Origin of the sequence: Parageobacillus sp. KH3-4 (genome assembly GCF_022846435.1) — a bacterium.
GTDB lineage: Bacteria > Bacillota > Bacilli > Bacillales > Anoxybacillaceae > Parageobacillus > Parageobacillus thermoglucosidasius_A.
The window spans coordinates 2,375,174-2,490,516 of the sequence record NZ_AP025627.1 but is presented as its reverse complement, the minus strand read 5'-3'; the positions used below and the strand labels follow the sequence as shown (position 1 = coordinate 2,490,516).

Annotated in this window: 103 protein-coding genes, 7 pseudogenes and 1 riboswitch (2 of these 111 running past the window's edge); of the genes and pseudogenes, 82 read left to right on the top strand and 28 right to left on the bottom strand. The window is 41.9% G+C overall.

The window, feature by feature from the left end; translation table 11 throughout:
• A protein-coding gene (lexA, locus tag MWM02_RS12565) for a transcriptional repressor LexA (protein ID WP_064550916.1) crosses the window boundary here: on the bottom strand, positions 1–560 show its 5' portion. The gene continues 64 nt to the left of window position 1, outside the view; the window shows 560 of its 624 coding nt (coding positions 1–560); it begins with the start codon at positions 558–560; the stop codon falls past the left edge of the window.
• 151 nt (positions 561–711) lie between these two features.
• On the opposite strand from lexA, the gene yneA reads away from it, so the two are divergent.
• From yneA to MWM02_RS12525, 8 genes are all read left to right on the top strand, one after another.
• A complete protein-coding gene (gene yneA, locus MWM02_RS12560) occupies positions 712–1,017 on the top strand; it encodes a cell division suppressor protein YneA (protein WP_064550915.1) in 306 nt (101 codons plus the stop codon).
• Positions 1,018–1,037: 20 nt separating this feature from the next.
• Positions 1,038–1,679 (top strand): YneB family resolvase-like protein, encoded by a 642-nt coding sequence (locus MWM02_RS12555; protein ID WP_064550914.1) that lies wholly within the window; start codon positions 1,038–1,040, stop codon positions 1,677–1,679.
• A gap of 195 nt (positions 1,680–1,874) precedes the next feature.
• Positions 1,875–2,105 (top strand): DUF896 domain-containing protein, encoded by a 231-nt coding sequence (locus MWM02_RS12550; RefSeq protein WP_064550913.1) that lies wholly within the window; start codon positions 1,875–1,877, stop codon positions 2,103–2,105.
• 146 nt (positions 2,106–2,251) lie between these two features.
• Complete coding sequence (gene tkt / locus MWM02_RS12545; RefSeq protein WP_064550912.1) at positions 2,252–4,258, top strand: transketolase; 2,007 nt, start codon at positions 2,252–2,254, stop codon at positions 4,256–4,258.
• Between the two features lie 152 nt (positions 4,259–4,410).
• A complete protein-coding gene (gene sirA, locus MWM02_RS12540) occupies positions 4,411–4,848 on the top strand; it encodes a sporulation inhibitor of replication protein SirA (protein WP_064550911.1) in 438 nt (145 codons plus the stop codon).
• A gap of 87 nt (positions 4,849–4,935) precedes the next feature.
• Positions 4,936–5,148: a YneF family protein gene (locus tag MWM02_RS12535; RefSeq protein WP_003251505.1), complete on the top strand. Its 213-nt coding sequence runs from the start codon at positions 4,936–4,938 to the stop codon at positions 5,146–5,148.
• 116 nt (positions 5,149–5,264) lie between these two features.
• Positions 5,265–7,019 (top strand): ABC transporter transmembrane domain-containing protein, encoded by a 1,755-nt coding sequence (locus MWM02_RS12530; protein ID WP_244402158.1) that lies wholly within the window; start codon positions 5,265–5,267, stop codon positions 7,017–7,019.
• The gene (locus tag MWM02_RS12525; RefSeq protein ID WP_064550909.1) at positions 7,016–8,797 is read left to right on the top strand and encodes an ABC transporter ATP-binding protein; all 1,782 of its coding nucleotides are present in this window, start codon (positions 7,016–7,018) and stop codon (positions 8,795–8,797) included. Before MWM02_RS12530 ends, MWM02_RS12525 begins: the two co-directional genes overlap by 4 nt.
• Positions 8,798–8,818: 21 nt before the next feature.
• Here MWM02_RS12525 and MWM02_RS12520 read toward each other — a convergent pair whose 3' ends face one another.
• The gene (locus MWM02_RS12520; protein ID WP_081260226.1) at positions 8,819–8,995 is read right to left on the bottom strand and encodes an aspartyl-phosphate phosphatase Spo0E family protein; all 177 of its coding nucleotides are present in this window, start codon (positions 8,993–8,995) and stop codon (positions 8,819–8,821) included.
• A gap of 403 nt (positions 8,996–9,398) precedes the next feature.
• On the opposite strand from MWM02_RS12520, the gene MWM02_RS12515 reads away from it, so the two are divergent.
• The 3 genes from MWM02_RS12515 (at position 9,399) to MWM02_RS12505 (ending at position 11,058) form a co-directional block, all read left to right on the top strand.
• Entirely contained in the window at positions 9,399–10,106 is a 708-nt protein-coding gene (locus MWM02_RS12515) for a cytochrome c biogenesis CcdA family protein (RefSeq protein ID WP_064550908.1), read from the top strand.
• A gap of 30 nt (positions 10,107–10,136) precedes the next feature.
• Complete coding sequence (locus MWM02_RS12510) at positions 10,137–10,496, top strand: response regulator (RefSeq protein ID WP_064550907.1); 360 nt, start codon at positions 10,137–10,139, stop codon at positions 10,494–10,496.
• Between the two features lie 73 nt (positions 10,497–10,569).
• Positions 10,570–11,058, top strand: coding sequence for a CcdC family protein (locus MWM02_RS12505; RefSeq protein WP_420038599.1), 489 nt, complete (start codon positions 10,570–10,572; stop codon positions 11,056–11,058).
• A 79-nt stretch (positions 11,059–11,137) separates the two neighbouring features.
• Here MWM02_RS12505 and MWM02_RS12500 read toward each other — a convergent pair whose 3' ends face one another.
• On the bottom strand, positions 11,138–11,572 hold the full coding sequence (locus MWM02_RS12500) for a DUF2621 domain-containing protein (protein ID WP_003251492.1): 435 nt from the start codon (positions 11,570–11,572) through the stop codon (positions 11,138–11,140).
• A 258-nt stretch (positions 11,573–11,830) separates the two neighbouring features.
• On the opposite strand from MWM02_RS12500, the gene MWM02_RS12495 reads away from it, so the two are divergent.
• Both MWM02_RS12495 and MWM02_RS12490 read left to right on the top strand, forming a co-directional pair.
• Positions 11,831–12,499, top strand: a complete 669-nt coding sequence (locus tag MWM02_RS12495) for a cell wall hydrolase (protein WP_244402157.1) — start codon at positions 11,831–11,833, stop codon at positions 12,497–12,499.
• Between the two features lie 63 nt (positions 12,500–12,562).
• Positions 12,563–12,748: a hypothetical protein gene (locus MWM02_RS12490; RefSeq protein WP_064550904.1), complete on the top strand. Its 186-nt coding sequence runs from the start codon at positions 12,563–12,565 to the stop codon at positions 12,746–12,748.
• A gap of 142 nt (positions 12,749–12,890) precedes the next feature.
• Here the strand turns inward: MWM02_RS12490 and MWM02_RS12485 are convergent, their stop codons facing one another.
• Positions 12,891–13,274, bottom strand: coding sequence for an Hsp20/alpha crystallin family protein (locus MWM02_RS12485; protein WP_244402156.1), 384 nt, complete (start codon positions 13,272–13,274; stop codon positions 12,891–12,893).
• 96 nt (positions 13,275–13,370) lie between these two features.
• The gene (locus MWM02_RS12480) at positions 13,371–13,517 is read right to left on the bottom strand and encodes a small acid-soluble spore protein P (protein WP_064550902.1); all 147 of its coding nucleotides are present in this window, start codon (positions 13,515–13,517) and stop codon (positions 13,371–13,373) included.
• Between the two features lie 125 nt (positions 13,518–13,642).
• Here MWM02_RS12480 and MWM02_RS12475 point away from each other — a divergent pair, with 125 nt between their 5' ends.
• Positions 13,643–13,906: a hypothetical protein gene (locus MWM02_RS12475; protein ID WP_244402155.1), complete on the top strand. Its 264-nt coding sequence runs from the start codon at positions 13,643–13,645 to the stop codon at positions 13,904–13,906.
• A 55-nt stretch (positions 13,907–13,961) separates the two neighbouring features.
• Here MWM02_RS12475 and sspO read toward each other — a convergent pair whose 3' ends face one another.
• Positions 13,962–14,111 carry a small acid-soluble spore protein SspO gene (gene sspO, locus MWM02_RS12470; RefSeq protein WP_017434996.1) on the bottom strand — a complete coding sequence of 50 codons (150 nt, stop codon included), beginning with the start codon at positions 14,109–14,111 and terminating at the stop codon, positions 13,962–13,964.
• Positions 14,112–14,330: 219 nt separating this feature from the next.
• Between sspO and acnA the strand changes: the two genes are divergently transcribed.
• Positions 14,331–17,051 carry an aconitate hydratase AcnA gene (gene acnA, locus MWM02_RS12465; protein WP_244402154.1) on the top strand — a complete coding sequence of 907 codons (2,721 nt, stop codon included), beginning with the start codon at positions 14,331–14,333 and terminating at the stop codon, positions 17,049–17,051.
• 46 nt (positions 17,052–17,097) lie between these two features.
• On the opposite strand, the gene sspL is transcribed toward acnA, so the two are convergent.
• Together sspL and MWM02_RS12455 are read right to left on the bottom strand one after the other, a co-directional pair.
• On the bottom strand, positions 17,098–17,235 hold the full coding sequence (sspL, locus tag MWM02_RS12460) for a small, acid-soluble spore protein L (RefSeq protein WP_064550899.1): 138 nt from the start codon (positions 17,233–17,235) through the stop codon (positions 17,098–17,100).
• A 91-nt stretch (positions 17,236–17,326) separates the two neighbouring features.
• Positions 17,327–18,256 (bottom strand): DMT family transporter, encoded by a 930-nt coding sequence (locus MWM02_RS12455; protein ID WP_244402153.1) that lies wholly within the window; start codon positions 18,254–18,256, stop codon positions 17,327–17,329.
• 343 nt (positions 18,257–18,599) lie between these two features.
• On the opposite strand from MWM02_RS12455, the gene MWM02_RS12450 reads away from it, so the two are divergent.
• Entirely contained in the window at positions 18,600–19,265 is a 666-nt protein-coding gene (locus MWM02_RS12450) for a ribonuclease H family protein (protein ID WP_244402152.1), read from the top strand.
• A 7-nt stretch (positions 19,266–19,272) separates the two neighbouring features.
• On the top strand, positions 19,273–19,491 hold the full coding sequence (locus tag MWM02_RS12445) for a zinc-finger domain-containing protein (protein WP_064550896.1): 219 nt from the start codon (positions 19,273–19,275) through the stop codon (positions 19,489–19,491).
• A 54-nt stretch (positions 19,492–19,545) separates the two neighbouring features.
• Here the strand turns inward: MWM02_RS12445 and MWM02_RS12440 are convergent, their stop codons facing one another.
• Positions 19,546–19,806, bottom strand: coding sequence for a DUF2564 family protein (locus MWM02_RS12440; RefSeq protein ID WP_064550895.1), 261 nt, complete (start codon positions 19,804–19,806; stop codon positions 19,546–19,548).
• Positions 19,807–19,936: 130 nt separating this feature from the next.
• Positions 19,937–20,137, bottom strand: a complete 201-nt coding sequence (cspD, locus tag MWM02_RS12435) for a cold-shock protein CspD (RefSeq protein WP_003251474.1) — start codon at positions 20,135–20,137, stop codon at positions 19,937–19,939.
• 312 nt (positions 20,138–20,449) lie between these two features.
• Here cspD and MWM02_RS12430 point away from each other — a divergent pair, with 312 nt between their 5' ends.
• The 4 genes from MWM02_RS12430 (at position 20,450) to glpK (ending at position 23,851) form a co-directional block, all read left to right on the top strand.
• Entirely contained in the window at positions 20,450–20,701 is a 252-nt protein-coding gene (locus tag MWM02_RS12430) for a hypothetical protein (RefSeq protein WP_064550894.1), read from the top strand.
• Between the two features lie 194 nt (positions 20,702–20,895).
• Positions 20,896–21,294 (top strand): sporulation protein, encoded by a 399-nt coding sequence (locus tag MWM02_RS12425; protein ID WP_064550893.1) that lies wholly within the window; start codon positions 20,896–20,898, stop codon positions 21,292–21,294.
• Between the two features lie 220 nt (positions 21,295–21,514).
• Positions 21,515–22,342: an MIP/aquaporin family protein gene (locus MWM02_RS12420; protein ID WP_064550892.1), complete on the top strand. Its 828-nt coding sequence runs from the start codon at positions 21,515–21,517 to the stop codon at positions 22,340–22,342.
• 18 nt (positions 22,343–22,360) lie between these two features.
• Positions 22,361–23,851: a glycerol kinase GlpK gene (glpK, locus tag MWM02_RS12415; protein ID WP_244402151.1), complete on the top strand. Its 1,491-nt coding sequence runs from the start codon at positions 22,361–22,363 to the stop codon at positions 23,849–23,851.
• 21 nt (positions 23,852–23,872) lie between these two features.
• On the opposite strand, the gene MWM02_RS12410 is transcribed toward glpK, so the two are convergent.
• Positions 23,873–24,046 (bottom strand): hypothetical protein, encoded by a 174-nt coding sequence (locus MWM02_RS12410; protein ID WP_244402150.1) that lies wholly within the window; start codon positions 24,044–24,046, stop codon positions 23,873–23,875.
• Positions 24,047–24,347: 301 nt separating this feature from the next.
• Here MWM02_RS12410 and MWM02_RS12405 point away from each other — a divergent pair, with 301 nt between their 5' ends.
• The 7 genes from MWM02_RS12405 (at position 24,348) to MWM02_RS12375 (ending at position 31,047) form a co-directional block, all read left to right on the top strand.
• On the top strand, positions 24,348–25,391 hold the full coding sequence (locus MWM02_RS12405; RefSeq protein ID WP_064550891.1) for an ABC transporter ATP-binding protein: 1,044 nt from the start codon (positions 24,348–24,350) through the stop codon (positions 25,389–25,391).
• Positions 25,378–26,304 carry an ABC transporter ATP-binding protein gene (locus MWM02_RS12400; protein ID WP_244402149.1) on the top strand — a complete coding sequence of 309 codons (927 nt, stop codon included), beginning with the start codon at positions 25,378–25,380 and terminating at the stop codon, positions 26,302–26,304. Before MWM02_RS12405 ends, MWM02_RS12400 begins: the two co-directional genes overlap by 14 nt.
• A gap of 18 nt (positions 26,305–26,322) precedes the next feature.
• Positions 26,323–27,291 carry an oligopeptide ABC transporter permease gene (gene opp4B, locus MWM02_RS12395; RefSeq protein ID WP_064550889.1) on the top strand — a complete coding sequence of 323 codons (969 nt, stop codon included), beginning with the start codon at positions 26,323–26,325 and terminating at the stop codon, positions 27,289–27,291.
• A gap of 19 nt (positions 27,292–27,310) precedes the next feature.
• Positions 27,311–28,219 carry an ABC transporter permease gene (locus MWM02_RS12390; protein WP_064551279.1) on the top strand — a complete coding sequence of 303 codons (909 nt, stop codon included), beginning with the start codon at positions 27,311–27,313 and terminating at the stop codon, positions 28,217–28,219.
• 13 nt (positions 28,220–28,232) lie between these two features.
• Positions 28,233–30,020, top strand: coding sequence for an oligopeptide ABC transporter substrate-binding protein (gene opp4A, locus MWM02_RS12385; protein ID WP_244402148.1), 1,788 nt, complete (start codon positions 28,233–28,235; stop codon positions 30,018–30,020).
• Positions 30,021–30,129: 109 nt separating this feature from the next.
• A riboswitch (SAM riboswitch) is annotated at positions 30,130–30,236 on the top strand.
• A 68-nt stretch (positions 30,237–30,304) separates the two neighbouring features.
• Entirely contained in the window at positions 30,305–30,637 is a 333-nt protein-coding gene (locus MWM02_RS12380; protein ID WP_244402147.1) for a hypothetical protein, read from the top strand.
• 26 nt (positions 30,638–30,663) lie between these two features.
• Positions 30,664–31,047 (top strand): VOC family protein, encoded by a 384-nt coding sequence (locus tag MWM02_RS12375; RefSeq protein WP_064550886.1) that lies wholly within the window; start codon positions 30,664–30,666, stop codon positions 31,045–31,047.
• Positions 31,048–31,218: 171 nt separating this feature from the next.
• Here MWM02_RS12375 and MWM02_RS12370 read toward each other — a convergent pair whose 3' ends face one another.
• Positions 31,219–32,262 carry an AbrB family transcriptional regulator gene (locus MWM02_RS12370; protein WP_064550885.1) on the bottom strand — a complete coding sequence of 348 codons (1,044 nt, stop codon included), beginning with the start codon at positions 32,260–32,262 and terminating at the stop codon, positions 31,219–31,221.
• A gap of 332 nt (positions 32,263–32,594) precedes the next feature.
• Here MWM02_RS12370 and MWM02_RS12365 point away from each other — a divergent pair, with 332 nt between their 5' ends.
• The 6 genes and pseudogenes from MWM02_RS12365 to MWM02_RS12335 all read left to right on the top strand — a co-directional run bounded on the left by MWM02_RS12365 (position 32,595) and on the right by MWM02_RS12335 (position 39,982).
• Positions 32,595–33,821 (top strand): YeeE/YedE family protein, encoded by a 1,227-nt coding sequence (locus tag MWM02_RS12365; RefSeq protein ID WP_064550884.1) that lies wholly within the window; start codon positions 32,595–32,597, stop codon positions 33,819–33,821.
• A gap of 439 nt (positions 33,822–34,260) precedes the next feature.
• Positions 34,261–35,647, top strand: a pseudogene (locus tag MWM02_RS19680) (methyl-accepting chemotaxis protein).
• A gap of 1,230 nt (positions 35,648–36,877) precedes the next feature.
• Complete coding sequence (locus tag MWM02_RS12350; RefSeq protein ID WP_244402144.1) at positions 36,878–37,099, top strand: hypothetical protein; 222 nt, start codon at positions 36,878–36,880, stop codon at positions 37,097–37,099.
• 30 nt (positions 37,100–37,129) lie between these two features.
• Positions 37,130–37,459, top strand: a complete 330-nt coding sequence (locus tag MWM02_RS12345; protein WP_064550882.1) for a nucleotide pyrophosphohydrolase — start codon at positions 37,130–37,132, stop codon at positions 37,457–37,459.
• A gap of 74 nt (positions 37,460–37,533) precedes the next feature.
• Positions 37,534–39,468, top strand: a complete 1,935-nt coding sequence (locus MWM02_RS12340; protein ID WP_064550881.1) for a DUF2075 domain-containing protein — start codon at positions 37,534–37,536, stop codon at positions 39,466–39,468.
• Between the two features lie 334 nt (positions 39,469–39,802).
• Entirely contained in the window at positions 39,803–39,982 is a 180-nt protein-coding gene (locus tag MWM02_RS12335) for a hypothetical protein (protein ID WP_064550880.1), read from the top strand.
• Positions 39,983–40,421: 439 nt separating this feature from the next.
• Here the strand turns inward: MWM02_RS12335 and MWM02_RS12330 are convergent.
• A pseudogene (locus tag MWM02_RS12330) lies at positions 40,422–40,897 on the bottom strand (coiled-coil domain-containing protein).
• 89 nt (positions 40,898–40,986) lie between these two features.
• Here MWM02_RS12330 and MWM02_RS12325 point away from each other — a divergent pair.
• Positions 40,987–41,178 carry a hypothetical protein gene (locus MWM02_RS12325; RefSeq protein WP_064550878.1) on the top strand — a complete coding sequence of 64 codons (192 nt, stop codon included), beginning with the start codon at positions 40,987–40,989 and terminating at the stop codon, positions 41,176–41,178.
• Between the two features lie 489 nt (positions 41,179–41,667).
• Here the strand turns inward: MWM02_RS12325 and gabP are convergent, their stop codons facing one another.
• Both gabP and MWM02_RS12315 read right to left on the bottom strand, forming a co-directional pair.
• Positions 41,668–43,068, bottom strand: coding sequence for a GABA permease (gene gabP, locus MWM02_RS12320; protein ID WP_244402143.1), 1,401 nt, complete (start codon positions 43,066–43,068; stop codon positions 41,668–41,670).
• A 138-nt stretch (positions 43,069–43,206) separates the two neighbouring features.
• Positions 43,207–44,721, bottom strand: a complete 1,515-nt coding sequence (locus MWM02_RS12315) for an NCS1 family nucleobase:cation symporter-1 (protein WP_244402142.1) — start codon at positions 44,719–44,721, stop codon at positions 43,207–43,209.
• Between the two features lie 468 nt (positions 44,722–45,189).
• Here MWM02_RS12315 and MWM02_RS12310 point away from each other — a divergent pair, with 468 nt between their 5' ends.
• From MWM02_RS12310 to MWM02_RS12285, 6 genes are all read left to right on the top strand, one after another.
• Complete coding sequence (locus MWM02_RS12310; protein WP_064551278.1) at positions 45,190–46,080, top strand: nitrilase-related carbon-nitrogen hydrolase; 891 nt, start codon at positions 45,190–45,192, stop codon at positions 46,078–46,080.
• Between the two features lie 63 nt (positions 46,081–46,143).
• A complete protein-coding gene (locus tag MWM02_RS12305) occupies positions 46,144–47,499 on the top strand; it encodes an NAD(P)-dependent oxidoreductase (protein WP_244402141.1) in 1,356 nt (451 codons plus the stop codon).
• Between the two features lie 32 nt (positions 47,500–47,531).
• Positions 47,532–48,815: an NAD-dependent dihydropyrimidine dehydrogenase subunit PreA gene (gene preA, locus MWM02_RS12300; RefSeq protein WP_244402140.1), complete on the top strand. Its 1,284-nt coding sequence runs from the start codon at positions 47,532–47,534 to the stop codon at positions 48,813–48,815.
• Between the two features lie 31 nt (positions 48,816–48,846).
• Complete coding sequence (hydA, locus tag MWM02_RS12295) at positions 48,847–50,265, top strand: dihydropyrimidinase (RefSeq protein ID WP_064550873.1); 1,419 nt, start codon at positions 48,847–48,849, stop codon at positions 50,263–50,265.
• Between the two features lie 171 nt (positions 50,266–50,436).
• A complete protein-coding gene (locus MWM02_RS12290) occupies positions 50,437–50,670 on the top strand; it encodes a hypothetical protein (RefSeq protein WP_244402139.1) in 234 nt (77 codons plus the stop codon).
• 729 nt (positions 50,671–51,399) lie between these two features.
• Positions 51,400–53,016: a PucR family transcriptional regulator gene (locus MWM02_RS12285; protein WP_064550871.1), complete on the top strand. Its 1,617-nt coding sequence runs from the start codon at positions 51,400–51,402 to the stop codon at positions 53,014–53,016.
• 415 nt (positions 53,017–53,431) lie between these two features.
• Here MWM02_RS12285 and MWM02_RS19490 read toward each other — a convergent pair.
• From MWM02_RS19490 to MWM02_RS12270, 4 genes and pseudogenes are all read right to left on the bottom strand, one after another.
• Positions 53,432–53,639: pseudogene (locus MWM02_RS19490) on the bottom strand (bacteriocin immunity protein).
• A 22-nt stretch (positions 53,640–53,661) separates the two neighbouring features.
• Positions 53,662–54,052 (bottom strand): annotated as a pseudogene (locus MWM02_RS12280) (hypothetical protein); the annotation flags it as partial.
• A gap of 58 nt (positions 54,053–54,110) precedes the next feature.
• Positions 54,111–54,892: pseudogene (locus MWM02_RS12275) on the bottom strand (pre-toxin TG domain-containing protein); the annotation flags it as partial.
• Entirely contained in the window at positions 54,889–55,203 is a 315-nt protein-coding gene (locus MWM02_RS12270; RefSeq protein ID WP_244402138.1) for a DUF5082 domain-containing protein, read from the bottom strand. The gene MWM02_RS12270 and the pseudogene MWM02_RS12275, both read right to left, overlap by 4 nt.
• Positions 55,204–55,994: 791 nt before the next feature.
• On the opposite strand from MWM02_RS12270, the gene MWM02_RS12265 reads away from it, so the two are divergent.
• The 3 genes from MWM02_RS12265 to MWM02_RS12255 all read left to right on the top strand — a co-directional run bounded on the left by MWM02_RS12265 (position 55,995) and on the right by MWM02_RS12255 (position 59,575).
• Positions 55,995–57,461, top strand: a complete 1,467-nt coding sequence (locus MWM02_RS12265) for a CoA-acylating methylmalonate-semialdehyde dehydrogenase (RefSeq protein WP_244402137.1) — start codon at positions 55,995–55,997, stop codon at positions 57,459–57,461.
• Positions 57,462–57,593: 132 nt separating this feature from the next.
• A complete protein-coding gene (locus MWM02_RS12260) occupies positions 57,594–58,949 on the top strand; it encodes an aspartate aminotransferase family protein (protein WP_064550866.1) in 1,356 nt (451 codons plus the stop codon).
• Positions 58,950–59,389: 440 nt separating this feature from the next.
• Positions 59,390–59,575 (top strand): hypothetical protein, encoded by a 186-nt coding sequence (locus MWM02_RS12255; RefSeq protein WP_244402136.1) that lies wholly within the window; start codon positions 59,390–59,392, stop codon positions 59,573–59,575.
• Between the two features lie 447 nt (positions 59,576–60,022).
• On the opposite strand, the gene MWM02_RS12250 is transcribed toward MWM02_RS12255, so the two are convergent.
• Positions 60,023–60,325 (bottom strand): hypothetical protein, encoded by a 303-nt coding sequence (locus MWM02_RS12250; protein WP_064550863.1) that lies wholly within the window; start codon positions 60,323–60,325, stop codon positions 60,023–60,025.
• A 285-nt stretch (positions 60,326–60,610) separates the two neighbouring features.
• Complete coding sequence (locus MWM02_RS12245; RefSeq protein ID WP_244402135.1) at positions 60,611–61,915, bottom strand: acetamidase/formamidase family protein; 1,305 nt, start codon at positions 61,913–61,915, stop codon at positions 60,611–60,613.
• Positions 61,916–62,460: 545 nt separating this feature from the next.
• On the opposite strand from MWM02_RS12245, the gene MWM02_RS12240 reads away from it, so the two are divergent.
• From MWM02_RS12240 to dhaM, 4 genes are all read left to right on the top strand, one after another.
• Positions 62,461–63,453, top strand: a complete 993-nt coding sequence (locus MWM02_RS12240) for an NADPH:quinone oxidoreductase family protein (RefSeq protein ID WP_064550861.1) — start codon at positions 62,461–62,463, stop codon at positions 63,451–63,453.
• Between the two features lie 459 nt (positions 63,454–63,912).
• Positions 63,913–64,908, top strand: coding sequence for a dihydroxyacetone kinase subunit DhaK (gene dhaK, locus MWM02_RS12235; RefSeq protein ID WP_244402134.1), 996 nt, complete (start codon positions 63,913–63,915; stop codon positions 64,906–64,908).
• 21 nt (positions 64,909–64,929) lie between these two features.
• Positions 64,930–65,544, top strand: a complete 615-nt coding sequence (gene dhaL, locus MWM02_RS12230) for a dihydroxyacetone kinase subunit DhaL (RefSeq protein ID WP_244402133.1) — start codon at positions 64,930–64,932, stop codon at positions 65,542–65,544.
• A gap of 15 nt (positions 65,545–65,559) precedes the next feature.
• Positions 65,560–65,964 (top strand): dihydroxyacetone kinase phosphoryl donor subunit DhaM, encoded by a 405-nt coding sequence (gene dhaM, locus MWM02_RS12225; protein WP_064550858.1) that lies wholly within the window; start codon positions 65,560–65,562, stop codon positions 65,962–65,964.
• Here dhaM and MWM02_RS12220 read toward each other — a convergent pair.
• A complete protein-coding gene (locus MWM02_RS12220) occupies positions 65,950–66,393 on the bottom strand; it encodes a hypothetical protein (RefSeq protein ID WP_244402132.1) in 444 nt (147 codons plus the stop codon). The two genes, dhaM and MWM02_RS12220, sit on opposite strands and share 15 nt — an antisense overlap.
• A 566-nt stretch (positions 66,394–66,959) precedes the next feature.
• Between MWM02_RS12220 and MWM02_RS12215 the strand changes: the two genes are divergently transcribed.
• The 7 genes from MWM02_RS12215 (at position 66,960) to MWM02_RS12185 (ending at position 73,685) form a co-directional block, all read left to right on the top strand.
• Positions 66,960–69,038, top strand: coding sequence for a BglG family transcription antiterminator (locus MWM02_RS12215; protein WP_244402131.1), 2,079 nt, complete (start codon positions 66,960–66,962; stop codon positions 69,036–69,038).
• A 32-nt stretch (positions 69,039–69,070) separates the two neighbouring features.
• The gene (locus MWM02_RS12210; protein ID WP_064550855.1) at positions 69,071–69,538 is read left to right on the top strand and encodes a PTS sugar transporter subunit IIA; all 468 of its coding nucleotides are present in this window, start codon (positions 69,071–69,073) and stop codon (positions 69,536–69,538) included.
• A 14-nt stretch (positions 69,539–69,552) separates the two neighbouring features.
• The gene (locus tag MWM02_RS12205; protein WP_013401149.1) at positions 69,553–69,837 is read left to right on the top strand and encodes a PTS sugar transporter subunit IIB; all 285 of its coding nucleotides are present in this window, start codon (positions 69,553–69,555) and stop codon (positions 69,835–69,837) included.
• Positions 69,838–69,911: 74 nt separating this feature from the next.
• Complete coding sequence (locus MWM02_RS12200) at positions 69,912–71,174, top strand: PTS galactitol transporter subunit IIC (RefSeq protein WP_244402130.1); 1,263 nt, start codon at positions 69,912–69,914, stop codon at positions 71,172–71,174.
• Between the two features lie 65 nt (positions 71,175–71,239).
• Positions 71,240–72,271 carry a zinc-binding dehydrogenase gene (locus MWM02_RS12195; RefSeq protein ID WP_064550853.1) on the top strand — a complete coding sequence of 344 codons (1,032 nt, stop codon included), beginning with the start codon at positions 71,240–71,242 and terminating at the stop codon, positions 72,269–72,271.
• A 140-nt stretch (positions 72,272–72,411) separates the two neighbouring features.
• Complete coding sequence (locus tag MWM02_RS12190; RefSeq protein WP_064550852.1) at positions 72,412–72,606, top strand: hypothetical protein; 195 nt, start codon at positions 72,412–72,414, stop codon at positions 72,604–72,606.
• A gap of 26 nt (positions 72,607–72,632) precedes the next feature.
• A complete protein-coding gene (locus MWM02_RS12185) occupies positions 72,633–73,685 on the top strand; it encodes a galactitol-1-phosphate 5-dehydrogenase (protein ID WP_244402129.1) in 1,053 nt (350 codons plus the stop codon).
• Between the two features lie 52 nt (positions 73,686–73,737).
• On the opposite strand, the gene gltC is transcribed toward MWM02_RS12185, so the two are convergent.
• Positions 73,738–74,640: a glutamate biosynthesis transcriptional regulator GltC gene (gene gltC, locus MWM02_RS12180; protein ID WP_064550850.1), complete on the bottom strand. Its 903-nt coding sequence runs from the start codon at positions 74,638–74,640 to the stop codon at positions 73,738–73,740.
• A 124-nt stretch (positions 74,641–74,764) separates the two neighbouring features.
• On the opposite strand from gltC, the gene gltB reads away from it, so the two are divergent.
• The 6 genes from gltB to MWM02_RS12150 all read left to right on the top strand — a co-directional run bounded on the left by gltB (position 74,765) and on the right by MWM02_RS12150 (position 86,366).
• Positions 74,765–79,327, top strand: coding sequence for a glutamate synthase large subunit (gene gltB / locus MWM02_RS12175; RefSeq protein ID WP_244402128.1), 4,563 nt, complete (start codon positions 74,765–74,767; stop codon positions 79,325–79,327).
• Between the two features lie 46 nt (positions 79,328–79,373).
• Positions 79,374–80,855 carry a glutamate synthase subunit beta gene (locus MWM02_RS12170; protein ID WP_244402127.1) on the top strand — a complete coding sequence of 494 codons (1,482 nt, stop codon included), beginning with the start codon at positions 79,374–79,376 and terminating at the stop codon, positions 80,853–80,855.
• Between the two features lie 105 nt (positions 80,856–80,960).
• On the top strand, positions 80,961–82,805 hold the full coding sequence (locus MWM02_RS12165; RefSeq protein ID WP_064550847.1) for a sigma-54-dependent Fis family transcriptional regulator: 1,845 nt from the start codon (positions 80,961–80,963) through the stop codon (positions 82,803–82,805).
• A gap of 172 nt (positions 82,806–82,977) precedes the next feature.
• On the top strand, positions 82,978–83,970 hold the full coding sequence (locus tag MWM02_RS12160) for a thiamine pyrophosphate-dependent dehydrogenase E1 component subunit alpha (RefSeq protein WP_064550846.1): 993 nt from the start codon (positions 82,978–82,980) through the stop codon (positions 83,968–83,970).
• Between the two features lie 28 nt (positions 83,971–83,998).
• Positions 83,999–85,033 (top strand): alpha-ketoacid dehydrogenase subunit beta, encoded by a 1,035-nt coding sequence (locus MWM02_RS12155; protein WP_064550845.1) that lies wholly within the window; start codon positions 83,999–84,001, stop codon positions 85,031–85,033.
• Between the two features lie 91 nt (positions 85,034–85,124).
• Complete coding sequence (locus MWM02_RS12150) at positions 85,125–86,366, top strand: dihydrolipoamide acetyltransferase family protein (protein WP_244402126.1); 1,242 nt, start codon at positions 85,125–85,127, stop codon at positions 86,364–86,366.
• A gap of 321 nt (positions 86,367–86,687) precedes the next feature.
• Here MWM02_RS12150 and MWM02_RS12145 read toward each other — a convergent pair whose 3' ends face one another.
• Positions 86,688–87,146 carry a hypothetical protein gene (locus tag MWM02_RS12145; RefSeq protein ID WP_064550843.1) on the bottom strand — a complete coding sequence of 153 codons (459 nt, stop codon included), beginning with the start codon at positions 87,144–87,146 and terminating at the stop codon, positions 86,688–86,690.
• A gap of 450 nt (positions 87,147–87,596) precedes the next feature.
• Between MWM02_RS12145 and MWM02_RS12140 the strand changes: the two genes are divergently transcribed.
• From MWM02_RS12140 to MWM02_RS12095, 10 genes are all read left to right on the top strand, one after another.
• Positions 87,597–88,364, top strand: coding sequence for a response regulator transcription factor (locus MWM02_RS12140; RefSeq protein ID WP_064550842.1), 768 nt, complete (start codon positions 87,597–87,599; stop codon positions 88,362–88,364).
• Positions 88,361–89,452, top strand: a complete 1,092-nt coding sequence (locus tag MWM02_RS12135) for an XdhC family protein (protein ID WP_244402125.1) — start codon at positions 88,361–88,363, stop codon at positions 89,450–89,452. The genes MWM02_RS12140 and MWM02_RS12135 overlap by 4 nt, the downstream gene beginning before the upstream one ends.
• 21 nt (positions 89,453–89,473) lie before the next feature.
• A complete protein-coding gene (locus MWM02_RS12130; protein ID WP_064550840.1) occupies positions 89,474–90,121 on the top strand; it encodes a nucleotidyltransferase family protein in 648 nt (215 codons plus the stop codon).
• Entirely contained in the window at positions 90,078–92,495 is a 2,418-nt protein-coding gene (locus MWM02_RS12125) for a xanthine dehydrogenase family protein molybdopterin-binding subunit (RefSeq protein ID WP_244402124.1), read from the top strand. Before MWM02_RS12130 ends, MWM02_RS12125 begins: the two co-directional genes overlap by 44 nt.
• Entirely contained in the window at positions 92,492–92,947 is a 456-nt protein-coding gene (locus tag MWM02_RS12120) for an SRPBCC family protein (protein WP_081260224.1), read from the top strand. Before MWM02_RS12125 ends, MWM02_RS12120 begins: the two co-directional genes overlap by 4 nt.
• Positions 92,948–92,976: 29 nt before the next feature.
• Positions 92,977–93,864, top strand: a complete 888-nt coding sequence (locus MWM02_RS12115; protein ID WP_244402123.1) for an FAD binding domain-containing protein — start codon at positions 92,977–92,979, stop codon at positions 93,862–93,864.
• Complete coding sequence (locus MWM02_RS12110) at positions 93,851–94,345, top strand: (2Fe-2S)-binding protein (RefSeq protein ID WP_064550837.1); 495 nt, start codon at positions 93,851–93,853, stop codon at positions 94,343–94,345. The genes MWM02_RS12115 and MWM02_RS12110 overlap by 14 nt, the downstream gene beginning before the upstream one ends.
• Before the next feature lie 4 nt (positions 94,346–94,349).
• A complete protein-coding gene (locus MWM02_RS12105) occupies positions 94,350–95,912 on the top strand; it encodes a class I adenylate-forming enzyme family protein (protein WP_244402122.1) in 1,563 nt (520 codons plus the stop codon).
• A 21-nt stretch (positions 95,913–95,933) separates the two neighbouring features.
• Positions 95,934–96,722: an enoyl-CoA hydratase/isomerase family protein gene (locus MWM02_RS12100; RefSeq protein ID WP_064550835.1), complete on the top strand. Its 789-nt coding sequence runs from the start codon at positions 95,934–95,936 to the stop codon at positions 96,720–96,722.
• 98 nt (positions 96,723–96,820) lie between these two features.
• A complete protein-coding gene (locus MWM02_RS12095) occupies positions 96,821–98,158 on the top strand; it encodes an MFS transporter (RefSeq protein ID WP_244402121.1) in 1,338 nt (445 codons plus the stop codon).
• Positions 98,159–98,955: 797 nt separating this feature from the next.
• Here MWM02_RS12095 and MWM02_RS12090 read toward each other — a convergent pair.
• A pseudogene (locus MWM02_RS12090) lies at positions 98,956–99,448 on the bottom strand (DoxX family membrane protein).
• A gap of 207 nt (positions 99,449–99,655) precedes the next feature.
• On the opposite strand from MWM02_RS12090, the pseudogene MWM02_RS12085 reads away from it, so the two are divergent.
• The 11 genes and pseudogenes from MWM02_RS12085 to MWM02_RS12040 all read left to right on the top strand — a co-directional run.
• A pseudogene (locus MWM02_RS12085) lies at positions 99,656–99,817 on the top strand (tyrosine-type recombinase/integrase); the annotation flags it as partial.
• A 643-nt stretch (positions 99,818–100,460) separates the two neighbouring features.
• The gene (locus MWM02_RS12080; RefSeq protein ID WP_244402120.1) at positions 100,461–101,225 is read left to right on the top strand and encodes a DeoR/GlpR family DNA-binding transcription regulator; all 765 of its coding nucleotides are present in this window, start codon (positions 100,461–100,463) and stop codon (positions 101,223–101,225) included.
• Positions 101,226–101,452: 227 nt separating this feature from the next.
• Positions 101,453–102,778: a four-carbon acid sugar kinase family protein gene (locus tag MWM02_RS12075; protein ID WP_244402119.1), complete on the top strand. Its 1,326-nt coding sequence runs from the start codon at positions 101,453–101,455 to the stop codon at positions 102,776–102,778.
• A complete protein-coding gene (pdxA, locus tag MWM02_RS12070) occupies positions 102,762–103,781 on the top strand; it encodes a 4-hydroxythreonine-4-phosphate dehydrogenase PdxA (RefSeq protein ID WP_244402118.1) in 1,020 nt (339 codons plus the stop codon). Before MWM02_RS12075 ends, pdxA begins: the two co-directional genes overlap by 17 nt.
• A gap of 143 nt (positions 103,782–103,924) precedes the next feature.
• Complete coding sequence (locus MWM02_RS12065) at positions 103,925–105,199, top strand: MFS transporter (RefSeq protein WP_244402117.1); 1,275 nt, start codon at positions 103,925–103,927, stop codon at positions 105,197–105,199.
• A gap of 224 nt (positions 105,200–105,423) precedes the next feature.
• Complete coding sequence (locus MWM02_RS12060; protein ID WP_481861466.1) at positions 105,424–105,573, top strand: hypothetical protein; 150 nt, start codon at positions 105,424–105,426, stop codon at positions 105,571–105,573.
• A gap of 352 nt (positions 105,574–105,925) precedes the next feature.
• Positions 105,926–106,381: an OsmC family protein gene (locus tag MWM02_RS12055; protein WP_244402116.1), complete on the top strand. Its 456-nt coding sequence runs from the start codon at positions 105,926–105,928 to the stop codon at positions 106,379–106,381.
• 644 nt (positions 106,382–107,025) lie between these two features.
• Positions 107,026–108,000 (top strand): S8 family peptidase, encoded by a 975-nt coding sequence (locus MWM02_RS12050; protein WP_244402115.1) that lies wholly within the window; start codon positions 107,026–107,028, stop codon positions 107,998–108,000.
• 298 nt (positions 108,001–108,298) lie between these two features.
• Positions 108,299–108,388 carry a putative holin-like toxin gene (locus tag MWM02_RS19675; RefSeq protein ID WP_481861465.1) on the top strand — a complete coding sequence of 30 codons (90 nt, stop codon included), beginning with the start codon at positions 108,299–108,301 and terminating at the stop codon, positions 108,386–108,388.
• Between the two features lie 540 nt (positions 108,389–108,928).
• On the top strand, positions 108,929–109,474 hold the full coding sequence (locus tag MWM02_RS12045) for a hypothetical protein (protein ID WP_244402114.1): 546 nt from the start codon (positions 108,929–108,931) through the stop codon (positions 109,472–109,474).
• Positions 109,475–110,168: 694 nt separating this feature from the next.
• The gene (locus MWM02_RS12040) at positions 110,169–110,309 is read left to right on the top strand and encodes a hypothetical protein (protein ID WP_244402113.1); all 141 of its coding nucleotides are present in this window, start codon (positions 110,169–110,171) and stop codon (positions 110,307–110,309) included.
• A gap of 1,935 nt (positions 110,310–112,244) precedes the next feature.
• Here MWM02_RS12040 and MWM02_RS12035 read toward each other — a convergent pair.
• From MWM02_RS12035 to MWM02_RS12025, 3 genes are all read right to left on the bottom strand, one after another.
• The gene (locus MWM02_RS12035) at positions 112,245–113,039 is read right to left on the bottom strand and encodes a hypothetical protein (protein ID WP_244402112.1); all 795 of its coding nucleotides are present in this window, start codon (positions 113,037–113,039) and stop codon (positions 112,245–112,247) included.
• A gap of 39 nt (positions 113,040–113,078) precedes the next feature.
• On the bottom strand, positions 113,079–113,678 hold the full coding sequence (locus MWM02_RS12030; RefSeq protein ID WP_346015948.1) for a hypothetical protein: 600 nt from the start codon (positions 113,676–113,678) through the stop codon (positions 113,079–113,081).
• A 139-nt stretch (positions 113,679–113,817) separates the two neighbouring features.
• Positions 113,818–115,343, bottom strand: the 3' portion of a protein-coding gene (locus MWM02_RS12025; RefSeq protein ID WP_244402110.1) for a ribonuclease YeeF family protein. 94 nt of this gene lie beyond the right edge of the window; only the last 1,526 of its 1,620 coding nucleotides appear in the window; its start codon lies off the right edge, out of view; it ends in the stop codon at positions 113,818–113,820.

Here is a 115,343-nt window from a genome sequence, read left to right as displayed (position 1 = left end):
GGCTCTAAATTAGAATTTTCCGGCTGTAGGCGAATATGATCTTTCTCTTTAAAAAACCGCTTTACCGTTGCTTCGTTTTCTTCCGTCATCGCGACAACGATGTCTCCATTATCGGCGGATTGCTGTTGTCGCACAATTACGTAGTCCCCGTCTAAGATCCCCGCTTCGATCATGCTGTCCCCCATCACTTCCAGCATAAAAACATGGTCTTCCGATGAAACGAGCCGTTTTGGTAGCGGGAAATAGTCTTCAATGTTTTCGACGGCCGTGATCGGTTGGCCAGCTGTTACTTTGCCAATGATCGGCACTGAAATGACGTCGTTTGTGTCGTTTCGCACTGAGAAATCAGCGTCCAATATTTCAATGGCGCGCGGTTTTGTCGGATCGCGGCGGATATATCCTTTGCTTTCAAGCCGTGCTAAGTGCCCGTGTACGGTGGAGCTGGAGGCGAGCCCGACCGCCTCGCCGATCTCGCGGACAGAAGGAGGGTAGCCTTTTGTTTTTACCTCTTTTTTAATAAAATCCAAAATTTGCTGTTGCCGCTTTGATAATTTCGTCATCCTATACACCTCTTACCACATCATTTGCCTACATTATAGCATGCGGAATTTGAAAAAACAAACATAAGTTCGAAAATTATATTGACACAAACAAATGTTCCTCATTATAATGTGGGTAAACCGAACAAACATTCTTAAGGGGTGGGGCGATATGAAACGTATGTTTGCACATTACATGATTTTTTCAGCGCTTTTGTTTATGGTGATTGGGGCGTTTTTATACGCGAACAAGCCGATTGAAAAAGATAAATATATGGAAATTACGGTTGCGTCGGGAGATACGCTTTGGAAGCTGGCAAAGGAATATGAAGAACAACATCAACTTTCGACAACGGAATTTATCGAGTGGGTCGTCGATGTCAATCATTTGCCGAGCCAGCAAATTGTCGCCGGTGAAAAAATTGTCATTCCTGTGCTAAAATCAAAGGGAGATGAATCGTTAGTCGTCAGCAAATAAAATCGTGGGGATGATATTGCGTGAAAGCAGTTATTTATTGTCGTGTCAGCACAGATAAAGAAGAACAGGAAACATCGCTGGAACGCCAGCGGGAGGAACTGGAACGTCTTGCTGAACAGCATGGCTTTGAGGTGACCAAAGTCATTATGGAACAGGCCAGCGGCTACGAAGTAGACAGAGACGGCGTGTTTGATCTGCTTTCCACATTAAAAGAGCAGCAAATTGATGCGCTTCTCGTTCAAGATGAAACAAGATTAGGGCGCGGGCACGCAAGAATTGCGCTTCTTCACTGCATTCAAAAAGAAGGTGTGAAAATATATACGATCACCCATAACGGTGAAATGCAGCTATCGGAAGCGGATTCGATGGTACTAAACATTCTTAGCATTGTCGAGGAATATCAGCGGAAAATACATAATTTAAAAATCAAGCGTGGAATGCAGCGGGCGATTGAACAAGGATACCGCCCTGAACGAAATTTAAAGCACGTTGGGAGAAACGCGGGCAGAGAGAAAATGGATCTTCCCGTTGAAGAAATCGTTCGCCTGCGCCACAACGGTTTAACGTTTGCAGAAATCGCCGCGACATTGCGCGGATTTGGCTACGACGTTTCGAAAGCAACCGTTCACCGCCGCTACCGGGAATATATAGATTCCAATTAAGGACGTGCTATTTTCTTTGCTTTATTCTATGCGAAGGGGTGCCGGGCAAATCCATTATCCGCAACGTGTTCTTTGTTTCCCGCATTTCGTGGGTGCATGTTTTAACGCAAATGTGCGGAAAGCAAGATAGTTGCGCTTTCCGTTGATGTTGTATAAGATGGGAGAGTAGCAATACAGTGATAAGGTGGAGGAACTATGTTATCCAAACAAAAAATGGCGCGAATTAACGAGCTGGCCAAAAAGGCCAAATCATCTGGTTTAACGAAGGAGGAAACGCTTGAGCAACAGCAGCTTCGCCGCGAGTATATTCAAGCGTTTCGCGAAGCGATGGTCGATATGTTGCATTCGGTCACCGTCATTGATCCAAACGGCAACGACGTGACGCCACAAAAATTGAAAGAAAGCAGAAAACGGCGCCTGCATTAATAATATGCGAGAAAGAAAGCATTTTAAAATAGAAATGCTTTCTTTTTTATTATTTTTGATCAAGAATTTGATCAAGAATATTGTACATCTTCTTTTATTTTCTATATGATAGAATTGACACTATGTTGATGAAAGGATGAAAAGATATGGCGCATACGATCGAAGAACTAGCGATTACGACGATTCGGACATTGTCGATTGATGCCATCGAGAAAGCAAAATCCGGTCATCCGGGAATGCCGATGGGAGCGGCGCCGATGGCGTATACCCTTTGGACGAAATTTATGAATCACAACCCAAGCAATCCGAAATGGTTTAACCGCGACCGCTTCGTGCTATCGGCGGGACATGGATCGATGTTGTTATACAGCTTGCTCCATCTAAGCGGTTACGACGTTTCCATCGAAGATATTAAACAATTTCGTCAATGGGGCAGCAAAACGCCGGGGCATCCGGAGTACGGTCATACACCGGGGGTAGAAGCAACGACTGGTCCGCTCGGCCAAGGTATTGCGATGGCTGTTGGAATGGCAATGGCAGAGCGCCATTTAGCAGCTACATATAATAGAGAAAATTTTGACATTGTCAATCACTACACATATGCGATTTGCGGCGATGGCGATTTAATGGAAGGAGTCGCTTCTGAAGCGGCATCGCTAGCTGGGCATTTAAAGCTCGGCCGCCTTATCGTTCTTTATGACTCGAACGATATTTCGCTTGATGGAGAATTAAATCTTTCCTTCTCAGAAAGCGTTGAACAACGTTTTAAAGCATACGGCTGGCAATATTTGCGCGTCGAAGACGGGAATAATGTTGAGGAAATCGCCAAAGCGATTGAGGAAGCGAAAGCGGACGCGACCCGCCCGACGCTGATTGAAGTGAAAACGACCATTGGCTATGGTTCACCAAATAAAGCGGGAACGTCTAACGTGCACGGCGCTCCGCTTGGATCAGAAGAAGCAAAACTGACGAAAGAAGCGTATAAATGGACGTTTGAAGAAGATTTTTACGTTCCGCAAGAAGTATACGATCATTTCCGTCAAGTCGTAAAAGAAGCGGGCGAGAAAAAAGAAGCGGAATGGAATGAGCTGTTTGCTCAATACGAAAAAGCGTATCCGGATTTGGCGAAACAATTGAAATTGGCAATGAACGGCGAGCTTCCAGAAGGATGGGAAAAAACGCTTCCGGTATATGAAGAAGGAAAAAGCTTGGCGACGCGCGCATCTTCTGGCGAAGTGCTAAACGCGATCGCTAAAGCCGTTCCGCAGTTCATTGGCGGCTCAGCTGACCTTGCAAGTTCCAATAAAACATTAATCAAAGGCGCCGGAAACTTTTTGCCAGAAAGCTATGAAGGGCGCAACATTTGGTTTGGCGTACGTGAATTCGCGATGGGCGCGGCGCTGAACGGAATGGCGCTGCACGGCGGTTTAAAAGTGTTCGGCGGCACGTTCTTTGTATTCTCCGATTATTTGCGCCCTGCCATTCGCCTCGCCGCATTAATGGGTTTACCAGTGACGTATGTTCTTACACATGACAGCATCGCCGTTGGAGAAGACGGTCCAACGCATGAGCCAATCGAGCAATTACCGTCGCTGCGCGCAATGCCGAATTTATCGGTCATTCGCCCGGCTGATGCGAATGAAACCGCGGCGGCATGGCGTTTAGCCGTAGAATCGACCAATCAACCTACTGCCTTAGTATTAACGCGGCAAAATGTCCCAACATTGCCGAATACGGCAGAACGGGCATACGAAGGTGTGAAAAAAGGAGCTTACGTCCTATCTGAAGCAAAAAATGGCGATCCAGAAGCATTATTGCTTGCCTCCGGATCTGAGGTAAGCCTTGCGGTGAAAGCGCAGCAAGCGTTAGCGGAAGAAGGAATTCACGTTTCCGTCATCAGCATGCCGTCATGGGATCGTTTTGAAAAACAACCGGATGAGTATAAGCAGCAAGTGCTTCCAAATACCGTCAAAAAACGTTTAGCGATTGAAATGGCAGCTTCGCTAGGCTGGGAGCGTTATGTCGGCGATGAGGGCGACATTTTGGCAATCGACCGCTTCGGCGCTTCCGCACCAGGGGAAAAAATTATAGAAGAGTACGGCTTTACAGTAGAAAACGTAGTAAAACGAGTAAAAGCATTGCTGAAAAAATAGTGATGAAAAAGCTGTCTCCATATGAAAAGGAGACAGCTTTTTATATTGGCAAATCGACAAAGTTAGTGAAAAAATTTTTCCGTTAATTGACATATTTTTTTCTCTCTTTTTTCTATAATAAAAAATAACAAGGTGGAAACGGGGGATGGAAAATGGTACGGTATTGGATTTATTTGTTAAACGAAGAAGTGGCAGGCCATTATCGCGATCGAACAGAAAAGATTGTCGAATTATTGCGGGAGCACCAATGCGCCAAAGCGCCGTTTAAGAGCATTTATCGAAAACAAGTGGAGTTTATTACGGAACGCCTCTCTTTTTCAAGATTAGAATTGGGGCTTAAAGAACATTTTTCAGGAAACGTCGGGAAAAATTTAGAGCGCAACATGTTTGTACTGCAAAACGAGGTCGGAGATGAAGCGCTATTAATTGTGCAAAAACGCCGCCTTCTTCTCGTTGCCGACAGTCCGTTGGTCACCAATGACATTTGCCAAGCGCTCGCGCTCATTTCTCCTTCCTTTCTGGCGGTAGATGCCCATTTTGGCGACTATGGATGGCTTACTGTTTCTCCTGATGGAAGAAAATTTGCGTAAATAAAAGATTTTTGCAAGGAAATATTGTATAATACCACATTGTTTAGTACACTGTTAAATAGACAACACGAAGGAGGAAATAGTAGTATGGGGACAACGATTCTCGTTGGCATTCTAGCGCTTATTGCGGGAACGGCGCTAGGATTTTTCATTGCTCGCAAGACGATGATGAACTATTTAAAGAAAAACCCGCCTATTAATGAGCAAATGATTCGGATGATGATGATGCAAATGGGGATGACGCCATCCCAGAAAAAAATTAACCAAATGATGAAAATGATGAACAATCATCTAAAATAAACATCGGACAGGCACTCGAACGGAGTGTCTTTTTATTTAAAAAAATAATATTTCAAAATTTTTTTGTTTTTGTTACAATAGTATAACGCATTTTCCGTTATGATGGGAGAGGTTCGATGACAGTATTTCGCGACTTATTTTGGTTTTTCCGTCAAGAGAAAAAAGCGTATATCGCAGGAATTATCGCGCTTGTGATCGTTGCATTTCTCGAGACGATTCCGCCGAAAGTAATCGGAATGGTGATTGACCATATAAAAGAAGGAACGATAACAAAAACCATCCTTATGCGCTGGATGGCCGTTTTGCTCGTCGTTGCCGTCGTCTCATACGTGTTGCGCTATTGGTGGCGCATTTTAATTTTTGGTTCGGCCGTGAAACTATCGCGGCAGCTTCGCAATGAGCTGTACACCCATTTTACGAAAATGTCACCATCTTTTTACCACAGAAAGCGCATTGGCGATTTGATGGCGCATGCGACAAACGACTTGCAAGCGATTCAGCAAACAGCCGGAAGCGGGATATTGACGCTTGTCGATTCATTGACGCTAGGCGGCTTCGTGCTGGCGACGATGGCGTTTACGATAAGCTGGAAATTGACGGTCATTAGTTTATTGCCGATGCCGGTGATGGCGATTGCGACAAGCCGCTATGGCACGCTTTTGCATCAGCGGTTTTTAAAGGCGCAAGAAGCATTTTCTTCCTTAAACGGCAAAGTGCAAGAAAGCATTAGCGGAATTCGCGTGATTAAAGCATTTGGCTATGAACGGGACGACATTGAATCTTTTCGCGCGCAATCGGAAGATGTCGTCGCGAAAAATATGGCAGTTGCGAGAATTGACGCTCTGTTTGACCCGACGATTTCTTTGCTCGTTGGCATTTCGTTTTTTTTAGCTGTTACGTTCGGTGCGAAAATGGTGTTGGCCGGCGAATTAACGATCGGCGAGCTCGTATCGTTTACCACCTATCTCGGCTTGTTAATTTGGCCAATGTTGGCATTCGGCTGGCTGTTTAACATCGTCGAACGCGGGCGGGCATCGTATGACCATGTTCGCCAGCTGCTTGCCGAAAAAGAAGAAATTCCAGAAGCAGAAAACGCAATCGCCACTCCTCCAACTGGAGATATTGTTTATGACATTCAACAGTTTACGTATCCAAACGAAACGGCCGCTGTGTTGCGGAATATTCGCTTTCGCTTGCGAAAAGGCGAGACGCTCGGCATCGTCGGAAAAACAGGAGCGGGAAAGACGACGTTGCTGAAGCTGTTGCTTCGTGAGTTCGACCAATACGAAGGAGAAATTCGTTTTGGCGGTCGTGAGATTAGCGAATACACATTACATGCGCTTCGCTCGTCGATCGGCTATGTTCCGCAAGACCATTTCTTGTTTTCGGCGACAGTGAAAGAAAATATTGCGTTTGCTTGCCCGGAGGCGGATGAAGAAGAAGTGAGAAAAGCAGCGAAATTGGCAAATGTTCATGAGGACATCGAACAGTTTCCCGACGGTTATGAGACGATCGTTGGAGAAAGAGGTGTTTCGCTTTCCGGCGGGCAAAAGCAGCGCATTTCGATCGCCCGCGCTTTGCTGTTAAATCCGGAAGTGCTTATTTTGGATGATTCGTTGTCAGCGGTGGATGCCAAAACGGAAGAGCGGATTTTGACAGCTTTAAAAGAAAATCGTGCTGGAAAAACGACGATTGTTACTACACATCGGCTCAGCGCGGTTCAGCATGCGGATTTAATTCTTGTATTGGAAGAAGGGCGCATTGCGCAAATGGGAACACATGAAGAACTCATGAGAGAAGGCGGCTGGTACCGCGATATGTATGAACGGCAACGGCTTGAGTCACTGGTCGAACGGGGAGGAAAAGCATGAACAATAAATCGTTAACGCCAAAAGAACAATGGCAAGTGTTATGGAGATTGCTATCGTACATGAAATGGTACAAACAAGAAACGATGATCGCTTTTGTCTTGCTGGTGTTGGCGACGGCGGGAGAGCTTTTCGGGCCGTATTTAGTAAAAATATTTATTGACGATTATTTAACGCCGCGGCGCCTTGATTTTGCGCCTTTGTTTTGGCTCGCTCTGGCATATATCGTTGTTTTGCTCCTCAAAACGTTCATTTCTTATTTTCAGCTCGTTCAATTTCAAGAATTGGCGCTGAAAGTTATTCAGGAATTGCGGATGGACGTGTTTACGAAAGTGCACCAGCTCGGGATGCGCTATTTTGATCAGACGCCGGGCGGCAGTATCGTATCGCGCGTGACGAACGATACGGAAGCAATCAAAGATATGTTTGTTAGCGTACTCGCCGCGTTTGTGCAAAACGGCGTATTTGCGATTGGCGTCTTTGTCGCGATGTTTTCGTTAAACGCACGGCTCGCCGCATATTGTTTATTTATTTTGCCGGTGATGATTTGGATAATGAAATTGTATCGCCATTACAGTTCGATTTTTTATAAAGACATGCGTGAACGCCTTAGCGAATTAAACTCGAAACTAAATGAATCGCTGCAAGGAATGGCGATTATTCAAGCGTTTCGCCAGCAAAAACGGCTTCGCGAAGAATTTGCGCAAATTAACGACAAACATTACGCTGCAGGAGTGAAAAACATTAAAATCGATGGTTTGTTATTGCGTCCTGCGGTCGATTTCGTTCACATCGTCTCGATTATCGTCATTCTGAGCTTTTTTGGAATTTCCGCGATGGAAAATCGGGTCGAAATCGGGGTGCTGTATGCGTTTATCAACTATTTGGCCCGTTTTTTCGAACCAGTGACGCAAATGATGACGCGCCTTTCCCTATATCAGCAGGCCATCGTTTCCGCCTCTCGTGTTTTTGCGCTTCTTGATCACAAGGAGCTGGCGCCGAAGAATGCAAAAACGCCGAAAGCATTGATTACGGAAGGCAGAATCGAGTTTCGCGACGTTAGTTTTTCGTATGACGGGAAACGCGATGTTCTCAAGCATATTTCGTTTGTCGCCAAACCGGGGGAGACAGTCGCACTTGTTGGGCATACCGGCAGCGGAAAAAGTTCGGTGATTAATTTGTTGATGCGATTTTACGAATTTGACCGCGGCGATATTCTCATTGACGGTGTATCGATCCGCGATTACACGAAAGAGGAGCTCTGTAAAAACATCGGCCTTGTGCTGCAAGATCCGTTTTTGTTTTATGGCACCATTAGCGACAATATTCGCATGTACAATCAATCGTTAACGGATGAGCAAGTGAAAAGTGCCGCTCGTTTTGTGCAAGCGGATTCGTTTATTGAAAAACTCCCTAGTAAATACGAACACCAAGTGGTAGAAAGAGGTTCTACTTTTTCGAGCGGGCAGCGGCAGTTAATTTCGTTTGCTCGAACCATTGCGGCAAACCCAAAGATACTTGTGCTGGATGAAGCGACTGCCAACATCGATACGGAAACAGAAGAAGCGATTCAAGAGGCGTTGGCGAAGATGCGGAAAGGGCGAACGACGATTGCGATTGCCCATCGGCTTTCCACGATTCAAGATGCTGACCAAATCCTTGTTCTTCATCGCGGGGAAATTGTCGAGAGGGGAACGCATCAGGAGTTGCTGGCGCAAAAAGGATTATATTATAAAATGTATTTATTGCAAAACGGGCTAATGAATGAAGAATATGTGTAAAGAGAAAGAGCGCCTCTCGTGTTACGGGCGAGGAGCGCTTTTTTGCTTATCGTTTTGTTTGTTATACATGTTTAAAAGCGAATCGAGCTCTCGACTCACTTGGATTGCAACAGTCGAATTCAACCCATTTTTTGTGACTACTTCAATCAATTCCATGCGCTTTTTTTCAATTAAAGTTAAAATTTCGCAGTTTGACACAGAGGACAAGTCCTTTCTTTCAAAATTGATAGAGGTGTACTTTATACTATTTTACCAATAAATTCAAAAAAAGAAAAATAGGTAAGCTTAAGCTTGAACATTTTGCTTCTTATGCACAATAATAAATATGTGATCCCTTTTCGTTGATGAAGCCTGAAAATTGTGTAAAAAGCGATGTTATTTTCCAGTGATCAAAATTCACTGAACGGAAAATGGATTTTATATTTTGCAGTGACGTAATGAGCAGTAAAGGCAATTCGCTATTTGCCGCCGACGGTCGAAAATTTTGATAGAAAATGGAAAATAATTAAGTTGCGCTTTGCGAAGAAAGCGTGTTGTTCGTAGATTACTAATAGTTGTATTTTTGCTACAATAAAATAAAAATACATAGGGGTTGGATTCAATGACTGATGTCAATCTATTTTTGGCTTTTGGTGCCGGCTTTTTATCGTTTATTTCTCCGTGTTGCCTGCCTCTATACCCGGCATTTTTGTCATATATTACCGGCGTATCGGTTAGTGACCTTAAGACGGAGAACGCGATGATGCAGCGGCGGAGTTTATTGCATACACTATTTTTCCTGCTCGGTTTCTCTCTTATATTCATTTCCATTGGTTTTGGAACATCGCTTGTCGGCAGATGGTTTAGCGAATACCAAGATTTTATTCGGCAAATTGGCGCGATTCTTATTGTTATTTTTGGCCTTGTGATTGTCGGAATATGGAAGCCGGCTTTTTTAATGAAAGACCGCCGTCTTTCGTTTCAAGAGCGGCCTTCTGGCTACTTCGGCTCGATCATTATCGGCATGGCTTTTGCGGCTGGTTGGACGCCGTGTATGGGTCCGATTTTAGTGTCAGTCATTGCGCTGGCGGCGACAAACCCAAGCTCGGGAATGTTGTATATGCTTGCCTATTCGCTAGGATTTGCTGTTCCGTTTTTTATCCTTTCGTTTTTTATCGGAAAATTGCAATGGATTCGTCGCCATAGCGAAAAAATGGTAAAAATCGGTGGATATGTGATGATTGCGATGGGAGTCGTTCTGTTTTTTGATTGGATGACAAAAATCACTGCGTACACGACGAGAATTTTTGGAGGATTTACTGGTTTTTAAATTAGTTTTATTAAGGGGAGTTAAGGGGTTATGGCGAAAATTCTTATTGTTGATGATGCGAAATTTATGAGAATGACATTATCCAATATTTTAAAAAAAGCGAACCACGAAATTGTTGGAGAAGCAGAAAATGGGAAAGAGGCAGTGGAGTTATATCGGTCGCTAAAACCGGATATCGTCATCATGGACATTACGATGCCCGTGATGAATGGGCTCGAAGCGCTGCGCGCGATTAAGCGAGAAGATGCGAATGCGAAAATCGTCATATGTTCAGCAATGGGACAGCAGCGCATGGTGGTGGAAGCGATCGAAGCGGGAGCGGCTGATTTTATCGTGAAGCCGTTTGAAGAAAACCGTGTGATGGAAGCGGTGGTTCGTTTATTATCATAAACAATAATTGGTATGCAACCATTGCTGCTTTTTGTTATAATACAATTATCATAAAACTTGAATGAAGAGGATGATGCGTTTGGCAATCGCAAGTTCGATCATCGCAGTATTCATGGCATTGCTCATTTTGTTTGTGAGAATGAAAGCATCGAAAAAACCGACAAACGCCAAAAAAATTATTTTACCGCCGATATTTATGAGCACCGGGGCTTTGATGTTCATCGACCCAGTATTTCGCGTGACAAAAGGAGAGCTTATCGAGGCGGTTGTATTAGGCTTGTTTTTTTCCATTTTTCTCATTAAAACGTCGAAATTTGAGATAAAAAACGGCGCTATTTATTTAAAACGTTCGAAAGCGTTTATCTTCATTTTGGTCGGTTTGCTTGCCATCCGAATTGGCTTAAAATCGTACTTAGGAAGAACGATTGACTATCGCCAATTAAGCGGAATGTTTTATTTGCTTGCATTTTCGATGATTGTGCCATGGCGCATTGCGATGTATGTGATGTATAAAAAATTGGAACGGCGCTTAAAATACCAATCGCCCATTTTGACAACGTAATGGAAAAAGCGGGAATGCGTTTCCCGCTTTTTTTCTTTGCCCTTGAGCTTATATGGACGAGAAGATGAGGTTATCTAACTTATTTGTTCTGCAGCAAATGTTCATAAGGAGTAATATTAATTTGTTTTTCCTTCAATGTCTTGATTAAAAATTTATGGTCGCGTTTTGGCGTTGCCATAATGTAGCCGCGAATAATTAAATCTCTTGTAATTCGCGAAGCGTTTTCTTGAAGCGCGAGTTCCCCGATTTTTCCAGCGATTTTTTGGCGGGCGACGTCGCGAAACAATTCCGGAACCGGCTTTACTAATTCTTCTAAAAGCGCTTTTTCTTCCTCGCCCCATAAATGCCGCGTCTGCTCAATGTAATATTCTTGCCAGTCTAATTCCGATTTCCCGTCTTCTTTTGGCAGCCGTTTTAAAAATTTGCGGAACATAAAAAAACCGCCGATCGACATAATGACAAGCAAAAACACAGTCCAAAACAATATAAACCAAAGAAACCAACCTGTCAGCATCATTCCCACCTCAACGAATTACAATCTATCAATCATTATTGCGAAAAAAGCGGTTTTTGGCAAGATAAGCGTATTTTTATCGCGTTGTTACGAAAATGTAAAGTAAATGTAAAGAAGCGTTGCAATCCCTGGTACACCAATGGTTCAACAGCAGTCGCCACAATAAAATGGAAATGGTGACCAGTGATATCTATCTATAAACATGCTACTCTATTAAAGGCAAACGACAAACGAAAAAGCAACGTTGAGGTGGTTGCGATGATTAGAAAAACGTTTGCGACACTTGCAGTAGTCTGCTGTATGGTTGGCGGATTTTCCTCCTATTCGACAAATGCCGCAACAACGTATACATACTATAAGGTGAAGAAAGGCGATACGCTTTACAAACTTGCTAAAACATATAAAACAACCATTTCTGCGCTAAAATCATTAAATCGTCGAAAAAGTGATGTTCTTGTTGCTGGTGAAACCATTAAAGTGCCGCTACTTGCCGCAGCTTCCAGCGCAAAACCGAAAGCAAGCTCTTCTTCCCAAAAACGGACGATTTCGATTAGCGCTGAAGAACGAAAATTAATGGCGCAGCTTGTCCATGCGGAAACCGGCTTCAGCGAGCCGTTTGCCGGAAAAGTGGAAGTGGCGCTCGTTATTTTAAATCGCGTGAAACATCCCGCTTTTCCAAAAACGATTAAAGGCGTCATTTATCAAAAAACAAGATCAGGCTATGCATTTGTTCCTGTAAAAACGGGAAAACTAACGCGCATTCAGCCGACGAAACAAGATTATGCTGCGGTAGATAAAGCACTATCGCTATTCCCGAACGACCGCCGCGGTTCGCTCTACTTTTATAATCCAAAAATCACAAAAGATAAATGGATGCTATCAAGACCGGTAACGATTCGGATTGGGAATCATGTATTTGCGAAATAAACGAGAATCTCCACAACCGTGGAGATTCTCGTTTTTTGTATAGGATAGTAGGGGATGTGAGAAATGAAGAGAGTAGCAAAACATGAAAAGTCTAATGGAGGGAAAAGAGAAAAATGGATAAGTGCCCAACAACTAGCGGATGGATGCATTGCAACTGACGCAAAATCGATTCCGCTGAATATTGATTTGCCTCCGTTACATGAACGAACTGTGGAGAAACGGCAATACCTTATTTCCGTTTTTTCATGAAAAGGCGGTTCGGCTTGGGAATCGGGATAAAATTTGTCAATGCAAACAATTATGGTACAAAGTCAACAGCAAGAGCTTGTCCATCGATGTTTAGCAAAAAACGAGTGCCTGTATGAATGAAAAATCTGTTCATTTCCAGTTATTAGTTTCTCTCGTTTATCATGATCGCGTACCGGTTTGTATCGTTTGCACTTTCGTCTTTACTTATATGGATTTCTAGAGTTGGAGCGGAAAAATAGGCGCAAATTTGTTTATGTTGAAGCGGAAACGGCAGAGGAATAGTTCGCTGTTTACAAAGTGCTTTTTCTTTATGAATTTGGATTATGATCGCGTTTGTTTCACACATAACGGTTAGTTGTTCTTTTAGACAGCTAGGAAGTTCCGCTTCTATAATGTAATGAGCGTCCGTTTCAAAAACGTCAATGCGAAATGTCTTCTCATCTAATTCGCATGTAAACGATTCGCCGCATAACAAATCAAGCCATTTATGCAACTCATTTTGCTCAGTTTTTTTCCCGTTTTCCAAGAAAATGCTCCCCCGCATTTCGAAATAATCTTGCCGTTGTTTATTGTATGAATGAACACGGAAAAGGTTCGCGGCGGGAGCGGAAAATCATCTTTATTACATATCGTGGCTGGAATGATGTTTTTGCCGCGTGTGATTGCGGTTTTTTACTTTTTTGGACCCGCTTAGCGGTTCCGGCTGTCCCGGGTTGTCGCCTTTTGCCGCGTTTTTGCGCATGTCTGTACTTGTGTTTTTATTGGCCATGCCCCTTCCCTCCTTTTGTTATTAGCATGCCGGCATCTTCCTTAATTATTCGCGGTATAATTCAGACCATGTTTGAAACGATAAGTAATGAATAACTGCCATTGACGAAGGAGGAAGGCAATCATATGGCTTATCATAAAACGAAACAAGAAGCGTTTCAAGCGGCGCAAAAGGCAACGATGGAAGCAAAAGAATGGCACGATCATTTGGTGCGCGACCAAGCCGATTACGGACATCAATTAAGCCATTTAAAGCAAGAGGTGAACGAAGCGTTTGCACAAATTAGCAACGCGATGGAAGTCGCCTCGGAAAAACAACGGATGCAGCTCGAGAAGTTTCGCAACGACTTGCAAGCGATTGTCGATGAAGTGAATGAAATACAATCATAAAGGGAATGTCATCATCCGGCATTCCCTTTTGCTTGCGATGAAAAAAAATGCAAGGCTATTGGTTCTTTTTTCTTTTTTTATTGTTTTGGCGCTGTGCTTCTGTCAATGGCTCGTTGGAAAATTCTTCGTTGTAGCCGGCTCCCATTCCTTGTGCGCTCGCCGCGTTCATGCCGGGAATGACGTGATTGGCTTTTCGTTTGCCCATTATTTTCACCTCCGGTACTAGTTTGCGGCTGAAAGATGACTTTATGCTCCTTTAGAAAAAGGGATAATATGACGAAACCTTCGAAATTCTATTTACAACTTATCTTCCTTATAATAAGATAAAAACGTACCAAATTTTACGGGTGTTGGGAGAATTCGTGCTATTTTTTCGACTTTGTTGCGAAAAAATAGTATAGTATGTAATGAGGGGGTAATACATATGGCAAAACAAGACGTTTTCAACGCCCGCTCTTCATTTGAAGTAAACGGTAAAAAATACAACTATTACCGTTTGCAAGCGCTTGAAGAAGCAGGGATCGGCAACATCTCCCGTTTACCGTACTCGATTAAAATATTGCTAGAATCGGTACTTCGGCAAGTAGACGGGCGCGTCATCACAAAAGAGCATGTCGAAAACCTTGCCAAATGGGGAACGCCGGAGATAAAAGACATCGATGTTCCGTTTAAGCCGTCGCGTGTTATTTTACAAGACTTCACTGGCGTACCAGCTGTCGTTGACTTGGCATCGATGCGCAAAGCGATGGCGGACATGGGTGGAGATCCATATGAAATCAATCCAGAAATTCCGGTTGATCTTGTTATCGACCACTCTGTACAAGTCGATAGAGCCGGAACAGACGATGCGCTAGAATACAACATGAATTTAGAGTTTCAGCGCAACGCGGAGCGCTACAAATTTTTAAAATGGGCGCAGAAAGCGTTTAACAATTATCGCGCTGTTCCGCCGGCAACCGGAATTGTTCACCAGGTAAACTTAGAATATTTGGCGAATGTCGTTCATACGGTCGAAGGGGAAAACGGCGAATACGAAGCGTTTCCAGACACTTTAGTTGGCACGGACTCCCATACGACAATGATTAACGGCCTTGGTGTTCTCGGCTGGGGAGTCGGCGGAATTGAAGCAGAAGCTGGCATGCTTGGACAACCTTCCTACTTCCCAGTGCCGGAAGTGATCGGTGTTCGTTTAACCGGAAAACTGCCAAATGGTACAACGGCGACGGACCTTGCTTTAAAAGTAACGCAAGTGCTTCGTAAAAAAGGAGTTATCGGTAAATTCGTCGAGTTCTTCGGGCCGGGCGTAGCGACATTGCCGCTTGCGGACCGCGCAACGATTGCGAACATGGCGCCGGAATACGGTGCGACATGCGGCTTCTTCCCGGTGGATGCGGAAGCGCTTGACTATTTGCGCTTAACCGGCCGCGATGAACATCATGTTCAAGTGGTAGAAGCCTACTGCAAAGCAAACGGCTTATTCTACACTCCGGATGCGCCAGAGCCAGTGTTTACGGATGTAGTCGAAATTAACTTATCCGAAATTGAAACTAACCTGTCCGGACCAAAACGCCCGCAAGACTTAATTCCGCTTTCGAAAATGAAACAATCGTTCCGTGAAGCGGTAAAAGCACCGCAAGGAAACCAAGGCTTCGGCTTAACGGAAGCGGATCTTAATAAAGAAATTACCGTAACGTTAAACGGCGAAGAAGTCAAAATGAAAACAGGCGCCGTTGTCATCGCCGCGATTACAAGCTGTACGAACACTTCGAACCCGTATGTATTGATCGCAGCTGGCTTATTGGCGAAAAAAGCGATAGAAAAAGGATTGCAAGTTCCGAAATATGTAAAAACATCGCTCGCGCCGGGTTCGAAAGTCGTAACTGGTTATTTGCGGGATTCCGGATTGCTTCCATATCTTGAAAAACTCGGCTTTAACATCGTCGGCTACGGTTGTACGACATGTATCGGTAACTCTGGGCCACTTGCACCAGAGCTGGAAAAAGCGATTGCAGAAAACGACTTGCTTGTGACAAGCGTGCTTTCCGGAAACCGTAACTTTGAAGGTCGGATCCATCCGTTAGTAAAAGGCAACTACTTGGCGTCGCCTCCGCTTGTCGTCGCTTATGCGCTTGCAGGTACGGTTGACATTGACTTGTTAAACGATCCGATCGGCAAGGATAAAGACGGCAATGATGTATACTTCAGCGATATTTGGCCGTCGATGGAAGAGGTCAAAGAAGTCGTTAAACAAGCGGTTGACCCAGAATTGTTCCGCAAAGAATATGAGCGCGTGTTCGACGGAAATCCGCGCTGGAATGCAATTGAAACGACGGATGAACCGCTTTATCAATGGGATGAAAACTCGACATACATCCAAAATCCGCCGTTCTTTGAAGGATTGTCGCCAGACGTGCGCAAAGTCGAGCCGCTTAAAGGTTTGCGCGTCATTGGCAAATTCGGCGATTCTGTCACAACTGACCATATTTCGCCAGCCGGAGCGATCGGCAAAAACACGCCAGCCGGTCAATATCTCATCTCGAAAGGCGTCGAGCCGAAAGATTTCAACTCTTACGGGTCTCGCCGTGGCAACCATGAAGTGATGATGCGCGGCACGTTTGCGAACATTCGCATTCGCAATCAAATCGCCCCTGGCACAGAAGGCGGCTATACGACTTACTGGCCGACAGGAGAAGTCACGACAATCTACGATGCGTGCATGAAATACAAACAAGACGGCACGGGGCTTGTTGTTATTGCCGGCAAAGATTACGGAATGGGCAGCTCCCGCGACTGGGCGGCAAAAGGAACGTTCTTGCTTGGTATTAAGACGGTTATCGCGGAAAGCTTTGAGCGCATTCACCGTTCAAACCTTGTGCTAATGGGCGTATTGCCGCTGCAATTTAAAGAAGGGGAAAACGCAGAAACGCTTGGTTTAACCGGCAAGGAAGTGTTTGAAGTGCATATTGACGAGAACGTCAAACCGCGCGACCTTGTCAAAGTGACAGCGACAAATCCAGATACGGGCGAGAAAAAAGAATTTGAAGTCATCGTCCGCTTCGACAGCGAAGTTGAAATCGACTACTATCGCCATGGCGGAATTTTGCCAATGGTGTTGCGCGAAAAGCTCGCAAAAGCGAAAAAATAATCGGAACATAACGAAGCAGGCTCTTGGGAAGCAAGAGCCTGCTTTATTATTTTGTATTCGCTTTTTTTGCCGCATTTTCTAGTTTGCTTTTCGGATCCGGGGTGAATGACGCATCTTGACCGAATCCTTGTGGATTGACGCCAGGGGCTTTTGTCCCGCGATTTTTGCCGCCATCCTTCGCCATCGCGCTCTCACCTCCGAATATAGTGTTTCCGTTATCGCGCAAAATATAAAAAGACACCAAAAAGCGTCCCTAATTCAAATATTGCAAAAATTTAGTGCATTACACGCCGTTTCGCGCGCCACCATTTTTTGAATATGAACGCAGCGGGAAGTTCCGCGAAAATCATTCCGAACAAAATGCCGATGCAGCCGATGAGCGCAGAAGCCGTTAGCCGTTCTCCCGCCCATATGTACGCGGTAATCGCCGCAAATACCGGTTCCATCGCAAAAATAAGGGCGACACGAGTGGCCGTCGTATATTTTTGAAAGTTTGTTTGAATGAAAAACGCCGCCGTTGTCGCAAGCAATGACGTAATGAGAAGCGCCGTCCATACTTCTCGCTTTTGCAAAATTGCCGCATTCCATATTTGTGTTTCGTCTTCAAAAAGAAACGCGAAAATCGTACACATCGCCGCCACGGTGAAAATTTGCGTCATTGTCAATAACACGGACGAATAGTGTGCCGAATATTTTCCCGTCACAATAATGTGCATCGCAAACGAAATCGCGCAAAAAAAGACAAGTACATCTCCACGGTTGAATGTCCACTTGCTGTCGCCAATCGTTAAAAAATAGAGGCCGGCTGCTGCCGTCACCGCACCAATGATGGCATTGACCGATGGCTTTTGTTTAAGAAAAAGAAAAGAAAATAACGGCACGAGTACGACGCTGAGCCCAGTGATAAATCCTGCTTTTGACGAGGTCGTATACAGCAAGCCGATCGTTTGCAACGCATAGCCGCTAAATAACCAAAGCCCCATCCATATACCGGCGCGGATAAGCGGCAATGTATAATGGCGAAAAAGAGAGCGGTGGAAAATAACCAGCCATGCAAGTAAAAACAATCCTGCTAGACTAAAACGAACCGCATTAAAAGAAAGCGGCTCAAGAAAAGCGAGCGCGTTTTGCACAACAACGAATGTTGTTCCCCAGACGAACGTGACGGCAAGAAGGCTGGCGTCAGCTACCAATCTTTTTTTCAAGCCAATCCCCCCGTTTGCTTCACTATTCTTTATTTTCCATGCAATCGAACGGTAGTGTACCATAATTTGCCGAAAAAGGACATACTTTTTTACAAAAATGGGCGGTGGAAGACACGTACAAAAAACATTGATACAGCAGGAAAATCTGCATAATAATAAAGAAAAAAGATCGCTGCCCAGTACTTCTTGGATCATCGAAAAACGAATTGATTTTTGTGGTTTTTACATAACTTTCAAAAATTAATCAAAAATCGTTGCTTCACATGTTTTTTTCACTATATTGTATAATAAAAATGAAAGTATAGATTGTACACGGAATTGATTACGGAAGGGTGACGATGGCTTGGACGTCATGATCGAGTGGACGTATATTACGCCGAAAAAAGGCGAGGTAGTGCTTACCTCCGATTTTTTACCTGCTGATGAAGCTCTCCGATTAGCAGAAGATTTTGAAAAAACGGGCCGCGTCAAAAAACTGTGTTTTATTGACGTCAATAATGTTGCATGGTCGAAAAAAGAATTAAACAAGCTACTAAAAGAAATAGAAACAGAACCGCATGATGTCATTGCTTATTTTGATGGCGGTTTTGACAACGACACGTCGCAGGCCGGAGTCGGAGTGGTGATTTACTATAAACAAAACAACGAACAATATCGATTTCGCGCCAACCGCCAGCTTGATGCGCTAAAGTCGAATAACGAAGCGGAATACGCCGCGTTCTGGTTTTTAATGCAAACGCTTGAGGAACTCGGCGTCCATCATTTGCCTGTTATTTTCCGCGGCGATTCGCACGTTGTGCTGAAGCAGCTAGCCGGTGATTGGCCATGTTTGGAAGATGACTATAACGCATGGTTGGACCGCATTGAAGAAAAAATCAACGAACTGGGAATTCAGCCAATTTATGAGCCGATTTCACGCAAACAAAATAAAGAGGCTGACCAGCTCGCTCGTCAAGCGCTGGAAGGCCAAACGATTACCAGCATGATGGAACTTACGGAGGAAGGGTAGGCATGAAATGAGAGAGAAAAAGGCAAACAAACGAAAGGAAATATTAGACAAACTGAACGAGTTGCATCAAACGTATTGCGAAGGATGCTTTTTAAAGAGCACGTTTCGAAAAGAATACGGCAAAACGTACGCGCAATCTTTCTGTATTAACCAATGCACGGTTGGAGAGAAAATGCGGCAGTACGGAGCTATGTTGCTGGCGACGACTTCCCGCTCGACAAAATAGCTGAAAAGGGGACTTCGCAAAGAAGAAAGGAAGCCCCTTTTTTTAACGCGTTGTTCAGCGCAACGCCTCGTTTAATTGGTGTTCGGCATTGGCAAGCTTCTGCTCATAATGCGATAAAAATTCTTCATCGACGCCGGTTGCTTGCCGGCGGGCGCGGGAAAGCTGGGCATGCGCGTTGGCGACCGCTTGTTTGGCGCCTTCAAGCATGTCTTTGTCCAAGCCCATCGTCGCCTGACCTACCATTTTTTCTGCTGTTTTGACAAACATTTCTACTTGTTTTAAATCGTTATAACCGGAATGAATACCGTGTTCCATTCAGAAAACACCTCCTAGCGAATAGTGTCTGTCGAGTATCAGGAAATATGCATATAAAAAGCAAAAAGACCGGCGCATTGCCGGTCTTTTTGTTCCGCTTACGTTCTTTTCGTTTATATCAACGAACGCTTTATAGTTTTACAACGTTAGCAGCTTGTGGTCCGCGGTTTCCTTGCACGATTTCGAAAGAAACTTCTTGACCCTCTTCTAAAGTTTTGAACCCTTCACCTTGGATCGCTGTGAAGTGAACGAATACGTCAGAACCGCCTTCCACTTCGATAAAACCATAACCTTTCTCATTGTTAAACCATTTTACTTTACCGCGTTGCATAATACTGAATTCCTCCTAATACCTTTAGCCTTTAGGCTAACTTAAAGATTTTTATCAAATAACGGAATATACTTCACAGCAATCTAAGGTGGACGAACACGCTGAATGCCTGAAATATATTCTGTTATATGATGACTTTACTATACACTAATGTAAGGGCATCGTCAAGAAAAAGACGATGAAATTCAGAAAAAAATTACAAAATGTTGCAGAAAAACTGTCAATGGTTTACATAGAAAGCAAAAAAGTAAGAATGTGTGGAAGAAATTTGCCATACATTGAATAGTAGGGACGCAAAGGGGGATGGGTGTGATGTACCGCGGAAAAATCGCGGGTAAAGAAGTGATCGTTCGTTTAGGAAATAGGGTTAGCCGGCGGTATTTTTCTGATAACAAAATTTACAACATGGTTCTTTCCTACGGTGAAACGGCGTTTAAAAAAGGGCAAGAAACGTTTTGCATTTATAATGACCGCGTTGGTTTGATTGTGGCAGAAGTCGAAAATCGCGATATTCCAATCATTCGCATTGATTACATTATTGAAAATGAAAACGTGTATGAATAATAGTTGACAAATGTGCAGGAATGCTATATAAACTTACTGTGTAAGTAGCATTGACGCATAATATAGTGAAAACAGACTTTTGCCGAAAATAAGGCACAAGTCTGTTTATTTTTATGGACAATAATGAAACAAACTTTCTTTTCGCATCGTACTATATGATGGCGGAATAAATATAAAAATAAGAGGTGTATCGTATGTTGTTGCGCAAAATGATGTCAAGACTCGGAGTCGGATCGGCGTATGTCGATTTGATTTTAAATAAAACTGCATTTCAACCGGGAGAATGCATCGAAGGGATTCTTCATATTTGCGGTGGCACAGTGGAACAAAAAATTGAAAAACTGGATGTGGAATTTGTCCAAAAAACGTTGCGCGATCGGAAAGAAGTCGATACAGTCATCGCGACGATTCCGATTGCGGGAACATTTTTGATCGAGGCAGGGCAAAGAAAAGAAATACCGTTTACGTACCGAATACCAGATTCACTTCCGCCTTCGCAGCCCGGCGTTTCGTACCGGTTTATTACCCGCTTGGATATTGAAGATGCGGTCGATACGCTAGACTTTGACTATATTCAAATTTTGCCGAAATAAAAACGGCGAAAAATCTATTGACAACGCTTACATTTTTGTTTATCCTATAATCAAGTTAATAATTGTGGCGGAGATGTCGGAGACCCACACATTATTCCCTAGTGCGATGAGGGAAGATGTGTGGGTTTTTGTCTTTTCTGGCACGACACAAAGGACGCCGTTTCCCTTCGAAGGGGCAAAACCAAGCGATTACAAAAGCGAATGACAAGGGGGACAAAGGATGACGTCGTTTGCGGCTGAAGTTGTCGGCACCGCATTACTTATTATTTTAGGTGGCGGGGTTTGCGCAGGTGTCAACTTAAAAAAATCATTTGCACAAAACTCCGGCTGGATCGTGATTGCAATGGGATGGGGGCTGGCCGTAGCGGTGGCGGTATACGCGGTCGGTCCATTTAGCGGAGCCCATTTGAATCCAGCGTTGACGCTCGCTTTAGCGTTTAACGGTGATTTTCCATGGGGGGATGTGCCAAAATACATTGTTGCGCAAATGCTTGGCGCAATGATCGGCGCAGTCGTCGTGTATCTTCATTATTTGCCGCACTGGAAAGAAACAGATGACCCTAGCGTAAAGCTTGGCGTATTTGCGACAAGTCCGGCTGTTCCAAACTATTTTGCGAACTTAATAAGTGAAATGATCGGCACATTTGTATTAGTGCTCGGTGTTTTAGCAATCGGCGCCAATAAATTTGCCGACGGGTTAAATCCGTTCATCGTCGGGTTTCTTATTGTTGCCATTGGCCTTTCCCTCGGCGGAACGACAGGGTATGCCATCAACCCTGCGCGCGATTTAGGACCGCGTATCGCTCATTTTCTGCTCCCGATACCGGGAAAAGGACCGTCTAATTGGTCTTACGCATGGGTTCCGATTGTCGGGCCGATTCTTGGCGGTTCGTTTGGCGGCTTGTTTTATAAAGCTGTTTTTCTCGGAAAAATGACATCTGCTTTTTGGTATGTGCTTATTGCAATTGCGGCGGTGCTCACGCTTGCGTTTATTTGGCAAGGAAAAACATCGAATAGCTATCACAAACCGAAAAATGTTTTTATGTAATTAGGGGGAGGAATTGTGGTGGAACGGTACATTTTATCGCTTGACCAAGGAACGACAAGTTCGCGCGCGATTTTGTTCAATCAAAAAGGAGAAATCGTTCATATTTCGCAGCGGGAGTTTACGCAATATTTTCCAAAGCCGGGCTGGGTTGAACACAATGCGAATGAAATTTGGGGATCGATTTTGGCGGTCATTGCCACCGTTTTATCAGAGACATCGATCAAGCCAGAACAAGTAGCGGCAATCGGCATTACGAACCAGCGGGAAACAACGGTCGTATGGGACAAACGTACGGGGCTGCCGATTTATAACGCAATCGTTTGGCAATCGCGGCAAACGGCCGATATTTGCGAACAGTTGAAACAACAAGGATATGATGACTTGTTCCGCGAGAAGACCGGTTTATTAATTGATCCTTATTTTTCCGGAACAAAAGTAAAATGGATTTTGGACAACGTGGAAGGAGCGCGCGAAAAAGCGGAAAAAGGGGATTTATTGTTCGGCACGGTCGACACATGGCTGATTTGGAAGCTTTCTGGCGGACGCGCGCATGTGACAGATTATTCCAACGCTTCGCGGACGCTTTTGTTTAATATTCATACATTGCAGTGGGATGAAGAAATTTTAACGATTTTAGGCATTCCGAAGTCGATGCTTCCAGAAGTGCGCCCGTCTTCGGAAGTGTACGCCAAAACGATACCGCATCATTTTTTTGGCGTCGAAGTGCCAATCGCCGGAGCGGCCGGCGACCAGCAAGCGGCGCTGTTTGGGCAAGCGTGCTTTGAGGAAGGAATGGCGAAAAACACATACGGAACTGGCTGCTTTATGCTGATGAACACAGGCGGAAAAGCGGTGCAGTCGAAACACGGGCTGTTGACGACGATCGCATGGGGGATCGATGGGAAAGTCGAATACGCGTTAGAAGGAAGCATTTTTGTCGCTGGATCGGCGATTCAATGGCTTCGCGACGGGCTGCGCATGATTAAGCAGGCGTCAGATAGTGAAACGTACGCGGAAAAAGTCGATTCCACCGATGGCGTTTATGTCGTGCCGGCGTTTGTCGGTCTCGGAACCCCGTATTGGGACAGCGATGTGCGCGGCGCCGTATTTGGCTTGACGCGTGGGACGACAAAAGAACATTTCATCCGTGCAACATTAGAATCGCTTGCATACCAAACAAAAGACGTATTAACAGCGATGGAAGCCGATTCTGGCATCGCGTTAAAAACGTTGCGCGTTGACGGCGGGGCGGTGAAAAACAATTTTTTAATGCAATTCCAAAGCGATATGCTCGGCGTTCCGGTAGAGCGTCCGGTCATCAACGAAACGACGGCGCTTGGCGCAGCATATTTAGCAGGCCTTGCTGTCGGCTATTGGAAAGACCGGAAAGAAATCGCCACGCAATGGCAATTGGAACGCCAATTCGAACCGAAAATGGCAAAAGAGAAACAGGAAAAGCTATATGACGGTTGGAAAAAAGCCGTAAAAGCCGCCATAGCGTTTAAGTAAATGCGAAAAAGGGGCTCTTCTTCAAAAAGAGGGCCTCTTTTTTATTTGCGCAAAAGCACCTTTGCGCTTATAAAAGCAAATCCCAACGGTTAAAGCACGGGAATGATGCAAAAAGCGTTTTTGCTTTTTAGCGGCACTGGCGGCATAAACGGGGATTTGCCTGATCTCCATCGCCGCTGTACCGACCAGTTTCATAAAAATGTCGAATCATAATCAATACTTAATGTTAATTTTTGTCGAAAAAATAGAGTAATGATCGATCTTCATATTATTTTTGTAGAAAAAGTAGAATAATGGCATATATTCTTATAGTGCCATGCGGCATTTTTAAAAATGTTCTGTTATTCTGCAATGAAATACTATGTGTTTTCTTAATATAAAATAAAACTATGTGCTAAATAATCAACAAAAATAAGAAAAAAACAATTGAATTCTAAAAATATATAAAATATAATATTATAATAAAATTGTATTTAATAAAAATATTGTTAAAATTATGTGCAAAGGGGAGAATACATTGACCGGCAAGCCAATTTTAGAAATAGATCATTTACGCGTTTCGTTTCGAATTCAAGATCAATATTATGCAGCGGTTGATGATGTTTCCCTTACGGTGAATGAAAACGAAGTGGTGGCGATTGTCGGTGAGTCGGGGTGCGGAAAAAGCGCTTTGGCGCTTGCAGTGATGGGGTTGCATCCGCCGCAAAAGACAAAACTGGAAGGAAGCATTACATTTAAAGGGACGAATTTATTATCGTTATCTCCTTCACAGTTGAACAAAATTCGTGGAAAAGAGATCGGAATGATTTTCCAAGATCCGTTAACGGCATTGAACCCGTTGATGACGATAGGACGGCAAATCGAAGAGGGAATGGATTATCATACGAAATTGTCCGCAGCGGAAAAACGACAACGCACGTTAGAACTATTAAAGCGTGTCGGCATTCCAAATCCGGAAAAAACATATTATCGCTATCCCCATGAGCTTTCAGGAGGGATGAGACAACGGGTGGTGATTGCGATCGCCATCGCTTGCGAACCGTCGCTCATTATTGCGGATGAGCCGACAACCGCCTTGGACGTAACGATTCAAGCGCAAATTATGGGATTATTAAAAGAGCTCCAGCAGCAAATGAAAACCGGCATTATTTTAATTACCCATGATTTAGGAGTAGTTGCCGAAATGGCCGATCGCGTCGCTGTCATGTACGCGGGAGAAATTGTTGAATTGGCTGATGTGGAAACGTTATTCCATCATCCGCTTCATCCGTATACACGTTCATTACTGCAGTCGATTCCGTCCGCACAAACCCGCAAGGAAAAACTTCATGTCATTCAAGGAATCGTTCCTTCCTTGCAAAAGATGCCGCGGACAGGCTGCCGATTCCAATCGCGAATCAGCTGGATTGATAAGTCCAAACATGAAGCAAATCCGATTTTGCGAGAAGTCGAGCCGGGACATTGGGTTCGTTGCACATGTTATCAACATTTCTATTTTCCAGATGATCATATAGGGGACGTGGGCTATGGCATTTCTTAAAGTAAATCATTTAAAAGTGTATTATCCGGTGCGCGGAGGGTTTTTCCGCCGCATCGTCGATTATGTGAAGGCGGTCGATGATATCAGCTTTGAGTTAAGGAGAGGAGAAACATACGGGCTTGTCGGGGAGTCAGGATGCGGAAAAACGACGACGGGCCGCACGATTATCGGGCTCATTAAAGCAACGGCGGGGGAAATTTTATTGGAGGGCACCGATTTGACGAAACTAAGCCGCCGGCAGTTTTATCCGTACCGGAAAGACATTCAAATGATCTTTCAAGACCCGTATTCGTCGCTTAATCCACGCAAACGAGTGCTCGATATTATTGCCGAACCGATCCGCAATTTTGAAAAGCTATCGCCGCAGGAAGAAAAACGGAAAGTGCAATATTTTATCGAAAGGGTAGGATTAAACCCGGAGTCGATTTACAAATATCCGCATGAGTTTTCCGGAGGGCAGCGGCAGCGGATCGGCATTGCGCGAGCGCTTACGCTCAATCCGAAGCTCATTATTGCCGATGAGCCAGTATCTGCGCTGGATGTATCGGTGCAGGCGCAAGTGCTGAATTTTATGAAAGAGATTCAAAAAGAATTTCAGCTTACATATTTATTTATTAGCCATGACTTAGGCATTATCCGCCATATGTGCGATCGCATCGGGATTATGTACCGCGGCAGGTTTGTCGAAGAAGGAACGAGTGAGGAAATTTTTCATCATCCGCAGCACATTTACACAAAGCGCCTCCTTTCCGCGATTCCAAACGCAGACCCGCGGCAGAGAAAGCAGCAGCTTCAGCTCCGTGAAGAGGTCGAAAAGGAATACAAACAGTCGTACCATCGCTATTTTGATGATGAAGGAAGGGTGTATCCGTTAAAGAAAATTTCCAAGACGCATTCCGTTGCCATTCCGTAAAGAGAGGAAGACGACACGATGCTGAAATTTATATTGCGACGAATCATCATTATGATCCCGCAGCTATTTCTTTTAAGTGTTCTCGTATTTTTGTTGGCAAAGGCGATGCCTGGGGATGCATTGACAGGACAGCTGGCGAGCAATCCAAAAATGGATGCGCAAACGCTCGAGGAAATGAAAGAAAAGCTCGGGCTCAATGATCCGGTGCACGTTCAATATGCGCGCTGGATGAAAAATTTGCTGCAAGGGGATCTTGGCATATCCTATATTCATAAGCAGCCTGTCAACGATTTGCTGGCCGGGCGAATGTGGAATACGGTTTTGCTGTCTGCGGCGATCTTAATATTAACGTACATGATCGCGATTCCTTTAGGAATTGTTTCGGGAAGATGGACCGACTCTTGGGCGGATAAATTAATCGTTGGGTACAGCTACGTCAGCTTTGCCACCCCGCTGTTTATTTTTGCGTTAATTATGTTGTTTATTTTCGGATTCAAGCTAGGATGGTTTCCGACGGGGGGAAGCGTCGATATTCAAGTCGAAAAGGGCACGTTTGCCTATTATTTAAGCAAGCTGAACCATCTTTTGCTTCCTGCCCTGTCTGGGGCGTTGATCAACACCGTTGGGACAATTCAATATTTGCGCAGTGAAATTATCGATACAAAGGTGAAGGACTTTGTTAAAACCGCACGTGCAAAAGGAGTGCCAGAATCAAGCATTTATTGGCGTCATATTTTGCGAAATTCATTTTTGCCAATTGCCGCTTTCTTAGGGTATGAGATTACCGGATTAATTGGCGGATCGATTTTTCTCGAGTCCATTTTTAGTTATCCGGGAATAGGGCAGTTGTTTTTGCAGTCGATTTTGCAGCGGGATTACAGCGTCGTCACCGCGCTTGTGATGATTTCCGGCCTTGCTACGTTAATCGGGACGCTTTTGTCCGACATTATTTTAAGCGCTGTTGATCCGCGGATTCGCATTGAGTAATGGATGGGGGGACATAATGATGAAAGCAGAACTAGGCGATCCACAATTGGTCCATGGACAAAATGAAAAAAGCCCTTCAAGCCTTTCTATTATGTGGCGTGAATTGGTGAAGGATAAGCTCGCTCTCGGTTCTCTCATTCTTCTTTCCTTGATTTTGATCGTCGTGTATGGCGCTTCGCTACTACTAGACCAAGACGAAATTGTCAAGGTGGACCTGCTGGCCATTTACTCTCCGCCGTCCGCGGAGCATTGGCTTGGCACGGATTACGGGGGAAGGGATATTTTCGGACAGCTTATTATTGGTGCGAGAAACTCATTTACCATTGGTTTGGCGATTACGCTGATCACTGGTTTGATAGGGCTTACCGTTGGCCTTATCGCCGGATATTTTGGCGGAGTGATTGACAACATGATCATGCGCATTATCGATTTTATCCTTGTGCTGCCATTTTTAATGTTTGTGATTGTATTTGTGGCGATTGTGCCTAAATATAATATTTTTACGTTTATTCTTATTATGAGCGCCTTTTTATGGACAGGAAAGGCGCGGCTTATCCGGGCGAAAACGCTGGCGGAGCGGGAGTTGGACTACGTAAGCGCATCGAAAACGCTTGGCACGCCGGATTGGAAAATTATTATTTTTCAAATTTTGCCCAATTTAAGCTCGATCATTATTGTAAACTTAACATTAAACCTTGCCGGAAATATTGGGATTGAGTCCGGACTAAGCTATCTGGGCTTCGGCTTGCCGGAAAGCACGCCAAGTTTGGGAACGCTTGTCAGCTATGCGATGAATCCCGATGTTTTGCAAAACAAATGGTGGGTTTGGTTACCAGCATCATTGCTTATTTTAGTAATGATGTTATGCATAAATTTTATCGGCCAGGCGTTAAAGCGCGCGGCTGATGCAAGACAACGATTAGGATAAAGGGGGAGAAAAAATGAGGAAAACATGGCATTGGAGGTTTTTCGTAGTGTTTGCCGTCTTTTTATTAGGATTGACGGCATGCAGCAGTTCTACAAGCAACGATAAAGACGGCAAGGACACAAAGGCGGCGCAAAAGGAAGACATTAGCAAATTCCCGATGACTGTGAAAAATGACGGGAAAATCGTAGATGGTGTATTGAATTACGGATTAGTGTCCGATACGCCATTTGAAGGGACACTGAACTATGCATTTTACGAAGGTGATCCAGATTCTGAAGTTTTGCAATTTTTCGACGAACCATTGTTCCGTTTTAACGAAGACTATGAAATTACGAACGACGGCGCGGCGACATACGAGCTTTCCGACGACAAAAAAACGATGACGATCAAAATTAAAGATAATGTCAAATGGCATGACGGCGAACCGGTCAAAGCGGAAGATTTAGAATATGCTTACTTGGTCATCGGCCATAAAGATTATACAGGCGTCCGCTACGGAGACGCGCTCATGCAAGATATCGTCGGCATGGAGGAATACCATAGCGGAAAAGCGGACAAAATTTCCGGAATTAAAGTCATTGACGACAAAACGCTAACCATTACGTGGAAACATGCCAACCCGTCCGTAATGACGGGCATTTGGGCACATCCGCTGCCAAAACATTATTTAAAAGATGTCCCGATTAAAGATTTGGCGAAATCGGATAAAATCCGCAAAAATCCAATTGGCTTTGGCCCGTTTAAAGTGAAAAAAATCGTCCCGGGCGAATCGGTTGAATTCGTTCGCAACGACGATTATTGGAACGGAAAACCGAACTTAAAAGGCGTTATTTTAAAAGTCGTTAACCCGCAAGTCGTATTGCAAGCGCTCAAAAAAGGAGAAATTGACATTGCCGAATTCCCGACAGATCAATATGTCAGCGCGAAAGGGACGAAAAACATTCAATTTGTTGGCAAAATTGATTTAGCTTACAACTACATCGGCTTTAAACTCGGCCATTGGGATGCGGAAAAGCAAGAAAACGTGATGGATAATCCGAAATTCCAAAACAAAAAGCTTCGCCAAGCGATGGCGTATGCAATTAATAATAAGGAAGTCGCAGACAGGCTTTATCACGGTTTGCGCTTTCCGGCAACGACGCTCATTCCGCCATCCTTCCCAAGCTACCATGACAAAAATGCGAAAGGATACACATATGACCCAGAAAAAGCGAAAAAATTGTTGGATGAAGCTGGATATAAAGATGTCGACGGCGACGGCTTCCGCGAAGATCCAAATGGCAAAAAATTCACCATTAATTTTCTTTCGATGAGCGGCGGGGACATCGCCGAGCCGCTGGCGAAGTTTTATATGCAATGCTGGAAAGACGTCGGCTTGAATGTGCAGCTAGTTGATGGCCGTTTGGCGGAATTCAATTCGTTCTATGACATGGTGCAGAACGATGACCCGAAAGTCGATGTGTTCGCTGCGGCATGGGCAACAGGAACTGATGTGGATCCGTATGGATTATATGGCCGCAATGTCATGTTTAATCTTTCTCGCTGGGTAAATGAGAAAAATGATGAATTGCTTGAAAAAGGCCATTCTGAGCAAGCGTTTGATAAAGAATACCGCAAAAAAATTTACAACGAATGGCAAGCGTTAATGAATGAAGAGGTGCCAGTAATTCCGACGCTATACCGCTCGATCATTTATGCGGTCAACAACCGCGTGAAAAACTATTCGGCTGATATCGACCCATTCATTTGGAAATGGAAAGACGTCGGTGTCACTTCGGAAAAGCCGGAAGTGGCGCAATAACAAATAAAGAAGGGGAGGGCGCTTTTGCTCTTCTCTTTTCTATGGTAGAAAACAAAAAATGATTGTCATCACAAAGATACCATGATAAGATAAAAACAAACTACATATAGTCTTATCAAGAGTGGACGAGAGACCGGGCTCGATGACTCCACAGCAACCTGCATATTTCGCAAGGTGCTCCAACCCGCAAAGCGGTTTCGCTTTGGATGATAAGGACGGCTGGCCCCTTTCGCATCATTCAGGCGAAAGGGGTTTTTATGTCCAGAAGGAGGTGGGAATGCCGGGTGTGCGAAAATGACTCGATTCGCAGTTATATGGCGGCGCATTTGAAAGCAGAATTGTTCGCTTCCCATGTCGCCCGCTGCGTAAGAAAGCAGCTGTTGCAATTTGACAAAAAGACAGTGCTTCATTTTGACTGTTACGCGAATTTTTTTCAACTATATGGCCATACGCAAGGAAAAGATTTTTATTTGATTTTGACGCTTGCGGAAGTCGAAGAATGGAAAGCCGCTGCTCCTTATGCGCTTGACCGCTGTATTTTCCGTGGATTAGAAAAAAAGGGAGTTTTCCTCGTACATATGACCCCATATTTGCGGGCTGTATTTTCTCAATCTTAAAAATAATAAAAAAGGAGAGAAATATGATGGCGGTAAAAAAATTTGAACACGTTGGCATTCAAGTAAAAGACATCGAAACATCGAAAAAATTTTATCAAGATGTAATCGGTTTAGACTTGCTCGATGAGATGACACATACAAACGGTTCGATGAAACTGGCATTTTTAGGATTAAACGGTTCTGTCATTGTCGAATTAATCGAAGGATACAATCCGAATTTGCCGACAGAAGGAAAGGTGCACCACGTTGCGTTTACGGTGGAAGGGATTGAACAAGAAAAAGAACGTCTTCAATCGCTTGGCGTCCCGTTTGTATGGGAAGATATTACGACGCTGCCAAACGGCGCGAAATATTTGTTTTTCCTTGGTCCTGATGGCGAATGGATCGAATTTTACGAACCGGCAAAATGAGAAAATGAAAAAGGTTAGGCATTCATGCGGGCTGAAAGTGAGCGGCCGTGAAGAAGCGGTGCCGCGGGAGCAAGCAATGCGAACCGATCGCCCGCGGGCTAGATGATAATAAGAAAGAACGGAGATGCTTATTAAAACCGCTCTGTTCAAAACGGAAACAGAGCGGTTTTTTCACGACGTTTCTGCCATTGATGGGAATTTGCGAAATACCCATTTCAAAACGTTCGGCACAACAATAATGACGAGAAGAAACCGCACAAATTGCAAGGAGCTGACAATTGCCGGATCTCCCCCGACTGTTTGCGCTGTTAATACCATTTCCACAAGCCCTCCTGGCGCAAGGCTTAATAGCGCGGTTGCCAGCGGGAGATTCGTTAATTTCGCAAACAAATAGCCGCATCCGAACGAAAGGACGATCAGCACTAGTGCGAGCAGGAAATATACCCAGCCGAATTTTCCGCCAAGCTTTATATCTTCTAACGTAATGCGGTTTCCCATGTTCATTCCGACGCTGATTTGCGCCAAAATGATCAACCATGCGGGCAGCGACGGCAAGTTCACTCCGACTACATGCATTGCTGCTGTTACGGCGAGCGGTCCGACGACGTATGCCGCCGGAATGACGTTCCGTAAAAGAAGCGCTCCAAAAATGCTTAATAAAAACCAAGCATAATGGCCATCGGAAGAAGCCGCTGCCGCCTGAGCGGTCGCGACGCTTGCCGCTGAATTGCCGTTTAACCAATAAACGACGATGGATGGCACAAGAAAAACGACCGTTAATAAACGAATCGTTTGGAAAATCGTCACTAAAGCGGTGTTGGCGTTTAGCGACTCGCTTGCGGCGACCATTTCCGACAGTCCGCCGGGAACCGATGCAAACACGCTTGTCACTTTATCGATGTGCGTCCATTTTGTCACTGCGATACTATTAAAAATATTAATGACAATCAATAAAACGGCGACAACCAGAAAAGGAAAAATATACGGGGCGATCGTCGCCAATGTTTCTTTTGTAAAAGACAGTCCGAAATACGTCCCTAATACGACAAGTCCGCTGTTGGATAACGCTTTTGGTGCTGCTACCTTTCGCTTGACGACCGTTTTCCATAGGAGCATTCCTGTAATTGCTCCAAGCATCCACGGAATGGGGGAATGGAGATGATAAAACAGCAAACCCGTCAATCCCGCGACGATATATGTTTCAAGAACTCTCATCACTGCATCCCTTTCCATTCTCTGTAAGTCAATTATATTGTAAAAGAAAATAAGCGGAATGGAAAGAGAAATGCTTATACTTATTCACTTACGTGAAGCTTTGGGACTTTGCGTAAAAAGAAACAGGGCAAAGCATTTTTATTTTTCGTCGGTTTCAGTTTGCTGGATTCATAACATAATTAGTACTTGAACTTCTTGTATTCTCTTTTTATGGTTACATCGCTTAAGTATTATGAAATTTCAAAACTTGTAAATCATAAGCAAAAACCTAGAAAATCAATTGAATTTGTTATATTATTAAATGCATCAAAATAAAAAAGGGGGAAGATAAATTGGATATTGCTGTAAAAAAACAAACGGATATACAAATCAAACAAGAAACGAACTCCCCGAAAAATCCGACTTCGTTTATTATCACTGTAGCGTTAGTCGTATTGATCGGGGGCGCTTTGTTTTTATATAACCGCGTTTCTTGGCAGCAAGCGCTGTTGTACGTGCTAGGAGCGTTCGGAGGTTTTGTGTTGTATCAAGCGCATTTCGGTTTTACGTCCGCTTGGCGAAAATTTATTTTGTACCGCCAAGGGGAAGGGATTCGCGCGCAAATGATCATGATGCTAGTGGCGAGCGTTTTCTTCATGCCGCTGCTGTTGAAAGGGTCGATATTCGGTCACGCGGTTGCGGGCAATGTTTATGATGTCGGCATTTCTGTCATCGTCGGCGCGTTTATTTTCGGGATCGGGATGCAGCTTGGCGATGGCTGCGCGTCCGGCACGCTTTACCATATCGGCGGCGGCGATACGAACGGCATCGTTACCTTAATCGGGTTTATCGCCGGCTCGGTTATCGCAACGACCCATTTTGATTTTTGGATGAACACGCCGCATCTAGCGCCGATTTCGCTTATCCACCAGCTTGGCGCTGTCGGCGGCTTTCTCCTTCAACTGGCGCTATTGGCGCTCGTTTATTACGTCGTGACCGTCATCGAAAAACGCCGCCACGGTAAGCTAATTTCCACGAAAATCGAAAATAAAAACGGCTGGAAAGCGATTTATAAAGGCCCATGGTCTCTTCTTGTTGGCGCGATCTTGCTTGCAATCATGAACGTTTTAGTATTAATCGTTAGCGGCAAACCGTGGGGCATTACTTCCGCGTTCGCTCTTTGGGGGGCAAAGTTCGTCCAATTGTTCGGTGTCGATCCGACACAATGGGCGTATTGGCAAGACCCGGCGAAATTAAACGCGCTTAAAAGCCCGTTATACCAAGATACGACCACGGTGATGGATATCAGCTTAATGTTTGGCGCGCTGCTTGCCGCGGCGTTTGCGGGACGGTACGCCAAACCGATTCAATGGAGACGCCCGTCGCGCATGACGATCGGAGCCCTCATCGGCGGTTTGTTGATGGGCTACGGCGCCCGCCTTGCATTCGGCTGCAATATCGGTGCTTACTTCAGCGGCATCGTTTCCTTCAGCGTCCATGGCTGGGTTTGGTTTGTTTTCGCTTTTCTTGGAAGCCTCATCGGCGTCAAACTGCGTCCATATTGCGCTTATAAAAACTAAATAAAAAATGGGAAAAGGGGAAGCCGTTTTGGTCTTCCCCTTTTTTTGCTAGCTGATCCTCTAGTTTTACGATCATAAAAACGATATGTGAATTAGCCGCATTGATTTTGCAGTACTTTGAATGATTGATGCATAGCCAAATTGCAGAAAATTCTGTTCTTAGTCAGTCAATTAAATGACTAGAAAACAACTCTCTCTTTTGCTATTTTTTTATTCTTTTGGTGAAAAATCGAGATAATTAAGAATGGGAAGCGGAAAAGTTTTAATTTGCACACTAATTTCTTAATGAGCCCTTGACTGTCATCAAAATAGACGAAGGGCTTTCTTTTTTCGTAATTTTCGTGATTTAATCACCACGTGCCGTTGAAAAGAGTTTTCGTACATATCATAATATGTTATAATCTTGTAATAAAATATGACATTAAGGGTGATATTTTCTATGTTTGTATTAAAACATTTGTTAAAAAAGGAAGAAAATAAAAATATCCATCATCCATCTTCGCGGGATGATCGACATGCTGCGGGACAAATCGAAGTCGCGGCCGATCAGTTGAAAGGAATTATCGAACAAATGAAATTGGCGGCGGTTTCCTTAAATCAAACATCCGCGTCAAGCAAACAGAGTACGATCGAACTGATGCGCCACCTTGAAGAGACGGTGAAAGACACGCTGCAAGTATCGGAAAAAATGAGAATGATTGAATCGTTCGCCTTAAAAATTTCTGCGGCTTCGCAAGAAATTCACTCGAGCAGCCAATTGTTTTATGAAGAATTGGTTCATTCGTGGAACGCGCTAAAAAAGCTGCAAGATGAAATGGAGCAATTGCGCGAAAGCCATCGCGTTTTGCTGCAGCAAATGGATAGCTTGGTGAACCGCTCGCAAAAAATCAATCAAATTCTTTCGACGATCGGTTCTATTTCACAACGAACGAGCATTCTTGCATTACACGCCAGCATTGAAGCGGCAAGGACAGGAGAGCACGGAAAAGGCTTTTCGGTCGTGGCGAATGAAGTGGGGAAATTGGCCGGCCAAACGTCAAAAGCCGTTGAACAAACGCGGGAAATTTTGTCCGTTATACAAAAAGAAATCGCCTCGACAACAGGCATGGTGAAGAAAGAAACCGAACAAATCGAAAACGGTTCAAAGGAAATGATAAACGTCCTTGGCATTTTGGATTCGTTTAAAGATAAGTTAAGCGATATCACCGCGAGATTCGGCGCAAGCGGTGGACGCACAAACAGAAAGCGTCCAAAAAATCGCGGTCTTATTGAAGACGATTTCCAACATGGCGATGGAAAATAAGGAATACGCGCGTAAAGTCGCGTTAGACATGGATCATCAGCACCAAAACGTCGAGCAAATCATGTCTATCAACGACGCTTTAGAAAAAACGTCCAATGAACTGCAAAGCCTTATCAAAAACTATGAAGCCAGCGTTGTCATTCATGTCGATGAAACGGTCATTGACAATACAAAAAAAGAGCTTTTCCGTCTTCTTCAATCCCGCCCGCTATATGAGATGAATCAACAACAACATAAAAAATTTCTCGATGAATTTTTGCAATCACATCCGCATGTTGAAGCAATATGGTCCAACAAATTAGACGGGACGTTCGTTTACTCTAATCCTCCTGCGGGCCTTGTGAATGCGAAAGCGCGTCCATGGTTTATGGAAGCAAGCAAAGGCCGGACGTATGTTTCCAACATTTATACTTCCGCTTTGACAAAACGCCCTTGCATCACGATTTCATCTCCGATTTTCCATCATAAACAAATCGTTGGGGTGATTGGGGTTGATGTATCTGTCCAAATTGTAGATCGTTAGATATCAAGGGAAATATCATGTCAAACGTCTTTGTGCAGTGATGAAGTTTGGGGATTGGCATAAAAAGAAACGGCAAAAAGCGGTTTAATGTTCCCAAGACTTAAATTCGCTGGACCGAGAGCGAAATTTTACACAATAATCAGAACTTGGCTTTATACATCTTGCCGTTATTTAAGTGTTACATAAAAAACAGGGAAAGAACGGGAAAGGGATCCAATTCTTTTAATAGCGCTTGAAACATAGTGCAATTTTCAATTATAGTATTTTTGGTCATTAGGTTGTGCTACAATCGTTCCCAAATTATAAGGATTTTTTCCGTTACCTGCTTGACAAATGGAAGTTTGATTGATTAGGAAGTGATCGAATGTTGAAAGTAATTAATTATAAAAATTAGAAAATTTTTCTAATGCAACATTATACATTGATTCGTTAACGGTTTTAATTGGAACAAACACAAGCGGAAAATCGAATGCGTTAGACGGTATCGCGTTTTTAGCCGAGTGGTACAAGGAAAAGAACTGCAAACGATTTTATTGGGAGATGCTTCTCTTCTTTTAGAAGCGAACATTCAAGCGATACACGGTGGTGTTGAATGGGCTGCCAAGCATCCGCATTCTTCTTTTTACATTAGAAGCGGTTATCGAAGGCAATGAAAAAAAACGGACTATCACTATAGCATGGAAGCGAGCACAAAATCTGATGTGGAACTTGTTTCCGAGTCATTAGCGAAATAGATCGAAAAATGAACAAACGGACAAATTATTCACTGCTACAGCAGAGAAAGACAGTCCAACGGTTGCTGCTTCCGTTTATAATGGAAGACGTCCAAAAAAGAAATTGTTCAAACTCTTTTTTGCGGATTTGTTTCTTCTTTTGCCAAATCGGCCGCTTCGGCAACGGTCAAGCCTGTCCGCTTAGCAATTTCGCTGATTGGAAGCACGTCTAGCATTCAAATGCTTTCTGCTTTTCCGCTTCTTTTTTCTTGTTCAAAAATTTGGACTGTTTTTTTCATTTTTAGCCACTTCCTTATCCGTTTTGTATATTCTTCGTTGAGAAATTTATCCGTAACGGTAAAGATGCCTGCAATGATGTGAAGCTTTTTTGTTGTACCACATCAATCGTCTTTTCAATCATTGTTTGCTGATTTTCTATGCTATATATTAACGGTACTAATACAATTTCATTATTTCCTTGAGTCAATTCTTCGTTCGCATGATGGAGAATGCTAGATTGTCCGACCGCATCCGCTTTGGCCTTGATGACCGATACTTGGATAAGGAATCTAAAATTAAGGCGTATCGAATCAAAGACATTGTCATAAAGATCGAAGGAGAGAAGCTAGTCATCGCGCGAGGAACCGAACACAAAACACTTCCGATTGACCATTTGCTCAAACAGCCGTCGATGGTGTTTAAGGAGATTGTGAGATTGATGGATAGCGATAACATTTAAAGAAAATTGGCACTGACGGAGGTAATAATAATGGAACACTTGCAACAAAAAATCATTGAATTTCGTGATGCGCGTAATTGGAAACAGTTTCATACCCCAAAAGACTTAGCGATTTCATTATGCCTAGAAGCAGGAGAGCTACTGGAAAATTTCCAGTGGAAAAGCAGCGAAGAAGCTGTACAAACAAACTTAGAAAATATAAAAGACGAAATTGCCGATGTAGTCATTTATGCACTCCTGCTATCACATGAACTAGGGATTGACCTAGAAAAAGCTGTTATGGATAAAATAAAGAAAAATGAACGAAAGTATCCAGTTGAGAAATCGTTTGGATCAAAAAAGAAATATACCGAATTATAAAATTGAATTAGTATTGGTTAATTTGTTAGATGATATAGAAAAATCTTTAATTATGCCATAAAAAGGTGATAGAGATGATTGTGTATGAAGCAACGAAAGAAGAATTTTTAAATGATGTATTTGAGGATAAGCTCGTACAAAATATTTGCGAAAATTTTAAAGCCAAAATTGGCGGAATAAACGAGCGTGAGATTCGGGCATGGGATAATTCAATGCAATATATGTATCGCGTATTGAGTGATCATGAAATTCCAAGCAATACAGGAATAGCGATTGAATTTAAAATTCCTCATACTTCTAAAAGAGTAGACTTTCTTATTTCTGGGATAGATGAGTGTAATAACCATTCTGTCGTCATTGTCGAATTAAAACAATGGGAAAGTGTAGAAAAGGTAGATGGTAAAGAAGCGATAGTAAAGACGATGATTAATCGTCATTTTGTAGAGACAACTCACCCATCTTATCAAGCATGGTCTTATGCGTCTTTGATTAAAGATTACAATGAAACCGTCCAAAATGATGATATTCAGCTTTATCCGTGCGCCTATTTACATAATTATATCCATTTAGGGAAAAGTGACCCCGTGACTGACGAGATATATCAATATTATATAAATAAAGCTCCTCTATTTTTAAAAGGAGATGCTGCTAAGTTACGTTCCTTTATAAAACGATATATAAAATACGGGGATAACAAGGAGAATCTCTATAAAATTGAAAACGGACGCATTCGCCCATCAAAGTCTCTCCAAGATTCTTTGAATAGTATGCTAAAAGGTAATCAAGAATTTATCATGATCGATGACCAAAAGGTTGTATACGAAGAAGCGCTTCAATTAGCAGCGAAAGCAGTTAATACAAATCAAAAACAAGTGCTGATTGTCGAAGGTGGTCCGGGAACAGGGAAGTCCGTCTTGGCGATTAATCTGCTTGTCGAATTGACTAACCGCAATCTAGTTTGTCAATACGTTACGAAAAACGCTGCACCAAGAAAAGTATATGCTCGAAAGCTAAAAGGTGATTTTCGAAAAAATCATATTGATAATTTGTTTACTAGTTCTGGGAGCTATGTTAATGCGCTTTCGAATGAATTTGACGTTCTTATTGTTGATGAAGCACACCGTCTTAATGAGAAATCAGGCATGTTTCAGAATCTTGGAGAAAACCAAATAAAAGAAATTATCCATGCATCAAAACTGGCTATTTTTTTCATCGATGAACGACAACGTGTTACATTAAAGGATATTGGAAGTATAGAGATGATTCAAAAATTCGCGAACGAATATAAAGCAAGCATAACTAAAATGAAACTCGAATCTCAATTTCGCTGCAACGGCTCCGATGGTTATTTAGCTTGGATTGATGATGTGTTGCAAATACGTAAAACAGCAAACTACAATTACTTCGACAGCAATTATGATTTTCGGATTTACTCCAATCCGAATGAAATGCGTAAAGAAATCGAAAGGCTAAATAAAGTAAACAATAAATCCCGTATAGTAGCCGGATATTGTTGGGATTGGATCAAAGAAGGAAAAAACAACCCAAATATTCACGATATTGTTATTCCCGAATATAACTTTAGAATGAGTTGGAATCTTGCCAGTTCCGAAACATGGGCAATTGATGAAAATTCTGTTCACCAGGCAGGCTGCATCCATACGTGCCAAGGACTAGAGTTTGACTATGTAGGCGTCATTATTGGGGATGATTTAATCTATAAAGACGGACAAGTTCAAACAGATTATACGAAGCGCGCTAAAACGGACCAATCATTGAAAGGTTTGAGAAAAATGATGAAGGAAAAACCAGAAGAGGCTTTGAAACTTGCGGATGAAATTATTCGAAATACATACAGAACTTTATTGACACGAGGCCAGAAAGGATGTTTTGTCTATTGCACTAATAAAGAGTTAGAAAATTATTTGAGAAAACGATTAAATGAGGTTCAATATGTAACTTATCCTAATTCAAATTCAATGGTAGCAGAAGAGTGGGGAGAATACTGACAAGTTCATACTGCTGAAAAGTTTGGCATTAGACTATTTGTGTAACTTTTACTAGTCAAGATTAAAAACATATGCTTCTTTTCTGAAGCTAAAAATAGAACTTGCTTGCAAATACTTTGGAAGTAACCGGCACGGATATTGAGTTTGTCGGTCCGAAAAATGACGTCGATGCGTTTATGTTGCGGAAGCTCGGACGTTAATGTTTCACGCAGAAGCCATAAAGGCTTCTGCTTTTTTTGTGCACTTGACAATATTTTACACCATGTTTTTACAAAAATTGATAGAATCAGATTAACCAAGTCTTTCTATCTGTGACAAAGGGAGGGTAAAAACTATGACAACGATTTGCAAAGCGGATTACTATTACGGGGTGTTGCTTTCCGCGCTGGTTAATGGGGGATTCGCGCCTGCTTTGTTTGAAAAAGAAAATGATAATCGACGAATAAAGCATGATGCAGATGATTTATCTTATGAAGCCGGAAGCAAGTGTTTTTGGCAATTAAAAAATGCATGAAATGGCAAATAAGAATATTCAATGATCTGTATAAAATTTCATACCTGTTGTCGCTTGACATGGAGCCTCTGCGGGCATGCTTTCTGGCAAAGAGGGCAAGCCACAGGACTTTGCAAGGCATATAAGCCTATCATACTCGCCACTCCATGTAAAGCGGTGAATATGCAATAAATATGCATATCCTTAATTGCCAAACACTACAATTCTTAATTGCCACTAACAGGAAGCAAGCTGTTGAAAGAATGGTTAAAAACCAATAACATTATCTGTTTGTTTTTTATTTCATTATCGTTTGTCGATCTTTTTATGCCATAACACGTATGATCACACATGTTTGGACTAATTGTAAAATCACAAACGAACGCCCCCATTGTTCAGCGATGGGGGCAAGTTCATCGTGGAGAGAACGCAGAAAGGAGTTGAGTTACTGCTGGAGAGGTTATTGTTGCTGGGAGAGCTTGCGGATTTTTCGTTCGTGTTGGGTGATTTTGGCTGAGTGGAAATCGACGGTTTCTTGTGTTTCGATGAGTTCAATGCGTAAATTGTCGATTTTTGTTTCTAATCGGTTAAACCGTTCATTCATTTCATTTCATTTTCTAGCCGATCGATTCTGCCTTCCAACCGGTCGTCCATCTCTTGTATCCGCTTGTCCATTTCCGCAAACTTTCTTTTAAATTCATCATTCATCGCTTCGACTTTTTTATCTATTGTTTCAACTTTTTTGTCTAATGTTTCAACTCTTTTGTCTAATGCTTCTACTTTTTTGTCCAATGCTTCAACTCTTTTGTTTAATGTTTCTACTTTTTTGTCCATTGTGTCGATTTTTCCGTTTAATGCAGCGATTTGTGAACGAAAGTCAGATGCGTGCAGATCGAGCGCCTTTAAGCTTTCTTTTAATACCGTTTCTTGTTCCATCTCTTTCACCTCCTCATTAAACAGTATAACCCGATCATATAGACAAGAAAAGACAAACGGAGAGAAAAAGATGAAGGACGGAAGCCGAAATGCTTCTGCTTTTTGGTGTTATCCTCTGCAAGCAGGCAGCAAAAATGAGATATGATGTTCTTGAAAGCCTGCTGGAAGGGGATTTTTTATGGAGAAGAAATTTGACATGTCTTAACGATTATAATATGATAATTGCTTGTTCGCTGTTAAATAATAGAAGAGATTTTCCGATGGGAAAATACGAAGTTTAAGATGTATATTGAAAGAGAGATGGGCTACAAAACGGTGGTTAAAGAATGAGGGATCGATCATTCCATAGTACGTCGATAAGTGAAACGCTATGAGCAGGAAGGAAATGTAAAGTCTGGGGGAAAACAAGGAAAGGCAAAAGAAGACTGAGAAGATCCGGAAACGAAGATTAAGCGCCTGAAGGCGGAGGTAGAGATGCTAAAAAGCTTTTAAAAAGATGAATGGGGGAATGGAAGACAAGAAGTTCGTGGTCACTCAAGACATGACCGAGTGTTACGGTTCGCTACAGCGAAGAGGTGAAGGATGCCATACACCAATATTAACCGCTAACGTTTCCAAAAGAAATGAAACAACCTAAATCCTATGAGTATAGGATTCGGGCTGCTTCATTCTGCCAGCTTGCAGAGAATAATACCACCAATCGGTCTCCTCATGATGGCGCACCAGTGATAAAAATCTTTTTAAAAGCGGATTGCTTGGCTATTAATATATCATTTGTCTTTAATTAGCGGAGATGCTTGTTGGCGGTAGTTGATTTCTACACGCTTTTTAGCAAATGCGAAGTAAGAGATAATAACTATGACAGTAATTAAGAGCGTCAGTAGCAATTGTGAAACCATAGACTTGATAAACAGCATAGAGGTTAGTATAACCAATAAAATCAAGATCGTGAAATAAGTCAAGTACGGGAATAGCCACATTTTGATCTTTAATGCTTCAGGGGTGTGATGTTCCAGTTTTTTGCGCATACGCAATTGTGAAACAGCAATGACTAGATAGACAAGAAGCGCTATGGCTCCGGAGGAATTCACAAGAAATAAAAACACTTTGTCCGGCGAAACATAATTCATGATGACTGCTATATATGCAAAGAATGTGCTGGCCATAACGGCCCGTGCTGGTACGCCGTTTTTATTCAGTTTAAGAAATTGCCGAGGGGCTTCCCCTTTCTCGGCCAGAGAATAAAGCATTCGTGAAGTCGTATATAGTCCCGAATTTAAACAAGATAGGACGGCTGTTAATACAATAAAATTCATGATTTGGGCTGCGGCCGGGATGCCAATGTGTTCAAGCACCGCAACAAAGGGGCTTTTTAAAACGTTTGCCGAGTTCCAAGGCAATAAAGTGACTACCACGGCAATGGAGCCAATATAAAAGACTAGAATTCTCCACATAACTGACTTTGTCGCTCTAGAGACCGCTTCTTGCGGTTCGTCGGATTCTCCCGCGGCAATCGTAACAATTTCTGTCCCAACGAACGAAAAAATCACCACGACAATTCCGGAAAGGATGGAACTGATGCCATGGGGCATAAATCCTCCATGTCCGATGAGATTTTTCAATCCAATTGGGGTGCTGCCAGGATAGAGGCCGAATATGAAAGCAACTCCGATAATTAAAAACAAAACAATGCTCATGACTTTGATAAAGGCAAACCAGTACTCAAATTCTCCGTAAGATTTCACTGACCAAATATTTGTGAGCGTTAATAATATGGTAAGAATTAAGCTTAATAACCATATAGGAATATCCTTCAACCAATATTGAATAATAGAAGCACCTGCATTTGCTTCAATGGCAATCACTATCACCCAGAAAAACCAATAGAGCCATCCGATGGTGAATCCAGCCCAAGGACCAATAGCATCGTGTGCATATGCGGAAAAGGAACCGCTCGTCGGATGAGCTGCAGCCATTTCCCCTAACATCCCCATTACAAGAATGACTAAACATCCGGCTAATGCATAGGAAACAATCGCTCCCGGGCCTGTGGAATGGATGACGGCTCCGCTCCCCACAAAAAGACCTGCACCGATGACCCCGGCTATGGCGATCATTGTCATGTGACGTTCTTTCAATCCTTTTTGTAAGCTAGCGTTGTGCCCAATCATAAACATCCCCTCCTCTTCTTTGTTTATTTAATCGGTTCGTTAAGAACTCTTGTATGCATGTTCCCGAATATACACTTGCCATTAGCACCACAACAAAATAGGATTGTATGAACGCGTTGAACATCTTTTCGTTCTTCTTTATAAGTGTGTTTCTATCCTTTTTGCATTACGGGGAAGAGTTTCTACAATGGTAATTTGCTCGTATTCTCCTTCTTTTAAGACACTTTTGTCCTTTCTCATTAAATAGGTGTAGGCGCCAATGCTAATAAACAATCCAAAAGTCCAAGCATTATCCCAGAGAAAATGAAGAGCTGGAATGAGTAAGCCTAGTATAGGGACGGCTACCCCGATTACAAGAGCATGAATTCCGTTTTTATTAAAACCGTTCGCATAATTGTAACGGCCATTAGGTTCATATAGCTCTTTAAGATCTAATTGTTTCCGACGGACAAGCCAGTAGTCTGCAATTGCAATGCCATCAATTGGTCCAAGTAAAGCTGCGTATGTTCCGAGCCAGCCAAATATATAGTTGCCAAAATTAGACATTATATACCATGGTTGTAATAAAATAGCGAATAATCCAGTAATGATAGCACCAATTCCAAACGTAATTCGTTTCGGGTACAAATTCTCAATGGCGCGGGCTGGCGCTACAACATTAGCACCGACGTTAATGGTTAAGGAAGCAATAACAATTACAATAGTTCCTAAAAGAATCACAAACGGTGGAAACTTGGCAAGGAGTTGCACAGGATCCCAAATCGCTTGCCCAAAAATTACTACAGTCGCCGATGTAACTGCTATTCCAATGAAAGAAAAAACGGTCATGGTAATCGGAAGAGATAAACTTTGAGCGACTATTTGCGATTTTTGGCTTTGCGCGTAGCGGCAAAAGTCGGGAATATTCAAAGCGAGTGTAGCCCAAAAACCGATAACGCCCGTTAAAGATGGAAAAAATACTTTTAAAAACTCGCCGGTCGTCTTGAATTGAGAAGGAGTTTCGAAAATCGGGCCCCAGCCTCCGGCGCGAGTGAATGCCCAGATAAGGAGGATGACTGAAGAGATACCTACTATAGGTGCAGCGATGGAACTTAGTTTTTTAATGGCCTCGGGGCCTTTATAAGCAATTCCTACATTCAATGCCAAAAACAAAGCAAATACGATAGCTGTATGTCCTGGAAATTTTCCCCAGACAGGAAACGAGGCTACCAGCAATGTATCAATTGCACCCGTTCCAATCCATGTATTAATCCCGAACCATCCAGCAGCTACAATTGCGCGGGCTAAGGTCGGAATGTGTGCTCCTTTGTCACCAAACCAAAGCCGCGCAAAAACAGGATAAGGGATTCCAAATTTTGTTCCAGCATGTGAATTTAATAAAATCGGGATAAGAACAATAACATTGCCGAGAAAAATTGTTCCAACCGCTTGCCACCAGTTCATTCCTAGAGCAATCATGCCACTAGCCATAGTGTAGGAAGGGATGCATAAACACATGCCGATCCACAAAGTCGCAAAGTTTATTCCCTTCCATGAATGTTCTTTCAGTGTAGTTGGCCGCAAATCATCGTTCCACAGCTTGCTTTTGCTTACCATCTTCGTTGCTTCATCTGTCAAGATTACAATACCGTTTTGTTCAATCTGCGTTTTCATCGAGATCCTCCCTCGCCACTTAGTAATAATGTATAAAAATAAATTTAAAAATATTTTAATTATTAAAAATAATGTTTTCATTATACGTTTTGTTAAATAAGCAGGGAGGCATGTTTTTCATTATGTAAAGTATGTAAATATAATTAACATTGCCATATTTATTTGTGATCAATATGCAGTTTCTCTTTAAGTAGGTGTCCGAAAGGTAATCATATAAGCTAAAAAATTCTAATTGGCATCAAGATGTCGTAAGAGCATCAAATTTACATAATGAAAAACAAATCTTTCCTATTATTTAACATAGTGTATAATGAAAAGCTTATCTAAAATAGGTAGAATATTCTCAAAGTTCAGATCTATGGATAGATTTTCATTAATGATAAGGGGGGATTATGGGTTACATTTTGTATCATCAGCATGTCCTTTTTGGTAAATGAAAGAAAATATAGAAAAGCGAGGGATGGAGAGATGGCTGATCAAGTAACAATCGGTCTTATTCAAGCGTCACATGGTGTTCACGGGGATGAGCCGGTGGAAGTCCATAAAGAACAAGCGATTGAAAAACATATAAAACTGGTGCAGGAGGCAAAAGACCGGGGAGCGCAAATCATCTGTTTGCAAGAAATTTTCTACGGTCCATATTTTTGTGCGGAGCAAAATACAAAATGGTATGATGCCGCGGAAGAAATTCCAAACGGGCCAACGACGAAACGGTTTCAAGAGCTGGCGAAGCAATTAGGTGTTGTCATTATTCTGCCGATTTATGAAAGAGAGGGGATTGCTACTTATTATAATACAGCCGCTGTCATTGACGCAGACGGCACATACTTAGGAAAGTATCGAAAACAGCATATTCCGCATGTTGGCGTAGGCAACGAAGGATATGGGTTTTGGGAAAAATTTTATTTTAAACCAGGGAATTTAGGATATCTGGTATTTGATACCGCATTTGCCAAAATAGGCGTTTACATTTGTTATGACCGCCACTTCCCAGAAGGGGCAAGAATTTTAGGATTAAAAGGCGCTGAAATTGTGTTTAACCCGTCGGCGACGGTAGCTGGTCTTTCCGAATACTTGTGGAAGCTGGAACAGCCTGCCCATGCAGTGGCAAACGGATATTATGTCGCCGCCATCAACCGGGTTGGATATGAAGCTCCATGGAACATGGGAGAATTTTATGGGCAGTCTTATTTAGTGGATCCGAGAGGCAACTTTGTTGCGATGGGAAGCCGTGACAAAGATGAGGTCGTCATCGGTGTGATGGACAAAAAGTTGATTCGTGAAGTTCGCGATACGTGGCAGTTTTATAGAGACCGCCGCCCGGAAACTTACAATGAAATGACAGCGTTGCTGCCATAAAACTTAAAAGGGATTAGAGTTTTACTCTATTCCCTTTTTTTAAGAAGAAGGAGGTTGTTTGCGATGAATCGATCACTCTCTGATTTAGAGAAGAACTTCCAAGAAGTGGAGCCGGGTTTAACTGATCGAGAAGCGATAGAAGAAGCCAACCGATGTTTATATTGTTATGATGCGCCTTGTATTAAAGCTTGTCCTACAGGAATTGATATTCCGGCTTTTATCAAGAAAATTGCGTCCGGAAACTTAAAAGGATCAGCAAAAACCATTATGTTGTCCAATCCCGTCGGCGCCAGCTGTGCAAGGGTATGCCCGACGGAGGAATTGTGCGAAGGAGCTTGTGTTCTGAACCATTCCACAAAACCGATCATGATTGGAAAGCTGCAACGATATGCGACAGATTGGGCCATTCAGAATGAAGAAGTATTGTTTCAGGCAGGAAAGAAAAACGGAAAAACAGTGGCTGTTGTCGGCGGTGGTCCTGCGGGATTATCTGCCGCTAGAGAATTGGCCAGAATGGGATATACAGTCACCATTTTTGAAGCGGAAAGAGAAGCAGGGGGGCTTAATACGTATGGCATCGTTTCCTTTCGGCTTCCGCAGAAAATATCGTTTTGGGAAGTGAATCAAGTCAAAAGTTTAGGGGTACAAATTCGCACCAATACGCGGGTTGGAAAAGATATTTCCGCTAAGGAGCTTTTAGATCGTTACGATGCCGTCGTTTTGGCTGTCGGTATGGGAAGAGTTCCGCGGTTGGGCATTGAAGGGGAGGACTTAGACGGAGTGTACGATGCCATTGAATTTGTAAAAGAAACGAAAACAAAACCATTGACTGGCAAGCTCGTCGGGAAAAGAGTGGTTGTCATTGGTGCCGGAAACACTGCGATTGACGGCGCAACTTGTTCGGTGCGTTTGGGAGCGGAAAATGTAAAAATTTTATATCGTCGTACAAAAGAGGAAATGACAGCGTACGATTTTGAATACGAGTTTGCCAAGCAAGATGGCGTCGAGTTTCGCTGGTTAACTGCACCGAAACGGATTATTGGTGATGAAAACGGAAAAGTGACCCATATCGAATGCATTCGTATGCAGTTAGGAGAACCAGATGCAGACGGACGCCGTCGTCCTGTTCCGATTGCAGGATCCGAGTTTACGATGCGAGTCGATGTCGTTATTAAAGCAATCGGCCAGACGCGGCACCTTGATCTCATTCAGGAATTTGGATTAGAGCATGATGATGGTGTTGTGAAAGTGAATCCGGAAAACTACCAAACATCCAATCAAAAAGTGTTTGCCTGTGGTGATGTCATTTTTGCGAAAGGACAAGGAGAAGCGATGGTTGTCACCGCTGCGCAGCAAGGAAAAGAGGCAGCCTATGCGATACATCAATATTTAACAAAAACAGTGAGCGAAACTGCCTGATATCGTCATTTTTAACAGAGGAGGGCAAGAAAATGGCAGATTTAAGCATTAATTTAGCAGGAATAAAGTCTCCCAATCCATTTTGGCTCGCTTCTGCGCCTCCAACCAACTCCGGTTATCAAGTGCAAAGAGCGTTTGAGGCCGGTTGGGGCGGAGCGGTTTGGAAAACGCTCGGTGAACCGATTTTAAACGTATCATCCCGGTTTGCGGCTGTGAGCTTTAATGGACAACGTGTGATGGGCTTTAACAATATCGAGTTGATTACGGACCGTCCTCTTGAAGTGAATTTGAAAGAAATTTATGAAACAAAAAAGCGCTTTCCAGACCGAGCTGTCGTGGCATCCCTTATGGTCGAGCCAAAAAGGGAAAAATGGCATGAAATTGTGAAAAGAGTAGAGGATGTGGGTGTAGACGGGCTTGAACTGAATTTTGGATGCCCGCACGGGATGGCGGAACGGGGAATGGGATCGGCTTCCGGGCAAGTGCCTGAACTTGTGGAAAAGCAAACATATTGGGTGAAAGAGGTGGCGCAGACGCCTGTCATCGTTAAGCTGACTCCTAATATTACAGATATCACCGCGACGGCCGAAGCGGCTGCCCAAGGCGGGGCCGATGCCATCAGCATGATCAATACGATCAATAGCCTAATGGGAGTTGACTTGGACACATGGAATACTATTCCGCATGTGGCGGGGAAAGGAGCACATGGAGGTTATTGCGGTCCAGCGGTTAAACCAATCGCTTTGAACATGGTTGCCGAATGTGCCCGCCATCCGCGGATTCATGTGCCGATTTCCGGCATAGGCGGCATATCCAGCTGGAAGGACGCAGTGGAATTTATGCTTATGGGGGCAACCGGTGTGCAAGTATGTACGGCTGTCATGCATCATGGCTTCCGTATTATTGAAGATATGATAGAAGGACTGAATCATTACCTAGATGAAAAAGGAATTGCTTCCGTTAAGGATATAGTTGGGAGAGCAGTGCATAAATACTCCGATTGGGGGGACCTCGATCTTAATTATAAAGTGGTGGCCCGCATTAATACAGATGTTTGCATTAATTGTAATAAATGTTATATCTCTTGTGAAGATGCTTCTCATCAATGCATCGATCGTTTAACGGTTGAAAATGGAAAAGAGTATTTAAAAGTCCGCGAAGAAGATTGCGTAGGGTGTAATTTATGTTCGATCGTCTGTCCGGTGGATGGCGCAATTGAGATGATCGAAATTCCAAGCGAACATCCGCCGATGACATGGAATGAGCGTCAGGCAGTCATTGGCGGAATTAGCAGCTGTAGCGTTGATGTAAAATAATCTTTTCCATAAATTAAAGGGGGATGTATAAATGAAAAAAATTATAAAAAATGGAACGATTGTTACGGCAACGGATACGTATGAAGCGGACTTGCTCATTAAAGACGGGAAAATTGCGATGATTGGCCAACATTTAGAGGAAAAAGGAGCCGAAGTGATTGATGCGAAAGGATATTACGTATTTCCAGGCGGCATTGATCCGCACACGCATTTAGATATGCCGTTTGGCGGCACGGTGACAAAGGATGATTTCGAATCAGGAACGATTGCGGCGGCATTTGGCGGGACAACGACCATCATCGACTTTTGTTTAACGAATAAAGGGGAACCATTGAAAAAAGCGATCGAAACTTGGCACAACAAAGCAAAGGGGAAAGCGGTTATTGATTACAGCTTTCATTTAATGATTAGTGAGATTACGGATGAAGTATTGGAAGAGCTGCCGAAAGTCATTGAAGAAGAAGGAATTACATCCTTTAAAGTGTTTATGGCGTATAAAAACGTATTTCAGGCAGATGATGGGACGTTATACCGCACGCTGGTGGCTGCCAAAGAACTTGGAGCGCTCGTTATGGTTCATGCGGAAAATGGGGATGTGATTGATTATTTAACGAAGAAAGCGCTCGCGGATGGGAATACGGATCCGATTTACCATGCATTAACACGGCCTCCAGAATTGGAAGGGGAAGCGACCGGGCGCGCCTGTCAATTAACAGAGCTTGCCGGTTCACAACTTTACGTTGTTCACGTGACATGTGCGCAAGCGGTTGAAAAAATTGCGGAAGCACGCAATAAAGGGTTGGATGTATGGGGGGAAACGTGTCCGCAATATCTTGTTCTCGACCAATCGTATTTAGAAAAGCCTGATTTTGAAGGCGCGAAATATGTTTGGTCCCCTCCGCTTCGTGAAAAATGGCATCAAGAGGTATTGTGGAATGCATTGAAAAACGGCCAGCTGCAAACGTTGGGATCTGACCAATGTTCGTTTGATTTTAAAGGACAAAAAGAACTTGGCAGAGGAGATTTTACCAAAATTCCAAATGGCGGGCCGATGATTGAGGATCGCGTTAGCATTCTTTTCAGTGAAGGGGTAAAGAAAGGAAGAATCACGTTAAATCAATTTGTCGACATTATGTCGACAAGAATTGCCAAATTGTTTGGATTGTTCCCGAAAAAAGGAACAATCGCGGTAGGTTCTGACGCGGATTTAGTCATTTTTGACCCGAATATCGAACGGGTGATTTCGGCTGAAACACACCATATGGCCGTTGACTACAATGCATTCGAAGGAATGAAAATAACAGGTGAACCGGTATCGGTTCTATCTAGAGGCGAGTTTGTCGTCCGTGATAAACAATTTGTCGGAAAACCAGGGTACGGGCAATATTTAAAACGGGCAAAATACGGAACTTTGACGCTTTCCAAGCAGGACGAGAAATTAACAATTTAAAAACCGCTTTTCTTGCCTCCTGAAACGGCTACAAAAATGTAACATGAATTCTAGTTTAATATTATAGTAAATCTTTAAAAATTATGATCGCTTGGAAGCTTTTAATCGCATAGTTCGACGGAAATGCAAAGGAAAGCAAATGATTTTTAAGAAAACGGGGGAGGTAATCAGATGTCTTATCAAGAGTTTTTGGAAGAAAGAGATAAAATCGACTGTTTGATTCAACAAGGATACTATATCAAAAATGTTAGAGAAAATTTAAGCGGGGCTTTCGTCGAATTCGAATTAAAACTGCCAGACTCTTCAGGAAAAAAGGACGCCACACAAACATTGCATATTAAAAATGCGGATGCTCGTAAGTATTTTTCCTCTCTATTAATCCGTCAAATGAAACAGACACAGTAGTTTTACTGATAAATAAGAGCAATTGCCTCAAGCGCTGAACATAAATTCTGAATGGTAAAAAATAATAAGGAGAAAGAATAGCTGCGGAATTTTATCATAAGCGCCGAAAAGACCTTCACCTCTGGGAGAGGCGTAGGCGGTGGGGGTGAGTCGGCGTTTTTTTGCACTTTTGCCATACCCTTGCTTAGACGTTATCTATAGGGTGAAAGTCTTAAGTGAAGGAAGCAAGCGCTTATCGCTAGAAAGGCTCGGGGGTTAGCCTCGCCCCTTCTTATTCAACTTTAGTATCAGTTTTAATCTAAAAAATACGTAAAGTATTCTTACATATTTTGTTACATATTTTTGGTTTCCAATATAATCATTCTAAAAAAGGATGCTAGGACGAATTGGAATAGGAAGGAATATAAATATAAATCATGATTTTTCACCAACAGTAGTGCTGCAAAACAGTCGAAACGATTTTTAGAAAGTGTTGGCGATTATGCTGGGCTTCACATTTTTCAGCAAGTATGACGGCTGGTGGCATTCTGGAGTTAGTTTAACCGCTAGAAGATTATTTAGTCATAATCATAAGGTATTTAATTAGAAACAAAGATACTTTTAAGGGTCCATTATTTAAACGAACATAACAAAATATTATAATTTAAATAAATACTCTTAAGTAAATTTTGTTTAGACAACGGATATATTTTTAAATTCTTTGTTGCGCAAAGGGGGGAAGAAAAGTGTATGAAAACTTCCAAATTAACGGTTTTCGATGTTTTAAAAAGGAAGCATTTTGAACATATTCAAATTGCAGCTGGGCACCAAGGGTTGAATCGCACGGTAAAATGGGTACACGTCGTGGAGGTAACCAAAATCAGTAATCTATTGAAAGGAAAAGAACTGATTTTATCCACTGGAGTGGGATGGAAGGAAAACAAATCGTTGTTTATATCTTTTGTGCGACAGCTAATTGAATGCGATGCATCTGGATTATGCATTGAAATAGGAACTTATGCTTCTTCCATTCCGCAAGAGGTTATTGACTTAGCGAACGAACACCAATTTCCTATCATTCTCTTTCTCAAAGAAGTCCCATTCGTCGAAATCACTCAAGATATCCACACTTATTTAATTAATCAGCATTATCAAATCATCTCCAATCTAGAGTCTTATTCACAAGAATTAAACAAAAAATTGTTGTCGGTTGATCATTATGATGAGATTTTAAAATTTCTGCATCATTATTTAGGCCATCAAGTCATTTTTCGGATCAATGGAAAGGAAGTAGAGTTAGTACCGAAATATGTGAAGCGATCCAATGAAAAGCAGCAACAGTTTGATTCTGCACTTCGTCCACAGCAAAAGATAGCCTCTCAATCCATTCGAATCCTCGGTAATGAATATGCGGAACTATCCATTGTTTCCATCGACAAAGAAATTAATGAATTTGATCTTCTTATTTTGGATCGAACGGCTACTGCTCTTGCCCAACATTTACTGCGGGATTTATATGTAGAAGAAAAAAAGCGAGCGCAAGAACATGAATGGTTAAAGGACTGGTTAGAAGGAGAGCATACGAGTGAAGCTATTTTCGATTATTTAACAGATCATGAAACAGAATTAAGACCAAAAGGTGGATTTGTAAGTATTTGTCGATTTAAATCATCAAAACAATACTTGAACTTAGACATTACTTATTTCAAATTGTTGTGCCGGACGATTTTTGAACAACAAGGATTCTCCACATTTCCTGTTGATTTTCGCAATAGCGTTGTATTTATTATGGTGAATAAGCGTGATATAAAGACATGGAAAAATCGTATGAAAATGGGGATTAAATATTTGCTGAAATCTGATTTTGTTAATAAAAAAAGAGTGCCGAAATTCCTTATAGGAGTCGGGAAATTCGTAGAAAACCTCTCTCATATGGACAAAAGTTATCGAACTGCTTTAGAAACCATTAAAATCCAAAATCAACTCGGCAAAAAGGCAAACAGCAATTTTTATGAGGATTTACATATATATCGAATTATTTCGCTTATTCATAAGTGTAGCGATTTGTATGAAGTGGTAATGGAATATTTAGAACCTGTTATTCAGCATGATAAAAAATATAACGGAAAGTTGATGGAAACATTGAAGGTTTATTTGGAATGTAACGGCTCGAAAAAAGAAACAGCCAAAAGATTGTTTGTAGTTAGACAGACGCTTTATCATCGCATTCAAAAATTAGAAAAACTATTAGGTGACGATTTTATGAATCCGGAAAAACGGTTAGCTATTGAATTTATGATCAAAGCATACGAATATTTAATGCCAAATAACGAGACCCAATATGTACAAAATGATCTGCAGCGCTGAACTTGATATGCAGTTCAGAAAGACAGTCTCATTATCATCACATGAGCGCGTTGTTATCATCGAGGGAGTATTTCTTCAACGCCATGAATGGCGGGAATTTTGATCACGTTGTTTATTTGGATTATCCTAGGGAAACATGCTTTAATCGTGAAGAGGAAAGCATTAGGAACAACACGGAAAAATTTAAAAATAGGTTGCTGGAAAGCAGAAGACCACTACTTGGAATCAGTGCGCCCTTTCATATGCGCGGGCATGATTATCAAGTGCTGAGACTGGGTTCGATCTTGCACGGAAGGGCGCTGAATAACGTGTAGTAAAAAAGAGGGTGTCCCAAAAGTGATCGTTTTTGGGACACCGGTTGATTTAGATTACTTTTGCTTCTAAAAAGTCACATTCTGTTATATCATTTTCACAGTTAATTACGATCTTTATAATTTAAGGCTGTTTCTACTATTTCCTCTGGTGATAATTCTTCCTTATTCCAAAAGATTAGGTCACTTGGAACTGGATGAGGCACATTTTTTTCTAAAATATCGATATATTTACCTCTTCATCAGATAATTTAGGATCGCATATTTTTTTACAAGTTCAATCAATTCCTCTTTAGATAGTTTATTTTCCATAATATTCACTCTTTTTAGGATATCACCCTTTTTTACCAAAGTGGTATACAGGGTCTAAAATAATTTGGTGCATTTTAGGTGATGTAATAATTAGATTATCAAGATTATAAACTTCTCCACCTTTCTCAATAGGCTGTTTATGGTGAAGTATATATGAATTATTTTTTCCGTAATGTTCAATCTTTGGAGCAATAGGTGCGTTCCCTTCTAACATCCGTGCAATATTTCGACTATTAAATTCTTTGGCATAACTCGAATTTGCAATGCATTTCCAAAACTCTCTTCTAAAGTCATCAAAAGAATTGAATTTTTTTCAATAAGTTTATCTCGACTCTCTTTTGGAATAATTCCAATGGCGCTTTATTGTACATTAGTTTTGTTTGCATTTGAAGACTTCTATCGAAATTAAAACTTAAACTTTCCTCACTACCCCAGGCTTATTCCTAAGACTTTCATTTATCCCTTTATCTATCCTTTATGAACCATCGCACCCCTAGTTTTGCCAATCATGTTCATCGTCGTTTCTTTTATTTCTTTCTTGGCTTCGCTCATCCATATACGGGACGATGGACCAATTCCCGCCAAGGCCGGCTGCCATTGGACAGATCGCACACTGTCAAGAAGATCATTCCATTGCTTTTTGAACGAACGGATCGTGTTGGTAATCGGTGCCTTTACGACTTGGTGGTATACCGCTTGCAGGGCTGGCAAGATTTTATCATAACGGAGAACATATTTCATTTGTGAGACCAATTGGAAACATCCGCTGCGGTTCCTGCCGCTTTCGCTCCCTTGATTCCCGCTTTGCCGGCGACGCCCGCTCCTTTGGCTGGAGGAATGACGGACAACAATAACATTCCTCCCGCAAACAGACGGCCCCATCCTGAAATCCGTTCTCCAGTGATTGGGTCGTATTCTCCAAACAATCGCTGCAAGTCATACCAGCCAAGAAGCTCCAGACCGAATTCTTTCATGTTGTCAGCAAGCGTTTGGTCTGCCTGTCTTATTGCCGCAGCTGCCCGGTACAGCAGCTCCTCCGCTTCATTCAGCTTTTCTTCATAGCGCCGGAGCCAATGAAGCAGTTCATCTGTAAGCTCATGGATGGCGGCAGAGCCGATGCCGGGAATCTCTATGGCTAGAGAGGGAAGTTCCCAGGAAAGCAAGGTACGCGCACGCTGGCAGGCGCCTTCTGCATCAGGAACATGCTTCGCTACCGTTTCCAGCTCTTCTGGTTTGACTCGGATCGTCGTCATTGCCGTTCCTCTATCTTTCGCCGAATTTGGGCGATTTCCCTGCTTATTTCATGAAGAAGATCATCTGCGGTCGCATAAATACGTGTCTCGATTTGCCGCAAGTCCCAGTATACTAGTTCATACGCTCCCCTCGACTCTCCCTGCCAATGTGGAGCATACTCGTCATTTGCGCGGTAAAAGGAATGCGAGCCATGGTGAAATTCATCCAATGCTTCCTCTACTTGCCCCTGATAGGATGGAAGGCAGCGGATCATGGCTGCATAAGACCGGCGCTTTGCTTCTTTTTCAATAGATTCCAATAAGGATGACACCTTTATTCCCTCCCCCATTTGTACACTATTTAAATGGTAACATAAGTAAAATAAGGATAAATCATGATATATTACTATTTTCCAAATGATAACCAGGACTTTTTCCTTATTCATCCAGCTTCCATACTAAGCATATAGAATTTTTGGAAGATAATGTTTTCGGATAGTAGACTTTTCCAGCATGGAACGATTGCTGTGAAGATGGCGATAAGAAAGCCGAGTTCCGTGCCTTTCGGGATTTTAATAACTTCTTTAATGTTATTCTTCCATTTTGGCAGAAGAGCAGAATCAATTTTGCATTTTAATTCTGTTGGCGGCCAAGACAGTAGTGGCAAATCCCTTATTTTCCCTTGCTTTTCCACTAGAGGTGCGGTAGGCCATTATTTCTTCATTAATGGCAATGGCCATCTTTAAATGTTTCCTTTAGCCAAGCCGGCAGTTCCATTTGCTTCTTGATAGTCACTTTATATTTATTGCTGTAGCATATTTAGGATCAATCGTATTTTGAGTCAGCTTTTTTAATGTGAATGGTTAGTCAGTTCATTTATGAATATTTTGCGATTTAGTCTGTGATGGATGCGTGTTTTATCATTTCGCATTTTACAAGTGAACCCGCTACAAAAGTAGAGAAGTTTTAAACATCGTTTGGAAAAGGCGCCCTGGTCATATTGTGGAATGAACATATGTATAATTTTTACGTTTTGTCTAATGAAGGATATTGGAAATTAAGAGATAATTTTGGTAAAGCCAAATAATTTTGAATAATCTTATAGAAAAAGGAGGTTTTCGCGGTGACAGTGATAAAAAACGAAACAACTATTTTGAAAAACTTCATTAATGGACAATGGGTAGAATCAAGCGGGACAGAGACGTTGGAAGTGACGAATCCGGCGACAAGGGAGGTGCTGGCGCGGGTTCCGATTTCGACGAAGGAAGATGTTGACAGAGCTGTCCGAGCTGCCAAAAATGCATTTGAAACATGGAAAAACACACCGGTTCCTAAGCGGGCGCGGATTATGTTTATATTCCATCATTTATTGAACGAGCATCATGAAGAATTGGCAACGCTTGTTGTTCAAGAGAACGGCAAAGCATATAAAGAAGCGTACGGCGAAATTCAAAGGGGAATTGAGTGCGTAGAATTTGCCGCAGGCGCTCCAACACTAATGATGGGGGAATCGCTATCGGGAATTGCGGAAGGCATTGATTCTGAAATGTTCCGTTATCCTTTAGGGGTAGTCGCTGGAATTACGCCGTTTAATTTCCCAATGATGGTTCCTCTTTGGATGTTTCCATTGGCGATTGCTTGCGGGAATACGTTCATATTAAAGCCATCCGAAAAAACGCCAATTTTAGCCAATAAACTGGCTGAGTTGTTTACAAAGGCTGGGGCGCCAGAAGGAGTGCTCAATGTCGTTCATGGAGCGCATGATGTCGTTAATGCCCTCATCGATCACGAGGATGTTCAAGCTATTTCTTTTGTCGGTTCCCAGCCCGTCGCCAAGTATGTATATGAGCGTGCAGCGGCACAAGGAAAGCGGGTGCAAGCGCTTTCTGGAGCAAAAAACCATCATATCGTCATGCCTGATGCTGATGTAGAAACAGCGGTGCAGCACGTGATCAGTTCCGCTTTTGGAAGCGCAGGGCAGCGTTGTATGGCTTGCAGCGCGGTTGTTGTGGTCGGCGACAATAATCAGTTTGTACAGCTGCTCAAGCAAAAGACGGATGAAATTGTTATCGGAAATGGCATGGATCCGGAAGTGCTTTTAACTCCGGTGATTCGTCAGTCCCATCGTGAAAAAGTATTAGGCTACATTCAAAAAGGGATTGAAGAAGGGGCGACACTTATTCGGGACGGACGCAAAGAAATCGAGGAAATGCCAGAAGGAAACTTCCTTGGTCCAACGATTTTTGATCACGTCACGCCAGATATGACGATTGCCAAAGAAGAAATCTTTGCGCCTGTCCTTAGCTTGCTGCGTGCCAAAGATTTGGACGAAGCGCTTGAATATATTCGCAAATCTCGATATGGAAATGGCGCGACCATTTATACGAAAGACGCAAAAGCTGTCCGTAAATTCCGTGAAGAAGCGGATGCGGGAATGTTAGGAATCAATGTCGGCGTACCGGCAACGATGGCGTTCTTCCCGTTCTCCGGTTGGAAAGATTCGTTTTACGGTGATCTTCATGTAAACGGAAAAGATGGAGTGAACTTCTATACACGCAAAAAAATGATTACCTCTCGATTCGATTTTTAACACGATCTTGAAAGGAGCTGGGCAAGAACGGATTTACTCACTTGGTAGGATGTTACCAAAAAATCCCTCTGCTTTAACATAAAGCCTAGGTGGAAGGGAGTTTACTTTACAATAGAAAGAAGGGAAGAGAAATTGGCTCAAATTCATCAAAATGAGCAACAATGGCTGACAAAAGATAGTCAATATATATGGCATTCGATGAGACCTTATAATCCTGATGAAACGCTAGTAGTGACAGAAGCGAAAGGATGTTGGGTTACCGACCTCACTGGAAAAAAATATTTAGATGCGATGGCGGGATTATGGTGCGTGAATGTAGGATATGGACGTGAGGAATTAGCGGAAGCAGCTTATGAACAGCTAAAAAAACTTGCGTACTTTCCGCTTACGCAAAGTCATATACCGGCTATTCAGCTTGGCGAAAAATTAAATGAGTTGTTAGGGGATGAATATGTCATTTTCTTTTCCAACAGCGGTTCCGAAGCTAATGAAACTGCATTCAAAATCGCAAGGCAATATCATCAGCAAAGAGGAGAGTATAACCGATATAAGATTATTTCCCGGTATCGGGCATATCATGGAAATTCGCTGGGAGCTCTTGCCGCAACGGGTCAAGCGCAACGGAAGTACAAATATGAACCGCTTGCGCCTGGGTTTATTCATGTGCCGCCTCCAGACAGCTACCGCGACAATGATCAGGCGGAAAATCCGCGGGATTTACGGTCCGTCAAAGTAATGGACGAAGTGATGACATGGGAGTTGAGCGAAACGATTGCGGCGGTCATCATGGAGCCGATTATCACCGGTGGGGGAGTGCTGATGCCGCCGGAAGGATATATGAAAGCCGTAAAAGAAGTGTGCGAAAAACATGGCGCCCTGTTGATTGTGGATGAAGTGATTTGCGGATTTGGGCGGACAGGCAAAGCGTTTGGATTCATAAACTATGGGGTAAAGCCGGATATTATTACGATGGCAAAAGGAATTACGAGCGCTTACTTGCCATTATCAGCAACCGCTGTTCGAAAAGAGATTTATGAGGCGTTTAAAGGAACAGAAGAATACGACTATTTCCGCCATGTTAACACGTTCGGCGGTAGTCCTGCAGCATGCGCTTTAGCATTGAAAAATATTGAAATTATGGAAAGGGAAAATTTGTTTGAGCGTTCGCGGGAAGCAGGTGAATGGCTGTTAAGTGAATTAAAAAATAAACTGCAAGACCACCCTTATGTTGGCGATGTGCGCGGAAAAGGCTTGTTAATTGGAATTGAACTAGTCGCCGACAAAGACACAAAAGAGCCTCTTGATGTTTCGTTTGTGAATAAAGCGATTGGCATTTGTAAAGAAAACGGCTTGATTATTGGCAAAAACGGCACGACTGTTGCTGGATACAACAACGTGCTAACATTATCGCCGCCGCTGAATATTGAGGACGACGATCTCTCCTTCTTAATAAATACGTTAACAAATGCATTATGGAAAATTAAATAAGTAATAAGATGGTGCTCGCAATGATTTTAATAAAATTGCGGGCACTACTTTATTCGTTATCCTAAAAAAGAAAAGGTCAACGGGCTTCTGCATTTTTTATACAGGAGGATTACTTGATTGGATAGGTTTTCATGGGCCATTATTTTACTTGGCTTATTAACATTTACAATTATTGGTTCACTATGTATAAGACAACAGCATGAACCTATTCAATTTATATGCAGGAAACAAAGATGGACTAATAGAAAAAATGCGTTTTTATGCACCTTTTGAAGAGATAATCATGCGTGCCCGTTATGTCAAGTGTCAGTTTATATAGAAACTAAGTGGAAAGAAGCGGTTATCGCTTCTCTTTTATCTACTTTTTTTCTAAACGAAGGTGTGTTCGAGGATCGCAAGTAAACAGTCTATTTCAAATCACCGATGTTTCCGCCGCGACGATGAGATGTAAACACGCCGAAATCGGAAAACAATATACGATATCCATTATCCCGCTTGTTCGTTCTTATGCGAAAGCAGGAATGATCATTCGCGGAAACATTGTAAAAACAACAAACCCTGGCCGCCAGAGGTTCATTTATGTGTTACAGGTGTTTCCAAAAGAGGCGGGGCAATATTTGAGCTAAAATGTGTTTGCTTCAAGAGATAGAAAGTGATCTCCCAGTTGGTTAATCAGTCTCTATGGGGCTGATCGGTTTGGTACGCATGGAGTGAGTGTGGAAAAAAAGCAGGGAATACATCTGTTCCCTGCTTTCTTTTAAACTAATCGCCGATCTGCGGCAGAGCAGGCGAGATAACGAACGATGGCAGTTCGGCTCTATTTTATGGAAATACCGTTTTATGCACGATTCAGCAATGGCTATAGGTGTGTAGTACTGATTGCTTTCATGAACGAAAGTGTGATGTTGATGTATCCACGGTTTGGACGTTTGACGATTTTATTCAAAAATTCTAGTTGTATAGCAACAATTATTTTTTGAGGCATTCCTGTCCGCCGATTTTTGCGGGAGTAAAATGCAGGTAAAGGGGTTCGATTTACTATATCAAGTGCATCCGATCTAGAGATACAAAAACTAGACAGAGATTCCTTGCTGAAAAAGATCTTGGTGTTTTATTTTAAGTGTTTGCCACAATTCAGAAAGGGAAGGGGCTTTCGCTTCGAATGTATATGTGCCTAAACAAATGAGGGAATAGTCGGTGCCTGGGTCAAAAACAACGGTAATGATTTCTTCTGTTCCACAGTCGATTTGCTGAAACGCACCGGTGTCTTGCGGCTGAACATCCAACTTGTTGTATTTTTCACGAATCACGTAGTACCCTTCTTTCAGTTGCTCGGCAAACAATGTTTCTGTACCAATCAATTCGTGCACAATCATCGTCTGTTTCCTCCTAGTTACATGTGAAATATTTCTCCATTTCACTATACTACAAAGCTGCGGCAATCATCATCGGTTTGGGGCAATGTTTGAAAAGTTGTCACGTTTAAGATTCTTTTTAGGCATACAATATCGAAAAAAATTAGGCCAGCTCTTTTTTGAAAAGAGAGCTGGCGGTTTTATAGCGTGAATGAGGATCCAGAGAAGATTTTGTCAATAGTCTTATTTTTGCGCGAAAAGTTATTGTTTTCCGCTACATATTCCTATTTCTTCATTTAATATCGTTCATTCCAAAACATCGCGATATTGATCGCGTATCAGCGTCGTAAGGCCAATTTCGTCCAAATAATGGACAGGACATAAAAATGTAACGGTGACGACTCCTGGGTGTCTGCCGATCTCAATCGCGCCAGTGATTGTTGCGCGGTTCATCACCTCAGGTACGGAAATGCCCAACACTTTCGCCGCTCTTTGTAATCCGTTTTCTGTCGCTTCGTTCAGGTTTGCGCCTGTTCCGATAAAGGAAATCGGAAGGGATTCTTCCAGCTTTTTCACACCCCATGTTTGCGCAAGATCAAGCGCGATCTCTTTTTCTTGTTTCGTTATTGGTTTTGCTAAATAGGGAAGATCTTCTGCGGCGGGCAAAAGAATTGGACCATCGATCGTCAGACCTTTGATAACTTTGACTTGAAGCGTTACGATGCCGGCAACATCGGTTGTATGTCCTGCAATTTCTCCGTCTCCTTGCATGGCGTGCATATCTCCGAGATAAACGCCGCCGCCACGCACTTTCACAGGGCAAATCAAAACGGCGCCTTCCCGCACGCGATTAATATCCATATGTCCGTCTGTACGGTCTTCGAGTTGTTCTTTTGTGATTCCATATTCATGCGGAGCATCGATCAGAAACTGCCCGAAGTCGCCCGCATTGTGCGAGTCTGGAAACGGCCGGGCAGGCGTTGTGCCAAGCTGTCCAAGGAATGGGCGAAGTCTGGCAATGGTTCCGACTAAATCATGAGGAGCAAAAGTGACGATCGGATTTTGCACTGAGTTGTCCGGCGTCGCCATGTAATAGCGGCCTTGTTGGGCGATGTGTTCTGCCGCTTCTTTATGCAACGTGATGCCGACTTGTTTGTTGGAATCAAATGCCATCGTATAACCGTTCGTAAACACAAATGGGGTGACGTCCGCCCCGCAATTGGCGCAACGAATTGCTTTCGGTCCTATTCCTTCTATTTTTGTTTCTGGATACATTGTCTTGCATTCAGGACATTTCACGGCGACAAACGGGTCTCCTACAAATCTTCCTTCCATTGGCTTATCGTTCCCGGAAGATGTAGCAATAGAAGTGACGCGGATCGATTTAATTTTAATTGCGATCGCATCACCTACTTCAGCTCCGTCCACGAAAACAGGCTTTGTGACTTCATGGCCGCCGCGAATACAAGGAGTGATCATCGGCCCCCAGCATCCAGGAGTTGTATTGGCAACAATATACCCGCCATCTTGCACGGGACCGAGCATTTCCCCGTTAGGATCTAAAATTCCGTTGGTGAACTCGTTGACAAATACGGTTTGTTTCGCTTCCATAGCTATCCTTTCCTTTCATGCTGAAATACTTTCTATTACAAATTATAAGAGGCGATAGTAAGCGATTTCAAATAAATAGATTGATAATTCTTGAAAATTTAACTTAATAGCTTGGTCAATTGGATATTGGTATAAAAATATAATATTATGAGCATTATTTATATGGAATTTAGAGGGGGAGGAAATAAATGAAAAGCAGTGTTAGAGAATATGTGTAAAAAAGAGCTTTTCCTGCCTTACCATGGACAGTAAACAAATGGACTTCTTTTCCAAAAGGAAGAAGATTGTTCATGTATGGGCGGATACGTAGAACAGGGATGGTTTTATCGGATATATTAGCAAAAATATGAAGTATAGTTAGGCCGCATGTGTGTGTTCCCCTCCTGTGCACGTCACGTTCATCGAAAAAATGGGTAGGCATGCAATTTCTATTAGACGTAAACGGTTGAAACTAAAATGACCGGAGCAGCAAAATATTTTGACCGGCAAGAATAATTTTGCTATCGTAAAGTCAAGAATATGGAAAATTTTAAGGGGGATGTCTTGTGAGCGAATTCAAAGCGTTAGTAGTGAACAAAACGGAAACGGATTTTACCGTCAATGTACAAACTGTTACTATGGATGAATTGCCAGAAGGGGATGTCCTGATAAAAGTCCAATATTCCAGCGTCAACTATAAAGACGGATTGGCGTGCATTCCCGATGGCAAAATTGTAAAAACATATCCGTTTATCCCGGGGATTGATCTGGCTGGCATTGTAGTTTCTTCGAACGATCCGCGTTTTAAAGAAGGGGACGAAGTCATTGCGACTGGCTATGAAATTGGTGTGACTCATTACGGGGGATACAGTGAATACGCCCGTATTCCTGGGGATTGGCTCGTCCCGCTTCCAAAAGGATTGACATTAAAAGAAGCGATGGCGCTAGGAACGGCAGGGTTTACTGCGGCACTGTCGGTTCATCGCTTGGAGGAAAACGGACTGTCACCGGAAAAAGGAAAGGTACTCGTCACTGGGGCAACCGGCGGTGTCGGCAGCTTGGCGGTTTCGATGCTGGCAAAACGGGGCTATGAAGTGGTCGCGAGCACAGGCAAAGAAACGGAGCATGAATATTTGCGCGAACTCGGCGCGAAAGAAATTCTTTCCCGGGAAGACGTATGTGCTGAGAAAATTCGGCCGTTAGATAAACAACGTTGGGCGGCGGCCGTTGATCCTGTCGGCGGCAGAACGTTGGCGACGGTGCTAAGTCATATTCAATATGGCGGTGCTGTAGCAGTCAGTGGGCTAACAGGCGGCACAGACGTTCCAACCACCGTTTTTCCGTTTATTCTTCGCGGCGTCAGTTTGTTAGGCATTGATTCCGTTTATTGCCCGATGGAATTACGGAAACAAATTTGGGAACGAATGGCCAGCGATTTAAAACCTGATAGACTATTAGAATCGATTGCGCAGGAAATTACTCTTGAGCAGCTTCCTGAAGCTTTATCGAATATTTTAAAGGGCAAACTGCGCGGAAGAACGATGGTAAGACTATCATAATGATGGATAGTCATTCGACTGCATATATATCCCCATTCCGAAGATTCGGGCATGGGGTTTTTATTTTTCAGCGAACGATGATGAGCCAAACTGGAAAAAGTGATAGATGGCTCGCCTAGAATTGTTGGTGAAAAATATTTATCCTTTCATGCCACTCGACCGACATATAGTCCGATGCATCTTATTTTTCGATTTCTTCCTATATCTTAATAATCTTATATTCTCATGTTGCTTTATGTAATTCTTATTAAACTATGTAGTAAATATTTCATTTTCTAAAAAAACACTATTAAAAACAAACACTTTCATAACCAGATTGTTAACTGTTCGCATTTTGAGCAGGAAAAAATATTGATTTTATGTGTGAGTTTGACATACAAAATTTAGAAATAAATGATCATTATTATGGTACAATGAAAAAAAGTAAAAGTAATGCAATTGTACGAGGGGGAGAGAGCGATGAAAAAGCTAATTAACGATCCAAATCAAGTCGTCAACGATATGCTAGAAGGAATGGTCGCAGCTTATCAGAATCGGTTAAGACGGCTGCCGGGTACGAAGGTGATTGTAAGAAATGACGCTCCAGTAAAAGGAAAAGTCGGAATCGTAAGCGGAGGCGGCAGCGGACATGAACCGGCACATGCGGGTTATGTTGGAAAGGGGATGTTAGATGCGGCGGTATGCGGGGAAGTGTTTACCTCACCGACGCCTGACCAAGTGCTAGAGGCCATCAAAGCGGTCGATAGCGGAAAAGGCGTATTGCTTATTATCAAAAATTATACGGGAGATGTGATGAATTTTGAAATGGCTGCGGAATTGGCCGAAGCAGAAGGCATTAACGTAGCGAAAGTCATTGTAAATGACGATGTCGCGGTGGAAGGCAGCACGTTTACGACAGGGAGGCGCGGCATCGCGGGAACAGTGTTCGTTCATAAAATCGCAGGGGCGCTATCGGAGCGCGGCGCATCGCTGGAAGAAGTCGAGGCGGTGGCGAAGAAAGCGGTGCAAAACGTCCGTTCCATGGGAATGGCGCTTACTCCATGCACCGTGCCGGCAGCGGGAAAACCTGGCTTTGAACTTGGAGAAAATGAAATTGAAGTCGGCATCGGCATTCATGGTGAACCGGGAATTGAAAAAACAACGATCAAAACAGCGGACGAAATTGCGGAAACGCTGCTTGACAAAATTTTCGATGATATGAAGCTAGAAAAAGGCGACCGCGTCGCCGTGATGATTAACGGGCTTGGCGCGACACCGTTAATGGAATTATATATTGTTAACAAGAAAGTTTCGGAGATATTAAAGGAAAAACAAATTCATGTCCATGAAACATTTATTGGAGAATATATGACCTCGCTGGAAATGGCGGGATGTTCGATATCACTGTTCAAATTGGATGATTTCTTGATCGAATTGTTCGATGCGCCTGCCGATACGATTGCGTTAAAAAAATAAATGGGGAGAGGGGAAATCGTCATGGCGTTTGGCGTGAAGCAGGCGAAACGATGGATGAGCATTGCAAACGATCACATTCAGCAACAAAAACAATATTTAACGGAGCTCGATCAAGCGATCGGCGACGGCGACCATGGGCTAAATATGGCGCGCGGATTTCAAGAAGTGGCTGGAAAAATTGCTTCTACCAATTACGAAGATCTCGGCTCGCTTTTCAAAGACGTAAGCATGACGCTAATCGCGAAAGTCGGAGGGGCTTCAGGACCGCTATACGGCACGGCTTTTTTGAAAATGTCGCTGGCGCTTGCGGGAAAAAAGGAAGCGGATGACAAAGAGCTGGTCGCAGCGTTAGAAGCGGCGTTAGGCGGAATCAAAGCGCGCGGAAAAGCAAACGCCGGCGAGAAAACGATGGTGGACGTATGGGAGCCGGTCATGGAATTTTTGCGGGAGAAAGGAAGCGTACACGCGAAAGAAGTGGAGCTGCTTGCGAAAGAAAAAATGGAACATACAAAAGAACTTGAGGCGAAAAAAGGGCGCGCCGCTTATTTAGGAAAGCGATCGGTTGGCCACATCGACCCAGGTTCGGCTTCTTCGTATTTATTGTTTGCCGCTTTAGCGAAAGCGCTGGAAGAATAAAGGAGAGATCGATTCATGAAGTATGTCAGCCTTGTGTTAATTTCGCACAGCCAGGAAATAGTAAATGGTTTAAAAAAATTATTAAATCAAGTCCAGCCCGATGTCAGCATCGCAGTTGCAGGGGGAAGCGACGGAGAGATTGGAACGAACGCTTTCCGCATCAAAGAAGCGATTGAATCGGTTTATTCGGAAAAAGGGGTTGTCATTCTCTTTGATCTTGGAAGCGCTTTACTGAACGCGGAATTGGCGATCGAAATGCTCGGAAAACCGGATTATATCGCGATTGCCGATGCCCCGTTGGTGGAAGGGGCGTATATCGCCGCTGTAGAAGCAGGATTGGGCAAATCGCTTGATGAAGTCGTCCGTGCGTGCGAACAGGCGAAACAGATGGCGAAAGTTGCGCGTTCAGATGCTGAATGAGTGAGATGTGGAAAAATAAATTAAGGAAACATTGATAGAAAAGCCCCGGAATCGCAATTGGACTGACCAGCCTAAAAAACACCGCTGCTGCCTGTTTCCTGAACTCCACAGGAGATAGGTCATTTCATGTTGTTTAAATTCGAATTTGATGATAATAATGAATGTAATTCTAAACCATTGTTTTACAACAGAGAGTTTAAGATTTTGCTTTTCTTGAGAATAGAATGTTTCAGACTTTAACAAGGAATGAAACGATTCTATCACGGCATTATCACGGCATTTCCCTTTGCGGGGCATGCTTGTGGTAATGCCTTTTTCTTTGGCTAAATGTTGCAAAGCATAAGACGTATACACCGCCCCCTGATCGCTATAGAGCAGCGCTTGTTTCGGTTGTCGCTTTTTTACGTCCATTTCTAGTGTCTTTAACAATGTTGAACATCTTGTCGGTCACTGATTTGATAGGCAATGATTTCATTGTTGTATAAATCAAAGCAGCGAAGCACCAAATAAGTGATGATATCCATTACCCATTTTTCATTTTAGCTGCGAATCTGTAAAATCACGGTTTAAACGATTTGGTGCGATGATTTTACTTTCTCCATTGTTCCAGTTTTGTCGTTTTTTCTTCACACGGCATTGAGGATTCCGTTTTTGTGCGTTTTTTCAATGGAATGGATGGTTCCATATGAAAGCCGCAAAACTTCCTTCCCTTGCGATGATCGTAATGATAATGATTTTTTACACAGATTTCTTGAATCAACCGATACAAATGACGAAGAATGCGATCATAATTTCCCATTTGGTTATCGAATTGCGATATTGGACGACGTGTTTCTTCTTTTAGAAGGAATTATGGTATAGTCGCAGGATTTAGCGATATTTATTTTTTAAAGCAAATCACAATTTTGTATTACAAAAATTCAAAAAAAGGAATGAAAGCGCATCCATAAATTTGTTTACTAGCGCTACAATAAGCGTAGAGAAAGGAGGATATAATGATACTGGATGGAAGAAGCATCCATCTATTGAGAGAGGTGATTAGGAATCCGAATATTAGCAGCAAAGAATTAGAAAAGAAATACCAGTTAAGCCGCAGGCAGATTGGGTATAGTTTTGAGAAAATAAATATATGGCTAAGAAGCAAAAATATGAATGAAATTGAAAGGACGAACAGCGGCTATTTTCTGGTCGATAAAACTTTAAAGTCGAAACTTCATCTAGAACTTAATCTGGATGAAGAGTTTGGTTATGAGAATTTGAACGAATTATCCAAAATGCAACGAGTAAATATAATTTTGTTTATGTTATTAAGCAAAACGGAAGAACTTTCATTAGTTCATTTTACTAGTGAATTAAGAGTAAGCAAAAATACGGTGATCGATGACTTAAAACAAGCAAAGAAGCTTGCTGACGGCTTTAATCTTGAGCTTCGTTACTCGCGAAAATACGGCTATCTAATAGAAGGAAAAGAGTTCAACATTCGAAAATTATTGATTTCCACAATATACAAGATTTCAAAAATGGATCGTGGCATCGAAAGAGTAAGACAAATTGCCCAGTTATCTGATGAAGAAATAGCAGAATTTAGAAATAGAATTGAAAAGGTGGAAAAATCGTTGAACTTAAAATTTACGGATGAGAAAATCGAGGTAATGCCTTATATTTTACTCCTTATCTTAAGAAGAATTAGTCAAGGAATGAAAATGGATTCGCCTTGTATAAATTATGAAGAAATTTCAGACACCAAAGAATACTTGGCAACAGAAGAAATTCTCCGTAATTTCAAAGATGTTCCAGAAGAGGAGCGTCTCTTTATCACACTTCATTTACTCACAACCAATGTGCATTGGTCAGAAGGATTAACAGAGGAGACCATTCCTGATTTAATACAAGCATTGGATGAGATGCTGATACTATTTGAAAAAAATACATGCATTTTTTTGAAAGATAGGGATCAGTTGCTTCAAAAGTTATTTCTTCATATGAAGCCAGCATATTACCGAATAAAGTATAACTTAACAGAAGTGAATGAGATGTACGAAATTGTTAAAATTGTTAACCATAATTTTAAAGAGCTTCATCATTTAGTGAAAAAGTCTATTCAACCGTTAGTTGATTTAATTGGATGTGACATTCCAGAAAGTGAAATTGTTTATTTAACGATGTTAATTGGGGGATGGCTTACACGACAAGGAGAAAATATAAGCAAAAGAATGAAAGCAGTTGTCGTCTGCCCTAAAGGTGTCTCCATTTCTCGATTGATGTTCAGCACACTAAGGGAATTGTTTCCGGAATTTATATTTCTAGACTCATTATCAATCAGGGAATTCCAAGAATATCCAATGGACTACGATATTGTATTTGCACCAGTGTTTTTAGAAACACCAAAAAAATTTTTTCTAGTTAACTCCTTTCTCGGATGCGAAGAGAAAAAGAGACTACGCAAACAAGTCATGCACGAATTATACGGATATGTGCCAAATGAATTAAATGTAGATGGGATATTGGAAATTGTCGAAAAACATTGTGTGATTAAGGATAGAAAAAATTTATCAAAACAGTTACTAGAATATATTAGTCAAGACCGTTCGCCAGAGTTAAATTATGGATTTAGCACGAAAAACCCGGATTTATATGAATTAATAACGCCTTCAACGATTACTTTGCGACATTCTGTTAGTACTTGGGAGGAAGCAATTAAGATTGCCTCACGACCTTTGCTAAAAAGGAACAGTATTACACAGCATTATATAGAAGCTATGATTCAGCGCTGTCATTCTGATCCATATATTGTCATTGGCCCGAAGACAGCTATTCCTCATGCCGCACCAGATGAAGGGGTTAATGAACTTTCTATGAGTTTACTTCGGTTAAGGAAGGGTGTAACGTTTGCAACTGACTATTCCATTCAGCTGGTGATTGTTATCGCAGCATTGGATAAAGACCGCCATCTTCGGGCGCTAATGCAGCTAATGAAACTAGTGAGAAACGATCACGACCGCCAACAAATGATAAATGCAAAATCTATTTATGAGATACACGAAATCATCAAAAAATATGCAGCCGATCCATAACGTACGTTTAGAAATATTGGGGTGATAAATAAGTGTGTGAAATATATTTTGATGAGTCATTAATTTTGAAAGATGTAAATGTGGATAATCAAGAAGAATTATTAAAGATCATGGCCATAAATCTGTTTGAAAAAGGATTAGTAAAAGAAAGCTTTATTGAAGCTGTGATTGAGAGAGAAAAAAACTCTGCTACTGGTCTTCCTACCAATGGCGTTTCCGTCGCTATTCCTCATACAGATGCAGAACATGTAAATAAAAATGCGATAAGTGTGGCGATATTAAAGGAGCCGGTGAAATTTGGGGTTATGGGAGAAAGAAGTGCAGAAACTCCTGTTCAAATAGTATTTATGCTTGCAATAAATAAGAAAGATTCTCATCTCGTTCTTCTTCAAAAACTAATGGGAATATTTCAAAATGAAGAGGAATTGCAGTTTCTAATGTCAGAAGAAAACAGGTCAAATATAAAAAATCGCTTAGTTAATCATTTGCAAATACTATAGAAGGAGAGATCAACATGAAGAAAAAACAAGTATTGGTAGCATGCGGAGCAGGAATTGCAACATCGACAATTGTGAATAGAGCGATAGAAGATCTTTGCACGGAAAACAATATTGAATGTGACATTGTTCAAATTAAGATTACTGAAGTAGGTTCGTATGTCGATACAGCTGATCTGTTAGTTACTACAACTATTGTTCAAAATGAGTACCCGTTCCCTGTAATCAATGCGCGAGCGTTTTTAACGGGAATAGGATTAGAAGAAGTAAAAAAAGAAATTTTGGAATATTTGAAAAATTAACTGACAGAAATTTCACATAACAAGTTTGGATTCCATGATTTCTGCAGGAATGTATTAAAATGGAGGATTAAATGATGAGGGAATTTGTTGATGCGTTGAAGGCGTTTTTAGATTTGGGCGCAACGGTTATCTTGCCAGTTGTTATTTTCCTGCTTGGTTTGCTATTTGGCCAAAAACCTGGAAAAGCTTTTAGAGCGGGCCTAACGATAGGAGTGGCGTTTGTTGGGATTTTCTTGGTAGTCGATTTACTCGTGAGCAATTTAGGTCCAGCTGCCCAAGGAATGGTTGAAAGATTTGGAATTAAGTTGAATGTTATCGATGTCGGCTGGCCAGCGGCAGCTTCTATTTCATGGGCTTCTCCAATCGCAGCATTTATTATACCGCTTGGATTGTTAGTAAATGTTTTAATGCTGATCACCAAAACAACGAAAACAATGAACGTGGATATTTGGAACTTTTGGCATTATACGTTTATGGGAGCTATTGTATATGCTTTAACAGACAGCGTAATCCAAGCGCTCATCGCTGCACTTTTATTCCAAATTGTATGTTTAAAAATTGCCGATTGGACAGCACCAATGTTGGAAAATTACTTTGGATTGCCGGGTATTTCTGTTGCTACTGGGAGCACAGTCTCTTATGCAGTATTAGGAATTCCGATGGTGAAATTAATGCAAAAAATTCCTGGTGTTAAAAAATTGAATGCAGATCCTGAAACAATCCGAAGAAAATTCGGAATATTTGGAGAACCGATTTTCATGGGGCTCATTCTTGGTTTAGCTTTAGGTTTACTTGCCGGTTATTCTGTTGGCGATACGATTAAAATTGGCATGTCAATGGCAGCAGTTATGGTTCTTATGCCTAGAATGGTGAAAATCTTAATGGAAGGTCTCATGCCTATTTCAGAATCAGCACGTGAATTACTTCAAAAGAAATTTGGTGCGCAAAATATTTATATTGGGCTAGATGCCGCTGTCGCGATTGGTCATCCGGCAGTCATTTCAACCGCGTTAATTCTTGTTCCGATAACAGTGGCATTAGCTGTAATCTTGCCGGGCAATAATGTTCTTCCTTTCGGTGACTTAGCAACGATTCCTTTTATTGTCGCATTTATCGTTGGTGCTTCGCGTGGGAATATTGTTCATTCCGTGATTGTCGGTACTGTTATGATTGCTTTATCACTTTACATGGCGACAGATCTTGCAGCACTTCATACACAAATGGCTATTGATGCTAAATTCCATATGCCTGAAGGTGCAAGCAAAATATCTAGTATCGACCAAGGCGGTAATTTAATTAACTATATAATTTATAAAATCTTCGCCCTAATAAACTAATTGAAACGGAATAGATTTTTAGACTCCTTCTGTTTCCTTATCATAAAGCATAAGGAGGACAAAAAATGAAAGCGTTGGTCAAAAAAGAATTGGGTTTTGGCAGCCTAGAAATTGTAGATGTTGTAGAACCAGAAGTGGGAAAAGATCAGGTCAAAATATTAGTGAAATATAGTGGGATATGTGGTACTGACATTCACACGTACGAAGGTCATTATAAAGTAAAGGCACCTGTTGTTTTGGGACATGAATTTTCAGGGGAAATCGTTGAGGTCGGTGAAAACGTAACAGAATTTAAACCGGGGGACAGAGTAACGTCAGAAACAACTTTCTATATTTGTGGGGAATGCGTTTATTGCCAAACAGGCGATTACAATTTGTGTAGCAGTAGAAAAGGGTTAGGAACGCAGCAAAATGGCAGTTTTGCTAAGTATGTAATTGCTAGGAAAGAAAGCGTTCACAAGCTTCCCGAACAAGTAGATTATGTATCTGCTGCTATGACTGAGCCGCTTGCTTGCGCACATCATGCGGTGGCTAAAGCAACCATTAGCGAAGGAGATGTTGTTGTCGTTCTAGGACCTGGCCCAATTGGTTTACTCGTTGCTCAAGTAGTAAAAACTTATGGAGCGACTGTTATTGTTGCTGGTTTGTCTACTGATCAACTTCGTCTAGAAAAAGCTAAAGAATTGGGGGTGGATTATGCTGTTAATGTTCAAGAAGAAGACATCAACCATATTGTAAAAAGTTTAACAGATGGATATGGTGCTGATGTTGTCTTTGAATGCGCAGGAGCTGTTTCGGCGGTGAACATGGGGCTAGACTTATTGAAAAAGAAAGGGCAGTTGATACAGGTAGGTATTTTTGCAAAACCTGAGATTCCTATTAACGCAGAAAAGATTATTCAAAAAGAAATTAAACTGATTGGATCTAGAAGCCAAAAACCTGCTGATTGGGAGCCGTCATTAGCTTTGATGAGTGAAAAGAAAGTAAATGCCAAAACGCTTGTTACGCATCAATTTACTATTGATCAATGGGATGAAGCGTACAGGGTCATTAAAAATGGAGAAGCCATCAAAGTATTGTTAACACCTATCGATTGATTATTTTATTGAAATAAAAATAAAAAAGCAGTGTCCTTGTGTAACCATATTTATATAAAATTCAAAGAGCTATGCAAAATTGAGTCAAACGTTTTCTGACTGCCCAGAAATTCAATTAAAAATAAAAGGCGGTCGGGATTATGATTGAAAAGATTCTTGATTTTGTGCTTGGACCATATGGGAGTATGGTTGGAGATTTTTATGTTGAGCATCAGATGTTAATTAACACCATTGTTGTCGGTGTAGCATTAGCCTCTAAATTTTATTTTAAACAAAGAAGGCCGTCTATCCAATCAAATCTTTCCGTTGAGGCTGCAGAAACTGATGAAAGATGAGCAAAGTAGGAAGGACGTAAAAATGAATGAGGGCACTAAAGTTATATGGAAAAAGGGATTTACGATACGAGGAAGCGGCGGAACCGTTTATTGAAAAAAATGATGAGGTCATTATAAAAGTAAAAGCGGCAGGCATTTGTGGCTCTGATTTATCAAGATATGCTAAGCTAGGTCCATATATTGAAGGAATGGTATGGGGACATGAGTTTAGCGGTGAAGTAGCTGCAATCGGCTCTGGCGTTCATCATGTTAAAATCGGGGACCGCGTAGCAGCATGCCCTGCACTTTATTGCGGAAAGTGTGAAAGCTGTAAAAAAGGATTACTGTCACAATGTAAAAAATTAACAGTGATTGGAGCTAGATATCCTGGAGCATTTGCAGAATATGTAAAGCTTCCTGGAGAAAATGTACTTTCTATACCTGAAACAATTGATTTTGATACGGCGACATTTATAGAACCTTCAGCTGTAGTGGCACATGGATTTTACCGAACTAGAACACAGCCCGGTGCAGATGTTGCAGTAGTGGGCTGCGGGAGTATTGGGTTATTAGCTGTTCAGTGGGCAAAAATTTTCGGTGCTAGTAAAGTTTATGCCATCGATATTGATAGTAAGAAATTAGATATTGCAAAAGAAGTCGGTGCGGATGTTGTTATTCATGCAGTTGAAAAAACAGCTTATGAACAGTTAATGGAATTAACTGATGGAAATGGGGTTGATTTAGTTATTGAATCAGCCGGTTCTCCTATTACATCTGCTCAAGTGTTTGCGTTAGCCAAAAAAGGAGGAGAAGTTTTGTTTTTAGGTATCCCATACTCGGATGTAAACATCGAGCGATTTTATTTTGAAAAAATTGTAAGAAATGAATTAACTGTACTAGGATCTTGGAATGCTATCTCAGCTCCATTCCCTGGAAGAGAGTGGAGCACAACAATCGAATGCATGAGCAAGGGACTAATTAATGTAAGGCCATTAATAACTCACCGTGTTCCTCTTTCACAGGGACCAGAGATTTTTGAAAGAATAACAAATAAAAACGGATTTTTTGGGAAAGTACTGTTCTACCCAGAAATACAGTAACGAACAATGAATGAGTCGGTACCCAATATTATAGTTTTGGGTACCAACTTTTTTACCGATACCGCTCCAACTGGGCAAAAAAGTCTTTGACAAACCGATAAAACACTTTGACCGACGGCGCCAGTTCGTGATGATCGGAGATGATAATGCCGACGTTTCGCTTGACTTGGGGCATTTCGATCGGCACTTTGACGGCAAAGCGCAGCACCGTTTCATAAAAGGCGCTTTCTGGAAGAAGGGTGACGCCGATTCCTGCTGAGACAAGCCCTTTGATCGCATCCAAATCTTCTCCTTCTGACGAGATGACCGGGGAAAATCCGGCCTGATGGCAGGCATCGAGCACGATTTGATGCAGTACGTATCCTTCCGGAAATGTGACGAACGGATCGTTGCGCAGCTCGTTTAATACTAAACTGCTTCGCTTGGCGAGAGGGTGATTGCTCGGCAAAAGGGCGGCGAACGATTCAGAAAATAAAACTTCTCCCTTAATTCCTGTTTCTCCAATGGGTACAGGTCCGAGAAACGCCAAATCGATTTCCCGGTTTTTCACGGCATCGATTAAGTAGCGATAGGCTCCTTGCCGCAGATGAAACGCTACGTTTGGGTGCTCTTCTTTAAAGGCGGAGATGACCATCGGCATCGTATGGCTTGCGAGGCTCGTCGGAAAGCCGATTTTGATCGTTCCGCGTTCCGGGTCTAAATATTCCTCAATTTGCTGTTTTGCATAATCGATTGCTTTTAGCGCTGTTTCTACATGTGGCAAAAAATGGCGGCCAACGGGGGTCAGCTTTACATTTCTCCCTTCCCGTTCAAACAGCTGCACGCCAAGTTCGGCTTCTAAATTGGCAATTTGCCTGCTAATCGCGGATTGTGCGACGTGAAGAGCTTCTGCCGCCTCGGAAACATGCTCCCGTTTGGCGACTTCTAAAAAATATTGAAGTTGTCTTAGCTCCATTTTTTCTCCCTCCCTGCCATTTATCGCAAAATGAGATTAATTTAATCTAAATTATATATTGTTTATATTATTTTTGAAAATTACAATTATATGTACGGAGTAAATGGAACGGGAGGGAAGCAAAATGAAACATTATGGACTACCGAAAGCGCAAGGGCTCTACCGTCCTGAATTTGAGCATGACGCGTGCGGCATCGGCTTTTATGCCCATTTAAAAGGAAAGCCGTCCCACGATATTATAAAAAAAGGTCTTCATATGCTCCGCCAGCTTGAACATCGCGGCGGGCAAGGGAGTGACCCGCAAACGGGCGATGGCGCGGGGATTATGGTACAAATTCCGCATGAATATTTTAAAGTAGCATGCGGAAAAATGAAGCTTCCGCCAAAAGGGCGCTACGGCGTCGGCATGGTCTTTTTGCCAGAAGATGAGGAAAGACGGGCGTATTATGAAACAGAGTTTAATAAAATTATTGAAAAAGAGGGGCAGACGCTGTTAGGGTGGCGTACTGTGCCTGTAAATATCGAAAAACTCGGAAAACTCGCAAAGCAAAGCAAACCGTTTATTCGCCAAGTGTTTATCGGAGCGAGCGACGATATTCAAGATGAGCTTGCGTTTGAACGGAAATTGTATGTCATTCGCAAGCAAGCGGAAAAGCTCGTCCAAAATAATGAATGTTACTTCGCCAGCCTCTCGAGCCGGACGATCGTATATAAAGGATTGCTTACGCCTGAGCAATTGGACGAATTTTATGTCGATTTGCAAGACGAACGGTTTCAATCGGCGTTTGCTCTTGTGCATTCGCGCTTTAGCACGAACACGTTCCCTAGCTGGGAAAGAGCGCATCCAAACCGTTATTTAATTCATAACGGCGAAATCAACACGCTAAGAGGAAACGTCAACTGGATGATGGCGCGGGAGAAGCAGTTCGTATCCGAACTTTTCGGTGAGGATTTGCGAAAAATTACGCCGATTTTAGATATGAACGGCAGTGACTCGTCCATTTTAGATAACGCGTTTGAATTTTTTGTCTTAGCTGGGAAAAAATTAGCGCATGCGGCGATGATGCTCATTCCGGAACCGTGGTTCTGGGACAGCGAAATGGACGACGACAAAAAAGCGTTTTACGAATACCATAGCTGTTTAATGGAACCGTGGGACGGCCCGACGGCGATTTCGTTTACGGACGGAAAACAGATCGGTGCGATCTTGGACCGCAATGGGCTGCGGCCGGCGCGCTATTATGTGACAAAAGACGACTATATTATTTTCTCGTCGGAGGTCGGCGTCATTGATGTCGATCCGAACAACGTGCTATATAAGGACCGGCTAAGCCCAGGGAAAATGCTTTTAGTCGACTTAGAACAAGGCCGGATCATTTCCGATGAGGAAATTAAACAAGAAATCGCCAAAGAAAAGCCGTATCGCAAATGGTTGAACGAACAAATGATGACGCTAGACGAGCTCGATATTCCAGAAGATACGGAGCCTGTCGGCAACCTTGTCACATTGCAAAAGGCGTTCGGCTATACGTATGAAGATGTGGAAAAAACGATCGTCGCAATGGTGAAGGAAGGAAAAGACCCGACCGGAGCGATGGGCAATGACGCGCCGCTCGCGGTGTTGTCAGACCGCCCGCAAAGCTTGTTTAACTATTTCAAGCAGCTGTTTGCGCAAGTTACCAACCCGCCGATTGATGCAATTCGCGAATACATTGTGACATCGACGATGACGCTTCTCGGCAAAGAAGGAAATATTCTTCATCCGGATGCATCAGCTGCCCGCCGCATTCGCTTGGATACGCCGATTCTTTCCAACGAAGAGCTCGCTGCGTTAAAAGCGAACCCGTATCCTGAGTTTAAATGTGTGACGATTCCGGCATTATTTACCGATGATTTGAAAAAAGCGCTTGATGAAATGTTTGAAAAAGCGGAAAAGGCGATGGAAAGCGGCGCGGTGCTTCTTGTGTTGTCTGACCGAGGCGTCGACGAACAGCATGTTGCCATTCCGACGCTGCTTGCCACAAGCGCGCTTCATCAACATCTTGTTCGCAAGGGAACGCGCACAAATGTAAGCATTATTGTCGAATGCGGCGAAGCGCGGGAAGTGCATCATTTTGCCGCTTTAATCGGATACGGCGCAGATGCGGTGAATCCGTACTTAGCGCTCGAAACCATTCGCAATGCGACGAAAAACGGGGTTCTTTCGCTTTCCTATCGCGAAGCCGTGAACAAATATAAAAAGGTTGTTACCGATGGCGTTGTCAAAGTGATGTCGAAAATGGGAATTTCGACGGTGCAAAGTTACCGAGGCGCGCAAATTTTCGAAGCGGTCGGCATCGGTGAGGAAGTGATCGAACAATATTTCACAGGCACAGCATCGCAAATCGGCGGCATCGGTTTAGCCGAAATTGCCAAAGAAGCGAAAATGCGCCACACAGCCGCATTCCAAATAGCGTACAAAGACGATACATTAGATCCTGGCAGCGAGTTGCAATGGAGACGAAACGGAGAGCACCACGCATTCAATCCGAAAACGATTCACCTGCTTCAATGGGCATGCCGGAAAAACGATTACCAGCTTTATAAAGAATATTCAAGACTGGCAAATGAAGAACGCATGACGTTTTTGCGAAATTTGTTTGATTTTGATGAAACGAGAACTCCAGTTCCGATTGAAGAAGTCGAACCGGTTGAATCGATCGTGCGCCGCTTTAAAACAGGGGCGATGTCCTACGGTTCATTGAGCAAAGAAGCGCATGAAGCATTGGCGATTGCGATGAACCGCATCGGCGGAAAAAGCAATAGCGGCGAGGGAGGAGAAGATCCGAGCCGTTACGTGCCGGATGAAAACGGTGATTTGCGCAGAAGCGCGATTAAGCAGATCGCTTCCGGCCGTTTTGGAGTAAAAAGCCATTATTTAGTCAACGCCGATGAATTGCAAATCAAAATGGCGCAAGGGGCAAAACCAGGCGAAGGCGGACAGCTGCCTGCCAATAAAGTGTATCCATGGATTGGAAAAGTGCGCGGATCTACGCCTGGAGTGGAATTGATTTCACCTCCTCCGCACCATGATATTTATTCGATTGAAGACTTGGCGCAACTTATTTATGATTTGAAAAACGCCAATAGAGACGCACGCATCAGCGTGAAGCTCGTTTCGAAAGCAGGAGTCGGTACGATCGCGGCTGGAGTTGCGAAAGGAAACGCCGATGTCATTGTCATCAGCGGATATGAAGGCGGAACAGGAGCGTCGCCAAAAACGAGCATTAAGCATGCCGGGCTTCCGTGGGAACTTGGCCTTGCGGAAACGCACCAAACGCTAATGCTAAACGGCTTGCGTGACCGCGTTGTGCTTGAAACGGATGGAAAATTAATGACAGGCCGCGATGTCGTGATGGCTGCGTTATTTGGCGCTGAAGAATTCGGGTTCGCGACGGCCCCGCTTGTCGTTTTAGGCTGTGTGATGATGCGGGCATGTCATCTTGATACATGCCCGGTTGGCGTGGCGACGCAAAACCCAGAACTTCGCAAAAAGTTCATGGGAAAACCGGAGCACGTGATCAACTTCATGTATTTTGTCGCCCAAGAAGTGCGTGAAATTATGGCGCGTCTCGGCTTCCGCACGATAGACGAAATGGTCGGAAGAGTCGATGTCTTAAAAGTGAGCGAGCGCGCGAAAAAACACTGGAAAGCGAAACATTTGGATTTATCGCGTTTGCTTTACCAAGCAGATGGTCCACGGACGTTTGCTCGGCCGCAGCAGCATAAAATCGAACAAACGCTGGATTACAACAAAATTTTGCCGGCGGTAGCGCCTGCGTTAGAGCGAAAAGAGAAAGTCGAGCTTCATCTTCCGATTCGAAATGTTCATCGCGCCGTCGGAACGATTACGGGAAGCGAAATATCGAAACGATACGGCGAAGAAGGGCTTCCGGAAGACACGATTCGCCTCCATTTCACAGGTTCTGCTGGACAAAGCTTTGCCGCTTTCGTGCCAAAAGGAATGACGATGACGCTTGTCGGCGATGCGAACGATTATATCGGCAAAGGGCTGTCCGGCGGAAAAGTGGTTGTCCGTCCGCCGGAAGAAGCGGCGTTTGCTTCTTCGGATAATGTTATTATCGGCAATGTCGCTTTCTATGGGGCGACGGGAGGAGAAGCATATATCCGCGGGCGCGCCGGCGAACGGTTCTGCGTGCGAAACAGCGGCGTGAATGCGGTGGTAGAAGGCGTCGGCGACCACGGTTGTGAGTATATGACAGGTGGGCGTGTCGTGATTCTTGGTTCCGTCGGGAAAAACTTCGCGGCAGGAATGTCCGGAGGAATCGCTTATGTGTTGGCTGATGATGAAAACAAGTGGCAAAGAACGGCGAATAAAGAATTAGTGCTGTTTGAACGTCTCGAAGAGGAAGAAGAGATTAACGAAGTGCGTCGAATGATTGAAAGACATTTTCAATATACCGGAAGCGGAAAAGCTGCCCACATATTGGCGCACTGGGATAAGTACATCGGAAAATTTGTGAAAGTCATTCCGAGAAACTACAAATTGATGGTCGAAACGATCAAATCGATGGAACAATCCGGGCTTTCTCAAGATGAGGCGATGATGGCCGCCTTTGAAACGGTGGCGAAACGAAAAAAAGCCGCAGTAAACGAATCATTGGCATTGCAAGCGGTCGCTAAATAAGCGATCGCTTCCTCGTTCATTTTTTCGCAAAAAGGAGGGTGAGACAATGGGGAAAATCACCGGATTTATGGAATATACGCGCGAAGAAGAAACAAAACGTGACCCGCTTTCTCGCCTGGAGGATTGGAAAGAATATACGTTTCCGTTTTCTGACGAAGTACTTGCAAGACAAGGAGCCCGCTGCATGGACTGTGGAACTCCGTTTTGCCATATGGGACTGGAGCTAAACGGTTTAACATCGGGCTGCCCGATCCATAATTTAATCCCGGAATGGAACGATTTAGTCTATCGGGGCCGATGGAAAGAGGCGCTCGAGCGGCTGCTGAAAACGAACAACTTCCCGGAATTCACCGGACGGGTCTGCCCGGCGCCATGCGAAGGTTCCTGTACGGTGGCGATTTCCGACCCAGCTGTTGCCATCAAAGGCATCGAGCGGGCGATTATTGATAAAGGATTTGCCGAAGGCTGGATTCAGCCGCGAATTCCGCAAAAACGAACAGGGAAAAAAGTAGCAATCGTCGGGTCCGGCCCTGCCGGTCTCGCCTGCGCCGACCAGCTTAATCAAGCGGGCCATTCGGTGACGGTATACGAGCGGGCCGACCGCGTCGGCGGGTTATTAATGTATGGCATTCCAAATATGAAATTGGAAAAAGAAGTTGTCGAGCGGAGAGTGCGGCTTTTAGAACAAGAAGGGATTATGTTTGTCACCAATACGGAAGTCGGAAAAGACATTACCGCTGAAGAGCTGCGTTCCCGATATGATGCCGTCGTATTATGCATCGGCGCGCAGAAGCATCGTGACCTTGCGATTGAAGGAAGAGAACTTAAGGGCGTTCATTTTGCGATGGATTATTTAACAGGTGTAACGAAAAGCTTGCTTGACTCGAATTTTGCCAACGGCAACTTCATTGATGCGAAAGACAAACGCGTCATCGTGATCGGCGGCGGCGATACAGGGGCGGACTGCGTCGCGACTGCTTTGCGGCAAGGGTGCAAAAGCGTCGTGCAGTTCGGCAAGCACCCGGCTCTGCCGCACGAACGCCGGGAAGATAACCCGTGGCCGCAATATCCGCTTGTATTTACACTTGATTACGCCTATGAAGAAGCGAAAGCAAAATTCGGCGCCGATCCGCGGCAATATTGCATTCAGACAAAAAAAATCGTCGGCGACGAACACGGGCGAGTCAAAGAACTCCATACGATCCAAATGGAAAAAATCATCGACGAAAACGGGAAAGCGGTGTTTAAAGAAATTCCGGGCACTGAACAAGTTTGGCCGTGCGATCTAGTCTTTATCGCCATCGGTTTTGAAGGACCGGAACAGCCGATTTTGCAGCAATTCGGCGTCGAAACAGTCAACAACAAAGTCAAAGCGCCGTACGGCAAATACACGACAAACGTCGAAGGAGTATTTGCAGCTGGAGACGCCCGCCGCGGCCAAAGTTTAATCGTCTGGGCGATCCACGAAGGCCGGGAAGCGGCAAGAGAAGTCGATCGTTTCCTCATGGGCACAACGAATTTGCCATAATGGTAGGATTCCTCTTGAAAACAAGTTGTTTTCAAGAGGAATTTTTTATGGAAAAGCGAATGTAAGTATTATCTGAGGCGATTAAGTTGTTGGGGGGATGGATATATGGATATCGTAGATCCATCTAGACGAGCAGTTTGGCAGCGCTTTGTGCGTGAGGGCACATTGGATCGTGCAAGAATGGATAAAAAGATCGCGGAATCATGGTATCTCTGCCGCCAGCAAAATGTGGACCCGTATGACGGAAAAGGAAAGGTTATTTTAGAGTCACAATTGCTCGCGGAAAGGAAAAAACGGAACCAAAGATTGCTTCATATTGCCGTACCGATTTTAGAAAAGTTGCAAAAATATTTTCAAGAAACCAAGTCTATTTTTCTACTTGTCGATCAAGAAGGTTATGTTTTATATGCAAAAGGAAATGAACAAACAATGCAAATGGCGGAAGCAATAAAATTTGTGGAAGGAGTAAAGTGGACAGAAGATGAGGTTGGCACAAATGCGATTGGCACGTCCTTAAGAATTCGCGAGCCTATTACGATCGCAGGATTAGAACATTATTCCGTCGCTTCTCATCAATGGGTTTGTTCCGCAACCCCTATTTATGATGAAAAGAAAGAACTTGTCGGAATTATCGACGTTTCGTACCCCATCAATCATTATCCGTTTCATGACCATGTCTTAGCCACTGTTGTTGCTGCAGCATATACCATCGAACAACGATTCCACATGCAAGCGAAAGAAGATGAATTAGAGTTGTTTAAGTATACTTATAATATAGAAAATCCCGATTTCCCCGTCGTTATATGCAATAATAAAGGAAATATTGTATGGGTGAATCGTTGTTTGCGTTCTTCCTTTTCAAACATGCTTGGTCAATCATTGGAAAATGTTTGTGGCGATCATTGGGTGATAAAATCAAAAACGCCGATTTATTCTTCTATTCATCACGATATTATTGGTTATCGAGTTACTCTTCAGAAGACAAAAAACAATGATTTCAAATTTGTTTCAACAACTTTTCATTTTGCGGGAGTGATAGGCAAGAGCATAGCATTTGCAAATGTAATAAAGAGTTGTGAAAAGGTGGCAAAAACAGATGCCACTGTTCATATAACCGGAGAAACGGGAACAGGGAAGGAATTAATTGCTCGCGCGATTCATCAAAACAGCAGAAGAAAAAACGGGCCGTTTGTTGCGATTAATTGTGGCGCAATACCAAAGGAATTAATTGGCAGCGAATTGTTGGGTTATGAAGAAGGTGCATTTACGGGAGCAAAACGTACAGGACATAAAGGAAAATTCGTTCAAGCAAACGGTGGAACGATTTTTCTCGATGAAATTGGCGAGATCCCTTTGGAAATGCAAATAGCGCTTTTAAGGGTTTTGCAGGAGAGGGAAGTCGTTCCTATTGGCGGAACAAAACCAATTCCTATTGACGTAAGAGTAATAACAGCGACACACTGCGATTTGTATCAATTAGTAAGAGAAGGGAAGCTAAGGGAAGATTTATTTTACCGCATTTATGTATATCCGATCAAAGTTCCGGCGTTAAGAGAAAGGAAAGAAGATATACCATTTTTGATTCGGCATTATTGTCAAAAAAACAATTGGTCTGTTTCCTTTCCTGATGAAGTGATTCAACTATTGATGGCGTACCATTGGCCAGGAAATATTCGCGAATTATTTAACGTATTAGAACGAGTTCGAATTGAATATGGAGATCATATTCCTTCTATTCCTGAGCTCAAATCGATGTTCATTGGATGGGAAAGTCGGGGAGAAAATAGGAAGCCAGATCAAGAAACTTTATCCTATCGGGAACAGATTGAAAAAAATCATATTATGGAGATGCTAGAAAAAACAAACGGCGATATTGCCAGAGCAGCAGCTGAGTTGAATATTCCCCGCAGTACATTTTACCGGAAATTAAAGAAGTATCATTTAATATGAGACAAAATGAGAAAGAATGAGAAAAAATGAGATTAATCCGAATGTATTTTATTGAAACCGCTTACAATAACATTTTTGTAAGCGCTTTTTTGTTGGCATATTACTTGCATAGTTTGAAAGTGAAAAGGTTTTATTATCATTTATAACACTCGTAAAGGAGGAAGAGGAAAGCATGACAGTGACAAAACGGGAATCCAAGAGTCTTATGAAAGAAAAAGCAAAATGGATGTATCAGAAAATGTGTGAAATTCGTCAGTTTGAGGACAAAGTTCATGAAATCTTCAGCAAAGGTATTTTGCCAGGATTTGTTCATTTATATGCTGGTGAAGAAGCAGTGGCGGTAGGGGTTTGTGCTCATTTGAATGAAAAAGACTATATTACAAGTACGCACCGCGGACACGGCCACTGTATTGCAAAGGGCTGTGACTTGGACGGGATGATGGCGGAGATTTATGGAAAAGCAACAGGATTATGCAAAGGAAAAGGGGGATCCATGCATATTGCCGATGTGGAAAAGGGAATGCTTGGCGCTAACGGAATAGTCGGCGGCGGTTTTCCTTTAGCTGTTGGAGCTGGCTTGACGGCGAAATTGAAGAAAACGGGTGCTGTTGCCGTTTGTTTCTTTGGCGATGGCGCGAATAACCACGGTACATTCCATGAAGGAATTAATCTTGCGGCTATTTGGAAATTGCCAGTTGTTTTTGTCGCGGAAAACAATGGGTATGCTGAGGCAACTCCTTTCGAATATGCATCAAGCTGCAAAAACATTGCCGACCGGGCAGCCGCTTATAACATTCCGGGAGAGATGGTTGATGGCAAAGATGTAATTGCCGTATACGAGGCGGCAGAAAGAGCAATAACGCGTGCTCGCAACGGGGAAGGACCAACTTTAATCGAATGTAAGACCTATCGAAATTATGGGCACTTTGAAGGGGATGCACAAACGTATAAATCAGCCGAAGAAAAAGAAAAACATTTAAAAGAGTTAGATGCCATCGCAAGATTTCGCAACTATATTCTTTCCAATCAGTTGTTATCAGAACAAGAACTATCGGAAATAGAACAAGCGGTAGGGGAAGCCATCGAAAAGGCAGTCGATTTTGCAGAAAAAAGTCCATTCCCAACGGAAGAAGAGCTGTTAAAAGATGTTTATGTATCCTATTAATCATAAAAGTTAGGAGGTAAAAGCCATTATGACAAGAACCATTTCTTTCTCACAAGCAATTAATGAAGCGATGAAGCTCGCGATGCGCAAAGATGAAAATGTTATTTTGTTGGGGGAAGACGTAGCCGGCGGTGCAGCCGTTGATCATTTGCAGGATGATGAAGCTTGGGGAGGAGTAATGGGCGTCACAAAAGGCCTCGTCCAAGAGTTTGGAAGAGAAAGAGTATTAGATACGCCGATTGCGGAAGCTGGATACATTGGGGCGGCGGTTACAGCAGCGGCAACGGGGTTAAGACCGATTGCAGAATTGATGTTTAATGATTTTATCGGCAGCTGCTTAGACGAAGTAATGAACCAAGCAGCAAAACTTCGCTATATGTTCGGCGGAAAGGCGAAGGTGCCTTTAACTATACGAACGATGCACGGAGCTGGATTTCGCGCGGCTGCGCAGCATTCGCAAAGCCTATACGCGCTTTTCACCCATATACCAGGGTTAAAAGTCGTTGTTCCTTCTACCCCGTCCGATGCGAAAGGGCTTTTACTCGCCTCTATTTTTGATGATGATCCAGTCATCTTTTTTGAAGATAAAACGCTTTATAACATGAAAGGAGAAGTAGAAGAAGGATTTTATACCATCCCTCTCGGAAAAGCAGATATTAAAAGAGAAGGCAATGATTTGACCATTGTGGCGATAGGAAAACAAGTGCATACGGCTCTAAAGGCAGCGGATATGTTAAAAACAAGAGGAATGGAAACAGAGGTCATTGATCCAAGAACGTTGTCCCCGCTGGATGAAGAAACGATTTTATCTTCTGTGGCGAAGACAGGCCGGTTAATTGTGATTGATGAAGCAAATCCGAGATGCAGTGTAGCGACAGATATCTCTGCGCTTGTCGCAGATAAAGGGTTTGATTATTTAGATGCTCCGATTAAGATGATTACTGCTCCGCACTGTCCGGTTCCATTTTCACCAACATTAGAAGATCTTTACTTGCCAACTCCGGAAAAAGTACTTCAGGCAGTAGCTGAAATAATAGGGGATGAAACGATTATAGCAGTTTAATCCATTCAAGCGTGTTGCTAAAAGTAATTTTACTGTGGCTTATCTAGCAACACGCGTTCCTTGTACCAATCGAAAAAGGGGAGAGATGGGAATGGCGGTTGGAATTTTCATGCCAAAGCTAGGAATGAGTATGAAAGAAGGAACGGTGGTAGAGTGGTTAAAGAAAAAAGGAGATAAAGTGAAAAAAGGAGAATCGATCGCTGTCATTAGCTCCGATAAGATTGAGACAGATATCGAAGCGCCGCAAGATGGAGTGTTATTAGATATCCTTGTCGAACAAGATGAAACGGTGGAAGTAGGGAAAGTAATTGGCTACATTGGCCAAGAAGGAGAAAAACCAGATGATCAGTCCAATGAAACGCCACAAGAAACACCAAAGCAAGCAATGCAAGAAGTAGCTGCATCTGTTGGAACCATCGAGCCAAACAGAACGTCTAGACATATGTTGCGCGTTTCTCCTGCTGCTAGAAAATTAGCCCGTGAAGCTGGAATCGATTTAAGCCATATTAAAGGTTCGGGGCCAAAGGGACGAATAACCAAAGCAGATGTAGAAAAAGCCATCCAACTAAAACAAGCATCTTTGCAACGGGTGCATGAGAAGCAAACGATCGCAGAAACAACCGAGATAACAGCAGAACGAAAAGACGTTACGGTAAAACCGGTGACGGGGATGCGAAAAGTAATTGCGACAAGAATGTTTGCAAGCTTGCAACAAACGGCTCAGCTAACGATTCATATGAAAGCGGATGTGACGGAATTGCTTGAATTACAAGAAAAACTAAGGGAAGAACTACAAGACGAACCTGATATAAAACTTACGATCACCGATTTTATCGCTCGGGCAACGATTTTAGCATTATGTATTCATAAACGGATGAACAGCCTTTATCAAAATGGGCATATCCATACGTATGATTCCGTGCATTTAGGAATTGCAGTCGCATTGGAGAACGGTCTGGTCGTTCCGGTCATCCCTTATGCCGAGAAACTTTCTTTAAAAGAAATTTCGAAAAAAATAAAGGAATTGAGCGTACGGGCAAGGGAAGGAAAATTAAGCAGTGAGGAAATGAAAGGCTCCACTTTTACGATCACAAGTCTCGGTGCATATGGTGTTGAATTTTTTACGCCAGTGTTAAATCCGCCGGAGGTAGGAATCCTTGGAGTCGGAACGGCCGCAGATGTTCCAGTCTTTATAGGAGATGCTATTCATAAAAGGAAAATTTTACCGTTAAGTTTAACGTTTGATCATCAAGTGATCGACGGTGCACCGGCTAGTCAATTTCTTACCACTATTAAAAATTATCTGGAAAATCCATATAAAATATTACTGTAGTATTATATTTAATTAGAGGGAGAAAAAGAGGCATAGGTTTCTTATCATGGTTGTTTGGAAAAGAAAGTAATCCAATTTCGGATTGCTTTCTTTTTCTTTTGGTAAGATGATGGATAAACGGTTTGGCAAATTTGCCTCCAAAATCGCCCATCAATTCACTCGACAGCAATTATGTCATTCTATAAAAAGGATCAAGGTATGAATTTGTTTGTTAATGCAACGGAAAGTGCAGTTGAAGAAGAAAATCCAAAACAAAATGGTTGGATTAGAGCGCCAACCTGTTAAATGTATTATTAATAAACATCATTGTAATTCCCTGCTTTACTGCTCACTTCCAGTAGGGAACGAGACTCCCATCGATTTTAATGCTGCTTTCGTTTGAGATAAATAAGATTCTGCTTGGTTTTGCCATTGGATGATCAGTTTGATGAAAGGTTTGAAATCTGGAGTAGCATTTTCCTCCATTATTTTTAATCCTTCACGAACTTTTTTATCCTGATTTTCTGCATTAATGATACAGGCGGTCATGGTTTTTACAATGGATTGTTGTTGCTCACCATTTGATAGCCTTTGAGCTGAACCCACTGCCGTGACACGATGATAAGAAGCAGGAACTAGATGGTTATGCATCTCACTATTACCTTTTAAATCTTTCGTTTTTGGAATATGAAAAAGCTGACTGCTCATGGCACATACCATTTCTTCGGCGTATAAACTGTGCTGTAACAAAATTAAAATTTGTGTCCATGGATTAACTCGATACAAATAGTTAGGATACAAAAAATCATCTCCTTTTTTATAAAATAAAAACTTCTATCTTCATTTTATGAATAAAGTTCGGAGTTAATGTAAATTTGCGTGAAATAAAAATGGTTCAGTCAAAGGACATCCGGTTAGGAGGAAGAAATCAGGGCATAAACTTTATATACAGTGACTTACAGGATCTAATTCGTTTGGGGAAAAGCAGAAAAAAAGCGGAAATGTCAATCCGCTAATTTTAAAAAACAAGGAGGACGTTATTCTAATGAATGGATGGAATATATTGGTATGGTAAAGCGGAATCGAAATGTCATATAGGAGGCTGACTAGCCAGCATTTGTTATCTGTACTCAAATGCTGGTTTTTATTTATGAGAAAATTCTAAAGATAAAAAATTAAAAATAAAAAAGTGAAATTTTAAAACAATTGAAAGATATTATTGTCTATCATAATAACCAAGGAGGGTAGCAATTGGCTGAAATATTAATTGTTGATGATGACAAATATGCAAGAAAGGAACTTAGGACATTCATCGAGGAAAGCAAATTTCGTTTTCTCACCATTTACGAGGCAAATACAGCTCAAAGAGGCATGATCCTTCTGAAACAAAATCGTCCGAGCATGCTAATTTTGGATATCACGTTACCGGATATGGATGGAATTAAATTCGGAAGATCAGCGTTACAATTGTATTCGGACTTGCCGGTTATTGTTGTGACGCAGTTGAAAATGTTTGAGTTTGTGCAGAAAGCGATTAATTCAGGTTTTTCGGCATATTTGTTGAAACCGCTTTCTAAAAACGAATTGTATGAAACGCTGGAGCGGATTTTGCCTAAAGGACTTAGCCGAGAGATTAATCAAACTATCAATGGGAATAGTACATTTTCTTCAGATTTAAAAAATCCGATTGAAAGTGCTATTCAGTTTATTCAGATGAACTATGGGTACTCTCTTACGCTAAAAGAGGTAGCAGATCAGGTATATTTAAGTCCATCCTATTTCAGCCGATTATTTAAAGAAGAAGTCGGTATGACGTTTGTGGAATATTTGACGTTTGTCAGAGTGCAGAAAGCGAAAAGTTTACTTCGATTTTCCAGTCTGCCGATTGAAATCATCGCACATAATACGGGATTTTCTAATCCTAGCTACTTTGCGACCACCTTCAAAAAAATTGTGGGAAAAACGCCGAGCGAATATCGGGATCAATTCTATTTTCAGGAAAGGGGGGTGAAGCCGTGATTGCGATAAATAAAGAATTGAAACGTTGCAAAAAGGAAGGGCTTTCAGGTGTACTGGGAACGATCATTTCGACAGAAGGCTCTACTTATCAAAAAACGGGAGCAAAATGCTTTATTTCCGAAGACCGGAAGCTCACTGGGCTTTTAAGTGGCGGATGCGTTGAATCAGATGTTATTGAACATGCCATGAAAGTTCTTGAAACTGGAAAACCGGCAGTCATCCATTACGATTTTTACGGAGACGATGACATCGTTTGGGGACTTGGGGTTGGTTGCAACGGAAAAATGAATATTTTTTTACAGCCATATCTTCCTGCTAAACAACCTGAAAAGGCAGCAATGATTGATCGTTACTTTTCAGACTCCCTGCAGAAAACGTTGCACACTGTCACTATTGTGAAAGCGAAAGACGAATCGCTGCAAGGGAAAATGTGGGTTATTGATGATGCTTTTGACAATAATGACCTACCTATCTCTATTTATGAGATTGCTGACGATTATATGATGAGAAGAAAGAATTTGAAAAATGAAATGGTGTATTTAGGCGGCGAGCAAGATTTGTATGTGTATTATGAATCAACAAGTCCGCCGCCTCATCTTGTCGTTTTCGGCGCAGGCCCCGATGCCATTCCACTAGTCAAAATGGCGAAAAATTTGAATTGGCTAGTTACTGTGCTCGATTATCGCCCATCTTATTGCAATGAACAGAATTTTCAAGAAGCCGATTTCATTCATGTATATCCTGCCGGCAGTGTACCAAACGTTTCACTTCATGAAAATTCATATGTTGTCATAATGACACATAATTTCTTGAATGATAGGGAAATTTTAGAATCTATTTTAAATTCAGATGCGGCTTACATCGGACTATTAGGACCGAGAAAAAGAACGGATAGATTGATTGCGACAAGCAACATCCTCATAACCAATGAAAACACCCGTCGCATCCACAGTCCGATTGGACTCGATATCGGAGCCAAAACGCCAGAAGAAATCGCTCTCAGTATTTTGGCTGAAATCATGATGGTATATAGAGGGGGAACTGGAAAGAAGCTGTCGCAACTGTCATCTATGGCGCACTCTGTATGAAGGAGGTGCCAGTTTATTTAGATGGGAAAGAACATATGGGGAATTATTTTAGCCTCAGGTTTTTCAAAGCGCATGGGAAAACCCAAGCTGCTTCTTCCGTACAAAGGTAAATCCATTATCCGGCATGTAATTGATGAAAGTGTGAAGTCACGTTTAAGCGGTGTGGTTGTCGTAGTCAACCCCGAGATTGCCGAGCTTAGAAATGAAGTTTCTAGGTCGTGCGTGAGCAAACTGGTTTTGAATGAACAAGCAGGACAAGGAATGTCAACATCGTTAAAAGCGGGATTGATGAATCTACCTTCAACGGCTGCTGCTGCCGTTGTATTGCTCGGTGACCAGCCGCTTGTCTCATCAGATGATATCGATGCGGTTATCGGATGTTATGAATCGAATGAGGGGGCTCCCATTGTTCAAGCAAGCTATCAATCGAAAAGAGGGCATCCTGTTCTGTTTGATTGCTCGATGTTTCCGCATCTTTTCAATGTAACAGGGGATGAAGGTGCGAGATCCGTTTTAAAAACGTTCGCAAATAAGATATGTTTTGCAAGAATCGATAAACCATTTCCTGGTGATATCGATACGCCGGAAGACTATGAGCAGCTTCTTCGGAAGGAGGTAAAGTTAAATGGGCAAAGTGATTGGCAAAAGAGTGACACGTGTAGAAGATAAAAGGCTGCTGACCGGGCAGGGAAAATACATTGATGATATCGGAACACCGCCTAATACAGCTCATGTGGCGATTTTAAGAAGTCCTTATCCTCACGCAAAGATCGTCTCCATTGATTATTCTGAAGCATTAGAGATTCCGGGAGTGAAAGGCGTAGTCACAGGTAAAGATGTTCAACCATTGGTAAATCCTTTCAGTGTTGGAGTAAGTGCGCCTGTCCAATACTATCCAATTGCTATTGATAAAGTGCGTTACGTTGGCGAGCCGGTAGCGGTTGTAGTAGCAAAAAACCGCTATATTGCGGAGGATGCTCTAGAAAAAATTAAGGTGAAATATGAAACGCTCGAACCGGTTGTAGACATTGAGCGCGCACTCGAAGAAGGAGCGTCTATTTTACATGAAAATGTCGGCTCGAACATCGCCAATCACCGAACGTTTCACTACGGGGATGTTGATAAGGCATTTCAGCAAGCGGACAGAATTATAAAACACCGCTTTCATTTTCCGAAATATTCCGCGACGCCAGTCGAAACATACGGTGTTATTGCGCAATATGAGGAAAGCACGGATAGTTACACGGTTCATGCAAATTTCCACGGTCCGTTTGTTCTCCATTCGATTATGGCTGGTGCGCTGAAAGTGCCAAGCAACCGGTTGCGGATCATCATTCCGAAAGATATCGGCGGTAGCTATGGAATTAAAGCAGGTATATTTCCTTACATCGTACTTTGCTCGGTGGTCAGTCGTCTCGTAGGATGTCCGGTGAAATGGATAGAAGATCGGCAGGAACACTTGGCAGCCAGTTCAAGTTGTACCGATCGCGTGACGTATATTGAAGCGGCAGTGAAAAATGACGGAAAAGTGCTCGGCTTAAAAATGAAAATGATAGACAATGTCGGTGCGTACATCCGGGCGCCGGAACCTGCTTGTCTATATCGGAACCACGCAAACACAACAGGTGCCTATGACATTCCAAACTTAATGATTGATGCTTATGCAGTAATGACGAATAAATTGCCAACTGGTCTCATCCGAGGATACGGCGGCCAGGAAACGTATTTTCCTCTTGAACGGATCATGCAAATGATTGCTGATGAATTAGAAATGGACCCGGCTGATGTAATTAGACGGAATTTAATTAAAAAAGAACAGTTCCCTTACAAAACAGCGTCTGGCGGAGTGTATGATAGCGGCGATTATGAAAAAGCGTTTGACCTATTATTAAAAATTGGGAAATACGAAGAATTTCGCAAAAAACAAGCGGAAGCGCGAAAGAAAGGAAAATTGCTTGGCGTTGGATTAGCGGTCATCGTTGAACCATCTGGTTCCAATATGGGGTACATTACGATTGCCTTGACTCCAGAAGAAAGGAAAGCGGGATTACCAAAATCGGGCTGTACAGAAGCGGCGACGATTTCGATCGATCCGATGGGAAATGTAAATGTCCGCATCAGCACCACTCCTACCGGCCAAGGGCATGAAACTGTCGCAAGCCAAATCGTTTCAGAAATACTAGGCATTCCACATGACAAAATTAACGTTGTTGCTGAACTCGATACGGCTACAAGCGCATGGTCCATCGCATCTGGAAGTTATTCAAGCCGTTTTGCGTCACTCGGCTCCAGTGCCGTTTACTACGCAGCGCAAAAAGTAAAGCGCAAGCTCATTAAAATTGCAGCACACTTTTTACAGATTGACGAAAATGATTTAACAATAAAAAATGGTCAAATTATTTCAAAAACGGATCCATCTAAATCCATATCCATTAAACGAGTGGCAGGATCAGCACATTGGAATCCGCTTTCGTTGCCGAAAGGAATGGAGCCAGGCATTTATGAAACAGCTTATTACACAGCTCAAGCAGAGCCGCCGGATGATAATGACCTTATTAACTCGTCGATTACGTATGGTTTTGTAGCGGATTTAGTGACGGTGGAAATCGATCCGGAAACAGGAGAAATCCATATTCTTGATTATTACACTGTCCATGATGCTGGTAAATTGCTAAATCCACTTATTGCCAACGGGCAAATTTTAGGAGGCCTTGTGCATGGGCTTGGTGGGGCCATGTATGAAGAGCTCGTCTACGATGATAAAGGCCAGTTTTTAACTGGATCATTTATGGATTATTTATGTCCTACAGCAACAGAAATACCGAGAGTGACTATCAAACATATTGAGACACCTTCGCCAATTACACCGCTTGGTGCGAAAGGCCTTGGAGAAGGAAACTCAATGAGTGCACCTGTTGTCATTGCTAACGCAGTCAACGATGCTTTGAAACCTTACGGCGTGACCATTGATTCACTGCCTATAACACCTAATAAAATATGGAATCTTATTCATCATTCCATAAAACAGGAGGAGTTAGCATGAACGGAAGCGGAAAAGTAGCATTGAATGCAGGAATCGAAAAAGCGTGGGATGTGTTACTTAATCCACAAGCATTAAAAAACTGTATTATGGGGTGTACGAAGCTGGAGACGGTTGGAGAGAACAAATATGAAGCGGTGTTGTCTATCGGAATTGCAGCTGTTAAAGGAAAATATGAATCGACCATTGAGATTGCTGATATTCAAAAGCCGAACCATTACAAGCTTATTGTAAAAGGGGAAGGAGGCCCCGGCAGTGTCGAAGCGACTGGGGTGGTGGACCTCATTCCGATTGATGAAAATACTACGGAGTTGCAGTATACGTATGATGCAGAAGTTGGCGGTAAAGTGGCGATGGTCGGCCAAAGAATGTTAAACGGTGTTGCTAAGTTGATCATTCAGGATTTCTTTAAAAAATTTAATAAAGAACTGGCTAAAAGTGAACAATCCGCCTAAGTAGATGGGGACAGAAAGGAGGGAGGTTCGTGAAACCGGCAAAATTTGACTATTATTGCCCAAAAACAGTAGATGAAGCACTTTCGCTTTTAGAAGAAATAGGATTTGATGGCAAAATAATTGCCGGAGGTCAAAGCCTCGTGCCAATTATGAATATGAGACTGTCGACACCTGAATACTTAATTGATATTAACCATTTAAAGGATTTGCAATTTATTGAGTTTGATGGTAGCAAAATGAAAATCGGCGCGTTGACGAGACAAACTGAAATTGAAATGTCAGATGCAGTACGTCAACATCTAGGGCTTCTAAGTGAAGCTGTTCCGTATATCGGTCACGTTCAGACGAGAAATCGTGGAACATTTGGCGGAAGTCTTGTTCATGCTGATCCATCAGCCGAAATTCCTCTATCATTAATGGCGCTTGGTGGAACACTTCATATTGCTTCTAAAGAGGAAGTGCGGGAAGTAAACGTGGAGGATTTTTTTGTCACTTATTTAACAACCGATATTATGCCGAATGAGCTGCTAGTGGAAATTCACATTCCAGTGCCAGAAGGAAGAGCGGGATATTCATTTCACGAAATTTCACGACGCCACGGTGATTTTGCTCTCGTGGCCGCTGCCTGTCAATTATCCGTCGATAGTCAGGACCGCATTTCAAAAGTTAGATTGGTTTTGGGAGGCGTTGATGCAGTACCATTATTGATTACAGAGGCAAGCGAGTTGATGGAAGGGGAGTATTTGTCTGCCCCGCTTCTAAATAAAATTGCCGATATCGTTGATGAAGCTGTAAATCCTGAATCAGATCTGCACGCAACCGCTGACTACAGAAGGCACCTTGCGAAAAAATTGGCAGTGCGTACAGTAAAAACAGCCTACGAACGAGCAAGGAGTGAAAATAATGAGCGTTCATGAAATTGAAGTTACAATAAACGGAAAAAAATATCAAGAACAAGTCGAATCCAGAATGTTGCTCAGCGATTTTTTGCGAGAAAAGTGCGGTCTCACTGGCACACATGTAGGCTGTGAGCATGGTGTGTGCGGTGCTTGCACGATCCACTTAAACGGTTCGGCTGTCAGGAGCTGTCTTATCTTTGCGGTACAGGTAGACGGACAGGAAATAACAACGGTAGAAGGCTTGACAAAAGATGGTGAACTGACGCCGCTGCAAAGAAATTTCATTGAATGTCACGGCCTTCAGTGCGGTTTTTGTACACCGGGTATCCTAATGTCAGCAGCCGACTATTTGCAAAAACATCCGCATCCAACCCTTCAGGAAATAAAAGAAATGCTATCCGGTCATTTATGCCGTTGCACAGGCTATGAAGGGATTATAAAGGCTATTCAAAAAACAATTGATGAAAGCAATCACCATTACGAAGCGGAAAGGAGATGATGGAATGAATCTTGTCACGATGTTTGATTTCGCTGTCGAACGTTTTCCAAACCGGGCCGCTGTTGTAGAAGGCGACAGAAGGTATACGTACAGACAGTTTCATAAGGAAGTAACGAAAGTAGCAGCATCGCTTCAAAGAATCGGCATTAAGCAACATGACCGCGTAATGATTCTGTTAAAAAATCGCCTTGAAAATACGGTCATTTACTGGGCACTCCAAAAAATTGGAGCCGTGTACACGCCGATCAATTTCCGGTTGGCTGTGAAAGAAGTCGAATACTGTGTAAACGATGCAGAAGCGACCGCTGTTGTATACGAAAGTGCCAGCCAGGAATCCGTTTTGAAAGCGAACTTTCAGCAAAAGCCGATCCTGATTGGTGTTGGAGAAGTGGAAGGGGCTGACATTTATTATAATGAGCTCGTCGACAGGAGCCCTGAAAGTTTTGAAAAACCAGTGATCCATGACGATGATGTGGCTATCATGCTTTATACATCTGGAACAACCGGAAAACCAAAGGGGGTTCCGCGAACCCATAAAAACGAATACAGTTCCGCGCTTGCCCATATTATTCAAAACCGATATCAAGATGGAGAAAGTACATTGGGCACGATGCCACTCTATCATACAATGGGGATGCGCTCCCTTTTATCGATCATGTTTTTAAACGGTAAATACGTTATTTTGCCCGATTTTGATGCTAAAGAAGCGCTTGAATTATTGGAACGCGAAGAAATCACCTCGCTTTATTTAGTGCCTACATTATATCATGACATTTTAAATCATGAAGAATTTCATAATTATGATTTGTCCAAGTTGAAGAAAATCGGCTATGCCGGTGCACCAATGACAACCGCTTTAGCGGAGAAGTGCGTGCAAATGCTGAAACCGGAAGTTTTTATTAACCATTATGGGAGCACAGAAATTTACACGTTTACGATCAATCCGAATGTTGCGGAAAAACCAGGATGTGCAGGCAAACCGGGATTGCATCAAAATATCCGCCTCGTTAAAGCCGACCCTAATGGTCAATCAACACCGGAAGATATTGTTGAAAAAGGGGAAATCGGTGAAATCATTGTCAATGTTGAATCTCCTGAAAGCTTCAAAGGTTATTGGAATCGGCCAGATGCTACCAAAAAAGCGATTAGAGATGGTTGGTATTTCACAGGTGACCTCGGCATGTTAGATGAGGATGGAGATTTATATGTTGTTGGACGTGTAGATGATATGATCATTTCCGGCGGAGAAAATATTCATCCGATTGAAGTGGAAGATGTTTTGGCAAAACATCCGAAAGTACAGGAAGTGGCTGTCATCGGTGAAGAAGATGAGCGCTGGGGGCAAATTGTAGCCGCTTATGTTGTACCGAAAGATCCATCGCTCACATGCCAAGAACTAGATCATTATTGCAAAAACAATACAACGCTTTCCAATTTTAAGCGCCCGAGAAAATATGTATTTATTAAAGAAATACCAAAAAGCCCTGTTGGGAAAATTCTCCGTCGCAATATAAGAAATGGAGAATTTGAACTTTATATAAATGAAAACGAAAAAATAGTTTATTAAATTAAGAAAGGAGAGCCAATGATGGAAGCAGTAAAACAATACGATCACATTCGCGTGGAAAAAAATCGGGAGAAAAAGACGGCTACTATTGTGTTCGACCGTCCAGAAAAAATGAACTATATCAGCATGCTTGCACGATCGCAATTTTCGCAAATTTTTGATGAGTTAAACAAAGACGATGATGTTCGTGTCATCATCATTAAAGGAGAAGGTACTCAGGCATTTAGCGCGGGAGGAAATATTCCAGAATTTATGGAAGTACATCCGGAAGAACTTTCACATCTTGCTGTAAATGTTGCAGCGCCAGAGCGTTCACCAAAGCCGGTAATTGCCCAATTACAAGGTTATACATTTGGAGTTGGTCTTGAAATTGCGATGGCTTGTGATTTCCGTATCGCTGCTGATGATACACTCTTAGCGCTGCCAGAGATGAATCTTGGTATGATTCCTGGAAGTGGCGGAACACAGAGGGTAGCCAAAATAGCTGGATTAACCCGCGCGAAAGATATGATTATGAGGGCAAGAAGAATACCAGCGGATGAAGCATATCAATGGGGGCTTATCACAAAAGTAGTTCCAAAAGCAGAGCTTGAAAATGAAGTTAATGCGCTTGCAGATGAACTGATGAAATTTTCACCACTTGCGCTAAAAGTATGTAAACAAGTGCTGAATGCCGCTTATGAAACACCGCTTAGCGCAGGTCTTGAAATCGAAGGAAAAGCATATGGTTTGCTCCGTACAACGGAGGATTTCAAGGAAGGTGTAGCGGCATTCGTGGAAAAAAGAAAACCGAACTTTAAAGGTAAATAAGCCAAAAATTTCAGGGGGCGGAAATTACTCCGCTTCCTGAAGTTGAAATTAAAATTAACTGAAAATTTTAAAAATATACACAAGAAAGGTGGGGCAGTATGAGTGCAAATATGGAGACAACTGTTCAGCAAGCTTCTTCATTGGCCACATCGATTAGTAGAAAGCAAATGATAATAGCCGTTATGGCGTCCCTGTTGGGATGGTCGTTGGATTTGTATGATCTCTTTATTCTGCTCTATGTTGCACCTGAATTAGGAAAGCTGTTTTTTCCGACAGATAAGCCGACACTCTCATTGGCCGCTGTGTATGCTTCTTTTGCCGTTACACTGTTTATGCGTCCGCTCGGCTCAGCGCTTTTTGGTGCCTATGCTGATCGCAACGGAAGGAAACGGGCAATGGTTGTTGCTGTGTCAGGTGTAGGGATTTCTACTGCCCTGTTTGGAGCGCTGCCAACGGTAGCTCAAATCGGTGCTGTTGCAGCGATCATATTTATTGTTCTTCGCTTAATCCAAGGCGTATTTGTCGGAGGAGTCGTTGCCTCTTCTCATACGATTGGTACAGAATCCGTTCCGGAGAAATGGCGTGGCTTGATGTCCGGCCTTGTCGGTGGGGGCGGTGCTGCTCTTGGCGCATTGCTGGCTTCTATTGTCTATTTCGTCTTATCCAACATTTTTTCCGGACCGGAATTCAGCGAGTGGGGCTGGCGGTTCATGTTCTTTACCGGCATATTGAGCTCTGTTCTCGGACTGTTCGTATTCAAAAAGCTTGAGGAGTCTCCGTTATGGATGCAGCACAAGAAGGAGCAAGAAACGAAACCGGAACATCAGCAGTCTCCGGTAAAAATGGTATTCACTAAATACTTGTCGGTTTTATTGATTAATTTAATGATTGTGATCGGCGGTGGATCAGCATATTATCTAACTTGCGGATATCTGCCTACCTTTTTGAAAGTAATTAATAATATTCCGCAGACAGTATCCTCTATGATTCTTATGGTAAGCAGTATTTCTGCCATGATTGCTGCGGTCGTTCTCGGTCATTTGAGCACCATTATTGGCAGAAAGAAAACGTTCATTTTATTAGGTATCGTAAATCTGTTTGCTCTTCCGTACTTGTATGCAGAACTAGCAGGCGCCCACGATCTGACGCTGATTACGCTCTATGCAATGGGGTTAGCGTTTTTAGGGAATGGCTCATATGCTCCCGTACTGATCTTTTTAAATGAACGTTTTCCAACGTCTATTCGTTCGACAGGTACTGGACTGTCCTGGAATATGGGTTTTGCCATAGGTGGGATGATGCCAACTTTCGTAACAATGGTCAGCAGTCAAACGTCGGATATTCCATCGTCCTTGGCGTATTTCTTCATTGCTCTTTTCCTCTTATATTTGTTGGGAAGCTTCATCATTCCAGAAACAAAAGGAAATTTTAAGTAAGCAGCTAAATCAATAAGTTTAGGCAACAGATCTGTCCTTCTAAATTTGCAATATAATGATAGCGCTTTCAATAACTTTGCAAGTCCAAGGTGTTCCAACGGTCCAAGCACTTGCACTAAGGTCAGATTTGTATTTTGTTAATCGCAATGAAATTTGGAGAACCAACTAGTACGGATTAGCATGCCAAGTGGCATGAGAGGTCGGGGGATGGCCCTCCCCCTTCTTCTCGAGTAAGATCTTCGGAGTAAAAACGTTTCCTTTCAGTTCTGGGGTCATTTAAAAGAATTCTAAGGACGCATGAATCGATTGCTTCGTAAATGATTGCTGCATGGTTAGGTTTACTTGTATCAGTTTTGATTTTATCAACTTTTTCAGCATGGATAGGCGGTAGTAGTGTCAAAGGCATGAACTTGTTAATAGGAATGTTTCGACTTTCTTAAATTAGACGGGCTTACTGTTCTTCATTGCATCTCTTGCCGTAAACGTTAAGTGACAAGTTTGGCAACGTTGTCGTTTGCAGGGAAGTTCGACTTAAAATAAGCCAATGAATGACAATAGCCATGAATCTAGAATATGTAGTTGCAGCCAGCTCTAAATGGAGTAATGATTCCATTAGTTTCTAAAGAATTTTTGATGGATGCTGGGATTGTAAAGGACGATTATTTTTTCAAAAAATCTCCGGTTTAAAATTCCTCAAAAGGATCTCATTGATTCTTCTCAGCTTGTGACAAAGTCGGCAAGCTGAACCCCCTATTCATTTTGTGCTTTTGTTAATAGATGTCTTTGTCTATTCTATATTAAGCGCTTTGGGGGAAGTTTCCTTGTTCCTCTTTTTTTATAAATGGAATTACCCAACGGTCTAAACCAGTTTTCCTAGCATGAAAGCCTGCAACAATGATAAACATTCCGATTAAAACCATTTGTAGGTTTGTGCTAGTCGTTCCTGAAAACATATAGGAAAAATTTATAACCAGCCCCATCAAAACTGAAAAAGTGGTAAAAATACCTAAAATAAGTCCAAGACCAACGAAAAATTCTCCCCAAGGAACAAGTATATTAAAAAGCTCGACATTAGGTAATACAAAAGCACTAATAAAGTCTGCCCACCAAGGCTGAACTGCCGGATGGTCACCAGATACTTTTTCTAATCTCCTTTTAGAAATCCAGTAGCATCAAATTGCCGCCAACAATTTTCCCCAGCTAGCTTGCAGCCATGACCGCCAAGATACAATCGCAATACTAAGAGTACATAAGAAGCAAAAACATTTCCCGTAAGAATTTAATTACCATAAAAAACCTCTTTTTTGATAATGATTATCATTATAATAGCCTTTATGTTTTTCGAGAATGGATAAAAGGAATTAAAAATAATAAATAACTGGGCATGATTGTCTAGTCTGTATTTCATATTGAACATTTCTGCTCGTTATTTGAAAGAAGGACGTCAACATCCATCCTTAACAAATTTAGAAAATAAAAAAACGCCCTTCTGACGTGTTCGGGCATACATTTTGTAAGTGAATGTTAAAAGCGACGAACAACGATATGGAGAAAGTGCGGAAATTCGCCGGTCATAGCAATATTGCCACGACATCACGCTATTTAAAAAGCAGCCACAGTGATCTCACCGATGCAGTAGATGCGTTGCCAAAATTCTAGCTACACAGGGGATGAGGATGTCTCCTACAACGGGAAAACACCCTCCATCCCATACCAATGTGCTACTTCTAGGGGATGATTTGTTTGGACATCGCATATCATATCAGTGAAGGACTTTGGTGAAAAACAACCGGCAGAAAAGCGGAAGCGAAGTCTGTCATTTATGACAAATTGCTATTGGCGAAAGTTATTCATATGGATGAAACTGGATTTTGAATTCAAGAGAAAGGACAGTGGCTCCATGTTGCCAGCACCAGTCATCCCAAACAGGATTACGGATGGAGAAGGTGAAACAGCACATCTCGGGTACATGCAGAAGAAGAGGATGACCATGTGTTTTGTCTGATTCCCAACGTAATCTTCGCGATTAAAAAAACAGAAAAAATGTGTATGGGATATCCTTTAACAGTTCATGGAGGGAAATCGTATTTGCTTATTTTCCTCTTCCGTATGAACAAGGTGATTCTAAGAAAGAAAACGCTATTTTTGTGTTGATTTCGTTCAAATTCATTAGCGTAAGTCTGAATAGTAAAATTATTTTAATTTATATAAAATTTAATATTGACAAAACTGAACAAAATTAACATAATTATATACAAATGATGTTAAAAATGAACAAAAAATTATAAAAGGATAGGTTATGATGTTGCCAAATGAACGTCGCCGTTGGATTGAATTGGAAATTATTAATCAAGGAAAAGTTGACATTGAGAAATTAGCAAAACAATTAAATGTTTCCACTATGACAATTCGAAGGGATTTAGCCAAGTTGGAGGAAGAGGGGAAGATTGTAAGAACCCATGGAGGCGCCATTTATCCAAAAGCTTTAGTTCAGGAAACTCCATATTTAGCAAAGAAGGGGAAAAATATTAGGCAAAAGAAAGCAATTGCTCGTAAAGCCCTTGAATTCATTCCAGAGAGTGCAAATATTATTTTAGATTCGGGCACTACGACGATGGAAGTTGCGAAGCTTTTAAAAGGCAGGGAAGACTTGACTATCATTACAAACGATATCAAGATTGCAGCTGAATTAACCGAAAGCAAGCTGAAGGTAATAGTGACAGGAGGAGAGCTTCAAAATAGGGTTGGTACCTTATATGGTTGGCCTACTCAAGAGCTTTTAAAAAACATTCATGCGGATATTTTTTTTCTAGGTGCCCATGCTGTTGATATTGAGTCAGGAGTGACAGCCCCGACCTTTGAAAAATCTTTAATTAAAAAGCTAATGATTCAAGCTGCTGAAACTACGTGGTTACTTGCAGATTCTAGTAAATTCAATCAAAAAGCTTTTTCGTTTGTTTGTGATCTTTCGAGATTAGAGGGAATTATTACGGATTCTGGTTTAAGTGAAGAAGATAGAAACAATTATGAAGAATATGTAACGATTTACAGTGTGGATGAAGATTAGTTTGAAAAATATGAAAATGAATTAATTTTAAAAATATTATGGAGCCAAAGGAGGCGGATAAAAATCCCCTTTACTTTGATGATGAACATAGAAAGTGTTATAGAGAGTGGAAAATGAAACTAATGGATGAAAAAGTTTTTGTGCGGAAGGAGACTGCAATTTGACTAACAATGGTTTAGGTGTGTGCAGAGAGATACATTAACCGGGGGAGAAGGGAGAATAGGAAAGTGAGGGTAGGTGTTATTGCAGATGATTTGACCGGGGCTAATGCAACTGGCGTAAGATTGGCAAAACAGGGGTTCAAAACAGCTACAGTTGTTCAACACGCCCCTTTTCCACATTGCGATAAGTATGATGCTATTTGCATTGATACAGATAGCAGATACTCGCCAAAGGAGATCGCGGAAAATCGTGTTCGCAGGGCTGTACAGATTCTCAAACAATGGAACGTTCAAGTATTTTGTAAAAGAATTGACAGTACAATTCGTGGAAATATTGGGTTAGAGATTGATACTGTTTTGAACGAACTGGGCGAACATTCGATTGCCGTAGTTGTTCCCTCTTTTCCTGACTCAGGAAGAATCACAACAGGTGGATATTTGCTTGTTGATGGAATCCCCGTTCAAGAAACAGATGTGGCAAAAGACCCGGTAATGCCAGTTGATAAATCGTTTGTTCCAGATGTAATAAAAAAGCAAAGTAACTATCCCGTCTCTTCGATAGGCTTAGATATTGTTCTTTCTGGAGTAGAGGCGATCACAAATAAACTAAAGGAAAAAATAGAACAAGGATATCGAATTGTGGTTATTGATGCGGTAAATGACGAGCATATTGAATCCATTGCTTTAGCTATGACAAAGATTCAGGGTAAAAACATGATTCCAGTTGATCCGGGGCCTTTAACAGCTTATTATGCACGTCTATATTTACATCAGGAGGTTAATTCAAAAAAACTATTAGCTGTTATTGGAAGTGTAACATCTTTAACTGGACGTCAGCTTCACTATCTCTTATCAAAAACAAATGCCAATCCAGTATACGTAAACCCGAAAAAGTTAGCTAGCTTTACTGATAGCTGGCAGGAAGAAGTAGATCGTGCAGTATCTGTTGGATTAGAACTGTTAGAAAAAGAAAATATTTTAATTGTTACTACTTACCATCCAGGAAATAAATTAATTAACTTGAAAGCGCTATCAGAGATTGAACAAGCATCTGAGGATGCTTTAGCAAAACGGATTACAGATGGTCTTGCAGTAATCAGTCGGAAAATTATTGAAAACTCTAAATATCCAATTGCCGGGTGCTTTTCAAGCGGTGGAGATGTAACAGCCTCTCTTTGCGCTGTAGGCAGAGCAAATAGTATTGAGGTTGAAGATGAAGTGCTTCCATTAACATCATTTGGATACTTTTCCGGTGGATATTTAGATGGTCTGCCTGTTGTAACAAAAGGTGGAATGATTGGGGACCAGCGATCCATTTACAAAAGTTTAAGGTTTTTACAAACGAAAATTACTAATAATAAAGGGAGTGTAAGAAATGTCAGTACAAACTAAACACATTATTGCAATTCCAATGGGAGATGCCGCAGGGATTGGTCCGGAAATTACGGTAAAAGCTCTGAACAATCCAGAAATATACGAAGTTTGTTCTCCGCTTGTAATCGGTCATGCTAAAGTGTTGGAAATTGCCATGGATTTTTCCGGTATTTCCCTAAAAGTCAATGAAATTAATGAACCTTCTGATGGAAAATACGAATATGGAACGATAGATGTTATTTCATTAGATAATTTAGATGTAGAGTCACTTGAAATCGGAAAAGTCCAAGCACAATGCGGAAAAGCAGCTTACGAATACATTGAAACTGCTGTGCAATTAGCCCTTGATGGAAAAGTGTCAGCATTAGCTACAACACCGATAAACAAAGAATCGTTGAAAGCGGCAAATGTACCGTTTATAGGGCATACAGAAATACTAGCGGCATTGACAAACTCTGACGATCCACTGACAATGTTTGAAGTCAGAAATATGCGAATCTTCTTTCTGACTAGACATCTTTCACTAAAAGATGCAATTGCTGCAATGACAAAAGAACGTATTTATGATTACCTTGTTCGCTGTGATAAAGCGCTGCAACGCCTAGGAGTTGAAAATCCAAAAATTGCGGTGGCGGCGTTAAATCCGCATGGTGGAGAAAATGGTTTATTTGGAAGAGAAGAAATAGACGAGATTATTCCAGGAATTCAAATGGCTGTTGAAAAGGGGATCAACGCTGTTGGACCAGTTCCTGCTGATTCTGTTTTCCATCAGGCATTGCATGGAAAATATGATGCTGTACTTTCACTTTATCATGACCAAGGGCATATTGCAGCTAAGATGACCGATTTTGAACGAACAATTTCAATTACAAATGGCTTGCCCTTCCTTCGCACATCCGTTGATCATGGTACGGCATTTGACATAGCTGGTAAAGGAATTGCAGTATCAATCAGCATGGAAGAATGCATAAAAGTTGCCGCTAGATATGCTGGCCAGTTCCGTGCTCCGCAAAAGGCATAAACCTTATGGAGAAATAATCGGAGATGTAACCTTTTCCGATTATTTCTCATGATGAATATTGAAAGCGGTTACTTAAATGCTTAAAAATCTGGTTATATACAAAAATTCATAATATTCCTTCATTAACATTAGGAGGTACTTTTATGAGATTATCAAAATGGTTGAGAATTATTCCGGTTGCATTTATCATGTATATGCTTGCTTATATGGACCGCATCAACATTGGTGTTTTAATGCCTTATATACAGGAAGGCTTGAATATTTCGGCTTCCGCAGCAGGTGATATAGCTGGCATATTCTTTGTTGGATATTTAATTCTTCAAATCCCAGGTGGTATTCTTGCGACTAAGTGGTCTGCTAAGAAGTTTATTTTTATTTTAATGATTCTTTGGGGATTAGCTGCCATGGCTTCTGGACTGGTTCAAACCGAGGGGCAACTTAAACTCGTACGATTCCTGTTAGGAGTGGCAGAAGGCGGTGTTTGGCCAGCAGTTCTTGTACTTCTTGCTAACTGGTTTACTATCCAAGAAAGGGCTCGGGCAAATGCATTTTGGATGGCATGTTTGCCGGTTTCAGCCATGCTTATGGCGCCGCTGACAGGCATTTTATTAAAGCATTTTGACTGGAAAATGGTGCTGATTTTAGAAGGTATACCACCAATTATTTGGGCGTTTGTGTGGTATATGATCATTAAAGATAGACCATCAGAAGCAAATTGGATGGATGAAAACGAGAAAAAACAACTATTAAGTATGTTAGCAGCTGAGCAAGACAAGGCCGTCAAATCTGAAGGGTATACCGCAGCATTTAAAAATAAAACCGTATGGGGACTTGTGATCATGTATTTCTTATGGATGACCGGATTTTACGGCTATACATTATGGGTGCCAAGCGTTGTTGGGGAATTTACGGAAGATTCAGCCATCATGGGATGGTTGACAGCTGTTCCTTTTACGTGTGCTTTAATTGGAATGATTATCAATTCTTATTGGTCTGATCGGCGCATGAACCGTGTGCAGCATGTGGTGGTGCCACTGCTTATTGCCGCTTGTACAATGGTAGCAGGGCAGTTTGTTGAATCACCTATATTGAAAATGGTTCTCCTGTCTATTACTGCCATTGGTGTTTATGCGCCATACGGGCCGCTATGGGCGATACCGACCGAAATTATTCCGGCTGGAGTCGTTGGTGCTGCTCTTGGACTGCAAAATGCCATCGGGAACCTTGGAGGGTATAATGGGCCGAAATTCTTCGGTGTATTGAAAGATGCTACCGGAAGTTTTCACGCTGGGTTTTATTTCTTAGCATTATCGCTTGCTCTTGCAGCAATTGTTACTTTAATTTTAGGAAGATCTATGGCTAAAAAAGATGCATCCATCAGAGCAAACAACAATAATAGCATTGTAAAATTAAATTAAAAACTCGAAGCTATGCATAAGGGTGCAACTATAAATGTCGATGAAATCCATATCGTTGCGGTTGTCCGCCCCATTCACTCTTTAACTTATTAAATACTTGTTAATCTCACGGCGCTGTAAGAAATATAAATTAAGCATGGCGTTATCCCTCTACAAAGTTAGACAGCGAAAAAGAGAACATTTGATATGATGTTCTTAAGTGTCGGCTTGGGAGGGGAGTTTTTATGGCGAAAAAAGGACAAACTTTTCACACCTATGCCAAAGAGCGGAAACGGGAAGTCATTCATTTGAAGTTGGCGGAGGGCTGGTCTTATCGTCGGCTCCGTGAATATTTTGGAATCAAAAGCGATGCTTACAATCACAGTCGTTTCTAAGACAAACTGAACGGCCTTCCCCAGTGGAATATCGAGAAAGGCTGCAGCTTCATATGCTCTTTTTCAATATCTACTTGACAGGGGTATGTGCATATCCCCTTCTTTTTTTGTCTACTATTATTATAAGGGGATAATATCATAACCACCCTTTTCTTTTAATATATTTTACCATAATTAGGATTAAACTGTTCTTTGTTTTTTATAACTGAATATTTTAAGGTTTTCTAACGCGATATTAATGGAAGGTGTTTATGGAGAAAACACTTCGAAATTTTCCTTTACACCTAACTGTTAATTTTTTATAATTTAATTAATTCCGATAAATTTACTTAACTAAAGGGGGGGAGAGGGTATGGCCCAAGCGTCTACATTGTTTAAAGTGTCTGCTAAAGGTAAATGGGAATCGGGCGTCAAAACCAATATTTCTATACGGAATTTTCCTGCTTTTTCTATGGATGAACCGGCAGAATTAGGTGGGGCTGATGCAGCGCCAACTCCACTGGAATATGTAGTTGCAGCTCTGTGTGGTTGTAATGGAGTGATGATTCCATTAGTTGCCGAAGAATTAGGGTTTACTTTCTCGGGAATTGATTTTGAAACAACAGGCATTATTGATACCCGGGGGCTAATGGGGGAAGAAGGAGTTTGCACGCATTTCCAAAAGGTTCGTTTCCAGGTGAATATACGAACTGAAGAAAGTGAAGAGAGAATGGAGCAGCTGAAAAAAGAAGTAGAGAGAAGATGTCCTGTATTGAATCTGTTGCTTGATGCAGGAATTCAAGTGGATACAAAATGGAGCAAGAAATAAAAGGCCTATTGTGGGATCTAAAATAAATGAGAGTAAGAAAAAAGGGATGGGGGACGCCATCCCATGTTTTTTTCGCGCGTCCAGCTAGGGTTGTAGTTTGGTGTTAGTTTAGATTATAAAACACAACAAATGAGGAAATTGTAGGGAGGAAACGATTTTGAGAGAATCAGCCGCTGTGCCGGCGATTATTTCATTTTTAGCTTGCCATTAGAAGTTTTGCGACATGGTCAATGTACATCTATTCAAAAAATGGGTCATATGACATAGACAAAGTTTTAGTTAGACGCACCCCAATGTTTTTAAGAGCGAATGGCAGAATGAAAACTTATTTACTGGAGAGAACACCTGATCGACACAATCTGATTAAAGAAAAGATAACTGATGGACTGAAAAACTTGATGGCATTTTCGTTTAATGATGGATTCGGGAGGAAGAATTTTCGTTCCAGAGTTTACATCTTTTTAGTAAAATATATTAATTTATACAACTTTTGGACTATAAATCCAATCATCAAAAAACCAAACTAAAGTATCTATTTGGTAGGACATGTTTATGGTATAATTTACAGAAAGTTCAGATTTTTTGTTTTGATTGTCGGTGGAGTTGTACCTGTTTTAGCCATTTCATTTTTAGGAGGGATTAGTATGGAAAATGCTATTCGTTTGATTCCGTTTAAGATTGAAGAAAAGCTTGAGAGTGTAAAGGAAATCCCTGAAGGCGTCAATATGGTACAAGCACCTGAGATTTGGAAAGAAGGTATAAAAGGAAAAGACATTGTGATTGCTGTCATTGATACTGGATGTGATAGAAACCATCCTGATTTAAAAGATAGAATTATTGGCGGTCGAAACTTCACCACAGATGATAACGGTGATGTTGATAATTATTCGGATTATAACGGTCACGGAACCCATGTGGCCGGAACGATCGCCGCAATAGAAAATGATCAAGGTGTCGTCGGCGTTGCCCCTGAAGCAAAACTATTAATTTTAAAAGTGTTGGCAAATGATCCGAACAATCCAGGGTCAGCAACTGGTAAATATGAATGGATTGTAAATGCAATTAACTACGCTGTAGATCAAAAAGTAGATATTATCTCCATGTCATTAGGTGGCCCTTCCGATGTGCCAGAATTACATCAGGCAGTCAAAAGAGCTGTTGAAAACAATATTTTAGTTGTATGTGCAGCAGGAAATGAAGGAGACGGAAACGAAAGAACGGAAGAACTTTCTTATCCAGCAGCTTACAATGAAGTCATTTCAGTTGGAGCCGTCAGCCTCGATGGTCAAATATCGCGATTTACCAATTCGAATAAGGAAATTGATGTTGTTGCACCAGGGGAAAAAATTCTTTCCACCATTCCAGGCGGAAAATTCGCTATTTTTAGTGGCACATCGATGGCAACTCCTCATGTTTCGGGCGCTTTGGCTTTAATCAAGCAACTATCTGAAAAAGAATTTGGCCGAAAGCTTACAGAACCTGAGCTCTATGCTCAATTAATCAAACGTACAATGCCGCTAGGTTTTCCAAAAGCATTGGAAGGAAACGGGCTCGTTTACTTAACAGCGCCGGATCTTTTAAGCAGACATTATGAAAAAACACAAATCTCAAGCATATAAAACAGAATTTGGCGTTTTTGATTTTGAATGGACTGCGCTATTCCACGTAAGGAAGAGTGCTGCTGCGAGCAAGATAAAAGTAATGACAAACACTTCTTTCATTTCCGACGGAAGAATAAAATTTTTTTCATTGTGGTGCCGCGAAGCAATGCATAGGTGGCCAACGGAGCAGCGATGTCTAATAAAATAAAAAGATGATTCTTAGTATCTTCTGTTTTTAATATCGATATATATAGAAACGCAATAGTATGGGAAACTCAAGGGTGGGTCGGCATTCTACCCCTGTGGAAAGGGGGTGATGCCGATGACGGTATTTGAAGCGTTAATGTTTGCGATAGCATTTGCAAGTTTAGTCGTTTCAATACTGTCATATCATCAAAAGAAATAATCCACCCTTGAGTTGACGGCGGTTGGGTGGATTATTTCTACCTGCACTGTCGATCCCCCTTGAAGGGAACCGTCTATTGCGCGACCGAGGGTGTTGCCGCACCTTCGGTCTTATTTTTTATTTATATGGAATTCTCTATGCATTATATTATACATGATTAGCATTAGTGTTGCAAAATGAAGATTCTTGCGTAATTTCCTTCGAGTTCGTAAGCTGTGTCGGAAATGGCAACATGACACTTTTATGATATCCTCATCATCTCCCCTAGTGTTTCGAGAGGCTGATTTTATTGAGAAGTTTGGAATGCAACATAATATGTATTATGTTTAATTCGGGATTAAAATATTATATTTTTGTTTCGCTTCGATTTTGAACGCCGAAGCATCAATAGTGGGAAACAATATAATGCAGATTGGTTTTTCTTTCAGGGATAAAAAGGAAAAAATTACTCTACTGATGGGAACAAAGGACACATGTATAAAACGGGAAAGATTGTTAAACAATAGTAACGCTCAACAAAGATATATATGAGGTGATGGAATGAAAGTATGGTCTAAATTTTTAATCTGTATATGTTTGCTATTTGCGTTTCATTTACCTGTTCAGGCGCAACATGTTGCCATTCCAAAGCAAGTAGTAAATATCAAGCGTGTCGCAAATTTAAAGGATTTAGTAAGCGGCTCAACATTAATTGCTTATGGTTGGTTCGATACTTCTTTTCAGAAACAGCCGTTGGATAAATCTGTACAAGGTGGGCAGCTCGTCAATTTTGTACAAAACTTTCATGTCGACAAATATGTAAAGGGAACCAGTGGCAAAATCATCACCGTGTTATCAACCGGTATTGAACCCCTTCCTGATCCTTTAAATCCTAACAACAAAGTTTATCCAGGACCGATGGCTGAGGGTCGATATTTTTGTTTCCTAAAACCTGTTCCAGGAACAGAATTGTATACCATTGTCGGGGGATGGCAAGGGGTCTATCCTGTTTACGAAGGAAAAACCATTTCCTTGGAAGAAGAAGGTTTTCCAGAGCTAAATCAATTAACGCTTAGACAATTTGAAGCAAAAATTAAATCCTACTAAATACTGTACACAGAAAAGATAGGCGGCAGGCCTATCTTTTCGCAATGGATGGAGCAAACTTCCTTTATAATCAAAAAGATGATTGTAAAACCTATTTTCCATATTACAGCATTATGTCTAAGGATAATATTTTTTCGTTCTTCGCTAATCCCTGTTTTCTCACATCCCGATGAACTACAGCATCTTTTATGTATGCTCTAAAGTGACTGCTCTAGCAAATCCTATAAGACAACCTAGTTGCCATACTCCAACAGCAATACTTGAATTCAGTATTTTTGCAATATCTTCCTCGCTGCGCTCAGGCCACCATCCGCGTTGTTAAAAAGCTCTTTTACAGCAAGAGGATGAATAGTTGGTCTTTATGTAACATTGTATGTTTATTCATTTAATTGTTGTAGTTGTAATTTAATGAATCTTTTTGGAAGTTGCCTATCCCCCCTTGGCGCCTAGAGGGTTTCAGTTTATCGACATTATCGTTCATTCAGGATTTTATACCTTCGAGCCGTTGCCGATTCCGCCTATGGGGGTGAAGAGAATGATACGTGCTGCGAGAAAAAGAAGATGGTCGCTCTGATCAAGTATAACACGTTGGACTTGGAACAAACGAAAGTGCGGGTGAAGGAGATCGCCGAATCGAGAGAATGATGTATGATAAGGAACTGGATGAGTGGATTTGCGCCAAAGGGGACGGTTGGTGTTTGTGTATGAACAAAAGGAAACGGCCGACGGTACGCCGCTGTCAAATGGACGTCCCGTTGTACGGCATGTGCCGGATGCCCGTTTCAAGCGGTATGCACCAAAGGCAAAGACACGAAAACCATCCGCGTTTCTTTGAAAAATCAACAACAACGCTAGGAAATTCGGGAAACGGTTGTCCTACGGAAGCAGGGGCGGCGATGTATCGAAAACGAGCCGGTGTTTGGGCAAATCAAGCAAAACCAGCATTTTTTGTTAAGATAGCTCCTAAAAATTACAGTGGAATGGGGGAATTTGTGCTGACCACAATTTGAAAAAATGGGCGTCCACCGTCGACCCAATGAAAAGAAAAAGGAGGAACATACGGAGGTAAGAAGAAACAGATACTTTGGGAAAATAAAAACAAAAGCAGAAGGCTGTCCCAAAAGGTCATTTTAACGACCTTTTGAGGACAACCTCAGCCTGTCGATAAAGCCGACAAGCTGAAAAGATAATTCTTATTATCTTTTGTTTGCCGTTAAACCATTTTTTTTAATGAACAATGTAATAAAACCAAAACAAACGTTCGTTTCTTATAGAAAAATTTTCTAAAATGTGATATAATAAAAGCGCAATAGCACGGAAAACTCAAGGGTGGTCGGCGTTCTACCCCTATAGAAAGGGGGTGGTGCCGGTGACAGTATTTGAATCATTGATGTTCGCGATAACTTTCGCAAGTCTGATCGTTTCGATACTGTCATATCATCAAAGGAAATAATCCACCCTTGAGTTGATGACGACTGGGTGGATTATTTTCTGCCTACTGTCGATCCCCCTTGAAGGGAACCGTCTATTGCACGACCGAGGGTGTTGCCGCACCTTCGGTCTTATTTATTTTATATGTACTTTCTATATATATTATACATCATCCATATTAGTGTGTGCAAAATGCAAATTAACATAAACTATTATTTTATGCTACTTTTCTAGCAATTATTCATTAAATAAAAATGAATTTTGTGTATAAATACTCTTTTGCCTCTTCCTCGTTCTACCTGCTTGGACTTGCTATATTCGTCCTCATCATTTATTTCTCGGATGGCGAACAGTCTGATCCAAAAACTTAACCTTCGTTCCATTTTTCTAATAAATCTTTCATGGAGAAGATGGTACGTTTTTTCTTTTTTGCATTTTGAATGTGGTTATTAACTAAGTCTTGAAAAAAGTTTCGATATACTGATGTTTGCATTTCTCTACAATGTCCTTTTCTATAAATGATCGAGAAAAAGCTGTTTTAAAATATTATATTTTCTTTCATCGCGTGTAGTTCCAACTACTTCCGTGATAATTACCATACTCATCTGCAAACAACATCTAATGAAGGCACAAGGCCAATTAGTAAGATAGATGTTCATTTCTATTTATAAAAACCCTCCTAAATTATTCCAATTCTATCATACTTCTAATACAAAACTTTAGCAATAAAAAACAAAACATCAAAAGAGTTCTGTCAATGCATATTATTGTTCTAGTTCTACAGCTTGGACTCGGTAACTTGAATTTTCTCTAATGGCTGATACTTATTCAGGGTGAAGAATCGAAACATCAGGTCACCGTGCTTCCGTTCATGGCGCCAACTATATGAAGCTCCTGATTGAATCCGAAGCACTCACCAAGTACAGCTTGTAAAAGGTATATAACCACGAAAGCCTGAGACTTGAGTCGTCAGGATGAGGTGAAAAACGGTTTTGAATTGAGCGACAGGTTGCTAAACACCAATGAGATTTTTGCCTATGATACTTAACGGAACAAGAAGTGAGCGCCTGCACGCAGGTGTAGAAAAAACTCTCTAGTTGTCGATTTTGGTCGTGTAGAGGATCAAAGTAAACTAAAACAGGCATACTCTAGACAAAGGGATTGACGTGGAAGAGATTAGTGTATCTGATCACGACGGCAGAAAAGAAATAAAAGTGTTAGACAGTCAAATCGTACATATCTGTTTTAACCAATGCAGTGATTACATCATCTGCATTTATCACACAAAAAAAATTCCCGCCCAATACATAGCGGGAGGAAAAACGTTGAGAATATGACATTAGGATAGATGAAAAAATTCCTTTATCGTCTCTTCTATTTTTTGGAAATATTCTTGAAAAGACACAGGAACAATAAAGATTTTATTCTTCTCAATCTTTTCATAGTCAATATGCCAAATAAACGATTTGCTTGGAAGAAAAAAGGCCACTTGGTCCAAAACAGATCTATTTTTCACATAATCGGATTCCATAAAAGCGAAATTGTTTAATTCCTGCCCATTATCCAAAAAATCTTGTAAAAATAAACGCATAGTGGACGGGACTTTTTCATCTTGCATCGCTTCAACAAGCACTTCCGGTTCTGATGTATGAAGCTCATCAAACAGCTTACTGTTTATTTCCATAGGCAGGATATCTTCGGGCTTCTTTCTTCTAGTATTTGAAGCAAAAAAGTGACCAAGCAAATTAAAAAATCCTTTTTGAGGATCATGAAATGAAAAGGAATGTTCGTTTCCTTTCACATGTTGAACTAAAGTTTTGGAATCATGGACACGGTGCAGCAACAATACGTGTCTTTTTTTCATATCCACGCATCGAACTTTTTCTCTGGACTGTACTAACAGATGAATCAAATTTTCTAATCCCGGAACTAATAAAGATTCTCTTGTCACATCTAAATAACCTTTCTGATGCAGCAGCTGCTCGACTTCACGGATAAAACGTTGTTCTTCTTCTTCATTTTCTACTAAAGTAGCGTCGTTTAATATTTGGCTGGCTATTTCGCTGTATCCGCATAAAGCCAGAGCAGAAACTAATTCGTTCATCGATAAAGCAACGGTTCCATTTGTACTCATGTGATCGCATCTCCTTCAAAGTATTCACTTATAGCTATATCAATCATATACGCCAAGAAGCACAAAAGATTGCAAAATTAGTACAAGGAAAGTTAAAATCGCAAATAGTTTATTGAGCAAAAACGGCATTTTGGATAGAAGTAATTGAATATAATGGTTAAAGCCCATAATAAATAACGTAACATATTTAAAAAAATAATTTGATATACTTTTCTGGTTATTGTCTATGTTCGCGTTAGAATAATAATAAGCAATAACAACACGCTGAATAAATATGGATACAAAAGCGCATATCCAGCTAACTGTAAACCATAATGGAAGATAGTTGCTTGGATAAGGTATGAAAATAAAGCCTAAAGAAAAAAGGGTTATTACACAAAAAGCTAAAGCCATTCCTATCCATTCATTTTTTTCTCTTTTTTTGAAGATTGATTGAATGATTCGTTTTATACGGACCGGTTCATAGAAAAAGCAAGCGGGAATAAAAAGCAACATAAACAGAAGTTCAAAACCGGAAATAAAAATGAAAACAATAATTGAACCGTCTTCATCCCAGTCATTTTTATTGATGAGAAGTATAGCGAGAAGGAGAAGGACAAAGAGATTACTCTCTAAAAAAAAGGCTGCTCCTCTTTTAATGGAAAAATTTTTTTTATTCTTTTTTTTTAATGGAAATGTGCGAACTTGTTGCTTCAATTCAGAGCTTGGAAATAATACTTTCATAATATAAATATCTCCTTTGTTAAAGTAATTTGGTATAATCTCAATTTTTATTACACTAATTAAAAAAATCCACAATAAACTTTTCCGCGCTTGTTAAAGAATCCCTTACCATTTCTGTAACGTTTTCAATACCTTCCTCAATTTCTTTTCCTACCTTTTCTACACCTTCCTTGATTTTCTGCACACCTTCTCCAAATTCTCGTCCGACTTTTTCGCCAAAGTCTTTTGCAACATCCTCTATTAACCATGACCCAACAATACCAACTCCGGCGCCAATAGCTCCGCCAATAATTGTTCCCGGACCTGGTGCTATTAATGAACCTATATATGCCCCTGCAGACGTTGTAGCAACAACGCCAATATCAAGTCCAATACCTGCCGAAAACCTCCCGAAATTTTCAAACGAAGATTTATATTGGTTGTTGTCACTCCAAAATTCACCTATATTTGTCGTGACCGAGAACGCTATTCCTGCATATGGCAACCTTTTAATAAGTTTTGATACAGATTTAACATCTGTAAATTGCCGAATGGTGCTTTTAATATCCACTTTTGCTTTATATTGTTTTAATAGGCTTTCATCAAAGACAAGGATTTTGTGTTGTTGTGCGATGATTTTTCCAAAACTGATTCTATTTGTTTTCGCATGCAAACCAATAAGGTCACGTAAAACACCGCTTGGCGCACGATTATATTTTGCTAAAAATCTTTTAATTACATTAGCAGAGTTTTTATCTCCTTTTTTTAATAATTCATAGATTGTTTCTGCAATTTTTGACTCATATTTTTTATTTGCTCCTTGTATCCACGTTGGCGATGCTTTAATAATAAAATTTCCTTTCGCATCTTTCGATAAAGTTAATAAGCCTGAATTGAGAACATGAACTGCAAGTAATCCTTTTGCAACACTAAGCCCGCCGTTGAATTTGCCAAGGGAATCCAGCCATTCGGCGACGGCACCCACAAAAGTGGAATCTCCCTCTTGTACAGACAGTTCAATCGCCTCATCAATCATTTTTTTGAACGTATCTGTTTCGGAAATGTAATTTTCGATTTCTTTTATTTGTTCTTTGCTTAAGAAAACGCCGCCTTTTGTCCATTCGCGCAGTTTCTGGGTGAATGAACGAATTTGAGCAAGCTGCTCTTGCAAGGATGACAGTTCGCGAGAGATTTCTTCATCAAACTTCGCCAGTTCATGGACAGTTTTTTGAGCGTGACTTTTTGCCGATGCGATTTGATGCTGAAAATGAAGAATTTGAACGGGAGTGCCATGAACCAAATCTGCCACGTCGAAAAAATATTGATTGATGCTATTGACTGTTTCCTCAGTGAAGTTTTCTAACTGATTAAGGCCTGTTTTTACTTCTGTTTCGATAAATTCTTCGCTTATAAAACCGCTATTTGTTTCAAAATGTTCGATCCTAGTTAAAATGTCTTTTAGAATGTCTAAATACTGATAAAGAAATTGATGCAGCAGGAGAATGGCAGGAATATGCAAAGTGGCAAAGTGTTCTTTAATCGCTTCACCGCCTTCCCCCTTTAAAGCATCGTCTAAATGGATTATTTTGTTTACAGCATCGC

Coding starts and splice junctions, on each gene's coding strand:
- yneA (WP_064550915.1), top strand. CDS start 712: ATGAAACGTATGTTTGCACATTACATGATTTTTTCAGCGCTTTTGTTT.
- MWM02_RS12550 (WP_064550913.1), top strand. CDS start 1,875: ATGTTATCCAAACAAAAAATGGCGCGAATTAACGAGCTGGCCAAAAAG.
- tkt (WP_064550912.1), top strand. CDS start 2,252: ATGGCGCATACGATCGAAGAACTAGCGATTACGACGATTCGGACATTG.
- sirA (WP_064550911.1), top strand. CDS start 4,411: ATGGTACGGTATTGGATTTATTTGTTAAACGAAGAAGTGGCAGGCCAT.
- MWM02_RS12535 (WP_003251505.1), top strand. CDS start 4,936: ATGGGGACAACGATTCTCGTTGGCATTCTAGCGCTTATTGCGGGAACG.
- MWM02_RS12530 (WP_244402158.1), top strand. CDS start 5,265: ATGACAGTATTTCGCGACTTATTTTGGTTTTTCCGTCAAGAGAAAAAA.
- MWM02_RS12525 (WP_064550909.1), top strand. CDS start 7,016: ATGAACAATAAATCGTTAACGCCAAAAGAACAATGGCAAGTGTTATGG.
- MWM02_RS12515 (WP_064550908.1), top strand. CDS start 9,399: ATGACTGATGTCAATCTATTTTTGGCTTTTGGTGCCGGCTTTTTATCG.
- MWM02_RS12510 (WP_064550907.1), top strand. CDS start 10,137: ATGGCGAAAATTCTTATTGTTGATGATGCGAAATTTATGAGAATGACA.
- MWM02_RS12505 (WP_420038599.1), top strand. CDS start 10,570: ATGCGTTTGGCAATCGCAAGTTCGATCATCGCAGTATTCATGGCATTG.
- MWM02_RS12500 (WP_003251492.1), bottom strand. CDS start 11,572: ATGCTGACAGGTTGGTTTCTTTGGTTTATATTGTTTTGGACTGTGTTT.
- MWM02_RS12495 (WP_244402157.1), top strand. CDS start 11,831: ATGATTAGAAAAACGTTTGCGACACTTGCAGTAGTCTGCTGTATGGTT.
- MWM02_RS12490 (WP_064550904.1), top strand. CDS start 12,563: ATGAAGAGAGTAGCAAAACATGAAAAGTCTAATGGAGGGAAAAGAGAA.
- MWM02_RS12480 (WP_064550902.1), bottom strand. CDS start 13,517: ATGGCCAATAAAAACACAAGTACAGACATGCGCAAAAACGCGGCAAAA.
- MWM02_RS12475 (WP_244402155.1), top strand. CDS start 13,643: ATGGCTTATCATAAAACGAAACAAGAAGCGTTTCAAGCGGCGCAAAAG.
- sspO (WP_017434996.1), bottom strand. CDS start 14,111: ATGGGCAAACGAAAAGCCAATCACGTCATTCCCGGCATGAACGCGGCG.
- acnA (WP_244402154.1), top strand. CDS start 14,331: ATGGCAAAACAAGACGTTTTCAACGCCCGCTCTTCATTTGAAGTAAAC.
- sspL (WP_064550899.1), bottom strand. CDS start 17,235: ATGGCGAAGGATGGCGGCAAAAATCGCGGGACAAAAGCCCCTGGCGTC.
- MWM02_RS12445 (WP_064550896.1), top strand. CDS start 19,273: ATGAGAGAGAAAAAGGCAAACAAACGAAAGGAAATATTAGACAAACTG.
- MWM02_RS12440 (WP_064550895.1), bottom strand. CDS start 19,806: ATGGAACACGGTATTCATTCCGGTTATAACGATTTAAAACAAGTAGAA.
- cspD (WP_003251474.1), bottom strand. CDS start 20,137: ATGCAACGCGGTAAAGTAAAATGGTTTAACAATGAGAAAGGTTATGGT.
- MWM02_RS12430 (WP_064550894.1), top strand. CDS start 20,450: ATGTACCGCGGAAAAATCGCGGGTAAAGAAGTGATCGTTCGTTTAGGA.
- MWM02_RS12425 (WP_064550893.1), top strand. CDS start 20,896: ATGTTGTTGCGCAAAATGATGTCAAGACTCGGAGTCGGATCGGCGTAT.
- MWM02_RS12420 (WP_064550892.1), top strand. CDS start 21,515: ATGACGTCGTTTGCGGCTGAAGTTGTCGGCACCGCATTACTTATTATT.
- MWM02_RS12410 (WP_244402150.1), bottom strand. CDS start 24,046: ATGAAACTGGTCGGTACAGCGGCGATGGAGATCAGGCAAATCCCCGTT.
- MWM02_RS12405 (WP_064550891.1), top strand. CDS start 24,348: ATGTGCAAAGGGGAGAATACATTGACCGGCAAGCCAATTTTAGAAATA.
- MWM02_RS12400 (WP_244402149.1), top strand. CDS start 25,378: ATGGCATTTCTTAAAGTAAATCATTTAAAAGTGTATTATCCGGTGCGC.
- opp4B (WP_064550889.1), top strand. CDS start 26,323: ATGCTGAAATTTATATTGCGACGAATCATCATTATGATCCCGCAGCTA.
- MWM02_RS12390 (WP_064551279.1), top strand. CDS start 27,311: ATGAAAGCAGAACTAGGCGATCCACAATTGGTCCATGGACAAAATGAA.
- opp4A (WP_244402148.1), top strand. CDS start 28,233: ATGAGGAAAACATGGCATTGGAGGTTTTTCGTAGTGTTTGCCGTCTTT.
- MWM02_RS12375 (WP_064550886.1), top strand. CDS start 30,664: ATGGCGGTAAAAAAATTTGAACACGTTGGCATTCAAGTAAAAGACATC.
- MWM02_RS12370 (WP_064550885.1), bottom strand. CDS start 32,262: ATGAGAGTTCTTGAAACATATATCGTCGCGGGATTGACGGGTTTGCTG.
- MWM02_RS12345 (WP_064550882.1), top strand. CDS start 37,130: ATGGAACACTTGCAACAAAAAATCATTGAATTTCGTGATGCGCGTAAT.
- MWM02_RS12340 (WP_064550881.1), top strand. CDS start 37,534: ATGATTGTGTATGAAGCAACGAAAGAAGAATTTTTAAATGATGTATTT.
- MWM02_RS12335 (WP_064550880.1), top strand. CDS start 39,803: ATGACAACGATTTGCAAAGCGGATTACTATTACGGGGTGTTGCTTTCC.
- MWM02_RS12325 (WP_064550878.1), top strand. CDS start 40,987: ATGCTTCTGCTTTTTGGTGTTATCCTCTGCAAGCAGGCAGCAAAAATG.
- gabP (WP_244402143.1), bottom strand. CDS start 43,068: ATGATTGGGCACAACGCTAGCTTACAAAAAGGATTGAAAGAACGTCAC.
- MWM02_RS12315 (WP_244402142.1), bottom strand. CDS start 44,721: ATGAAAACGCAGATTGAACAAAACGGTATTGTAATCTTGACAGATGAA.
- MWM02_RS12310 (WP_064551278.1), top strand. CDS start 45,190: ATGGCTGATCAAGTAACAATCGGTCTTATTCAAGCGTCACATGGTGTT.
- MWM02_RS12305 (WP_244402141.1), top strand. CDS start 46,144: ATGAATCGATCACTCTCTGATTTAGAGAAGAACTTCCAAGAAGTGGAG.
- preA (WP_244402140.1), top strand. CDS start 47,532: ATGGCAGATTTAAGCATTAATTTAGCAGGAATAAAGTCTCCCAATCCA.
- hydA (WP_064550873.1), top strand. CDS start 48,847: ATGAAAAAAATTATAAAAAATGGAACGATTGTTACGGCAACGGATACG.
- MWM02_RS12290 (WP_244402139.1), top strand. CDS start 50,437: ATGTCTTATCAAGAGTTTTTGGAAGAAAGAGATAAAATCGACTGTTTG.
- MWM02_RS12285 (WP_064550871.1), top strand. CDS start 51,400: ATGAAAACTTCCAAATTAACGGTTTTCGATGTTTTAAAAAGGAAGCAT.
- MWM02_RS12255 (WP_244402136.1), top strand. CDS start 59,390: ATGAGATGTAAACACGCCGAAATCGGAAAACAATATACGATATCCATT.
- MWM02_RS12250 (WP_064550863.1), bottom strand. CDS start 60,325: ATGATTGTGCACGAATTGATTGGTACAGAAACATTGTTTGCCGAGCAA.
- MWM02_RS12245 (WP_244402135.1), bottom strand. CDS start 61,915: ATGGAAGCGAAACAAACCGTATTTGTCAACGAGTTCACCAACGGAATT.
- dhaK (WP_244402134.1), top strand. CDS start 63,913: ATGAAAAAGCTAATTAACGATCCAAATCAAGTCGTCAACGATATGCTA.
- dhaL (WP_244402133.1), top strand. CDS start 64,930: ATGGCGTTTGGCGTGAAGCAGGCGAAACGATGGATGAGCATTGCAAAC.
- dhaM (WP_064550858.1), top strand. CDS start 65,560: ATGAAGTATGTCAGCCTTGTGTTAATTTCGCACAGCCAGGAAATAGTA.
- MWM02_RS12215 (WP_244402131.1), top strand. CDS start 66,960: ATGATACTGGATGGAAGAAGCATCCATCTATTGAGAGAGGTGATTAGG.
- MWM02_RS12205 (WP_013401149.1), top strand. CDS start 69,553: ATGAAGAAAAAACAAGTATTGGTAGCATGCGGAGCAGGAATTGCAACA.
- MWM02_RS12200 (WP_244402130.1), top strand. CDS start 69,912: ATGAGGGAATTTGTTGATGCGTTGAAGGCGTTTTTAGATTTGGGCGCA.
- MWM02_RS12195 (WP_064550853.1), top strand. CDS start 71,240: ATGAAAGCGTTGGTCAAAAAAGAATTGGGTTTTGGCAGCCTAGAAATT.
- MWM02_RS12190 (WP_064550852.1), top strand. CDS start 72,412: ATGATTGAAAAGATTCTTGATTTTGTGCTTGGACCATATGGGAGTATG.
- MWM02_RS12185 (WP_244402129.1), top strand. CDS start 72,633: ATGAGGGCACTAAAGTTATATGGAAAAAGGGATTTACGATACGAGGAA.
- gltC (WP_064550850.1), bottom strand. CDS start 74,640: ATGGAGCTAAGACAACTTCAATATTTTTTAGAAGTCGCCAAACGGGAG.
- gltB (WP_244402128.1), top strand. CDS start 74,765: ATGAAACATTATGGACTACCGAAAGCGCAAGGGCTCTACCGTCCTGAA.
- MWM02_RS12170 (WP_244402127.1), top strand. CDS start 79,374: ATGGGGAAAATCACCGGATTTATGGAATATACGCGCGAAGAAGAAACA.
- MWM02_RS12165 (WP_064550847.1), top strand. CDS start 80,961: ATGGATATCGTAGATCCATCTAGACGAGCAGTTTGGCAGCGCTTTGTG.
- MWM02_RS12160 (WP_064550846.1), top strand. CDS start 82,978: ATGACAGTGACAAAACGGGAATCCAAGAGTCTTATGAAAGAAAAAGCA.
- MWM02_RS12155 (WP_064550845.1), top strand. CDS start 83,999: ATGACAAGAACCATTTCTTTCTCACAAGCAATTAATGAAGCGATGAAG.
- MWM02_RS12150 (WP_244402126.1), top strand. CDS start 85,125: ATGGCGGTTGGAATTTTCATGCCAAAGCTAGGAATGAGTATGAAAGAA.
- MWM02_RS12130 (WP_064550840.1), top strand. CDS start 89,474: ATGGGAAAGAACATATGGGGAATTATTTTAGCCTCAGGTTTTTCAAAG.
- MWM02_RS12125 (WP_244402124.1), top strand. CDS start 90,078: ATGGGCAAAGTGATTGGCAAAAGAGTGACACGTGTAGAAGATAAAAGG.
- MWM02_RS12120 (WP_081260224.1), top strand. CDS start 92,492: ATGAACGGAAGCGGAAAAGTAGCATTGAATGCAGGAATCGAAAAAGCG.
- MWM02_RS12110 (WP_064550837.1), top strand. CDS start 93,851: ATGAGCGTTCATGAAATTGAAGTTACAATAAACGGAAAAAAATATCAA.
- MWM02_RS12105 (WP_244402122.1), top strand. CDS start 94,350: ATGAATCTTGTCACGATGTTTGATTTCGCTGTCGAACGTTTTCCAAAC.
- MWM02_RS12100 (WP_064550835.1), top strand. CDS start 95,934: ATGGAAGCAGTAAAACAATACGATCACATTCGCGTGGAAAAAAATCGG.
- MWM02_RS12095 (WP_244402121.1), top strand. CDS start 96,821: ATGAGTGCAAATATGGAGACAACTGTTCAGCAAGCTTCTTCATTGGCC.
- MWM02_RS12080 (WP_244402120.1), top strand. CDS start 100,461: ATGTTGCCAAATGAACGTCGCCGTTGGATTGAATTGGAAATTATTAAT.
- pdxA (WP_244402118.1), top strand. CDS start 102,762: ATGTCAGTACAAACTAAACACATTATTGCAATTCCAATGGGAGATGCC.
- MWM02_RS12065 (WP_244402117.1), top strand. CDS start 103,925: ATGAGATTATCAAAATGGTTGAGAATTATTCCGGTTGCATTTATCATG.
- MWM02_RS12060 (WP_481861466.1), top strand. CDS start 105,424: ATGGCGAAAAAAGGACAAACTTTTCACACCTATGCCAAAGAGCGGAAA.
- MWM02_RS12055 (WP_244402116.1), top strand. CDS start 105,926: ATGGCCCAAGCGTCTACATTGTTTAAAGTGTCTGCTAAAGGTAAATGG.
- MWM02_RS12050 (WP_244402115.1), top strand. CDS start 107,026: ATGGAAAATGCTATTCGTTTGATTCCGTTTAAGATTGAAGAAAAGCTT.
- MWM02_RS19675 (WP_481861465.1), top strand. CDS start 108,299: ATGCCGATGACGGTATTTGAAGCGTTAATGTTTGCGATAGCATTTGCA.
- MWM02_RS12045 (WP_244402114.1), top strand. CDS start 108,929: ATGAAAGTATGGTCTAAATTTTTAATCTGTATATGTTTGCTATTTGCG.
- MWM02_RS12035 (WP_244402112.1), bottom strand. CDS start 113,039: ATGAGTACAAATGGAACCGTTGCTTTATCGATGAACGAATTAGTTTCT.